This is a genomic window from Streptomyces roseofulvus (assembly GCF_039534915.1).
Lineage (GTDB): Bacteria > Actinomycetota > Actinomycetes > Streptomycetales > Streptomycetaceae > Streptomyces > Streptomyces roseofulvus.
The window spans coordinates 621,142-735,162 of record NZ_BAAAWE010000001.1 but is presented as its reverse complement, the minus strand read 5'-3'; the positions used below and the strand labels follow the sequence as shown (position 1 = coordinate 735,162).

Below are 114,021 nucleotides of genomic sequence, written 5' to 3'. Positions count from 1 at the left end.
CCACCCCCGACGGACACCGGCACACGAGCGACGGCACACGCCTCGACCGCTACAGGCGAGACCTCCGCGGGCCTTGTCCGGAGGGAGCCCCCACCCGCCCCGACGATCGGCTCATGAGACACGCGGACCACCACGCCCGACCGCCCACCCGCCATCGGCCGACGTTCGCCGTATCGAACGCTACGACGGGGCCGTTCTGATGGGGTACGGCAGCGACGAGGAACGGCCCGAACGGGCCCGGTGCCGGGCCGTGTTCGCCGCCCACGCGCCTGTGGCGGCGGAGCTCGCGGCCGGGATGGACCACCCGGACGAGCGGGCGTCGCTGCGGTGCGCCGCCGGGCTAGTGCGAAGGCCCCTCACCCGCGGTGGCCGAAGAACTCGACCTCCGCCAGGGCCAGATGGCGGCCCCGAGCCGTGCCGTAGGCGGTCTCGGGGGTGATGCGGACCTGGGTCACCCGGGAGGCCCGCAGGGTGAACGTCTGCTGGCCGGGCTGATCCTTGAGGGTGATGCGGCGGTCTCGGTACCGCCGTCCGCCGAGCGGACCTCCACCAGGATCCGCGCCGGACGGGCCTGGGCCAGGAACTCGTCCTTCTTCGCCGACGTGCCCGCGAAGACCACCAGCTTCGTCACCCGCACCCCCGGCGCCTCGAACTCCGCCTCCAGCGTCGCGCCGGTCGCCGGCGCCGCCCAGTAGCGGTTGCTGAAGCCGTCGAAGGCCGCGCCCGCCGGATGGTCTTTCAGCGCCCGGGAGGCCCGTACCGCCGACGGCGGCAGCGCCTCCGGGGGGCTCGTCTCCTCCCGGGCCAGGCCGAGCAGCCGGCCCGCGTGCGGCAGGCCGAACCAGAGGCCGGCCGCCAGCAGAACGAGCACCAGCGGCAGCAGGAGCCGGGGCCTGCGCCGCGACCGGCGCGGCCGGGTGCCGGCGAGCGGCGCCTGCCGCTCCCGGCGGCGCGACAGCCGGCGCCACCCGGCGCCTCCACCGGAGTGGGGGCGGGGGTGAGGCGGGTGGCTCAGCCGGTGGCTCGGCAGGCGGTACGGGTACGGGTGCGGGTACGGGCGCAGGGCCTTCCCGCGTACCTGAATCCGCCGCCGTCGTACCGGAAGTCTCGGCTTCCCCGTCCTCCTCCCAGTCCAGGAACGCCCCGCACGAGGCGCAGAACGGCGTCCCCGGCGCGTTGCGCAGGCCGCACGTCGGGCAGGTCATCGCACACCCCCGGGCGTGAGTTCCAGAGTGAAGCCGACGTGCGCCGGGAGTTGCGCGGCGATGAGTTCCTCCAGGCGCGCCCGGTTGACCCGTACGGTCTCCGGCGGACGCCCTGGGGCCGCTTGTCAGTGCGCGTCGACGTACCGGAGCCGCGCGAGTTCCGCGCCGTGCCGGGGCAGGTGCACGCGGTGCACGGGAACGTGACGCTCGGCAACATGGGCTTCGAGGAGTTCGCCGCGGCCGCCTCCAGAGCACCCGATCAGGTGCTGCGAGCCTTCTGAGCCGCCGCCCAGGACAGGCGAGCGGGGTCGGGGTGGTGCGCCAGCGGGCGCGGAGGACTCCGTCGGGATCCGGCATGACCGCGGTGAAGAGGGGGGTGCGGTCGTCCGCGGAGAGGGGGAGGACCGCGGCGGCGGTGGCGCCCGCGACCAGCGGGAGGAGAGCCGGGACGTCGGTCTCGTCGGCCAGGACCGTGCGCACGTGGCCGTGCTCGTCCCGCCAGACGCATGCGAACGTGGCGTCGGTCGGGAGCGTGCTCAGGACCGCCTCGACGTCGGGGGAGAGCGGGGGCCAGATCTCCAGGCGGGCCCGGGGGGCCAGGGCGGTACGGACGCGGGCGAGGGAATCGGCGGTGAGGGGGTGCCAGCGGGTGCCGCCGTCCAGGTAGGTCTCCTCCAGGAGTCCGGCGACGCCGGCGTCCACGGCCCGGCGCAGGTACCTCCAGAAGGCGTCGTCGCCGGGACGCTGGACGCCCGGTTCGTCGTCCTCGGAGCGGTACGGGGAGTCGGCCAGGCGCTCCGGAAAGAGGCCGAGGGCGCGGGTCAGGGCCAGCGCGTCCGGACAGGGGCGACTGCTGCCGACGTAGAGGTACTGGTCCCATCCGACGTGCGCCGCGAACTCCCCCTCGACCTCCAGCCGGCACCAGGCGCCATGGTCCCTGAGCATGGCCCGTACCAGTTCCAGTCCCACGACGAGCGGCACCTCCGCCCCGTCGTGGAAGCCGTTGAGGCCGGACGGGAAGAGCCCGTCCAGGCCGAAGCCGTCGACCGGCTTCTCGACGCCGAAGTGCGCCAGGGACGGGATCCCCGGTTCGCGGACGGCGAGTCGGTCGACCCCGCTGTCCCGGGCGAACGCCTCGACCGCACGCACATAGGCCGCCTCGACGGGACCGTGGTCGCTGACCGTGTCCTCGGGGCCGGTGTAGTGGCCGTGGGCGTCACGGTCGGTCGGGGCGTACTTGGTTACGCGGTAGACGTAGGGCAGCACGCCCGTCATTCTCGATGCGGGGCGATCTTTCCGCACGCCCCTTTTCCGGTGGTGCGGAGCCGGCCGCACCGAGGATCATGCGGTCCGGCGCCGCATCGCCTCGCGGGCCTTCTCCGCGACCTTCTGGACCTTCTCGGCGGCCTCGCGCGCCGTGCCTTCCGCGTGGTCGGCCTTGCCCTTGGCCTCCCTGCGCCGGTCGCCCGTGGCCTTGCCGACGGTCTCCTCGATCTTGCCCTTGCCCTTCTGCATGTCGCTCTTGCGCATGACGCGCGTCCTTTCTCGTCGTGGCCCGTCGCGCCCCGTCACGCCGCCTTGCCGCTGTCCTCCAGGGCGCGGACGATCGCCGCCGCGAAGGCGTCGATGTCGTCCGGCTTGCGGGAGGTGATCAGCGGGTGTTCTCCGGCGGTGTCGACGACGACCTCCTGGTCGATCCAGGTGCCGCCGGCGTTCTCCAGGTCGGGGCGGAGGGTGGGGTACGAGGTCAGTTCGCGGTCCCTCGCGAGCCCGCTGTCGACGAGGAGCCACGGCCCGTGACAGATCGCGGCCACCGGCTTGCCCTCCTCGGCGAAGGCCGCGACAAGGCGACGGGCGTCGGAGTCGGCCCGCAGATGGTCGGCGTTGATCGTGCCGCCCGGCACCACCACGGCGTCGTACCCGTCCGCCTCCGCCTCCGCGAGCGTCGTGTCCGGCGTGACATCGGCCCCCGGACTGCGGTCGGAGACCAGGGTGCGTATGGGCTCGTCCTTCTGCGCGGCGACCGTGACGCGGGCGCCGTTCTCCCGCAGCACGGCCACCGGCTGACGCAGTTCGTCCTGCTCGGTCCCGTAGTTCGTGGTGAGCACCAGTACCTGGCGTCCTTCGAGCTTTCCGTTGTGCGACACGGTGTCTCCTCTCCGGTGTCGTCGCGACCCGTCACCTGTGCGCCTCACCGCGCACGGGTCGCTCAAACGTGGGAGCGTCCGTCCGTGCGTCGGTGGTCACGCCCCGGTCGTGGAACCGGGGCGGACGATCATCAGGACGGTGACCGTGGCCCACAGCAGTGGAAGACGCCGGTGAGCAGGGCGAGGCGGGCCGGTGCCGGAGCGGAGGGCGGCGGGGCGGTCCCCGCCGCCTCCTCCACTGCGCGGTTCTGGGCGGGGAGGACGAGCAGCCCCAGGACCCCGGCGGCCACCGCCGTCAGCACCATCGAGACGATCAGCCAGGTGCCGCCCAGGACGCCGAGACCGCAGGCCGTGGCGAAGCCGAACACGGGGACCGCGACGCCGACGTACGCGTGGACGCAGCAGTTCCGTTGCAGGGTCCGCGGGGTCACGAGGGCGGCCCCCGCCGGGGGTATCGCCGAGCGCGCGGCGGAGCGCCACGGGGAACATGCTCGCGACGACGGTGACCGGCCCGGCGGCGACGAGGGCGGCCGGTACGTGCACGGAGAGAAGCAGCTTCGGTGATGCGCGGCGTTCCGGGGCGGGCGGGTTCCTGGTCCTGGCGGAGGCGAGGGAGCCGTCCGAGTGGCTGCGGGACGCCGCTCACGGTGCCTGCGGGACGCCGTTCACGGACTCCGCTGGACGCCGTTCACGGGTTCTGCCGGACGCCGTTCACGGATTCCGCCGGATGCCCTTCACGGCCGCTCACGGTGCCTGCGGGACGCCGTTCACGGATTCTGCCGGACTCCCCTCACGGGTTCTGCTGGACGACGCCGCGCGTCGAGAAGGGCACCGGGTCGCCGCCGGTGAAGTCGCCCGGCGGGATGCCCGGGTGGTGGCCTTCCTTCCCGGCCGGCTGTTCGTCGTGGCCACCGAGGGTGAGGCGCGAGACGATGCGGTAGCGGTCGCCGCGGTAGAGCGAGTGCACGTACTCCACCGGACGGCCGCGGTCGTCCGTCGTGAGCCGCTCGAAGAGGAGGGCCGGGGACAGTTCCGGGACGTCGAGCAGGTCCGCTTCGGCGCGGGTGACGACCGTGGGTTCGATGGACTGGACCGCCTCGCTGACCCGGACCCCGTGCCGGTCGCGGAGGTGCTCGTACAGGTCGCCCTGTTCCAGTTCCCCCCTGGTCAGGCCGGGCACCAGATCGGCCCGTACGTGCAGGTGCTCGATCGCCATGGGGGAGCCGTCCACGAGGCGGAGGCGGGCGACGTAGAGGATCTCGGCGGCGGGGGAGACGCGCAGCTTGCGGCTGACGCGGGCGCCGGCCGGGAGGGTGCTGAACTCCAGGAGCCGGCTGGTCCACACCCCGCCGGCCTGCGGAAGGCTGAAGGAGTGCCGGTCGGAGACCAGCTCCTGGGTGATCTTCTCCGCGGCGACGAACATGCCGCGCCCGTGCTCGCGGACCAGCAGGCCCGCGACGACCAGCTCGTCCACCGCCGCCCGCAGGGTGGGGCGCGAGACGCCCAGGCTCGCGCAGAGGGTCCGCTCGGAGGGGATCGCGTCGCCGGGGCGGCGTGCCTCGATGAGTTCGAGGATGGCGTCCCTGACCCGCTCGCGCTTGAGCATCGCGCCGGAGGCTGCCGCGTCGATCTCCATACGGGGCTCTCGTTCGTCGTCGGGAAGTTCGCTGGTCAACCATAACTGGTCCACTGGTCAAGTATCAATGACGCTGCCGCCGCGGCGTCATGGGGCGGCATCCGGCCGGTCGATGGCCAAAACCCCTCTGTGTTGCGGGGGTTGACGGCATCATTGGTCCATGCCACCTTCATCTCGCGCCAACTGGTAAACCCCTGGCGGGCAAGTGGTCAGCTCGGGGTTCCATCGCTCCCAGGCCCCCAGAGGTGAACCGTGAAGCACCGCCCCCTCGCCCTGCTCACCGCCACGCTGCTGAGCACCGGACTCGTCGCCTGCTCCTCGCCCGGCGAGCAGAACGCCGGCGGCCCCACCGTCCTCGACGTCTGGCTGATGCGCGACAGCGTCTCGGACGCCTTCCAGAAGGAGTTCGAGGCCGGCTTCGAGAAGGCCCACCCGGAGATCGACCTCAGGATCCAGATCCAGGAGTGGGAAGGCATAGGGGAGAAGGTCACCGCCGCCCTGGCCAGCAACGACGCCCCCGACGTCATCGAGGTGGGCAACACCCAGGTCGCTCAGTACGCCCAGAGCGGCGGACTGACCGACTTCACCGACAGGGTCGACGACCTCGACGGCGAGTTCTGGCTGGAGGGGCTCGCCGAACCGGGCGCCTGGGAGGGCCGGCAGTACGGCATCCCCTACTACGCCGCCAACCGGGTCGTCATCTACCGCACCGACCTCTTCCGGCGGGCCGGCATCGACGCCACGAAGATCAGGACGCGCGACCAGTGGCTCGCCGCCACCGAGAAGCTGAACGAGAACGGCGTGCAGGGCATCTACCTCCCCGGCCAGAACTGGTACGCCCTCGCCGGCTTCGTCTGGGACGAGGGCGGTGACCTCGCCGTCCAGGAGGGCGGCCGGTGGAAGGGCGGCCTGGACAGTCCCGAAGCGGCGAGAGCCATGGCGTTCTACCAGCGGCTCCAGGCCCTCGGCCGAGGCCCCAAGGACTCCGACGAGTCCCGCCCCCTCCAGGCGGACATCGTCGCCAAGGGGCAGGTCGCCCAGGTCATCGCCACCCCCGGCGGCGCCGGCGTCATCGCGCAGAAGAACCCCGCGCTCAAGGGCAAGCTGGGCTTCTTCCCGATCCCCGGCAAGACCGCCGACAAGCCCGGCGCCGTCTTCACCGGAGGATCCGACCTGGTCGTGCCCGCCGCCGCCCGGCACCAGGAGGAGGCGTACACCTTCGTCAAGGAGCTCACCGGCGACACCTGGCAGACCAAGCTCGCCCTCGCGATGAGCTACGTCCCGAACCGGACCACCCTCGCCACCGCCGTCGCCTCCGACCCCGGCGCCGCGGCCATGGCGGTCGGCGCCGCCAACGGGCACGCCACCCCCAACACGCCCCAGTGGGCGGCCGTCGAGGCCAAGAACCCCATCAAGGACTACATGACCGCCGTCCTCACCGGCCGCGACGCGGCGACCGAAGCGGCCAGGGCGGCGCAGTCCCTCACCACCACCCTGAACAGCGGTTCCTGACGGATGCCCACCACCGCCCGCCGGCGTCCGCCCCGCGGACGCCGCCCCGCCCTCGGCCCCTACCTGCTCGTCGCGCCCGCCGTCCTGGGCATGCTCTACCTCCTGCTCTATCCGTTCGGCCGGGCCCTGCTCATCTCCCTCCAGGACTTCCGGCTCCGCGAACTCATCAGAGGCCACGCTGAGTTCGTGGGGCTGCGCAACTACCAGACCCTGCTGGGCGACCCGCGGTTCTGGGAGGTGGTCCGCCGCACCTTCCTCTTCATGGCCGTCAACGTGCTCGCCATCATGATCCTCTCGACGCTCGTCGCCCTGATGATCGAACGGCTCGGCAGGACCGGCCGGGCCGTCGTCCTCAGCTCGCTGGTCCTGGTGTGGGCGGTGCCCGTCGTGGCCGCCACCACCGTCTTCCAGTGGCTGTTCCACTCCGAGTTCGGCATCGTCAACGAAACCCTCACCGACCTCGGCCTCACCTCCTTCGAGGGCCACACCTGGTTCGCCGACGGCGGCTCCGCCTTCACCATCCTCGTCGTCCTCGTCGTCTGGCAGTCCGTGCCGTTCGCCGCCATCACCCTCTACTCGGCCCTCACCACCGTCCCCGCGGAGCTCTACGAATCCGCCCGCCTCGACGGCGCCGGAGCCGCCCGCGTCTTCCGCTCCGTCACCTTCCCCCTCGTCCGGCCGATCTTCATGCTGGTGGTCTCCCTCGAAGTCATCTGGACCTTCAAGGCGTTCGTCCAGATCTGGGTCATGACCCGCGGCGGACCGGGCGACGCGACCACGATCCTGCCGGTGTACGCCGTGCAGACCGCCCTCGCGAGCCAGCGCTACGACCTCGGATCGGCCGCCTCCATGGTCACCGTCCTGCTGATGAGCGGCGTCCTCGTCCTCTACTTCCGCCAACTGTTCCGCCAGGAAGGGGAGCACCTGTGACCACGACCCGCGGACCCGCCCCGCGCCGCGCCCTCCGCGGGCTGCCGCTGCGCCTGGCGGCCGCGCTGACCGTGACGCTCTGCCTCTTCCCGGTGTACTGGATGGTCACGTCCGCCTTCCGGCCGTCCCGCGACCTCCAGTCGTACGAGCCCCGCCTGATCCCGGACGCGTGGACCTTCGACCACTTCCGCACCGCGGTCCAGGCCGACGGCTTCGCCCTCTTCTGGCGCAACAGCGTCCTGGTCACCCTCGGCGCCGTCCTTCTCTCCCTGGTCGTCGCGCTCGGCGCCGCGTACGCCGTGGCCCGGCTGCGCTGGCGCGGTCGCCGCGCGTTCATGCTCGCGGTGTTCATCGCGCAGATGGCGCCCTGGGAGTCCCTCGTCATCCCGGTCTACATCATCTCCCGCGACACCGGCATGCTCGACCGGCTGCCCACCCTCACCCTCGTCTACTTCATGATCACGCTGCCGTTCACGGTGGTGGTGCTCCGCGGCTTCCTCGCCGGCATCCCGCCCGAACTGGAGGAAGCGGCACAGGTCGACGGCTGCACCCGCGTCGGCGCCTTCCGCCGGATCGCCTTCCCGCTGCTCGCCCCCGGCCTGATGGCCACCTCGCTCTTCGGCTTCATCACCGCCTGGAACGAGTTCACCTTCGCCAACTTCCTCATCATCAAGCAGCAGGACAACCGCACCCTGCCGGTCTGGCTCTCCTCCTTCCAGACCACCTTCGGAACCGACTGGGGCGCCACCATGGCCGCCTCCACCCTCTTCGCCCTGCCCGCGCTGGTCGTCTTCCTCGCCCTCCAGCGCCATGTGACCTCGGGCCTCACCGCCGGAGGCGTCAAGGGCTGACCGGAGCACCCGACCCCGCCCCCTTCCGCGCCCCGCACACCGGAGACCAAGCCCCGTGGACCTGCCACGCCCCGCGCACCCGCACCCGCGCCCCGACCTCACCCTCGTCCCCCGACCCCGCCGGCTCTCCCCGCGCCCCGGCCGTTTCCCCCTCGACGCCACCACCCGCCTGCGCGTCGCCCCGGGCGCCGAGCGGGCCGCCGACCTCCTGGGCGGTTATCTGGAGACCGCCACCGGGCTGCGCCTCGACGCCGCCGACGACGGCGCGTTCGTCCTCGCCCTCGACCCCGCCCTCACCGGACTCGGTGACGAGGGGTACGGACTCACCGTCTCCCCGCACGGCGCCCTGCTCCGCGCCGCAAGCCCCACCGGGCTCCTCCGCGGCGTCCAGACGATCCGTCAACTCCTGCCTGCCGAGGCCCTGTCCGCGCCGGCCGGCGGCGGCGTCGCACTTCCCGGAGTGGAGATCACCGACGTTCCCGCCCACCCCTGGCGCGGCATGCTGCTCGACGTCGCCCGGCACTTCCAGCCCGTGACGTACCTGCACCGCTTCGTCGACCTCCTCGCCCTGCACAAGCTCAACCTGCTCCAGCTCCACCTCACCGACGACCAGGGCTGGCGCATGCCCGTGACCGCCTACCCGCGGCTCACCGAAGTCGGCGGCCGACGCGCGGAGTCGATGGTCGGCCCCGCCGGCAGCGACCGCTTCGACGGCCGCCCGCACGGCGGCGCGTACACCCGCGCCGACCTGGCCGGGCTCGTCGCGTACGCCGCCGCCCGGGGCGTCACGGTCGTCCCGGAGATCGGCGTGCCCGGCCACGTGCGCTCCGCGCTCGCCGCCTACCCGGTGCTCGGCAACCACCCCGAACGGCCCCTCGACGTCTGGACCCGATGGGGCGTCTGCAGCAACGTGCTCGGCGTCGGCGACCACGTCCTCGACTTCTTCCGGACCGTCCTCGACGAGACGATGGACCTCTTCCCCTCCCCGTACGTCCACCTCGGCGGCGACGAAGTCCCCACCGAGGAATGGGAGTCCAGCCCCGCGGCGATCGCCCGCGCCACACGCGAGGGACTGGCCGGCCCCCGCCACCTGCACGGCTGGTTCCTGGGACGGATGGCCGACCACGTCCTCCGGGCGGGCCGTCGCCCGGTCGCCTGGGCCGAGGACGGCGCCGTCCTGCCCCCGGAGTGCACCGTGATGAGCTGGCGCACCCCGGAGCACGCCTGGGCGGCTGCCCGCCGGGGCCACGACGTCGTCCACGCCGACCACCGCCGCGTCTACTTCGACTACGCGCGCGGCCCCGGCCCCGGCGAACCCCCCGCCCAGCCGGGCCACAGCCTCGATCTGCGGACCGTGTACGACCTCGACCTGCTGCCGCCCGACGGCGCGCCGGAGCTCGCCGGACGGGTCCTCGGGGCGCAGGGACAGCTGTGGACCGAGTTCGTCCCCACCTCCGACCACATCGAGTACCTCACCTACCCCCGCCTGTGCGCCCTCGCCGAGCGGGCCTGGAACCCGCACCACGACTGGCCCGACTTCCGCACCCGGATGGACGGGCACCGCGCGCGGCTCACCGCGCTCGGCGTCCCCCACGACACCCTCCGGGACCGGACGGCACCCGCCCCCGCCTGACGCGTGCCGCGCCCGCCCCCCCCACGAACCCTCCCGCCGGACGGCGGGAGCGAACGGAAGGAAACCGCCGGATGAGTACCCGTACCACCAGCCGCAGCACCCGGGCGGCCCTCGCGCTGACCGCCCTCGCGGGCAGCGCCGCACTGGCCGCCCTCCCCCTCACCACCGCCTCCGCCGCCCCCGGCGACGGCCTCGCCGTCCAGTACCGCACCAGCGCCTCCGGTGCCACCGCCGACCAGAGCGAGCCCTGGTTCAAGGTGCGCAACACCGGCACCACCGCCGTGGAGCTGAGCCAGGTCAAGATCCGCTACTACTTCAAGGCCGATTCCCCGACCGCCTCGTACCGCTTCGCCTGCTCCTGGGCCGTCAAGGGCTGCGCGGTCGTCACCGGCACCTTCGGCACCCTCGCCCGTCCCACCGCCACGGCCGACCGCTACCTGGAGATCGGCTTCACGCCCGCGGCCGGTTCCCTCGCCCCCGGCGCCGACACCGGCGACATGCAGCTCCGCTTCTACCAGGCCGGCTGGCAGCCCCTGAACCAGAGCGACGACTACTCCTTCTCCGGCGCCCGGACCGCCTACGCCGACTGGAGCAAGGTCACGGCGCAGATCGCCGGCGCCGCCGTCTGGGGCACCGCCCCCGCCGGGAACGAGCCGACCGACCCGCCGACCCCGACCGACCCGCCCACCGACCCGCCGACCGGCGGCGGCCAGACCCTCTTCGACGACTTCTCCTACACCTCGCACACCGACCCGGCCCTCGCCTCCCACGGCTGGAACGTCCGCTCCAACTCCGGCGGCCCCGGCGTCCCCGGCGCCACCTGGGACCCCTCGAAGGTCACCTTCGCCACCCAGAACGGCAGCACCGTGATGAACCTGGAGACCTCCAGCGCCGGCACCGGATCCACCACCGTCCACACCGAAGTCCTCACCAAAACGAGCAAGTTCAGGAACGGCACCTACGCGGCCCGGGTGAGGTTCTCGGACGCCCCGAAGTACGGCCCCGACGGTGACCGCGTCGTCCAGACCTTCTTCACCATCAACGACCTCAAGGCACCGATGGCCGACGACTACGCCGAGTACGACTTCGAGTACCTGCCCAACGGCGGCTGGGGCGAGCCCGCCAACATCCTGTACACGACCTCCTGGGAGACCTACAACCCGGATCCCTGGCAGGCGGTCAACCAGCACAGCGAGAGCCGCACCAGCTACGCCGGATGGCACGACCTGGTCGTCACCATCGACAACAGCAGGATCACCTACTACGTCGACGGCGCCCTCTTCGGCACCCACGACGCCGCCTACCTGCCCGAGCGGCCCATGTCCATCAACTTCAACCAGTGGCTGATCGACCTCAACGGGCAGACCTCCACCACCCCCCGCGCCTACGACCAGCAGGTCGACTACGTCCTGCACGTCAAGGACCAGGTCCTCACCCCGGCCCAGGTCGCCGCGAAGGTCGCCGCCCTGCGCGGCGCCGGCACGTCCTTCGTGGACGAGGTCCCGGCCTCCTGACGACGCGCCCCGGGGGAGCGGACCGCGCGGCCGGTGGGCGGCCGGTCCGCTCCCCCTCGGACGGCTGTGCCCGTTCCGCGGGGGAGGGCGTCGGAAGGCGTGAACGTCATGGAGGGGATGCGGAGGCGGTTTTAAGAAAGCTTGTTGAATAACGCCGCGTCATGATCTGGACTTGATTTGCTCCTGCCAATCCGCACAAGGTTCTCTCGAACGTTTGACGCCCCACACGTCAACACGAGGAGAGATCTCCCTTCATGGCAACTCACAAGCGATCCCGCGGCCTTCGTCACGCTGCCATAGCCACAGGTGTGGCGGGCTCCGCCGCCGCGGCACTGTTCGCCGCCAACCTGGCCGGCGCCTCCGCTCCCGCCGAGGGAACGGTGCACGGACTCGGCGCACCCGGCGCCGTCGACGGCAGCTTCGTCGTCATCCTCGACGCATCCGCGAACAAGGAGGCGCTGGCGAAGAAGTACGGCGGCACGCTCGACCGCGCCTACGGCTCGGAGGTGAACGGCTTCTCCGCCTCCGGCCTGACGGTGCAGGAGGCGAAGCGGCTCGCGGCCGACCCCGCCGTCGGGACGGTCGTCCAGAACAAGCGCTTCACCATCAACGAGACCCAGGAGAAGCCCCCGTCCTGGGGCCTCGACCGGATCGACCAGGCCGACACCGCCGGCGACGAGAAGTACACGTACCCCGACGGCGGCGGGGAGGGTGTGACGGCGTACGTGATCGACACCGGCGTCCGGGTCTCGCACCAGGACTTCGCCGGCCGCGCGACCCACGGCTTCGACGCCGTCGACAACGACGGCTCGGCCGACGACGGCAACGGGCACGGCACCCACGTCGCCGGGACGATCGCCGGAGCCTCCCACGGCGTCGCCAAGAAGGCGAAGATCGTCGCCGTCCGCGTCCTCGACGACAACGGATCCGGCACCACCGAGCAGGTCGTCGCCGGCATCGACTGGGTGACCAAGAACCACGCCGGTCCCTCGGTCGCCAACATGAGCCTCGGCGGCGGCGCCGACGAGGCGCTCGACGCGGCGGTCCAGCGCGCCATCGCCGCCGGCGTCACCTTCGCGGTCGCCGCGGGCAACGAGTCCTCCGACGCCGGACAGGGCTCGCCCTCCCGGGTTCCGGAAGCCCTCACCGTCGCGTCCAGCACCAAGGACGACGAGCAGTCCGACTTCTCCAACTTCGGTGCGGTGGTGGACCTCTACGCCCCCGGCTCGGAGATCACCTCGGCCTGGAACGACAGCGACACCGGGGTCAAGACGATCTCCGGCACGTCGATGGCCGCACCCCACGTGGCCGGCGCCGCGGCCCTCTATCTGGCCGCCCATCCGACGGCGACCCCGGCCGACACGGCCGCCGCGCTCACCGGAGCGGCCACCGCCGACGCCATCAAGAACCCCGCCGCCGGCACCGCCAACAAGCTCCTGAGGATCGCCCCCTGATCCACCCCCGCACCCGCGGTGGAGACGGCCCCCTTCTCTCGGAGGGGGCCGTCTCGGCGTTCCGGGCCGGACTCTTTGTCCCGGGAGTGGAAGAAGTCGTGGCCGTTTCCTGCTCAAGTAGTTCCCAGGCCGGTGAAGCGCTGCTACGTTCCTCTCGAAAGCCCGACGGGTGAACCACCGGACAGGCCGGCGCGCCCCCAGCCGGAGGCGGGGGAGGGGAGGGATTCGTGAGACGGATGACCGCTCGACCCGCGAACGTGCACCAGGCGCGACTGCTGCGCCTGTTGCGTGACGGAGGCCCCAACTCCCGTGCGCAGCTGGGCGATCTGGTGGACCTGTCCCGTTCCAAGCTGGCGGTCGAGGTGGACCGGCTGCTGGAGACGGGGCTGGTGGTCGCGGACGGGCTCGCCGCCTCGCGCGGCGGACGCCGCTCGCACAACCTCCGGCTCGCCCCGGCGCTGCGGTTCCTCGGGGTCGACATCGGGGCCACCTCGATCGACGTCGCCGTCACCAACGCCGAACTGGAGGTCCTGGGCCACCTGAACCAGCCCGTGGACGTCCGTGAAGGGCCCGTCGCCGTCTTCGAACGGGTGCTGGCCATGGCGGACAAACTGAAGGCGTCGGGAGTCGCGGAGGGGTTCGACGGCGCGGGCATCGGCGTCCCCGGCCCCGTCCGCTTTCCCGAGGGCGTGCCCGTCGCGCCGCCGATCATGCCCGGCTGGGACGGCTTCCCCGTCCGCGAGGCCCTCAGCCAGGACCTCGGCTGCCCGGTGATGGTCGACAACGACGTGAACCTCATGGCGATGGGGGAGCAGCACGCGGGCGTCGCCCGCTCCGTCGGCGACTACCTCTGCGTCAAGATCGGTACGGGCATCGGCTGCGGCATCGTGATCGGCGGCCAGGTGTACCGCGGTACGACGGGCAGCGCCGGCGACATCGGGCACATTCAGGTCCAGCCGGACGGACGGGCCTGCGCCTGCGGCAACCTGGGCTGCCTGGAAGCCCACTTCAGCGGCGCGGCGCTGGCCCGGGACGCCGAGGACGCGGCGCGCTCGGGCCGGTCGGCGCAGCTCGCCGCGCGACTGGAGGCGGCCGGCGAGCTGACCGCCGCGGACGTCTCGGCGGCAGCGGCGGCGGGCGACACCGTGTCCCTGGAGCTGATCCGCGAGGGCGGACAGCGGCTGGGCCAGGTCATCGCCGGGCTCGTCAGCTTCTTCAACCCGGGACTCGTCGTCATCGGCGGCGGTGTCACCGGGCTCGGCCACACCCTGCTGGCCAGCGTCCGCACCCAGGTCTACCGCCAGTCGCTGCCGCTCGCGACCGGCAACCTCCCCATCGTGCTGGGCGAGTTGGGCCCCACCGCCGGAGTGATCGGCGCGGCCCGCCTCATCAGCGATCACGTCTTCTCACCCGCCTGACCCGGCCGGGCCCCGCCCGGCCCCCGACTCCTCCGGCGGCGGCACGCCGCACGCCGAGGCCCCGTACCACCGCACGTACCACCGCAGACGGCCCGTACCACCGCACGACCCGGCACCACCGTCCTCACCGGCCCACCGCACCGCCAGAGGCGCCACCGCGCCGGAAGCGACACCGCACCCACAGCGTCACCGCACCGCCGCACGCCCGCACCACGCAACGGTCCCGTGGCTGTCAGCCATGCCCGCTCGCCCCCGCACGCGCCGGCAACGGCCGAGCCGCGGGGCCCCGAGCCCCTCGCCCGCTCCCTCTCCTCCCACGGCGCTCACCGCGCCCCGCTCCGCCCTGCCCGCTCACGGCCGTACCCGCCGAGGGGATCCCGATGGCAACACTCCCACCACTGCTCACGATGCACCGCATCACCAAGTCCTTCCCCGGCGTCCGCGCCCTGGACGGCGTGGACCTCGAAGTCCAGGCCGGCGAGGTCCACTGCCTCCTCGGCCAGAACGGCGCCGGAAAGTCGACGCTCATCAAGGTCCTCGCCGGAGCCCACCAGCCCGACGGCGGCGAGATCACCTGGGGCGGCGAACCGGTCTCCCCGGCCTCGCCGATCGCGGCCATGCGGCTCGGGATCGCCACGATCTACCAGGAGCTGGACCTGGTCGGCGGCCTGTCCGTCGCCGAGAACGTGTTCCTCGGGAACGAGCCGACCTCCGCCGGGTTCGTCGTCCGCGGGGCCCGGGCACGCGCGGCCGCCGCTCGTCTCCTGGAACGCCTCGGGCACCCGGAGATCGATCCGGCCCGGCACGTCGGCGAACTGTCCGCCGCGCAGCAGCAGATCGTCTCCATGGCCCGCGCGCTCTCCCACGAGGTGCGGCTGATCGTCATGGACGAGCCGTCCGCCGCGCTCGACCCCGACGAGGTCGACAACCTCTTCCGGATCGTCGCCGAACTCACCGCCGACGGCGTCGCCGTCGTCTACATCTCCCACCGGCTGGAGGAGATCCGCCGCATCGGCGACCGGGTCACGGTCCTGAAGGACGGCCGCTCCGTCGCCGGCGGCCTGCCGGCGGACACCACCCCGACCCGGGACATCGTCTCCCTCATGACCGGCCGCACCGTCGAGCACGTCTTCCCCGACCGCCCCGAAGAGGGAGCCGGAGGAACCGACGGCGCCGCCGCCCGGGACCCCGTCCTCAGGGTCGAGGGCCTCACCCGGCGCGGCGAGTTCGCCCCCCTCGACCTCGCCCTGCGGACCGGGGAGATCGTCGGACTCGCCGGACTGGTCGGCTCCGGCCGCAGCGAGATCCTGGAGACGATCTACGGGGCGCGCAGGCCCGACGCCGGCCGCGTCCTCGTCGACGGCGTCCCGCTGCGCCCCGGCAGCGTCCGCGCCGCCGTCCGGGCCGGCATCGGACTGGCGCCCGAGGAACGCAAGGCGCAGGCCCTGCTGATGCTGGAGTCCGTCGGCAGCAACGTCTCGGTCGCCACCCTCTCCCGCTACGCCCGGGCGGGCTGGCTCGACCGGCGTGCCGAACGGGCCGCCGCGCACGGCGCGGTGCGCGAGCTGTCGCTGCGGCCCGACGACCCGGACGCGGCGGTCAGGACGCTGTCCGGCGGCAACCAGCAGAAGGCCGTGCTCGCGCGTTGGCTGCTGCGCGGCTGCAAGGTGCTGCTCCTCGACGAACCGACCCGGGGCGTCGACATCGGCGCCCGGGCGGAGCTGTACGCCGTGATCCGCCGGCTGGCCGACGAAGGGCTGGCGGTCCTGCTGGTCTCCAGCGAGGTTCCCGAGGTCCTCGGACTCGCCGACCGCGTGCTGGTGCTCCGCGAGGGCTCCGTCGTGCACACGGCACCGGCCCGGGAGCTCGACGAGCACCGCGTACTCGATCTCGTGATGGAAGGGAACCCGACGCCATGACGCAGCCGGCCTCCGCCGCGCGGAAGGACGCGCCGATGTCCGCCGCCGAAAGCAGCTCGGACAGCGCCTCCGGAAGCACCTCCGACACCTCCTCCGGCACCGCCGGGAAGCGGACCCGCCGACCGGCGCTGATGCGGTGGGACGTGCGCAGCCTGTCGCTGCTCGGCGTCCTCGTCGCCCTCGTCGCCGTCGGCGGCGTCACCCAGCCCGACTCCTTCCTCGCCACCAGCAACCTCCAGCTCGTCCTGACCCAGGCGTCGGTCATCGGCGTCGTCACCGTCGGCATGACGTTCGTCATCACCAGCGGCGGCATCGACCTGTCGGTCGGCGCGATCGTGGCCCTCGCCTCGGTGTGGGCGACGACCGTGGCGACCCAGGAGTTCGGCTTCGCGGGCATCCTCTTCACCGCGGTGCTCGTCGGCGTCGGCTGCGGTCTCGTGAACGGGCTGCTGATCGCGTACGGCGGCATGGTGCCGTTCATCGCCACCCTGGCCATGCTGGCCTCCGCCCGGGGCCTCGCCCTCCAGATCACCGACGGCAGGACGCAGATGGTGACCGTGACCGAGGTCCTCGACCTCGGCGTCAAGGACGCCTACGTGCTGGGCGTGCCGCCGCTCGTCCTCGTCTTCGCCGCCGTGACCGTCGTCGGATGGCTGCTGCTCAACCGGACCACGTTCGGCCGTCGCACCGTCGCCGTCGGCGGCAACGCGGAGGCGGCCCGGCTCGCCGGCATCGACGTGCGCCGGCAGCGCCTGTACCTGTACCTGTTCTCCGGCCTGTGCTGCGGGATCGCCGCGTTCATGCTCATCGTCCTCGCCGGATCCGGCCAGAACACCAACGGCAACCTGTACGAACTCGACGCCATCGCCGCCGCCATCATCGGCGGCACCCTCCTCAGCGGCGGCCGCGGCACCATCGTCGGCTCCGTCCTCGGCGTCCTGATCTTCACGACCATCACCAACATCTTCGCCCTCAACAACCTGGAGACGGCGGTCCAGCAGATCGCCAAGGGCGCGATCATCGTGGCCGCCGTCCTCGTCCAGCGCCGGACCCTGCGCGGCGGCGACGCCTGACCCGCGCCTGCTCGACGCCTTCCACCCCCGAACCGAACCGCCCCGCCCAGCCGAAGGGTTGATCCGCCATGTCCCGAACCGCCCCCAGCCGCAGAGGACTTCTGTTCGGCACCGCCGCCGTCTCCGCCGGAGCGCTGCTGACCGCCTGCACCAGCAACGAGCCCAAGCAGCAGGAACAGCCGGCAGCCGGCAACACCCCGGCCGCCGAGGACAAGCCCGGCAAGCCCGTCACCATCGGCTTCGCCGGCCCCCAGGCCGACCACGGCTGGCTCAACGCCATCAACCAGAACGCCAGGTCGCGCGCCGCGACGTACTCCGACGTCACCCTGGAGATCACCGAGGGCTCCAACGACACCGCCGCCCAGATCGGCCAGGTGCAGACCCTCATCAACAAGAAGGTCGACGTCCTCGTCATCCTGCCCGCCGACGGCAAGGCGCTCACCCAGGTCGGCCTCCAGGCGATGCGGGCCGGCATCCCCGTCGTCAACCTGGACCGCGTCTTCGCCTCCCCGCAGGCCTACCGCTGCTGGATCGGCGGCGACAACTACGGCATGGGGCTCAACGCCGGCACCTACATCGGCGAGCAGCTCAAGGACAAGCCGAACGCCAAGGTCGTCGAACTCGCCGGCCTCGACAACCTCGAACTCACCCGGCAGCGCACCCAGGGCTTCGACGACGCCCTCAAGAACTACCCCAACATCACCAAGGTCGCCCGCCAGGCCGCCGACTTCACCGTCGAGTCCGGCCAGGCCAAGATGGCCCAACTGCTGCAGGCGCAGCCCGCGTTCGACGCGCTGTGGAACCACGACGACGACCAGGGCGTCGGCGCGCTGCGCGCCATCGCGCAGGCCGGCCGCGACGACTTCCTGATGGTCGGCGGCGCCGGGGCGAAGTCCGCCATGGACGCCATCAAGGCCGGCACCGGCGTCCTCAAGGCCACCGTCCTCTACCCGCCCACGATGGCGGCGTCCGCCATCGACCTGGCCCGCGCGCTCGGCCAGGGCAAGGGCGTGGGCGGTCTGGCGGAGCTGGAGATCCCGTCCTCGCTGACCCTCTACTCGGCGGTCGTCACCAAGGAGAACGTCGACGACTACCTGCCCACCGGCTTCAACTGACCGGGTCCGGGCTCCCGGGGGGATGCCCGGCCCCGCAGCACACCGACGAGTCAGTGACTCTCTGACCAGGAGGAACCGTATGGAACAGCGGGACAGTGACGCGACCTCGCCGCCCGGGCTCGGCATCGGCATGGTGGGGTACGCGTTCATGGGCGCCGCGCACTCCCAGGGCTGGCGCAATGTGGGCCGGGTCTTCGACCTGCCGCTGCGGCCCGTCCTCGCGGCGATCGCGGGCCGGGACGCGGCCGCCGTCCGGTCCGCCGCCCGGCGGCACGGCTGGGCGGCGGCGGAGACGGACTGGCGTGCCCTGATCGCCCGGGACGACGTGCACCTGGTCGACATCTGCACCCCGGGGGACAGCCATGCGGAGATCGCGATCGCGGCCCTGGAGGCCGGCAAGCACGTCCTGTGCGAGAAGCCGCTCGCCAACTCGGTGGCCGAGGCGGAGGCCATGGCCACCGCCGCCGAGGCCGCCCGCGCCCGCGGCCAGGTGGCGATGGTCGGCTTCAACTACCGGCGCGTGCCCGCCCTTTCGTACGCCCGACGGCTCATCGCCGAGGGGCGGCTCGGCACCCTGCGGCACGTCCGGGTGACCTACCTCCAGGACTGGCTGGTCGACCCCGACTTCCCGCTGACCTGGCGGCTGGAGCGCGAGCACGCCGGGTCGGGGGCGCTGGGCGATCTCGGGGCGCACATCGTCGACCTCGCGCAGTACCTGGCGGGAGAGCCCATCGTCGGGGTGTCCGCCCAGACGGAGACCTTCGTACGGGAACGGCCCCGGCTCACGGCCGCGGCCGCCGGACTCGCCGTGCCGTCCGGCCAGGCCGCCACCGGTGGCCCGCGCGGACCGGTGACCGTCGACGACGCGGCCGTCTTCACCGCACGGCTCGCCTCGGGCGCGCTCGCCACCTTCGAGGCCAGCCGGATGGCCTCCGGCCGCAAGAACCAGCTCCGGCTGGAGATCAACGGGGAGCGGGGCTCGCTCGCCTTCGACCTGGAGCGGCTCAACGAGCTGTGCTTCCACGACCACCACGAGCCCGCCGTCACCGCGGGCTTCCGGCGGATCCTCGTCACCGAGGCCGAGCACCCGTACCTGGAGGCGTGGTGGCCGCCCGGCCACGCCCTCGGCTACGAGCACACCTTCACCCACCAGGCCCGCGACCTGGTCGCCGCGATCGGCACCGGCAGCGAACCCTCGCCGTCCTTCGCCGACGGGCTGCTGGTCCAGCGGGTGCTCGCCGCGGTCGAGGAGAGCGCCCGGAAGAACGCCGTCTACACACCCGTCCAGGACGTGCCGGCCGAGGTCCGCTAGCGGACCGCCCGCACACCCTTTGGAGGTCTCATGCCCCGTCCGTTCACGCTGTTCACCGGCCAGTGGGCCGACCTGCCGCTGGAGGAGGTCTGCCGGCTCGCCCGCGACTTCGGCTACGACGGCCTCGAACTCGCCTGCTGGGGCGCTCACTTCGAGGTCGACAAGGCCCTCGCCGACCCGTCGTACCTGGCCGGCCGGCACGCCCTGCTCGACAAGTACGGCCTGACGTGCTTCGCGATCTCCAACCACCTCGTGGGCCAGGCGGTCTGCGACCACCCGATCGACGAGCGGCACCAGGGGATCCTGCCGGCCCGGCTCTGGGGCGACGGCGAACCCGAGGGCGTGCGGCGGCGGGCCGCGGCGGAGATGGCGGACACCGCGCGCGCCGCGGCCGCCTTCGGCGTCGACACCGTCGTCGGCTTCACCGGCTCCTCCATCTGGCACCTGGTGGCCATGTTCCCGCCCGTGCCGGAGCGCATGGTGGAGCGCGGCTACGAGGACTTCGCCGAGCGGTGGAACCCCGTCCTCGACGTCTTCGACGCCGAGGGGGTCCGCTTCGCGCACGAGGTCCACCCCGGGGAGATCGCCTACGACTACTGGACGACGCACCGTGCCCTGGAGGCGGTGGACCACCGGCCGGCGTTCGGGCTCAACTTCGATCCCAGCCACTTCGTCTGGCAGGACCTCGACCCGGTCGGCTTCCTGTACGACTTCCGGGACCGGATCTACCACGTCGACTGCAAGGAGGCGCGCAAGCGCCTGGACGGGCGCAACGGGCGGCTCGGCTCCCACCTGCCCTGGGGCGATCCCCGGCGCGGCTGGGACTTCGTGTCCGCCGGGCACGGGGACGTGCCCTGGGAGGACGTCTTCCGCATGCTGAGGTCCATCGGCTACCAGGGCCCCGTGTCCGTCGAGTGGGAGGACGCCGGGATGGACCGGCTCACCGGCGCGCCCGAGGCGCTGGCGCATCTGAAGCGGTTCGACTTCGACCCGCCGTCGGCCTCGTTCGACGCCGCGTTCTCCGGCGGCGACCGGTAGGAGTTCCCGGCCGGGCCCGGTGGCGAGGAGCGCCACCGGGCGGTCCGGCCTGCCCGCAGACGGCTTTGTCCTGAGGCGGGAGAAAGTTCGACCGATCTGCTGCGCAAGGGCTTTCGGCCACGGACGAACGCGGCTACGGTCCCCTCACAGCACCACCACGGCCCTCGCTCCCCCCGCCCGCACCGCCGGCCCGGGAGCGACCCTCCCGTCCCCCCGGCCCCGCCTCTTCAGGTCCGCCCCCCCGCACCCGCCGAGACCGCGCAGGGGCCCACACCGCACCGTGCCCCGCCCCTCGCACCCCCTGTCGGGCGGCCCGCTCCGCCCCGCCGGCCCGCGCCGCCGGGGCGCCGCACCCCCAGCCCTCCACCGCACGCACCCAACGATCTGGCAAGGAGGCAGCCCGTGACTGACACCCACGCACGCACCGGAGTCTGGTTCGCCGGAGCACGCGGCTCCGTGGCGACCACGGCCGTCGCCGGATGCGCCGCCGTCCGCGCCGGACTCCACCCGGCGGCCGGCATGGTCACCGAGACGGCCGCGTTCGCCGGCACTGGGCTGCCGTCCCTGGCCGCGCTCGTCTTCGGCGGCCACGACCTCGCGTCCTGCCCGCTCCCCAAGCGCGCCGAGCAGCTGACCGGCGCCGGCGTGCTCCCGCACGGCGTCGCCGCCGCCGTCCACGCCGAACTCGCCGCCGCCGACGAGGAGATACGCGTCGGCGGCCCCCTGCCGGACGACCCCCGCTCCGATGCCGACCTCATCGCCGACCTCGCCGCCGACCTGGTGTCCTTCCGCGACCGCCACGCACTGGCACGCGTCGTCGTCGTCAACGTCTCCAGCACCGAGCCGACGCCCCCGCCCGACGCCGAACGCCTGCCGCCCAGCTCCCTCTACGCCGCCGCGGCCGTCCGGGCCGGCTGCCCCTACGTCGACTTCACCCCGTCCACCGGCCTGCGCACCCCGGACCTCTCGGCCGCCGCGCTCGCCGCCGGACTGCCCCACGCGGGCCGCGACGGCAAGACCGGGCAGACGCTGCTCCGGTCCGTGCTCGCCCCGATGTTCGTCCAGCGGGCCCTCGACGTACGGGCCTGGTCCGGCACCAACCTGCTCGGCGGGGGAGACGGGGCGACGCTGGCCGACCCCGCCGCCGCGGCGGCGAAGAACGCCGGCAAGGAACGCGTGCTGGCGGAGACGCTCGGCCACCGGCCGGAGGGCCGGGTCCACATCGACGACGTCCCCGCGCTCGGCGACTGGAAGACCGCCTGGGACCACATCGCCTTCGAGGGCTTCCTCGGCTCGCGGATGATCCTCCAGACCATCTGGCAGGGCTGCGACTCCGCGCTCGCCGCGCCCCTCGTCCTCGACCTGGCCCGCCTGGTCGCCCGCGCCCACGAAGCCGGACTCTCCGGGCCCCTCCCGGAACTCGGCTTCTACTTCAAGGACCCGGACGGCGGGCCCACCGGCCTCGCGGAACAGTTCGCCGCGCTGCTGGCCCTCGCCGACCGGCTGCGGGAGGCGAAGTGACGCGCCCCGGCCGCCCGTTCCCCGCCCGGCGGGGCGCGCCCGTGCCGCCGGGCGGCCCGGTGCCGCCGCCCGCGCCCGGCCCGCTGCCGGCCGGCCGTCGGATCCGGGCCTGGGCCGAACTGCTCCGGGTCTCCGCGCTGTTCAGCGTGCCCGGGGACGCGCTCGCCGGCGCCGCGGCCCTCGGGGTGCGGCCCGGCCGGGGGACCGCGTACGCCGTCGGCGCGTCGCTCTGCCTGTACGAGGCGGGCATGGCGCTCAACGACTGGGCGGACCGCGAGGAGGACGCCGTCGACCGCCCCCACCGCCCCCTGCCCTCCGGGCGGATCGCCCCGGCCGCGGCGCTGGGTGCGGCCGGCCTGCTGACCGCCGCCGGTCTCGCCCTCGCCTCCCGCGCCGGCCGCCCGGCCCTCACCGCGGCCACGGCCCTGGCCGGACTCGTGTGGGCCTACGACCTCCGCCTCAAGCACACGTCCGCCGGCCCCGCCGCCATGGCCGCCGCCCGCGCCCTCGACCTCGTCCTGGGCGCGGCGGCCACGCGGCCCGCACTCCGCCGGCGTACCCCCGGCCGCGCCGCGCCGGCGCCGGTCGCCCGGCGGGGGACGGCGGCCCGCGCCGGGCTCCGGGTCGCGGCGCCCGCGGGTGCGCTCGCCCTCCACACGTACGCCGTCACCGCCGTCTCCCGGCACGAGGCGCAGGGGGGTTCGACGCTCGCCCCGCTCGGGGCCCTCGCGGCGACGTCCGCGCTCGGGGCCGTCACCGCACGCGGAGCGCTGCGGAAGGCGGGCGGCACGGCGGCGCTCGCACCGCTGCTGCCCGTCGCCCTGTACGCCGGCACCACCGCCGTCCCCCTGCTCCACGCCGCGCTCCACCCGTCCCCGCCGCTCACCCAGCGCGCCGTCGGCGGCGGCATCCGCGCCCTGATCCCGCTCCAGGCCGCGCTCGCGGCCCACGCCGGGGCGACCGGCACCGGACTCGCCCTGCTGGGGCTCGCCCCCCTCGCCCGCGGCCTCGCACGGAAGGTGAGCGCCACATGAGCGACCGGCAGCGACTCCGCCTCGGGTACGGCACCAACGGCCTCACCGACCTCCGTCTCGACGACGCCCTCGGGCTGCTCGCCGACCTCGGGTACGACGGCGTCGGGCTCACGCTCGACCACATGCACCTGGACCCGCTCGCCCCCGGCCTCGCCGCCCGTACCGCCCGGGTCGCCCGCCGGCTCGGCGCGCTCGGACTCACCGCGACCGTCGAGACCGGGGCCCGGTACGTGCTCGACCCGCGCCGCAAGCACGGTCCCTCGCTGCTGGACGCCGACCCGCGGGACCGCGCCGCCCGGGTCCGCCTGCTGCGCACGGCGGTCGGCGTCGCGGCGGACCTCGGGGCGCACGCCGTGCACTGCTTCAGCGGCGTCACGCCTCCGGGCACCGACGACGCCACGGCCTGGCGGCGCCTGACGGAGGCGCTGGCACCCGTGCTCGACGCGACCGCCGACGCGGGCGTGCCGCTCGCGATCGAACCCGAACCGGGGCACCTCCTCGCCACCCTCGACGACTTCCACCGGCTGCGGGCCGCGCTCGGCGACCCCGCACCCCTCGGCCTCACCCTCGACATCGGCCACTGCCACTGCCTGGAGGCCGCCCCACCGGCCGACTGCGTCCGGGCGGCGGCGCCCTGGCTGCGCCACGTGCAGATCGAGGACATGCGGCGCGGCGTGCACGAGCACCTGCCGTTCGGCGAGGGCGAGATCGACTTCCCGCCCGTTCTCGACGCCCTCGCGGCCACCGGATACCAGGGCCTCACCGTCGTCGAACTGCCCCGCCACGCGCACGCCGGCCCACGCCTGGCCGCGGAATCCGCCGCGTTCCTGCGCGACGCGGCCGCGGCCGCCGTGAAGGGAGCCCCCGCGTGCTGACGTCACCCCCGTCCCCGACCCGCGCGGACCTCGCGGCACGGCTGCCCGACGACCGCGCCCGCGCCTGGTTCGCCGAGGCCCTGGCCGACGCCGCCCGCGCGGCGACGGCACCGGAGGCACGGCCCGCTCCCCACCCCGCCTGGCAACACCGCTTCGTCACCGCCGGCCGGCACTGCGGCCGGGACGCAGCGGACGCCGTACGGGCCCTGCTGCTGATCGAGGCCCGCGCCGACCCCCCGACGCTGACCCGCCTCTACCGGGAAGGCAGCGCCGCCGAGCGCCGCGCCGTGCTCCACGCCCTGCCCGCCCTCGTCGACGGCCCCGAGGCCACCCCCCTCGTGGACGACGCCCTGCGCACGCACGACACCCGGCTGATCGCCGCCGCCGTCGGCCCGTACGCCGCCGCCCACCTGCCCCCGCACGCCTGGCGCCACGCCGTCCTGAAGTGCCTCTTCACCGGCGTCCCGCTGAGCGCCGTGGCGGACCTGGCACGCCGGGCGTCCGGCGACGCGGAACTCGCCCGCATGCTCGCCGCCCACGCCGCCGAACGCACCGCGGCGGGCCGGGAGGTCCCCCGCGACCTCCGCCACGCCCTGACCCTGACCGGCGTACCGACCGAGGAGCCGTGATGCGCATCTTCGACCCGCACATCCACATGACGTCGCGCACCACCGACGACTACGAGGCGATGTACGCGGCGGGCGTCCGCGCCGTGGTCGAACCGGCCTTCTGGCTCGGTCAGCCGCGCACCTCGCCCGCCAGCTTCGTCGACTACTTCGACGCGCTGCTCGGCTGGGAGCCCTTCCGCGCCGCCCAGTACGGCATCTCCCACCACTGCGCGATCGCGCTCAACCCCAAGGAGGCCAACGACCCGCGCTGCGCCCCCGTCCTCGACGAGCTGCCCCGCTACCTCGTCAAGGACTCCGTCGTCGCCGTCGGCGAGATCGGCTACGACGCGATGACCCCAGCCGAGGACACCGCCCTCGCCGCCCAGCTCCAGCTCGCCGCCGACCACGGCCTGCCCGCCCTCGTCCACACCCCGCACCGGGACAAGCTCGCCGGACTCCACCGGACCCTCGACGTCGTCCGCGAGTCGGACCTGCCCGTCGAGCGGACCCTGCTCGACCACCTCAACGAGACGACCGTCGCCGCCGCCGCGGACAGCGGCTGCTGGCTCGGCTTCTCCGTCTACCCCGACACCAAGATGGACACCGACCGCATGGTGACCGTCCTGCGCGCCTTCGGCACCGAACGGATCCTCGTCAACTCGGCCGCCGACTGGGGCAGAAGCGATCCGCTGAAGACCCGCGAGGTCGGCGACGCCATGCTCGCCGCAGGCTTCACCGACGACGACGTCGACCTGGTCCTGTGGCGCAACCCGGTCGCCTTCTACGGACTCAGCGGCCGCCTCCGGCTCGACGTCCCCGCCCCGGACGCCCTGCACGAGGGCAACTCGGTGCTCCGCGGCGGGGAATGAGGGGAGAGCCGTGCGCTTCCGCCACCCCGACGGGACCCTCGTCCATCTCTCCTACTGCACCAACGTCCACCCCGCGGAGACCCTCGACGGCGTCCTCGCCCAGCTCCGGGTGCACTGCGAGCCGGTGCGCCGGCGGCTCGGCCGCGACCGGCTCGGCATCGGCCTCTGGCTCGCCCGGGACGCCGTCCACGCCCTGGCCGCCGAACCGGTGACGCTGCGCGGGCTCCAGACCGAGCTGGACCGCCGCGGCCTCGAGGTCGTCACCCTCAACGGCTTCCCCTACGAGGGCTTCGGCGCCGACGCCGTCAAGCACCGCGTGTACCGCCCCGACTGGACCGAGCCGGAGCGCCTCGCCCACACCACCGACCTCGCCCGCCTCCTCGCCGCCCTGCTCCCCGAGGACGTCACGGAGGGAAGCGTCTCCACCCTGCCGCTCGCCTGGCGCACCGGCTTCGACGAGCGCGCCGCCGCCACCGCCCGCGCCGCCCTCACCACCCTCACGGAACGGCTCGACGCCCTGGAGGAGCTGACCGGCAAGTCCGTGCGGATCGCCCTCGAACCCGAGCCGGGCTGCGTGGTGGAGACCACCGCCGACGCCATCGCACCGCTCACCGGCCTGCCCGGCGACCGTGTCGGCGTCTGCGTCGACACCTGCCACCTCGCGACCTCCTTCGAGGACCCGGCCACGGCGCTCGCCGCACTCGACACCGCCGGCATCCGCGTCCCCAAGGCCCAGCTCTCCGCCGCCCTGCACGCCGAGGAACCCCACCGCCCCGCCGTACGCGCCGCGCTCGCCGCCTACGCCGAGCCGCGCTTCCTGCACCAGACCCGCACGGCCACCGCCGCCGGACTCCGGGGCACCGACGACCTGCCCGAAGCGCTCGCCGGGGGCGTCCTGCCCGACACGGCCCCCTGGCGCGCCCACTTCCACGTCCCCCTGCACGCCCCGCCCGCCCCGCCGCTCACCTCCACGCTCCCCGTCCTCAAGGACGCCCTGGCCCTGCTGGTCGGCGGCGCCCACCCCCGTACCCGTCACCTGGAGGTCGAGACGTACACCTGGCAGGCCCTCCCGCCCGGAGCGCGCCCCCGCAGCCGCGGCCGCCTCGCCGACGGCATCGCCGCCGAACTCGCCCTCGCCCGCGACCTGCTCACCGACCTCGGCCTGAAGGAGCTCCCGTGACCGACGCGCGGCCCCCGGCCGGCGACCGCCCGACCCCACTCCTCGTCCTCGACGTCGTCGGCCTCACGCCCCGGCTCCTCGACCACATGCCACGCCTCCGCGACCTCGCCGACAGCGGCTCGCGGGCGCCCCTGTCCACCGTGCTGCCCGCCGTCACCTGCGCCGCCCAGTCCACCTTCCTCACCGGCACCCTCCCCGCCGAACACGGCATCGTCGGCAACGGCTGGTACTTCCGCGAACTCGGCGACGTCCTGCTGTGGCGCCAGCACAACGGCCTGGTGGCCGGCGACAAGATCTGGGACGCCGCCCGCCGCGCCCACCCCGGTTACACCGTCGCCAACATCTGCTGGTGGTACGCGATGGGCGCCGACACCGACATCACCGTCACGCCCCGCCCCGTCTACTACGCCGACGGGCGCAAGGAACCCGACTGCTACACCCGCCCGCCGGCGCTCCACGACGAACTCACCGCCACGTTCGGCACGTTCCCCCTCTTCCGGTTCTGGGGACCGGGCGCCTCCCTCGCCTCCAGCCGGTGGATCGCCGACGTCACCCGCCACATCATCCGCACCCGCCGCCCCGACCTCACCCTCTGCTACCTCCCGCACCTCGACTACGACCTCCAGCGGTACGGCCCCGACGACCCGCGTTCGCACCGCGCGGCCGCCGAACTCGACGCGGTCATCGCCCCGTTGCTCGACGACGCCCGCGCCGAGGGCCGCACCGTCGTCGCCCTGTCCGAGTACGGCATCACCCGCGTCAGCCGCCCCGTCGACATCAACCGCGCCCTGCGCCGCGCCGGACTCCTCGACGTCCACACCCAGGACGGCATGGAGTACCTCGACCCGGCGGCCTCCCGGGCCTTCGCCGTCGCCGACCACCAAGTGGCCCACGTCTACGTCCGCCGCCCCCAGGACCTCGCGGCCGCCCGCGCCGTCCTCCAGGACCTGCCCGGCGTCGAGCGACTCCTCGACGACGAGGGAAAGAAGGCACATGGCCTCGACCACCCCCGCTCCGGCGAGCTCGTCGCCGTCGCCGCACCCGACGCCTGGTTCACGTACTACTACTGGCTGGACGACGCGCGGGCCCCCGACTTCGCCCGGCTCGTCGAGATCCACCGCAAGCCCGGCTACGACCCGGCCGAACTGTTCCTGGACCCCGAGGACCCCTACGTACGGCTCAAGGCCGCGGCCGCCGTGGCCCGCAAGAAGGCCGGACTGCGCTACCGGATGGCGGTCGTGCCGCTGGACCCGTCACCCGTCCGCGGCAGCCACGGACGCCTGCCCGCGGACGACGCCGACGGCCCGGTCGTCCTCTGCTCCGCCCCCGGCGCCCTGACCGGCCGCACCGCGGCCACCGAGGTGAAGCCGCTCCTCCTGCGGCTCGCGGGCCTCTCCTGAGCCTCCGCGCCACCCCGCACCGCCGCACCGCCGCACCCCGCACCACCGCTCCGTGAACCCGCGCGCCCCCCGGCCGTTCGGACCCCGAGCCCACCGGCACGCGGAACCCCACCCGCACCTCCGTCACCACGAAAGCGAGTACGCCGTGACCGTGTCCCCCGAAGAGACCTCCACCGCCGGCGACGCGCTGCGCCGCACGCTCGGCGTCAGCCGCCGCCGCTTCCTCAGCACCTGCACCGCCACCGCGGCCGCGGCGGTCGCCGCCCCCGTCTTCGGCGCCTCACCCGCCCTGGCGCGGACCGAGGCCGAGCCCGAGACGGCCGTCGACCACGGCCGCTCCGCCCTCGTCCCGCCGGACAGGCGCGGACTGATCCTCTACACCGTCCGGGACGCCGTGGCCCGCGACCCGCTCGCCACCGACCTGCCGTCCGGCTTCCGCGAGGTGTTCCGGCAGCTGGCCCGGTACGGCTACCGGCAGGTGGAGTTCGCCGGGTACCGCCAGCACGCCAACGCCCCCGGCGGCGCGGACCTCGGCACCGTCGAGGGCGCGCGCCTGATGCGCTCCTGGCTCGACGAGTACGGGCTGCGCGCCCAGGGCAGCCACGGCTTCATCCCGAGCTCCTGGCCGCTCACCCCCGCCGACCTGGACGCCTTCCGGCGGGCCCTGGAGATCGCGAACATCCTCGGCATGGAGCACATGGGCACCGGCGGCGACCCCACCGGCAGCCCCTACCGCGCCGACTGGGACGTCGCCGCCGACAAGTGGAACACCCTGGGCGCCCTCGCCGCCCGCGAAGGGATCAAGCTCTACACCCACAACCACGACAGCGCCTACGACTTCCTCCTCGACGGCGGCCCGCTCGACGCCCAGGGCCGGCCCACCCGCAGCTCCGGCATCCGGAAGCTGGAGTACTTCCTGCAGATCAGCGACCCCAGAAGCGTCTACCTGGAGCTGGACGTCTTCTGGGCCCACGTGGCCCAGTACAAGTTCCACACCCACACCGCCCACGACGGCTCGCGGCAGGAGCAGATCTTCGACCCGGCCGGCCTGGTGGTCCGCCACACCCCCCGCTTCCCGCTCTTCCACGCCAAGGACGGCGTGATCAACCCGCAGAGCGGCCTGGGCTACGACATGGTGCCGTTCGGCACCGGCGACATCGACTACCGGCGGTTCTTCACCCGGGTCGGGGCGAAGAACCGCCACCACCCGATGGTCGAGCAGGACACCGCGCCGAGCGCCACCGTCCCCGGCCAGTCGCTGGAGTTCGCCCGCGTCGGCTACGACAACCTCGCCGCCCTCCGCGCCCACCGCTGACCGACACAGCCCCGCACCAGTAGCGAAGGAGTTCCGCGTGCGCAACAGACGGATCGGCACCCTCCTGGGGACGGCGGCGCTCGCCGGCGCCCTCGGGCTGCTGCCCCTGGCCCCCGTCCAGGCCACCACCGCGCCGGACGCGGCCACCTCGGCCGCGCCGGCCTTCCAGAAGGTCACCCTCAACGACCGGCCGGGCGAGCCCATGGCCCTCGCCGTCCTGCCCGACCTGCGCGTCCTGCACACGGCGCGCACCGGCGAGATCCGCGTCCACGACCCCAGGAGCGGCGTCAACTTCCTCGCCGCCGACATGAAGAAGAGCCCCGCCGGGCTCTACCAGCACGACGAGGAGGGCGTCCAGGGCATCGCCGTCGACCCCGACTTCGCCAGGAACCACTGGGTCTACCTCTACTACTCGCCCCGCCTCACCACCCCCATGGACGACCCGGCCACCCCGGGCGTCAACGAGGGCGACGCCCCGCAGACCGGCACGCCCGCCGACTTCGCCCCGTACAAGGGCTACACCCGGCTCTCCCGCTTCAAGCTCACGGGGAACACGCTGGACTACGCCTCCGAACAGAAGATCATCGACATCCCCGCCGACCGCGGCATCTGCTGCCACGTCGGCGGCAAGATCGACTTCGACCACCGGGGCAACCTGTTCCTCTCCACCGGCGACGACTCCAACCCCTTCTTCTCGGACGGCTACGCCCCGATCGACGACCGCCCCGACCGCAACCCCGTCTACGACGCCCGCCGCACCTCGGGGAACACCGACGACCTGCGCGGCAAGGTGCTCCGCATCCGGGTCAAGCGCCACGGCGGCTACGAGATCCCCGACGGCAACCTCTTCGCGCCCGGCACGCCGAAGACCCGCCCCGAGATCTACGCCATGGGCCTGCGCAACCCCTTCCGCTTCGGGGTCGACAAGCGCACGGGTGAGGTCTACGTCGGCGACTACTCACCCGACGCCCGCACCGCCCGCCCGGACCGGGGACCCGCCGGGCAGGGCCGCTGGATGGTCGTCGACCGCCCCGCCAACTACGGCTGGCCGTTCTGCGTGACCCGCGACCAGCCGTACCAGGACTACGACTTCGCCACCCAGAAGTCCGCCGGCGCCTTCGACTGCTCCGCTCCGGTCAACGACTCGCGCCACAACACCGGCCTGACCCGGCTGCCCCCGGTCACGGACGCCGAGATCGTCTACGGCTACGGCGCCTCCGCGGAGTTCCCGCAGCTCGGCACGGGCGGCATCGGCCCCATGGGCGGCCCGGCCTACCGCTACGACAAGCACAACACCGCCGAGAACCGCTGGCCCGCCTCCCTCGCCGGCAAGCCGCTCTTCTACGAGTGGACCCGCGACCAGATGAAGGCCCTCACCCTCGGCAGGCACAACGAGGTGCTCGCCATCGACGACGCCGTCCCCGGAATCCGGACGGACGGACCGATCGACGCCGAGTTCGGCCCCGACGGCGCGCTCTACGTCCTGGAGTACGGCACCGGCTACTTCGCGGAACTGCCCGAGGCCCAGCTCTCCCGCATCGACTACGTCCGGGGCAACCGCACGCCCGAGCCCAAGGCCGCCGCGGACGTGGTCAACGGCGTCAATCCGCTGACGGTGCGCTTCTCCGCCGCCGGCACCACGGACGCCGACGGCGACGCGCTCCGCTACGCGTGGGACTTCGACGCCGACGGCACCGTCGACTCCACCCAGGCCGACCCCACGCACACGTTCACGACGAACGGCGTCTTCGACGCCACCCTGAAGGTCACCGACAGCACCGGACGTTCGGCCGCCGCCGCCGTCCAGGTCGTCGTCGGCAACAAGGCGCCGGTCGTCTCCCTCACGACCGACCCCGCACCGCACGGGGGCACCGCGTTCCACTGGGGCGACACGGTCACCTGGAAGGTCGACGTCACCGACGACCAGCCGGTGGACTGCGCGAAGGTCACCGTCTCGTTCGTCCTCGGCCACGACTCCCACGGCCACCCGCTGTCGACGAGCACCGGCTGCTCGGGCTCGTTCCGGACGTTCGTGGACGGCGGCCACGCCGGCGCGGACAACCTGAAGGCCGTCTTCAACGCCTCGTACAAGGACACGCCCCCGGCGGGACTGCCGTCCCTCTCCGGCAGTGCGGAGGTGGCCCTGACGCCGGCCGACTGACACGGGCCGGCTCGACCCAGAGGCCCTCGGGGCGGCGAACCCGCCCCGAGGGCCCGGCCGTCACCCGACCGGGTGTCCCGAGCCGTCCGTGAGGTCGGCCTGGGAGGAGAACTTGCTCAGGAACACGTCGTAGCGTCCGTCGGGCCGCTCGGTGACCGTGGCGCCGTCCTGCCAGATCCCGTTCTCGTCCCACCACTGCGAACCGGCCGGATCGCCCTGGTTCTGATGCACGTTGTGCATGCCCAGACGGCCCAGGTCGTCGTCGGTGAAGGGCTCGCCGAAGACGAGGGTCCGGCGCCCCGCCACCAGGATCGGCTCCAGGGCGTCGGTGGCCTCGGCGTAGGAACCGATCTGCCAGGGGTGCGATCCCAGCAGGTCCATGAGCTCCGTCAGCCAGGCCGGCGGGCGCCGCCGGAAGAGCACTCCCGCGTGGTCGACCAGGAAGGGGTGGCGCAGGTAGTCCAGCGCCCCGGAGTCCGGCGCGAACGCCAGGTCGTGGTAGCCGAGGGCCAGCCCCGCCGCGGGCCCGAGCTCCAGCGCGCTGAGCGTGAGCACCTTCCAGCGCACGCCCACGTTGGACTTGTGGCTGTCGACGTCCACGGCACAGTGGAAGCGTCCGGCGGGCGCGTCGACCTCCAGATTGATGTGGAACCATCGCCCCTGGGTGTCGGGGTCGTCGCGGAAGTGCCGGTGGAGCTGGCCCACGAGCACGCCGTAGCTGGCGAGAGGCATGCCGTCAGTGAACCACGGCGGTCACGCCGCGCGACGCGTCGGTGACGGTGCGTACGGGTGTCGTGCGTCCGGCCTACGGTGGGACGATGCGATCCGTACCCCTCTGGGCCCTGGTCTCGTCGGGATGCGCGCCCGTCCTGCTCATCGCGGGCTGGGTGGTCGCGGGCCACCTCGAAGGCTCCGCGTACGACCCCATCACCCAGAGCATCAGCGTCCTCGCCGCCTACGGCGCGCCCGGTTTCTGGGTGATGACCTCCGCGCTCCTCGGCCTCGGGGCCTGCCATCTGCTCACGGCGTGCGGACTTCGGGTGGCCGTGCCCGCCGGCCGGCTCGCGCTGGCAGGCGGCGGCGTCGCGTCGGTGCTCGTCGCTCTCGTCCCCGCACCCAGCAGCGGCGGTTCGCTCCGCCACGGCTCCCTGGCCGCCGTCGGTTTCACCCTCCTCGCGCTGTGGCCGGTGCTCGCCGCCCGCAGGGACCCCACCGCCCCCTGGGGGCTGCGGCTCGTCCCGGCCCTCACCGCCACCGCCTTCATGGGCGCCGGCGCGCTCTGGTACGTCATCGAGACCACCCGCCACGGACCCGCCGGCATCGCCGAGCGGCTGGTGACCTGCGTCCAGTCGCTCTGGCCGCTCGTCGTCGTGGCGTCCTGCCTCCGCCGCCCGGCGGTGACGCCGGCCGCCGAGGAGAGCGAATGAGCGGTCACGGCCGGAGCGCGAAGGCGGTCACCACCGCCGCGTGGTCGGACGGCCACGCGTTCCCGGCGACGTCCGGCCACGGCGCCGGCGTGCCCAGGAGCAGGGTGCGGGAGGCGAGCGCCCGCAGACCGCGGGCGTTGTGCAGGACGTAGTCGATCCGGTCCTGCGGTTCGGGCAGCCCCGCCCGGTCGCCCTCCTCCGGGTGGACCGGATGGACCGGCGACCAATCGGCCACAGCCCGCTGGTCCGGACGACGGCGGGCTGAGCGGCCCGCTGCCGTCAGCGCGCGGTGCGGACCGCCCCCACGCCGGCGCGTGACGCCCGCTCCTCCGCGTCGGCCAGCCAGAAGAAGACCGGCGGAAGGGCGAGTTCGACGACGGTCAGCGCGATCTGGAAGACGTGGGGACGGCCCTCGGCCGCGAGGGAGAGCAGTCGGCCGACGCCGCCCAGCAGGAAGACGCCGGCCAGCCAGCGCACGGCCCGCGCGGGGACCGGGTGCTGCCGTGCCGCCCACAGCCAGGCCAGGCCGTAGCCGGCGAAGGCGGCTCCCAGGAACCGGCCCAGGCTGTCGATCGTCGGGCCGGCGTCCTCGGCTCCCGGGACCGCCGCGTTGCCGAGGGCCACGTGGAGCAGGCCGATCGCCACGCAGGCCCAGCCCATCGCGAGGACGAGTGCGCGCAGAGCTCTTGCCATGGTTCCTCCAGGAGGTCGCGGGAGAGGCTTAGTTGACGTGTGTCTACTAGAGTGGGTGTGCCAGTAGACGCATGTCAACTAAGCTGTGGCCGTGCCTCCCCGACAGCGACTCGCCCCCGCCGACCGCCGCGCCCAGCTCCTCGGCGTCGGCGCGCGCCTCTTCGCCGAGCGCCCCTACGCCGACGTGCTGATGGAGGACGTCGCCGAACAGGCGGGCGTGTCCCGGGCCCTGCTCTACCGTCACTTCCCCAGCAAGCACGCGCTCTTCGCGGCCGTCTACCAGCAGGCCGCCGACCGGCTGCTCGCGGAGACGCGGTTCGACCCCGGCCACTCGCTCGCCGAGCAGCTCGCCCAGGGCATGGACGTCCACCTGGACTACTTCGTCGCCAACCGCAACGCGGTCCTCGCCGCGAACCGGGTCCTCGCGGGCGACCCGGTCATCCAGACGATCATGACCGACGAACTGGACGCCCTGCGCACCCGGCTGCTGGCCGTGCTGCCCCTCACGGACGACGGTGCGCGCGAAGCCGTCTCGGGCGTCCTGAAGAGCTGGCTGGTCTTCGTCCAGGTCCTGTGCGTCGACTGGCTCACCCACGAGACCTGCACCCGCACCGAACTGCGCGACGTCTGCGTGGGAGCGGCGCTCGGCGCGCTCCGCCCCCTGCTCGCCGAGGACCCCGCCCCGGACCGCCGCCCCTGAGGACGTCTGCCCGGGTCCGCTCAGAGGGGCGCGAGCAACATCAGGACCTCGTCCCTGGAGTCGCCGGACGCGAAACGCAAGGCGCCGGGCCACCGCCCGACCTCCCGTCACCCCAGACGACCGTAGAAGTCCTCCAGCCCTTCTCCACCCGGGACCGCCAGCCACGACTGCTCAAGCCCCCACTCCTCCCGGGCGGCCCGCCGCGCACGAGGCGTGGATCCTGCTGGAGGACCACCTCGCCCGGCTCCGGACGCCGCGGATCCGGGGGCTGGACGACCGCTTCGAGGCCGCCACCGTCGACGACGACGGGCAGGCGGTCGGGCAGATCCCTCGGCTCCCCGGCCCCGATCTGTGGTGGTGGCGGCGTCACCCGCGCGTGCCGACGGGGGAGCTCGGATGCGAACCGCGCGCGGCCGGCGCCGTCGGCGTCGACACGGACGCGGTATGACCCCGGGTCAGAGGGGGGTAGCCGTGCCCTCTAGGCTTCGGCGCCATGACCAGTGATCTCGGATGCGCCTGCTCGTGCTGCGGGGACCGTCACCACGAGCTGCCGATGCACTACACGGCCGACGCGCCGGCCGTGTGGGACCCCGCCTTCGCCGCCACCGACGACAGCCTGCTCTCCTCCGACCAGTGCGTGATCCGCGGAGAGCACTTCTTCGTCAAGGGCCTGATCGAGATACCGGTCCTCGGAAGCGACGAGGTCTTCTCCTGGGGCGTCTGGGTCTCGCTCAGTCGCGCGAACTTCGCCCGGGCCGCGGACCTGTGGGACACGCCCGGCCGCGAGGCCGAGGAACCGTACTTCGGCTGGCTCACCACGGAGCTGCTGGTCTATCCGGCCACGACCCTCAACCTGAAGACGCACGTCCACACCCGCCCCGTCGGTCAGCGCCCCCTCATCGAGCTGGAGCCCACCGACCATCCCCTCGCCGTCGAGCAGCGCACCGGGATCACCCTGGACCGTGTGCGGGAGATCGCGGAGGCCTCGCGGGCGTGAGGGCCGAACCCGCCCGTGTCGCGCCGGGCGTGTCGGCGACGCACGTCGCCGACACGACTCACCGCAGTGTGCGGCCGACCCTTCGGGCGTGTCCTCGGCAGGCGCGAGGGCGCCGCCCTCGGGAAGCGGCCGCCCCGCCGCGGCGGTTCGCCGGTGCGCCCGTCACCCCGCCACCCACGCGACCGCCTCGTCCCGCCGGGCCAGCGGGAAGGTCTTCGTCTCGCCCGGGGTCATCCAGCCGAACAACGAGGTGACATGGGTCATCCACTCGATGTCGGTGACGAGCGCGATCCGCTTCCAGGCGCGCAGGTGCTCGACGCCGACCTTGAGGTCCTGCCACAGCGCTCCGCCCGACATGCCGTCGAAGTCCCGTACGACGATGAGGAAGCGCACCTCGCCCGCTCCCGCGGCCTCGACGAGGGCGGGGAGCACCGTGTCGCGGTAGTCCTCCGCGGACAGCTTGCCGGACGCCTCGAATCCGATGACGCCGGCCGGCATTCCTTCGAGCTTCTTGATCACGGACGCCTCCGGTCTCGGGTGGGGGACCCCTCGACTCTGCTGGCCGCCCGTGCCGGCGGCCATGCGGCACGCCCGAACGGGTGAGGACGGGAGCGGGCTCCGCTCAGTCCAGCGCCCGCAGGTCCACCAGGTCGTACGTGGTGGGGGTGCCGACCGTGCCGGTGCCCGCGCAGGACGTGAGGCGCGGTTCGTCGGTGACGCGCCCCCGTCATCGCGTGTCCCGTCGCGGGCACCCCGCTCGTCATCCACCAGGGCGGCCACCGCACCCTGGGGTGACCCCGGCGCGGGTCGCTCCTGGCGGAGCCCCCGCCCCGCGGGGTAGCGATGTCCCATGCATGTCGCCGCCGAGACCCTGCTGCCCGTCGACACCTCGCTCGCCGTGGCCCTCGTCGTGCTGCTCCTGGTGGCCGCCGCGGTGACCGCGGGGTTCCGGCTCTCGCCCGACGGGTCGTCCGCGCGGGCCCGGGAGATCATCACCGCCGGACTGCGGGCGGTGGTGCAGCTGGCGGCCGTCTCGGCGCTGATCGGCTGGGCCGTCCACCACACCCCGGCGCTCGTGGGCTTCCTGCTCCTGATGCTCGCCGTCGCGGCCCGGACCGCCGGCCGCCGCATCACCGGGAACGGCACCTGGTGGTGGGCGGTGCTCCCGCTCGCGGCCCCGGTCGTGCCCATCGTGGCCGGTCTGGTCGCGGCGGGGCTGCTGACCGTGCCCGGCATCGCGGTCGTGCCGGTGAGCGGCATCCTCATCGGCGGCGCCATGACCGCGACGGCCCTCGCCGGACGCCGGACCCTCGACGAGCTGGACCTGCGGCACGGCGAGGTCGAGGCGGGCCTCGCGCTCGGTCTGCCCGAGCGCGACGCCCGCCTCGAAGTGGCCCGCGCGGCGGCCTCGGACGCGCTGCTGCCCGCCCTGGACCAGACCCGCACCGTCGGCCTGGTCACCCTGCCGGGAGCGTTCGTCGGCATGCTCCTCGGCGGGGCGTCCCCGCTGACCGCGGGCGCGGTGCAGGTCTTCGTCCTGATCGCCCTCCTCGCCGTCGAGGCGATCGCCGTCGCCCTCACCCTGGAACTCGCCGCCCGGGGCCGGCTGCACCGCCGCCCCGCACCCGACCCGGACGGTCAGCGGATCCCGAAGTCGGCGTGAAGCCGCCTCAGGTGGTCCACCTCCCGCACCGGACCGGTCAGCGTCACCCGGGCGGTCAGCCGCGGATCCGTGCTGGACGCCGCGAACCGCAGCTCCAGCTCGCCCGGCTCCACGATCCGCGTCCCCGCACGGCCGGTGAACGACGCCAGGTCCGCGGGCACCTCCACGTGGATCCGCCGGCCCTCACCGGGCTCCAGGCCGACCCGTACGTACCCGGCGAGGCGCTGCACGGGCTGCACCACCGACGCCACCGGGTCGTGGAGGTAGAGCTGGACGACTTCGGTGCCGGGACGGTCACCGGTGTTCGTCACGGTGAGGCCGAGGCGTACGACGCCGTCCGTGGGCACCTCCGCCTCCTCCACCGTCAGATCGCTCCAGTCGAAGGTGGTGTACGTGAGGCCGTGGCCGAAGCCGAAGGCCGGGGCCGGGTCGATGCTGGAGACCTCGCTGCGGTGGCCCAGCCGCGAGGCCAGATACGTCGACGGCTGGGCGCCCGGGTCCCGGGGCACGCTGACGGGCAGTCGGCCGCTCGGCTCCGTCCGCCCGCTCAGGACGGAGGCGATCGCGACGGTCCCCGCCTCGCCGGGGAAGAACGCCTGGAGGATCGCGGCGGACTCGTCGGCCGCACGGCCGAGCGCGTACGGCCGCCCCGCCAGCAGGGTGGTCACGACCGGGGTGCCGGTGTCCAGGAGGGCGTCGAGCAGCTGCTGCTGCGCCCCGGGGAGGCTGAGCGACCCGGCGTCGCAGCCCTCGCCGCTGGTGCCCCGGCCGAAGAGCCCGGCGCGGTCGCCGAGCGCCGCCACCACGAGGTCGGCGCCGCGGGCCAGCGCGACGGCCGTGGCGAAGCCGTCCGTGTCGGCGTCGTCGACGCCGGTCCCGCGCGCCACCACGACCTCGGCGTCGGGGAACGCGGCCACGAGGGCCTCGCGCAGCGTGGGCAGTTCGATCCCCAGGGGCGTGTCGGGGTGCTGTCCGCCGACGTGGACGGGGAAGGAGTAGCAGCCCAGGACGGCCGTCGGCACCTCGGCGTTGGGGCCGACGAGGGCGATCCGGCGGCGGGTGCGCGGGTCGAGCGGCAGCACGCCGTCGTTGCGGAGCAGGACGACGGCCCGCTCGGCGATGCGGCCGGCCAGCGCGCGGTTGGCGTCCGGGTCCAGCTCCACCGTGCCCCGCAGGGTCTCCGGATCGGCCGTGGTGTCGGCGTCGCGCAGCACCGCGGGGACGGGGCTCCAGTCGGGGTCGAGGAGCCCGAGCCGCACCTTCTGGAGGAGGACACGGCGCACGGCCCGGTCGACCAGCTCCTCCGGCACCCGCCCGTCCCGGATCGCTTCGGCGAGGGGTGCGCCGAAGGTCTTGACGGTGGGCAGTTCGACGTCGACGCCGGCGGCGAGGGCCGCCCCGGCGGCCTCCCCGAAGGTGCCGGCGACACCGTGCAGCGTCTTCAGGAAGGCGACGCCGAAGTAGTCGGCGACGACGGTGCCGGTGAAGCCCCAGGTGTCCCGGAGCAGCCCGGTGAGCAGCCGGTCGTCGGCGGCCGAGGGAACGCCGTCGGTGTCGGTGTAGGCGTGCATCACCGACCGGACGCCGCTCTCGCGGACCGCCATCTCGAACGGCGGGAGGATCACGTCGGCCAGCTCCCGGGCGCCCATGCCGACCGGGGCGAGGTTGCGGCCCGCCCGGGAGGCCGAGTAGCCGGCGAAGTGCTTGAGGGTGGCGACGATCCCGGCCGACTCCAGGCCCTGGACGTACGCGGTGGCGATGGTGCCGACGAGGTACGGGTCCTCGCCGATGGTCTCCTCGACGCGCCCCCAGCGGGCGTCCCGGACGACGTCGAGGACCGGCGCGAGGCCCTGGTGGACGCCGACCGCGCGCAGGTCGCGGCCGATGGCGGCGGCCATCTCCCGGACCAGCCCGGGGTCGAAGGTCGCACCCCACGAGAGGGGGACGGGGTAGGCGGTGGCACCCCAGGCGGCGAAGCCGGCGAGGCACTCCTCGTGGGCGACGGCGGGGATGCCGAAGCGGTTGGCCGCGGCGATCCGGGCCTGGGTCCGCATCAGCGAGAGGGCGCCGAGCGCGGGGTCGACGGGAACGGTGCCGAAGGGCCGGGTGAGCTGGCCGAGGCCGTCGGGGAGCAGGGCGTCGAGGTCGGCGGGCTCCTCCATGTCGTGCTGGTGCGGCGCGACCTCGGCGCCCTCGTCGGAGGCGCCCACCCACACGCCGTACAGCTGGGCCGTCTTCTCCTTCAGGGTCATCTCGCGGATCAGCGCGTCGACGCGGTCCTCCGCGCTCAGCTCGGGGTCGCGCCAGGCGGGAAGCGGTGCGGGGGACTGGATGGCCACGGTCTCGGTCACTTTCCTCCGACTCCCATCAGCCCCTGGACCAGGGCCCGACGGGCGAACAGATAGACGAGCAGGATGGGGAGCATGGAGAGCACGACGGCCGCGAGCAGGCCCGGGATGTCGACGCCGTGCTCCGTCTGGAAGTCGTAGAGGCCCATGGTGATCACCTTGTTCTCCGAGGACTGGGTGAGCACGAGCGGGAACAGGAAGCCGTTCCACGCCTGGAGCGAGGAGAAGACCACGATGGTCGACAGACCGCTCTTGGACAGGGGCAGCACCAGCCGCAGGAAGATCCGCCGGGGCGAGGCCCCGTCGACGGTCATCGCCTCGTACAGCTCGGGGGTGATGTCCCGCATGACGCCGGTGAGGATCAGCGCGCAGACGGGCATCGCGAAGGCGGCCGTCGGCAGGATGACGCCCAGCAGGTTGTCGTAGAGGCCGGCCTCGTTGATCAGGTAGAACATCGGGACGATCACGGCCTGGGACGGGATGGCCAGGCCCAGGAGGAAGAGCCGGAAGACCCGCCCGGTGGCCTTGCCGTCGCTGCGTACGATGGCGTACGCGAGGGGCGGCACGAGCAGCAGGACGATGCCGACCACGCAGACGGTGACGACGACGGTGTTGAGGAAGTACTGCCCGAAGCCGTCGTTGAGGTCGTTGACGTAGTTGTCGAGCGTGAAGTGGTCGGGGAAGGCGAGCGGTCCGTTCCGCGCGTACTCCGCCCGGGTCTGGAAGGTGGCGACCAGCATCACGTACAGCGGCAGGCCGACCACGAACAGCCAGATCAACGAGCCGAATCCGGCCAGGTAGTTGGGGCGTTTCCGCATCACACGCCCTCCATGGTGCTGCGCATCCTGTCGTAGCCGGTCAGGCGCACCATGACCAGGGAGACCAGGGTGGCGACGAGGACGAGGAGCAGGGCGATCGCGGACGCGGCGCCGAAGTCGAAGCTCTTGAAGGCCTTCTGGTACATGTAGTAGGCGCTGTTCGTGGTGTCGGTGCCGGGCCCGCCCTGGGTGAGGATCAGGATGGTGTCGAAGGTGGTGAGTCCGCCGACGACCATCAGGATTCCGGAGGTGACGATGGTGTTGCGCAGCTGCGGCAGGGTGATGTGGAAGAACTGCCGCACCCGTCCCGCGCCGTCGATCTGGGCGGCCTGGTAGAGGACCTCGGGGATGGACCGCGCCGCGCCCTGGTAGATCAGGGTGTGCAGCGGGGTGAACTGCCAGGTGCTGACGAGGACCAGGACGCCGAGGGCGCCGGTCTGCGTGCCGAAGAGGTTGCCGTCGCCGAAGAGCCACTCGGCCTGGGAGGGGACGCCGAAGTTGGGGTCGAGCACGGCGCGCCACAGGACGGAGACGGCGGTGATGGAGAGCAGCAGCGGGACGAAGTAGACGGCGGAGAGGACGGCCCGGTTGCGCTGCCGTCCGGCGGCCCAGACGCCGAGCAGGATGCTGAGCGGCGTCTGGACGACGACGCCGAGGACGGTGAGGAGCAGGCTCAGCCAGAGGCTCTTCACCAGGACGGGGTCGTCGAGCAGTCCGCGCCAGTTGTCCAGGCCGGCGAACTGCGGGGAGCCGAGGCCGTTCCAGCGGGTGAAGGAGAGGACGAGGACGAGGACGAGCGGGACGAGGGCGAACAGGCCGAAGAAGACGGCGGCGGGCGCCGCCCAGGCGAAGCCCGGGCGGCCCACTCCGGTCGCGGGGCGGTCGGGCCGCCCGCGCGGGAGGGTCTTCGCGGCGCTGTCCACGGCGGAGGCTGTGGCAGTGGTCATGTCAGGCGTTCCGGAGGTCGGGCCGCGCGTCAGGCCGCGGGCAGGCTCTGCATGGCGGCGATGAAGGCGTCGGCGTCGGTCTGTCCGTTGAAGAACTGCTGGACGGCCTGGTGGATGGTGGTGGTGGCGGCCGGCGGGTACGCCTGGTCCCAGGAGAGCTGGAAGGCGGGGGCCTTCTTCACCAGGTCGTACTGGTACTTCGAGTAGGCGGGGTTCGCCGAACCGTCCAGGAACCGGGGGGTGTTGGTGGTCGTGGGCAGGTTGCCGATGCCGAGCTGGCCCTTGACGAACTCGTCCGAGTACATGAGCTTCAGGAACTCGGCGACGGCCTCGGGGTGTTCGGTGTTCTTCAGGACCGAGTAGTAGTTGTTGGTGTTGCCGGCGAGGTTGGCCGGGTCGCCCTTGCCGCCCGCGATGGCCGGGAAGGTGCCGTAGCCGAGGTCGCTCTTGACGAAGTCCGGGTAGGCGTCCTGGAGGGTGGAGTACTCCCAGGAGCCCATGAGCTCGAAGGCGGCCTTGCCGGTGGCGAGGAGGGCGGGGGAGCCGCCGTCGGTGAACTTGACCGAGTCGTAGTTGGTGCCGAAGGCGCCGGCGTCGATCAGCTCCTTCAGCATGCCGAGGGCCTTCTTGCTGTCCTCGCTCGCCCAGACGCTCTTGTCGCCGTTCACTGCCTTCTGGAAGAGCTCGGGCCCGGCGACCCGGTCGTAGAGGTACTGGAACCACATCTGGGTCGGCCAGCGGTCGCCGCCGCCGAGCGCGATGGGGGTGACGCCCTTGGCCTTCAGCGTCTTGACGGCGGCCAGGAGCTCGTCCCAGGTGCGCGGCGCGGTGACGCCGGCGTCCGCGAGGACCTTCTTGTTGCTGAACAGCAGGACGGGCTGGGTGCCGCGCATGGGAACGCCGTACGGCTTGCCTCCGACGACGGCGGTGTCGAACACCGACGGCAGGAAGTTCGACTTGAGCCCGGGGTCCTTCGCTATGAAGTCGTCGAGCGGCATGAGGAGGCCCGCGTCGACGAACGGCTTGATGCTGCCGCCGCCCCAGTTGAAGAAGACGTCCGGGGCCTGCTTGCCGCTGATGATCGTCTGCAGCTTCGACTGGTAGTCGGCGCCCGGGATGGTGTCGAGGACGGCCTTGACCTTCGAGGTCTTGTTGAAGGTGTCGACGAGCTGCTTCTCCACCTTGTTGGTGGCGTCGCCGTACACCAGGACGTGGATCGTGCCCGCGCCGCCCTCCGCGGAGTCCCCCGAGCCGCCGCAGGCCGCCAGGGAGATGGTCAGCGCCAGCGACGCCCCGCCGACGACAGCGGTTCTGAGGAGTCGTGTGTGCCGCTTCATCGCCTCAACCTTTCGAAAGAGTTTCGGTCTGATTTCCGAAACTTCATGCTGCGGGACGCTAAGCCTGCCGGGCCGGAGGGGCAACCCTCCGGCGGCGCGTTATCAAAACGTGACCGGGTCGGGGCGGACGGCGGTGCTCTATGCTGCGCGAATGCGAAACGACGAGGAGAACCGGCGCATCACGCTGGCGGAGGTGGCCCAGCAGGCCGGAGTGTCACTTTCGACAGTTTCGAAAGTCCTCAACGGACGGCAGGACGTGTCGGCGACCACGCGCGACAAGGTCGAGCGGCTTCTCGAAGCGCACTCCTACCGGCGCACCACCCGCGTCGCCCGCGAGGCACCCCTCATCGAGCTCGTCTTCCACGAACTCGACAGCGTGTGGGCCATGGAGCTGATCCGCGGCGTGGAGAACCTCGCCAAGGCCCACCAGGCCAGCGTCGTGCTCACCGAGAGCGGCACCCGGCACGCCCCCGCGCCGGACTGGATCGAGGGAGTGCTCCAGCGCCGCCCCATCGGCGTGGTCCTGGTCTTCTCCGCGCTCCCCGACGCCGTGAAACGCCAGCTCGACGCCCGGTCGATCCCCTTCGTCATCGTCGACCCGGCGGGCGACCCCGAACCGGACGTGCCGTCCGTCGGCTCCGCGAACTGGTCCGGCGGCGTCGCCGCCACCCGCCACCTCATCGACCTCGGCCACCGCCGCATCGGCATCGTCACCGGCCCCGAGGACATGCTCTGCTCCCTCGCCCGGCTCGACGGCTACCGCTCCGCCCTCAACATGGCCGGCCTCGCCCACGACGACACCCTCGTCCGCTTCGGCGACTTCCACGTCGAAGGCGGCTACGCCCGGGCGATGGAACTCCTGCGGCTGCCGGACCGCCCCACCGCGATCTTCGCCGGCAGCGACCTCCAGGCGCTCGGCGCCATGGAGGCCGCCCGGGTCTGCGGGCTGCGCGTGCCCGAGGACCTGTCCGTCGTCGGCTACGACGACGTGATGATCGCGCACTGGTGCAGCCCGCCCCTCACCACCATCCACCAGCCGCTGCGCGCCATGGGCGAGGAGGCGGTGCAGATGCTCCTCCGGCTGCGCGCCGGGGAGCCCGCGGTCACCCGCATGGAACTCGCGACCAGCCTCGTCGTCAGGAAGAGCACCGCCCCGCCGGCCCACGCCACCGGGTGACGATCCCCGGCCGAGGGCGGCCCGGGAGTGGAGAGGACGCGCCAACTCCCGTGCGCGCACTGGAAGAAGCGAGGGGACTGCTCTAGGTTGCGGCCGTGTGACGATCACTCGGCAGAGCGGAACCGGCCCGGCGGACGGGGTTCCCCCCGACGGCCGTGTCCCGGGCGGCCCGGCCGTTCCTCGACGACGGCTCCCCGCACCGGATCCCGCAGGAGCGCACCTTCCGCAGGCCCCCGCCCCCGACCTGTCGCCGCGCCCACCGCCCCGCGGGTCACGGGCCCCCGGCGGAGCCGCCGTCGGCACCCGGGCGTTCGTCCCGGGGCCCGCGACCACCGCCACGACCGGCGCCGACTGACCCGGGCGGCGCGCACCCGCCGCGTACGACGCCCCGGCCGGGCCGGGGTCCGTACCACCGCACGTCCTCACTCCACTCGACCGGAGGGACACCTCATGCGCACCCCCAGACCCGCTCGCCTCGCGGTACGGCTCCTCGCCGCCGCCGTGCTCGTCGCCGTGGCCGTGCCCGGTGCCGATGCCGCCCCCGGGACCGCCACCCGGGCCGTCGAGGGGGCGGCCGAGCGCCTCGCCGCCTCGTGGACCGCGCCGCTCTCCACCCGGGGCCGGTACGTCGTCGACGCGGACGGCGACCGCTTCAAGCTCAAGTCCGGCAACTGGGCCGGGGCCTAGGGCACATGGGAGGGCAGCGGTGACATCGGCGACGTGACGAACCACCAGGCCGACCAGAACGCCCACAACATCCCGCTCGGCCTGGACCGGAAGCCGGTCGACCAGATCCTCGCCGACTTCCACGCCCTCGGACTCAACAGCGTCCGGCTGCCGTTCGCCAACGCGCTCGTCCACGACACGACCGTCGTCCCCGACGCGGCGGTGGCCGCCAACCCGCAGCTCCGGGGCAAGACCCCGCTCCAGGTCCTCGACGCGGTGATCCAGGAACTCACCGACGACGGCTTCGCGGTCGTCCTCAACAACCACACGACCAGCTACCGCTTCTGCTGCGGCCTCGACGGCAACGAACGCTGGAACAGCGGCCAGACCACCCGCCAGTGGATCGACGACTGGGTCTTCCTCGCGAAGCGCTACCGCGCCAACAAGCGCGTCGTCGGCGCCGACCTGCGCAACGAGGTCCGCCGCGACACCTGGAACGACCCCAACTGGGGCTGGGGCAACGACCACGACCTGAACAAGGCGCTCGAAGAGGCCGGCAACGAGATCCTCCGGGCCGCCCCGGACCTGCTGATCGTCATGGAGGGCATCAACTGGCAGGGCATCCCCACCGACCTGACCCCCCACGGCCGTCCGACCCTCACCCCGGTCGCCACCCTCTCCAACACCCTCGTCCACTCCGACAAGCTGGTGTACGCCGCCCACTTCTACGGCTACACCGGCCCGCACCACACCGGCGCCACGGGCACGGGCGAGACCACCGACCCCCGCTACGAGGACCTCACCCCCGAGGAGCTCGTCAGGGTCGTCGACGAACAGGCCCTGTTCGTCACCCGGGCCGGCCAGCACTTCACCGCCCCCGTGTGGATCAGCGAGTTCGGCGCCGGCGGACGCGGCGACCTCGACGCCAGGGAACGCGACTGGTTCCGCCGCTTCACCGACATCCTGGTGGCGAACGACACCGACTTCGCGATCTGGCCGCTCGTCGGCTGGACCGGTGCCGACGGCAGGCCCCAGGACACCTGGGCCATGGTCAGCTACGGCGCCGACGGCACCCGGCTCGGCGTCATGGACCCGGGCGACTGGCGCGCCACCGACTGGAACAAGCTCGTCGCCGCCCCCTCCAGGACCGGCCGTGTCGACAAGACCCCGCGGTGGAACATGCTCAACCTCGACCACGCCGACTACGACGTCTCCGCCACCATGCTGGCCCGGCCGGACTGGTCGCCGGGCAACCGCAAGGGCAACTGCCCCGACACCCAGCGTCTCGCCGGCCTCGGCCGCGGCGACAGCCGCGGACTGTGCACCGACGCCGGGCAGCCGGCGAAGGGGGCCGGCGCGTGGACCGTCGTCACCGACGAGCGGTACGTCACCGGCGGCGACTGGGCGAGCGGCTACGACAAGCTCCAGTGCCCCGACGGGAGCTTCGCCGTCGGCTACAGCGTGCGCGACGACGCCATGGCCGCGCTCCTCTGCGCCCCGGCTGCCGCCTCCCTTCCCACCACCGGCCGCGTCCTCTGGTTCGACAAGGGCGACAACCGGCCCGCCACCGGCGGCTCGAACGCCAGCGACTGGGCCCCCGGATCCTTCAAGGGCCAGTGCGCCGACGACGAGTACCTGGCGGGCGTCGCCTCCACCTGGAAGTGGCTCCACTACGGCGTCCCCGACGCCCTGCTCTGCCGCAAGCTCACCTGATCTGATCATTCGATCAGCACACCTTGACGATTGATCAATCCGTTTCTACATTCGATCAATCGATGCCGACCAGGGAGCGCGCCCTCATGTCCTCGTTCCGACTTCCCCCCGAGGACCGGGCGCTCAGCCCCCACACCGGCTGGACCAGGGCGCACTGGGAAGCCGTCGCCGACGGCCTGCTCGCCGCGGTGGGCAGGCACGCGGGACCCGAGCACGCCCTCGTGGACCTCCCCGGCGCACGGCCCAGCCTCTCCGGACGCCGCTCCGACGCCCTGGAGGGCTACGCGCGCACGTTCCTGCTCGCGGCCCTCCGGGTGGCCGGCGCCGGCGGCGAGGACCCGCACGGACTCCTGCCCCGGTACGCGGCGGGGCTCGCCGCCGGCACCAGGACCCCGACGGCGGAACGCGACCTCGCCGACGGGGACGCGGTGTCCTGGCCGAGGATCGCCGACCGGCCGCAGGCCCTGGTGGAGGCCGCCTCCATCGCCGTGGCCCTCCGCCTCACCCGGCCCTGGCTCTGGGACCACCTGGACGACGGGACCAGGGAACGCGTCCGTGCCTGGCTCGCCCCCGGCCTCGGCCCCTCACCCGTCGACAACAACTGGTGGCTGTTCCCCGCCATGGTCGGCGGCTTCCTGGCGGAATCCGGCCCCGACCCCGACGGCCGTGCCCGGCGCGCCCTCGACCGCGGACTGGACCGCATCGAGCAGTGGTACCTCGGCGACGGCTGGTACACCGACGGCCGCCCCCGCGCCTTCGACCACTACAACGGCTGGGCCTTCCACCTCTACCCACTGCTCCACGCCCACCTCGCCGGCGACGCCGCCCTGCTCGACACGTACGGCCGCAGGCTCGCCTCCTACCTCGGCGGCTACGCCCACACCTTCGGGGCGGACGGCGCCCCGGTCCACCAGGGCCGCTCCCTCTCCTACCGCTTCGCCGCCGCCGCGCCGCTCTGGGCCGGCGCGCTCACCGGGCACACCCCGCTGTCACCGGGCACCACCCGGCGCCTCGCCTCCGGCGCCCTGCGGTACTTCCTCGACCGGGGCGCCCTCGACCCCGGCGGCCTGCTCGCGCTCGGCTGGTTCGGACCGCACCCGGCGACCGTCCAGGCGTACTCCGGCCCCGCCTCCCCCTACTGGGCGTCGAAGGGCTTCCTCGGCCTGCTGCTGCCCCCCGACCACCCGGTGTGGACGGCGGTGGAGGAACCCGGCCCCGCCGAGACGGCGGACCACGTGGTCCCGCTGCCGCAGCCCGGCTGGCTGATCCAGTCCACCGCCGCCGACGGGATCGTCCGGCTCCACAACCACGGCAGCGACGACCAGCCGGCCGACCGGACCCTGCCCGACAGCCCGCTCTACGCCCGCCTCGCCCACTCCACCGTCACCGGCCCCGCCCACGGGGACACCCCCGACAACCACTTCGGCCTGCTGGTCGACGGGGCGCTCACCGCGCGCGGACCGATCCGCCCCCTCGGCGCCGGCGACGGCTGGGCGGCCTCCGCCCACACCCCCCGCGCCGACGGCGCCGAGCTGCCCGGCGTCACCGTGACCTCGCTGGTGCTCGCGACCGGAGCCGAGGAGCTCCGCCTCCACCTCGTCACCGGTGCCGCGCAGGGAACCGGGATACGCCACAGTGGCTGGGCGGCCGCCGGGGGCGACGCGCACGTCGCCGCCGAGGGGCAGGAGGCGACCGCTGTCGCGGTCGGGACGGACGGCACCCGGCTGACCTCGACCCTCCGCGGCCTCCACGGCTACACCTCCGCGAGCGGCAGCGAGCTTCCCGGCGGCACGGCGCTGGGGGAGAGTGCGGCCGTGCCCGTCCTGGCCGGCCGCACCGCGACGGACGGCCCGTCGCTCTTCGCCGCCGTGGCGCGGCTCACCGGCACGGCCACCCCGCCGCCCCCGCCCCCGGACCTCACCGTCGACGGCCCGCGGGTGGAGGTGCGGTGGCCGGGCGGCGGCGTCCACCGGGCCGTCCTCGCGCCGGACGCGGTCACCGTCACCCGCTGACCCGGCCGGGGAGCCGCCGCAGCAGGCGCGGACCCTCGCGTCCGGCCGGCGGTCGCCGACGTCAGAAGGGGTGATCACGTCACGGAGCCCGCCGGCCGGACGGACACGCCTTCCACGGACGGTCAGGTCGTGATGACCTCCAGACGGGGCTGGTGGGAGCCGCTCCGGCGGGTGTTCAGAACGGCCGCGAGCCCGACCGCGCCGAGCGGTTCGAAGACGGCGAGCGACGCGGTGCCGCTGCCGTCGGCGGACGCCCGGGCGGCGGCGACGGCGGCGGTGACGTCGAGGCCGACCCAGTCATGGCTCGTGGAGACCGCGCCGGTGCCGAGGGCGGTGGTCAGGGCGGGGGCGCTGTTCCAGGTGACCCCGGTCTCGGTCCAGGAGCCGGAGGCGGTGGCGAAGGCCTGGACGACGGTCCGGTTCCCGCCGGAGTCCTGGACGTTGCCGTGGAGCCACAGCACCGCGCGGGAGACCGTCCCGGTGAGCCCGGCGACGTCGAACGCGAGAAGGGCGCGGCGGTTGTAGCCGTTGCCCGTGCCGCCGGTGTTCTTCACCACCATGGTGGCGGCGTCGCCGTAGTTGGTGGTGCCGTACGCGCCGTCCCGGACGTACGTGGTGGCGGTGGCGGCGAGCGAGGCGGCGGTCCGTGGCGCGGGGGCGGTGCCGGAGGTGCCGAGGCTGACGGTCCGGCCGGCGCCCTGCGTTCCCCCCGTCTCGGCGAGCAGGACGACCTGCCCCGAGGTGGTCAGCACCTGGACGCCGTCGGCCGCGGAGACGGAGGCGTAGCGGGCGCGGGCGAGGGTGACCCGGACGGTGGCCGCGTCCCGGGTGGGATCGGAGACCACCACGGTCATCGTGCCGTTCCGCTCCCGCACGAGCACGGAACAGGGCGCGTCGACGGTGATCGGTCCGGCGGTGCCGGCGGCGAAGAAGTTGGCCATGGTCAGGCCGAGCGACGGGCAGTCGACGGCCTGGACGGCGGCGGTGTTGGCGAGGACGGTGACGTTGGGGGTCGCCGCGCGGGCCGCCGCGGCCGAGGCGGTGGCGCCGGGCATCAGCTGATAGCTGTAGCCCGCGCCGGCGGGGTCGGTGCCGTGGTCGAACCAGAGGGAGAGGTAGTTGCGGGTGAGGGGCGTGGCGGAGGAGGAGGTGTTGACCGTCGACCAGGAGCCCGTCCGCGCGACCCGCTGGACGTGGACGGTGGCGCCTTCCGGGAAGACCCAGGCGCCCATGCCGCCGACGGCCATGGACCGGCTGCCGGTGAAGGTGCGGCTCCAGCCGAGGGTGGCGGGCTGGACGGTGCCGTCCACGGTGAAGACCTGGTTGTTGTTCGGACCGAGATTGCGGTTGTCGACGGTGGTGCGCACGCTCACGCCGTCGGCGCAGGTGATGCCGGCGCCGAGGCAGTGGATCGCGTCGTCGAGGCAGAACCAGGACTTCCTGCCGGTCAGGGTGGACTGCAGCCCGCGCACGTCCTGGCCGAGGGCGGCGTACGTGCCGTCGGTGGTGCCGCCGGCCCAGGTGTTCGTGGGGCGCGTCCTGTTCCACTCGCCGCCGGCGGCGTCCGCGAGCGGGCGGGTGGAGACGGTCGTGCCGGGCAGCAGATAGGGGTCGACCGTGGGCCAGAAGGCGTCCGCGTACTGGCCGTTGCCGTAGGTGTCCCCCCACCACGAGACCATGCCGGAGCCGGAGTGCCAGCCGCGCAGGTTCTCGCCGTTGCCCGTCTCGTAGAAGGTCGTGCGGGCGGAGCTCATGCTGATCTGCGCGGCCCAGCCGGGCCTGCGGTGGACGGCCCGGTCCATGGCGAAGAGACGGTGCTCGACCGGTTCCGGGGCGGCGGTGACGGACGGGTCGTCCAACAGGGCCTGCGCTGCCGCGAGTTCGGGGATCCCCATGCTCCTGTCGGCGAGCAGGGGCGCGTAGTGGTCCCGCCGCAGCCAGCCCTTCACCATCGCCTTCCAGGCCGCCGACTGCGCCGCGGGCGCCATGCCGGAGGCGGCGAGCCGCAGGATGTCCGAGACGACCGCGTGGCCCCGGGTGTGGTCGTCCTGCTGGATCCGCAGCGGGTCGTTCTTCTGGACGCCCCGGCTGATCCCCCGTCCCGACACGCCGTCCATCACCAGGCCGTTGTAGACGAACGGCGCCCAGCCGGCGGTCACCCCGGAGCAGAAGGACCGCGCTTCCGGGTCGGTGACGGCCCACGGCGTCCCGGCCAGCAGGACGAACATCCTGCCGAGACCGCCCAGCAGGACCGTGCCGTAGGTGCCGGCGTACGGGACACAGGTGTGCTGGATGAAGCTGCCGTCGGCGTACAGCCCGTCGCCGGTGAGGACGCGGGGGAAGACCGGGGACAGCCCCTTCCGCGCGGTGTCGATGCGGGACCCGTCCCTGCCGATCACGCCGCGCAGGGCGAGGACCCGGCACAGGTCGACCCGGTTCGCGCCCGTGCTGTGCCCGCTGTACGAGGCGAACTCGGACAACGGCACGAAGTGGTCGACGGCCGCGCAGCCGGCCGCGATCTGCTCCGGGGCGAGCCGCGCGTACATCAGCGCGCCGATGTCGAGCAACCGCTGCGGGGCGCCGATCTCCCAGTCCCACCAGTTGTCGTACGGGGTCGTCGACGGCGTGTACGCATGCGCGGCCAGCCAGTCCAGACCGGTGGACACGGCCGAGGCGAGCGCGGCGCTGCCGGTCAGCCCGGTGCCCGGCTGCACGTACGCCAGGGCCATGCTCCGCAGCCGGACGTAGCTCGTCGTGACATGGGCGGAGACCGTGCCGATCGGCAGGTCCGGCCAGAGGGAGGAGGCGCCCGGAGCCATCGCGGTCATCTGGGCGCGGGCCTCGTTCCCGAGGGCGGACAGCGCGGTCGCGAACGGGGCGGCGGCCGGGTCGAAGCCGGTCCCGGTGAGCAGCCCCACCCAGGTGGAGCGCATGGCGTCGTACGTGTCGGCGGCCCGGGCGGGCGTCGGCCCGAGGAACTGGGCGGCACCGGCCAGGGCGGCGGCGGCCCCGGCGAGCCGGAGCAGCCGCCGGCGGCTCATCGCCGCGGTGAGAGGCCCAGTGAGCTGGTCGGCGTCCATCGGCGTCCTCCTTGACGAGACCCTGATCGGGTTGGCGAGGACGCTAGGGGCCGCGCTCCGGGGACGGCAACGCACCGACAGCACATGACCGACCGTATGTTTCCCGACGACCGGCGCGGGCGGCCCCACCGGACGCGGACACGCGCGGTGACGGACCGGATTCCCCGGCAGCCGGGGCACGGCCCCCCTGGGGGCCACGGCGCGGCCGCATGGGGGAATCATGCGGTCGAAGGGGCGTTGACCTCGCATGACCCGTGCCAAATCCTGGTCGGGTGAGGGACCAGGGAGTGCGGATGACGGGCGCGACGCGGCACGGGGCGGAGCCCGGCGGGCGAGGCGGCAGGGAGCTGAAATTCCGGCGGCTGGCCGACCGGCTGCGCAGGGAGATCGCCGACGGCGTCTGGCCGCCCGGGAGCCGGCTGCCCACCGAGCAGGAACTCGCGCGGGCGAACGCGGCCTCCGTCAGCACCGTGCGCCGGGCCGTCGACGACCTGGTCGCCGAGGAACTCGTCGTACGCCGCCAGGGCTCGGGCACCTACGTCCTCGCCCCGGAGTCCAGGCCGAGCAGCGCGGCACGGATCGGGGTCATCGTGCCCGACACCGCCTTCTACTACCCACGCGTCCTGGCGGGCATCGAGGAGGAGGTCACGGCGGCGGGCGCACGCCTCGCGATCGTCTGCTCCGGCTACGACCGGGCACGCGAACTCCGCGCCCTGGAGGAGATGCTCGACTCCGGCGTCGACGGTCTGCTGCTGGTCCCCACCCTGATCGGTCTCGACCACCCCGAGGCCCACCTGCGCCGGCTGGCCGGACTGCGCGTCCCCGCCGTCCTCATCGAGCGGCGCGGCGGCACGCCGGGCGACACCACCGAGAACGTCTGCACCCACCACGAGGCCGGCGGCTACGACGCCGTCCACCACCTCGCCCGCCTCGGCCACCGGGCCGTCGGCCTGGTGCTCCGGGCCCCCAGCCCGACCGCCGAGCCGGTGACCACCGGCTTCCGTCAGGCCGTACGCGAACTCGACTGCCGTGCGGTCGAGTTCAGCGCCGCCCTCCAGGAGTGGAGCCCGGCCGCCGCCGACCGCTGCCTGGAGCGGCTGCGGGCGGCGGGCGCCACGGCCGCGCTGTGCTTCGGCGACCGGCAGGCGGCGCTGCTCGCCGCCGCCGCCCGGCGTGCCGGCCTCGCGGTCCCCGACGACCTGGCGCTGGTCGCCTACGACGACGAGATCGCCGACCTGGCCGAGATCCCGCTGACCGCCGTGGCGCCGCCCAAACACCAGCTGGGCCGCACGGCGGCGGAACTGCTGCTGCACCGGCTGACGCACCCGGACCGGCCCCGCCGCCAGGTCCTGCTGCGCCCCGCCATCACCGTCCGCGCCTCCTGCGGCGGCCTGCCGCCGGCGGTGCCGGCGGGGTGAGCGGGGCGGTGCCCAGCCCGCCGGGAACTCGCGCACCCGGAGGGACGTGCCGGGCCGCGGCCGGTCCGGGCGGTACGTGACGTCGCGCGCGGCGTTCAGGGCGACGGTGGGGATCACCGGACCCCCGCCCCCTCCCGGTCCTTCTCCCGCGAGGGCGTGGCGCGGACGAGGTCCCGGGCGAGCAGCCCGGTTCCCGTCTCCGGGACCGGAGGCCGGACGGCCTACGGGACGGGCTTGCGGGCCAGCAGGCAGGCGTGCGGCCGGTTCGCCCGCCCGCCGGGCTCCTGCTCCAGCTTCGCGGTGACGACGAGCCCGGCCTGCTCCAGCAGCCCGGCCACGCGGTCCAGGGGCAGGAGGTACGACTCGTAGGAGACCGGTCGGCCGTAGCCCTGGGTCGGCCGCAGCCGCTCGTCGCCGACGTAGTCCCCCCACAACAGGTGCGCGCCCGGCGCGAGCACGCGACGGAACTCGGCGAACACCCGCGGCAGCCACTCCGGCGGCGTGTGGTGGGTGGAGTACCAGGCCAGGATCCCGCCCAGCTCGTCGTCCCCCGTCTCCAGCGCGGTCATCGAGCCCTCCGCGAACCGCAGTCCCGGATGGGCCTGGCGGGCCAGCTCGATCATCTTCGGCGACAGGTCGACGCCGAAGGCGGGCACCCCCAGCCCGGCGAGGTGCGCCGTGATCCGTCCCGGACCGCATCCCACGTCCGCGACCGGCCCGAGACCGGCGGTCCGCGCCAGTTCGGCGAACGCCGCCAGCATCGCGCGCGACAGCGGATCCAGCGCCGCCGGTGGCGGGATGCGCTCGACGTAGGCGGCGGCGACCGTGTCGTACGACGCGCGGACGGCGGTCAGAAAGGTGGGCTCGGCCATGCGGGCGACCCTAGTCCCCGGCACCGACAGTCCGGGGCGCCGTTCGCCGAGAGCGGTCCTCTCAGGTTCCTTCGTCGCCGTCGGCCCGGCGGTCCGGCCCCCACGGGTGGCCGTGGTCGTCGGCGTAGGCGGCGAAGACCCGTTCGGTCCCCTCGCCGGTGCGCAGGAACCGTTCGTCGAGCGCCGCCGCCAGGTCGTCGAGGGCCGTGCGCAGCACCGCGCCGGAGAGCCGGACGTCCGGATGGCCGGCCTCGTCGGCGCGGTCGGCGAGGTCGAGGGCGTAGCCGAGCTGGCGGGGCAGGGCCGTGTTCTCGTCGCCGTCGTGGAAGTAGTACGACTCCGCGTACTGCATGAAGTCGACGGTCGTGGTGGAGAGGGCGGCGGCGAGCCCGTCGAGGAGCGCCGCTCCGCCGTCGGAGTCGAGGGCCCCGGCGCCGACCCGGCTGCGGCGGACGTGGGACAGCCGCAGGGCCAGGGTCCTGCGGCGGGCGAGGGCGGGGTAGATGCCCAGGATCCAGGCGACGGTCGCCGACAGGAGCACGAAGCCCACCAGGGCCTCCAGGGGCGCCAGCACCCGCAGCCAGCCCGCGGTCGGCGCGATGTCGCCGAGGCCCAGCGTCGCCAGGGTGACCAGGGAGACGTACAGGGCGTCCACCGGGCCCGCGTGCTCGCCCGGATCGAGCCCGGTCGCGTACGAGAAGTCGTCCGGCATGTGCGGCCAGTAGACGAGCGCCCACCCCACGGCCACCGTCACCGCCCAGACGGCGAGCACCGCGATCATGCCGAGCGGGCCCGCCAGCCCGGCGGGGCGCCACCGCGCGCCCCGGTGGGCGGACACGCGCCACACCGCCCGCATCACCAGCCGGCTCAGCCCGCCGTGCCGGGTCGGGTGCCAGAGCGTGTGGAAGAGGTCACGGAGGACGAACAGCACGAGCAGCGCCCCCAGCGGCGTCACGATCCAGGTCATCGCGGCACCTCTCCCGCCGGGGGCGCCGCGCTCCCGCGCCCGGCGCGCGGCCCGGCGCCAGGGGCGCGGGCCGTCCGCTCCACCGGGGCGACCTCCTCGCTCATGCTTCGAGCATGCGCGGCCGGAGGGCGCCCCGCGCGGGGACGGGGTCCCGCCGTGGGGTCAGCCGGTCACCCGGTCGCCCCGTCGCCCCGCCGCGTCGTAGGGCGGGAGGCATCCGGGCCCGGGACCGCGGCGCCGGGGCGGGCTCAGGCGGTGTGGAGGCGGAGGCCGTAGCGGTTCAGGATCTCGTTGACCGGCTGGAACCACGTCTGGCCGCCGCTGGAGCAGTTGCCCCAGCCGCCGGAGGTGACGCCCTGGGCCTGGTCGCCGCTGAGGAACGAGCCGCCGGAGTCGCCGCCCTCGGCGCAGACGCTCGTCTTGGTCATCTGGTACACCGCGCCCTGGCTGTAGTTGACCGTCTCGTTCTTGGCCAGGACCGTGCCGCAGTGCCAGTGCGTCGTCGAGCCGGAGCGGCAGATCGAGGCGCCCACCGGGGCCTCGGCCGAGCCGCGTACCAGCTGGTCGGGGATCGTGCCCCAGCCGAGCACCACCGGCACGGTCCACCAGCCGCTGTGGATCGAGACGTACGCGTAGTCGTCGCCCGGGAACGACGAGCCCTGGAAGGTGCCCATCGCGGAGCCGTCCCAGCCGCGCACCGCCGCCCCGGCCCGTCCGCAGTGCCCGGCCGTCACGAAGCCGCCGTGCACGGAGAAGCCGATCGAGCAGCGGACGTTGCCCGTGTAGTAGGGATCGCCGCCGACCGTGCCGGCCGCGTACGTACGGGGCGCCTGCGCCGTCTCGGCGACGGTGACGAGCCCGCCGGCCCGCGCCCGGTCCAGGAAGGCACGGACGGCGGGGGAGTGCCGCTCGGCGCGCACGACGTCGACGACCACGCTGTTGGCCTTCGGGTCGACGTGCCAGCCGGCCACTCCGGCGGGTGCGCCCTGCCCGTCCAGGCGGGCCTTGGCGCGGTCCAGGGCGGCGGCGCTGTGCCGGACCAGCCGGGTGTCGGCGCCCAGGGCCCGGATCTCCGCCTCCTCGGCACGGTCGGTCACCGCGACGACGAGCCGGCCGGCCGCCGGGTCGAACCACGCGCCGGCGTACGCCGCGCCGGCGCGTTCCCGGGCGGTCTTCTCCACCGCGACGGCGGTCTTCTCGGCCCGCAGCCGCTGCTCGGCCTGGGCCGCGGTGAGCCCGAGGTCGCGGCGCATCGCGTCGAGCAGCCCGGCCGAGGCGGCCGGCGCCGCGGCGGTGGGTTCGGGGGCCGGGGCGGCGCTCGCCGAGCCGGCCTGGGCGGCGCCCAGGCCGACCGTCAGGAGAAGGGCGGCGGCGAGCGTGGCGCGCAGGGGGGTGGTGCGTTTCACGGGACCTCCAGGTGTGGGGGAGCGGAACGCGTGAGAGCGCTCTCAAGCGAGCGCACGCACACGCTAGCGGCCCCGACTTGTCAGGTCCATACCATCCGTCGTTCCGGGGTGGTCGCAGCTCGGGGGCGGACGCCGAACTGCCGCCGCAGGGCGGGCTGCTCGTCGCGCCGGGCCCTCCTCGCGAGGCACCCTCTAGGATGACGGCCGCGCGTCGCGTCACCCACGGTTGACGTCAGGCGCGACCGCAACTCACGTCCTACGGGGGAGAACACCGGTGTTCGGAATCATCAGGCCATGCCGCCATCGCCTCGGCGAGGGCTTGCGTACCGAGTGGATGGCGCACCTCTGCGGGCTGTGCCTGGCCCTGCGCGGCGAGTACGGGCAGTTCGCGCGCGTGGCCACCAACTACGACGGCCTCATCGTCTCGGTGCTCACCGAGGCGCAGTCGGAGCGCTCCGGGGACTGGCGGCGCGGCGCCGGACCGTGCCCGCTGCGCGGGATGCGGTCGGCGGACGTGGCCCAGGGGGAGGGCGCGCGGCTCGCCGCGACCGTCTCCCTGGTGCTGGCCACGGCCAAGATACGCGACCACGTCGCCGACGGCGACGGCCTGGTGGCGCGCCGCCCGGTGGCGCTGGCGGCACGCCGGGTCGCCCGCGGCTGGGACCGCGCGGGCGCGGCCGGCGGACAACGGCTCGGCTTCGACACGGCGGTGCTGCTCGACGCGGTCGAACGCCAGGCGGACATCGAGCGGTCGACCGGCCTCGGCGGCTCGCTGCTCACGGTGACCGAGCCCACCGAGACGGCGACGGCCGCCGCCTTCTCGTACACCGCCGTGCTCACCGGCCGCCCCGGCAACGCCGCACCGTTGGCGGAGGCCGGCCGGCTCTTCGGCCGCCTGGCGCATCTCCTCGACGCGGTGGAGGACCTGGACGCGGACGCGGCGTCGGGCACGTGGAACCCGATCGCGGTGACCGGCGCGGGCCGGGCCGAGGTGCGCCGGCTCTGCGACGACGCCGTCCACGGCATCCGACTCGCTCTGTCCGACGCCGAGTTCGTCGACGGCCGGCTGGTCCACACGCTGCTGGGCGGCGAGTTGGAGCGTGCCGTCGACCGCGCCTTCGACCCCCGGCACCGGCACCACAGGCACCGCCGCCCGGAGCCCGGCCTGCGGCGCGTGCTGCCCTGGCTGGGGGAGCGCCGCACGGCGGCGGACCCGACCGCGCGGACCGCCACCGACGCGGCCTGCGGAGTCGGGGCCGTCACGGGCGCGGCGCCGGACGGTCCGTCGCTGGCGTCCGGCCGGCCGCCGGAGGGCGAATGCCGGCGGTGCCGCGAGTGGCGCCGGCTGTGCGCCGACTGCCGCCTGTGCTTCAGCTGCTGCGGCTGCGCCGACGACTCCGGCCCGGACGACCCCCTCGCCGACGGCGGTTCGAACCACGGCGGCTCCGGCGGCGACGGCTGGTTCGGCGGCCGGGGTGGCGGCGGCAACTCGGGCGGCTCGCAGGGCGGTTGGGGCGGAGGCGGGAACGGCTCCGGAGGTTCCGGCGGCTCGGGGGGCTCCGGCGGCTGGGGCGGCTCGGGCGGTTCCGGTGGCTCCGGTGGTTCGGGCGGATCCGGCGGCTGCGGCGGTGGCTCGGGCGACGGCTGCTGCAACCCGTGCAAGTGCTGCTGCGACTGCTGCGACTGAACGGGGCGGTGCCCGGCCGGGCGGCCCGCGACGCGTGAGGGCGTCGCGGCCGGCCCGGGCCGGGCGGTTCGGCCCCGGTGCCGCTCAGAGCCGGCCGACGACCTTCCGCGGAGTGACCCGGACGACCACGCGCTGGGCGTCGTGGACCGAGGCCGGGTTGAAGTCGCGGTACGCCTTGCCGCTGTACTTCATCGACAGCTCGTCGATCAGCTCCTGGCCCCCCTCCGTGGTGATGTGCGCGGTGCCGCGGATCTCCGCGTACTCGTACGGGGAGTCGAAGGGCTGGAGCAGCACGGTGACACGCGGGTCACGGCGCAGGTTCAGCTCCTTGCGCCGCCCGACCGTGGTCGAGAACAGGATGTCGTGACCGTCGCGCTTCACCCAGACCGGGGACGCCTGCGGGCTTCCGTCGGGCTGGATGGTGGACACGGAGACGAAGACGGGGCCGTCGAGCAGTTCCTTGAGCCTGTCGCTGAGTTCGGCGGACATGGTGGCTCCCTCCGGGACGGGTGCGGATGTCGTGTTCCCTTCCTAGCGCATCCGCCACGGCGGTGACGGCCGCCGTGCGCACGTCGGCCGGGATCCGCCGCGAAAAGGGCCCGCGTCCCGGCCGGCCGGCGCCGACCGGGACGCGTGGTCTCCTGGGGCGCCGCCGCCCGGTGGGGCACACTGGGCGGTGTGCGCATCGTGATGATGACGGCGGGATCGCGCGGCGACGTCGCGCCGTACACGGGACTCGGGGCCGGTCTCGTGCGGGCCGGGCATGAGGTGACGCTGGCCACGCACGGGATCTTCGAGCCGTTGGTGGCGGGTTCGGGGGTGCGGTTCCATCCGCTGCCGGTGGACCCCCGTGCCGAGCTGCACTCCGCGCGGGGCAGACGGCTGCACGACGCGCGGACCGGCGCCGGGAAGCTCGTACGGCTGGCGTCCATGGCCCGGCAGGTGGCCGACGAGATGACGGCGGCCCTCGTCGAGGCGGCGCGGGAGGGCGAGGTCCTGCTGGTCGGCGGGTCACTGGGCCCGCTCGGACACGCCCTCGCCGACGGTCTGTCGGTCCCCGCCCTCGGACTGCACCTCCAGCCGCTCCACCCGACCGGCGACTTCCCCGCCCCGGTCCTGGGGGCCCGGCCCCTCGGCCGCGTGGGGAACCGGCTCAGCGGGCGGGCCGTCACGACGTCGGTGGAGCTGCTGTTCTTCGACGCCGTACGGTCCCTGCGACGGCGGCACGGCATCGAGACGGCACGGCGCTCGCGGGGGCCGCGGCCGGTGCTGCACGGCTACAGCGAGCTCGTCGTCCCCCGGCCCCGGGACTGGCCGGCCGAACTCCAGGTGGCCGGGTACTGGTGGCCCCACCGGACGGGGCGGCTCTCGCCGGAACTGGAGGACTTCCTCGCCGCCGGGCCGCCACCCGTCTTCGTCGGCCTGGGCAGCGCCACCGTCCCCGATCCCGGGCGGGTGAGCCGCGAGATCGTCACCGCCCTGCGCGCGGCCGGGGTGCGCGGCATCGTCCAGCGCGGCTGGGCCGGACTCGGCGCCCGGGACGGCGACGACATCCTGACCGTCGACGAGGTGCCGCACTCCCTCCTCTTCCCCCGGACGGCCGCCGTCGTCCACCACGCGGGAGCGGGCACGACCGGCGCCGTCCTGCGGGCCGGGGTGCCCTCCGTACCGGTGCCGGTCCAGTTCGACGCGGCGTTCTGGGGCTCGCGGCTCACCGCGCTCGGCACCGCTCCGGGCGTGCTGCCGCTGCGCCGCCTCACCTCCACGGCCCTGGCCGGGGCCCTGCGCCGGGCCACGGAGGACGGCTCCCACCGCGCCCGCGCCCGCGTGCTGGCCGACCGCCTGGCCGAGGAGGACGGCGTCGCCCCGGTCCTCGCCGCGCTCGACCGGCTCGCGCGCCGACCGTAGGGGCTCTACGGGGTGAGCCAGCCGCGCAGCAGTCTGCTGACGGCCGGCATCGCCACGTACGTCATCAGGACGTTGAAGACGACGGCGGTGACCGCGCTGCTGAGGAGGAGGGGCAGGGCGGTGAGGTGGGGGAGGAGGAAGAGGCCGCCGAGGACGGAGATCGGATAGATCGCGAGGGTCGCGCCGACCGCCATCTTCCAGCGGGGCGGCGCGGGCCGGGTGGAGCCCGGCTCGGCGAACCAGGTCTCCATGCCGGTCAGCTTCCGCCGGGCGATCTCGGTGTGGTGGTGCCCGGCGCAGTCGGCGAACCAGGCGGCCCGCTCGGGTGACTCCTGCCAGGTCCGGCACGCCTCCGCGTCCCGGAACCGGTGGACGAGGAACCAGGGCGCCGCGCCGCCGGAGGAGCGGAAGAGCCCGTGTCCGAGGTGGCCCGGGAAGGTCGCGGCGGTGGCGAGGATCCCCTGCGCCCACCGTTCGAAGGCGGCTTCGTGGCCGGGGTCCACCCGGCGGGCTATCAGGAGGGTGACCTCGCCGGTGTCGGCGGGGACGGTGGCGTGCTCAAGGCTGACCGAGGTCAAGACGGACTCCTCGTGATCGCGCCGCGCCCCCGCGTACTCTACGCTCCGTGCGGGCCCCGGGCGTCAGCGCCCCAACTGGGCGTCCAGCCAGCTGAGGACCTCGGGGGTGACCGGGTCGGTGATGTCCGCGAACTCGGTGTGCTTCTTCAGGAACTTGGCGACGTACGGGCAGACGGGGACGATCCGCAGGCCGGAGGCGCGGACGTCGGTCAGCGCCTGCTCGACGAGGACCGAGGCGAGCCCCTGGCCGGCGTAGGCGTCGTCGATCTCGGTGTGGAAGAAGACCCGCCGGTCGTCGCGGTCGCGGTACGCGGTCAGGCCGGCGCGCCGGTCGTCGACGAGGATCTCGTAGCGGTGGCGGGCGTCGACGCGACGGACGACGGGGGTGGCGGTGGTCTGCTCGCTCATGAGGGTCCTTCCGGGAGGGAGTGGCGCGGGGTCAGCGGCGGGCGGGGTTCCTGCGGGGCGTGATGACGGCGTTCGGAAGCGCCGGTGCGGGCAGCCGGTCGCCGGGGTAGCCGGTCACCTCGCCGAAGCGGTCGGAAGCGCGTTCCCACGCCTCGCGCGCCTCGACGATGTCCTGGTGGCTGCGGCCGATGAAGTTCCACCACATGACGATCTCCTCCTCGAACGGCGGGCCGCCGAGCAGGACCGTCCGGGCCGGGCGGTCGGAGGCGTTGGCCAGGGTGAGCGTGGTGCGGCCGGGGGCGGCGTACCCGAGCTCGGCGGGCTTGAGGGCCGTGCCGTCGAGGCTGACGTCGCCCTCGTCGACGAGCAGCCCGTGCTCGAAGCCGGGGTCGACGTCCAGGGTGACGGTGGCGCCCGCGTCGATCAGGACCTCGGCTCCGAGGAGCGGGGTGAAGGTGCGGACGGGCGAGGTGTCGCCGGCGAGCGTGCCGAGGAAGACCCGGAGCTCGGCGCCGTCCACCCGGAACGCCCGCGGGGCGTGGTGCTGGAAGTCGCGGGCGGCATGGCGGTGTTCGTCCGGGAGCGCGACCCACAGCTGCACGCCGTGCAGGACGGTGGTGCCGGGCGTGGAGACCTCGGTGTGGCTGATGCCGTGGCCGCCGGTCATGAGGTTGATCTCGCCGGGGCGGACGTACGCGTGGGTGCCGAGGCTGTCGCGGTGCTCGATCTCGCCGCTGAACAGCCAGCTGACGGTCTGGAGGCCGGTGTGCGGGTGTGGCGCGACGTCCATGCCGCCGGACTCGGCGACCCGGTCGGGGCCGTAGTGGTCGGCGAAGCACCAGGCGCCGATGAGCGTACGGGCCCGCTGCGGCAGCGTGCGCCGCACGGTCATCGCCCGCGGCCCTCCCAGCGGGACGTCCCGCGCGGTCAGGACCTCGATCTCGGTGTCGCCCATGCCCGGCCTCTCTCCCCATGAGTTAGTTCTACTTTCAACAATCATGGGGGATGGCGGCCCTGAAGGCAAGCCGTCCCGCCGCAGGAGCCGCCGGGTGAGCGGTGGGGCTCAGCGCGGGGCCTTCACCGCTTCCACCGCCTCGACGAGCGAGGCCAGCTCCGGGTCGGCGGCGGCCTGGTCGAGCGCCTCCCGGAGGGCGGCGTCGTTCGTCGGCCGGGCCTCTTCCAGGAGCTTCAGGCCGTCCTCGGTGACGTTGGTGTAGATGCCGCGCCGGTCCGTCGGGCACAGGTACCGCGAGAGCAGGCCCCGGTCTTCGAGGCGGCTCACCAGGCGGGTGGTCGCGCTCTGGCTGAGGACGACCGCGTCGGCGACCTGCTTCATCTGCAGGTGGCCGCCCTCGCCGTCGTGCTGGCGGCTGAGCACGTCGAGCAGGGAGTACTCGCGCACGCTCAGGTCGTGCCGGGACTGCAGGGCTCGCTCGATGTGCGACTCGATCCGGCCGTGCAGCAGGGACAGGGCGCCCCAACCGCTGGCGAGGGCGGTGAGCGCGGGGTCCGTGGCGGTCATGGGGTCCGTGTCTCCTTCCGGGTGCGACTGCTTCCAGGGTACGGCAGAAGGGCAAATACCGGCCAGAGCCGATATAGGGCTGATGCAATCAAGTGCGCCACCGGGCGGTCCCGCGGCGGGCGGGTGTGCGGCCGGACGCCGGGGAGCGCGTCCGGCCGCGCGCCTGTAGTGCGATCGGTTACCTCGGCACGTCCGGGCCCGTCATGATCATGACGGAATTCGCGTGAGGAAGGTGACGACATGACTGGATCAGGTCCGACCGACGTGCTGGCGGGAGCCTTCGAGCAGCAGCGTGAGCGACTCGTGGCGGTCGCGCACCGGATGCTCGGGTCGCGGGCGGAGGCCGAGGACGCGGTGCAGGAGGCGTGGATGCGCCTGGCGCGGCAGGACGCCGCGGCGATCGACAACCTGGCCGGCTGGCTGACCACGGTGGTCGGCCGCGTCTGCATCGACGTGCTGCGCTCGCGTAGGACCCGGGCCGTGCTGTCGTACGAGGACCGGCTGCCCGAGCTGGTGGTGACCGTGGACGACGGGGCGGCGCCCGAGGACGACGCGGTGCTCGCCGAATCGGTCGGGCTGGCCATGCTGGTGGTGCTCGACACCCTGACGCCCACCGAGCGGCTGGCGTTCGTCCTGCACGACATGTTCGCGGTGCCCTTCGCCGAGATCGGCGAGATCATCGGCCGGTCCACCGACGCGACCAAGATGCTCACGAGCCGGGCCCGCCGGAAGGTGCGCGGCACACCGCGGCCGGAGGAGGAGCCGCGGCGGCGGCGCGCGGTCGTCGACGCGTTTCTCGCCGCCGCGCGGGAGGGGGACTTCGAAGGGCTCGTCCGGCTGCTCGATCCGGAGGTGACCTGGCGCACGTACCACCCGCAGGGCGCGATCACCACGGTCGGGGCGGCCGAGGTGGCCGGTCCCGTCCTGCGCGGGGCCCGGTCCATGACCGCGGTGCTCCCGGTGCTGGTCGACGGCGAGCCCGGGTTCGTGGCCTGGGGTGCGAACGGCAAGGTGCTCGGCCTGGTGGCGTGCACTGTGGTCGGCGGCCGGATCGTCGAGCTGGTGACCGTGAGCGACCGCAAGCGCCTGGACGCCATGGGGCTGCCCGAGCGCCCCGAGTAGAACACGCCGACCGCAGCGGGTTGTTACCTCTTCGCGAGGGGCTTCGTCGTAGAAGTGCAAGCATCCCGAAGACGAAGGAGACGGACCGAGATGGAGACCCGGATCAACCCCATGGCCAACGAGGTCGGCTCCAAGTGGGCCAAGTACATCATCTCCTCGAACAAGGTCATCACCGATTCGGCACTGCCGAAGGCGGTGCAGGAACTGGTGAAGATCCGCGCCAGCCAGATCAACGGCTGCGGCGGCTGCCTCGACATGCACACCAAGGACGCCGCGGCCGCCGGTGAGAGCCAGGTGCGGATCAACCTGGTCGGGGCGTGGCGGGAGACGACCGTCTACACCGACGCGGAGCGGGCGGCGCTGGAACTCGCCGAGCAGGGCACCCGCCTCGCCGACTCCAGCGGCGTCACCGACGAGGCGTGGGCGAACGCGGCGAAGCACTTCGACGAGGACCAGCTCATGGCCCTGGTGGCCTTGATCTGCACGATCAACGCCTTCAACCGGCTGAACGTGATCACCCGGATACCCGGCGGCGCGTACCGGCCCGGCCAGTTCGGCTGACCAGAGCACCCACGGGCGGACCCGGGACGACCCCGGGTCCGCCCGCCCGCCGGCCTCCGCCGCCCGCCTCCGTCACCGAAGACATCGCCAAGGACGAGCATCATGAACGCCGCACTGTGGATCGTCGCCGGCCTGCTGGCCGCCGTCTTCCTGTTCTCCGGCCTCGGGAAGCTGTTCGTCCCCCGGGAGAGGATGGCGGCGATGGCCGGCGCCGCGCGCTGGGTCCTCGACTTCGAGCCCGGCACCCTCAAGGCCATCGGAGCACTGGAGATCCTCGGCGCCGCGGGCCTGATCCTGCCGGCCCTGCTCGGCACCGCGCCGTTCCTGGTGCCGCCGGCGGCCGGCGGCCTGGCCGTCATCATGACCGGCGCCGTGATCCTGCGGGTCCGCCGCCGCGAGACCACGGCCGCACTGCTGGACGGGGGCTACCTCGCCCTGACGGCCTTCGTGGCGGTCGGCCGCTGGGCCCTGGAACCCTTCACCGGCTGACCTGGCCGCGACCACCGCCGCCCCCGCGCGCAGGGGCGGAGGCGGCTGACCTCGGGCAGGGAGGGTCAGTGCTCGCAGAGCGAGAACTCGCGCTCGTACAACTGCTCGTTGTGCTCGTCGACGAAGAACTTGCGTTCCTGCATGAGCTCCTCGCGGTACTTCCGGGCCTCTTCGAGCGTCATGGTCGAGGTGTCGGCCCACGGCTGCTGCGGCGGCACGTCGGACGTCGAGACGATCGGCCGCTCCGGGTCGACCAGGAAGAACGCGAGGATCTTGCGGTGACCCGGGCGGCCGGGATCCGCGAGGCGGAACGAATCGACGCGGTGCTGAAGGACGTTCGGGAACGCCAGGCAGCGGCCCGCCGGCGTCGCCGCCGATCCCAGCACCTGGTTCAGGGCGCCCTCGTTCTCCAGGCCGTAGACCTCACGCATGCCGGTGTGGTCGCTCTGCTCGTACTCCGGCTCGTCGATCCCCGCCCGGAAGCCCAGCCGGCTCTCGGTGATGTTCTCGCTGTCCCAGTAGTAGAGGCCGGTCGAGACGATCCGCTCGTTCAGCATCCCCTCCACGTGCCAGGAACCGCCGGCGTACTCGGGCTTGTCCGGCGTGAGGTGGATCGTGGCGAGCTTGACGATGACCTGGAGGCTCCGGCCGCGGAGGTCGACCCGGTCGGCCGCCCCGGGCACCTCGGGCGGGGTGAAGTCCGGGGCGTCCGGGATGGTGGGGGTGCGGTTCTCCCACCAGTCGTCCTGCGCGGTCTCCCACGCGCGGCACGCCTCCTCGTAGGCCTCGTCATCGTCGTACGCCGACCGGTCCGGGTGCGCGGGCTCCGAGTCGTACCACTCGTAGGGATCCACCTCGATCCGCGGCGGCCGGGGATGGCGCAGGTCGGTGAGCACGTTCTCCCACAGCGGCAGCATGCGCGCGCACAGCTCCGGCAGTACGGCGGCCAGTTCACGATGCCGCTCGGGGTGGACGTTGTTGACGTACGAGCGGAAGGAGACGGCCCCGTCGTCACTGACGTCGGCGTCGGTGGGCAGCCACTGGAACCGCTCCGAGAACTCGTGCTTCGAGTAGGTGTCCGTCGGATTGCGCCACGCCTCCTCGGGCGCGCCGCTCACCTCGCGCACCAGGCAGAACAGCGAGGGATGGACCAGGTCCAGCACCTGGCCGTCGGAGCCGGGGTGCCAGTCCCGCTCCGCCTCGGGCACCTCCTCCAGGACCCGGACCGCGTCGCGCAGCCGGGTCCGGAGCTCGTCCTCGACCAGCACGTCCGACTGCCACACGCCGTCGACCGCGGACACCTCCACACCGGTCCGGCCGTCCCGCAGCGCGGCGTAATGGGCGAGTTCGGCCAGGACGTAGCGGACCTCGGCCTCGGTGAGGTCCTGCGCGACCGCTTCCCGCGTCCACCGGTCGGCTATCTCGGGGTCGTTCATCTTGTCGAACCACCCCGGCTTGGCCCGAAGGTGCGCGCTGCACCGCATCATCGCGAGTTCGCGCAGCGTGCGGGGCGGCGCCAGGGACCTGGTTCGTGCGGCGTAGAAGGGCAGCGGGAAAGCGGGCCGGCCAGTCAACTCTCGTGATCCTCCGCGTCGGTGTGTGATCGCGGGAAGGATAGTTCAGCGCACTGACACAGCCGCCGCAGGCGCTCACGGGCGTGCGGAGGCGGGCCGGCGACCGGAGCCGGGAGTTCAGTCCGACACGCGGACCGCGCGGGCGGGGCGGATGGCGGCGGCGCGGCGGGCCGGTCCGAGGGTGGCCAGGAGGGAGGCGGCGAAGGTGGCCGCGGCCAGGGCGGCGATGCTGCCCCATTCGACGGGGAACCCGCCTTCGAGCCCTGCGAAGGCCGCGCTGTTGCGGTACATGAGCCAGGTGGTGAGCACGCCGAGGAGCGAGCCGAGCACGATGCCCTCCACGGCGACGAAGGTGCTCTCCCAGAGGAAGGACCGCCGCACGGTCCGCGCCCGGAAGCCGAGGGCCCGCAGGATGCCGATGGTGCGCCGGCGTTCGCGTACCGCCCGGACCATGACGACGCCGAGGCCGGTGATGCCCACGCCGAGACCCAGGGCGAGGAAGCCCTGCATGAGGCGGAAGAAGGCGGTGCTGGAGTCGAACTGGCGCCGGATGTCCGACTCGATGGGCGTGGCGACCAGGCTGGCGGAGAGCCGCTCGCCCTGCAGCCGGGCCGCCAGCGCCTCGGGTGCGGTGCCGGGACCGGTCCGCACCAGCGCGGAGGCGTTCTGCGCCTGGGCGCCGAACAGTCCGCGCACGCCCCGCTCGCCCATCACCACGGGATACGTCGTCGAACTGGCCCCGGTGCCCGGGTAGAAGACCGACCCGTTGCTGAGGACGCCCGCGATGACCTTCTGTTCCGCACGGCCCGTCCGGGGATCCGTCAGGACCAGGGTGTCGCCGGGGTCGTACGCGTCGCCGGCCGGGCCGCCGGTACTTCCGAAGAAGCCGTCGAGGACGACGTAGCGCGGGTCGGAGGCGAGGGCCCGCCACACCGCCGGGTCGTCCGCCAGGCCGGGCAGCCGCTCCCGGAACGTGATGCCGGTGATCGCCCCGTCCGGTACGCCGACGACGGCGGTGTCCAGCGGCCGGGCGCTGCGTCCCCCCGGGTCGGTGGCCCGCCCGGTGGCGTTGAGCAGCGGCGTCACGGCGGAGATCCCGGCGGCCGACGGGCCGGACCGCAGGTCCGCGACGAGCCGGTCGCCGGCGACCTGCGGGTTGTAGTCCAGCCGCAGGGAGTAGCCGGCGGTCGCGTCCGCGACCACACCGTCCACGCCGGCCCGGAGGATGCCCGAGATCTCCGTCAGCAGCACGAGGACGAACACGATCAAGGTGTACATCACCAGCGTCGCGCCGGTCCGGAAACGCTTCGCCAGGGGGTACGCGACCGCGAGCCGCGCCGCCAGACCGCCCTCCGTCGGACGCCGGAGCAGCCGCCGTACGGGACGGAGCACCGTCTTCTGGTTGTCGCTGACGAGGACCACGGCCGAGAAGGCGGCCAGCGCGCCCTGGACGACGTACACGGACATCGAGGGACTGTCGAAGATCCGCGGGCGGACGACGGGCGCCAGGAGCGTCCAGCCGAGCACGGCTCCCGCGACCAGGGTGGTGACCGCGTGCCGGGGCAGGACCCGCAGCAGCGCCGGAGCGGCGAAGGCCAGGGCGAGGGCCGGCATCAGGTACGTCGCGTCGGCCTGGCTGCGCGCCACCGCGGGAACGGCCGCGAACGCGCACAGCACGGCCAGGGCGGTGGAGACCGCGACGAGACGGCGGCGTGGCCCCCGTCCGGGCGCGGCGGGCAGGTCGCGGATCGCGGCGATGATGTTGAACCTGCTGATGCGCACACTGGTGGCGAGGATCGCCGCGAAGGCGATGAGCAGGCCCATGGCCAGCCCGTTGAGGACGCTCGTGGGAGTCACGTCGAACGCGATGCGGATGCTGCTGCCCCCGACCGACCAGCCCTTGAAGATCTGCGCCGCCACCACGGCCACGCCCCAGCCGACGGCGACCCCGACGGCCGCGCCCGGCAGCGCCGACAGCAGCGCGTACGCCGCCCCTTCCAGCGTGAAGGAGCCGACCAGCCGCGACCGCTTCATCCCGACCGCCCGCACCATGCCCATCTGGGACTTCCGCTCCTCGCCGAGCATCACGAAGATGTTCACGAGCAGCAGGGAGCCAGCGATGATGCTGAAACTGCCGATCATGAGGAACAGGGCTCCGAGCGAGTCCCCGGCCTGTCGGGCGTCCCGCAGGACCGTCTGCTTCGGTGTGTCGACCGCGCTCTGACCGGCGAGCGGGCCCAGGGCCCGCCGGATGTCGGCGGTCACCCGGTCCGTCAGGGGCTCGCCGCTCTCGACGCCGCCCCGGTTGGACACGAAGGTGACCGAGCGCGGCTCCGCGCCGGCTGCGCGGGCGGCGGAGTCGAGGGTCCGCGGCGGCAGGAACACGTTGCGGTTCAGCCGGCCGCCGAGACCCACCCCGGCAAGGCCCTCCTCCGGCACCACGCGGTCGACCCGGTACGTCCGCGGCGCCCCGAACAGGTACACCGTGACCGGGTCGCCGGCCCCGACGCTCAGGGACCGGGCCAGCGGCTCGTTGACCACCACCCGACCGGGGGGCGGGTTCGGTCCGCCGAGACCGGACGCGCCGCCCGGCGCGCCGAAGCGCGACGCCTCGCCGAGGTCCACCTGCCAGGCCAGGACGCGGGGTTCGGCCACGGTCCGGTCGCCGGCTCCGCCGACGGCCGACGCCTGGGCGGCGCGGGCGTTCAGCACGCCGTCGACGTCCGGGTCCACGGCCAGTCCGGCCAGCCGTTCCGCGACGGCGTGCCCGGTCGGTCCCGGCGGTGCGACGACGCGCTCGTCCACCGGCCCCAGTGTCCGGTACGCCTCCTGCCGGACGGAGAAGTTCAGGGTGTCGCCGACGACCAGGGCGCCGATGACGATGGCCGTGCCGAGCATCGACCCGCCGATCACCAGGGCCGCCTCGGTGCGTCGGCGGGCGACCTGCCGGAGCGCCAGCCGCCGGGACACCGGCTGCCGGACGGCGACCAGCACCAGGGAGACGAGTGCGAGGGCGAGGGCGCCGAGCAGCGGGACGAGGAGGTTCGGGTACATGGTCAGCCCCAGGTGAGGTCACGGTGCGTGGCCGGCACGGTGACGGCCTGGCGGACGTCGTCGACGAGCCGCCCGTCGCGCATCCGGATCAGCCGGGGGACGCGCGCGCCGATGGCGCCGTCGTGGGTGACCAGGACGATCGTCTGGCCCTCGTCCGCGTTGAGCCCGCACAGCAGGTCCATGACCTGGGCGGCCATCGCGCTGTCCAGATTGCCTGTCGGCTCGTCCGCCCAGACGATGGCCGGGCGGCCGGCGAGGGCGCGGGCGATGGTCACCCGCTGCTGTTCACCGCCGGACATCTCACTCGGCCGGTGCCCGACCCGGTGACCGAGCCCCACCCGGTCCAGCATGTCCGACGCTCTCCGCCGTGCCTCGGACGGCCGGGTCCCCACCAGGAGCAGGGGCAGTTCGACGTTCTCCACGGCGGAGAAGACGGGGATCAGGTTGAACGCCTGGAAGACGAACCCCATGGTGTGGGCGCGGTGCTCCGTGCGCGCCGCGTCCGACATGGCGAACAGGTCGTGCCCGTCGACCTCCACCCGGCCGCCGTCGATGTCGTCGAGCCCCGACAGGCAGTTCAGCAGCGTGGTCTTCCCGGAGCCGGACGGTCCCATGACCCCGACCATCTCCCCGCGGCGCACGACGAGATCGAGCTCCGCCAGGGCGGTGACCTCCACCGATCCCGTCCGGTAGATCTTGCGCACCCCGGTGGCGACGAGGAGCGCCCGGCCGGTGTCCATGCTGTCCATCACAACCTCCGGGAGGGGAAAGGGGCTCAGGCACCCGCGGTCAGGCGTCCGTCGCCGCGCGGGCGCGTCCGCGGAAGGCGGTGGCGGCCAGGACGCCCGCGGCCGTCGCCGTGACCGAGAGGAGGGCGAATCCCCAGGTGTAGTCGTGCGCGACCCCGTCGGCGACGCCCATCACGAGGGGCGGGAAGAAGCCGCCCAGACCGCCGGCCGCCCCGACCACTCCGGTCACCGAGCCGACCCGCTCGGCCGGGACCAGCCGTGCCACGAGCGCGAAGACCGCCCCGGACCCCGCTCCGAGCCCGGCCGCCGTGCCGAGGAAGGCCGCCGTTCCGACGGGGACCAGATCCGTCTCGAACGCCGCGATCAGGGCGCAGGCGGCGACGAGCCCGAACGAGGCCGTCAGGACCGGGACGGGATGCGTACGGTCCGACAGCCAGCCGCCCACGGGCCGCATCGCCACGGCGAGGACGACGAATCCCGCGGTCCGCAGCGCCGCGTCGGAGCGGCCGAGGTCGTAGGCGCGGGTGAGATAGGTGGGCAGGTAGACACTGAACGCGACGAACCCGCCGAAGGCCACGGCGTACAGGAACGCCAGCTGCCAGGTGGACGGCGTCCGCACGGCGAGCGCCGTACGGGAGAGCAGCGACCCGGCCGCCGTCGCGCGGTCCGGCCGGTCGCGCAGGAGGAGCCAGGACGCTCCGGCGTACACGGCGAGGCAACCGGCGACCAGGTCGAAGGGGAAGGCGGGCCCGACGGCGTCGGCCAGTTGCACGGTGGTGAACGCCGACAGGGCCGTCCCACCGGTGCCGATGCCGAAGACGCCGAGCGCGACGCCGCGCCGCGCCGGCGGATACCAGGCGTTGACGAACGGCACGCCGACGGCGAAGGCGGTGCCTCCGAGGCCCAGGAGGAAGCCGCCCGCCAGCACCTCGGCCAGGGAGTCGGCCACATGTCCCAGGTACAGCACGGGCAGGACCGTCAGTGCGGCGACGAGGGGGAAGACCCGGCGCGCTCCCCAGCGGTCCGTGAGCGCCCCGGCCGGGATCCGGCCGAGCGCGCCGACCACGACCGGCACGGCGACCACGAGCGACTGCTCGAACGAGCTGAGGCCCAGGTCGTCCCGAAGGCGCGGGCCGAGCGGGGCCAGCAGCGCCCACGCCCAGAAGCAGAGCGCGAATCCGGTCGTGGCGAGCGTCAGCATCTGCCAGGGGCGCGGTGTCGGGTGCGCGACCGGCAGGCTCCCCGTGGTCCGGACCATGGTGACCTCCCGGCGTTGATCGGCGGTGATCGGCGTTGATCGGAGGGGACCGCGTCGGTCCTGCTGTGCCCCAGCCTCCGGCCGCCGCGCTCTCGCGCCCAGGGGCCACACGTTCCCTTCGGTGACCATGCGGCCCCACGCCGGGGGCCGGTCGGCCCTGTGCCCGGCGTCGGCTCCCCGGGCACGGTGGAAGCGACGGACGGGCCTCGGGCGGGGGTGCCCGGCCCCCGAGGGTCCGCCGCCGGGAGCGTGAGTGACGATGATGTTCTGGTACGGCGACGGCATGAACGCATGGGGGTGGTTCGCCATGTCGGCCGGGATGGTGCTGTTCTGGGGGCTGCTCATCACCGCCGCGGTGATGCTGTTCCGCACCCTGGACCGCGCCGCGGACCGGCCCGCGCGCGCCCGGCCCGTCACGACGGCCGAGCGGATTCTCGGCGAGCGGCTGGCCCGCGGCGAGATCGACGAGGAGGAGTACCGTCGACGGCTGACCGTCCTGCGCGACGGCGGGCCATGACGCCCGAGGCCCATGCCGCCCGTGACGGCCCGGATGCGGGTGGGGGCGGCTCCGGTCACCCTGGGACCATGACCGCTCGGCAGGACGGCGGGCCGGCCCGACGCCCCGACGCGCTCCGCGCGCTGGCCGCACGGCACGGCAGGCGCGGGGCCCTGCTGCCGGACGCCCTGGAGCGGGCCAGGTCGAGCACCACCGAAGCGCCCGCTGAGTGGGCGCCGCACGTCGCGCACGCGGCGGGGCTCCCGGCCGCCGCGGGACTCGGCCCCGCCACCTACTTCGCCGACCTCGCCGCGCCCCGCGGCGCACGCCACGTGCGGGTGTGCACCGCGACGGCGTGCTTCGCGGCCCGGGGCGGGGGCCATCTGGCGGAGGTCGAGCGCGCCCTCGGCGTGGCGGCGGGCACCGCCGACGCCACCGGGTCGGTCTCGCTCCAGACCGCGCACTGCCTCGGCTTCTGCTACGCGGGCCCCGCCGCGCTGGACGGCACCCGGCCGCACGCGGGCCCGGACGTGGCCGAGCAGCTCGCCGGACGGTCGGAACCGCGTGCGCCCCGCATCCCCGCCGCCGACATCACCGGGGCGCCCGTGCTCCTCGCCGGCGTCCTGGGCGCCTCCTCCGCCTGGGAGGTGTGGCGCGAGACGGCGGCCGGACGGACGCCCGAGGACGTGCGGCGGGAGACCGCCGTCTCGGGGCTGCGCGGGCGGGGCGGCGCCGGGTTCCCGGTGGCCGCCAAATGGACCGCGGCGGCGGCCGGACCGGACACCGTGGTCGTCGCCAACGGGGACGAGGGCGACCCCGGTTCGTACGCCGACCGGCTCCTCATGGAGGAGGACCCGGAGCGCGTCCTCGCCGGGCTCGCCCTGGCCTGCTTCGCCTGCGGCGCCCGTCGCGGCACCGTCCTGGTCCGCTCCGAGTACCCGGGCGCCCTGGCCCGGCTGCGCCGGGCGGCGGAGCGCGCCGTGCGTGCGGGAGACCTCGCGCCCTCGGCGGAGGCGGCCGGGCCCCGGCCGTTCGTGGAGATCGCCGAGGGAGCCGGTTCCTACGTCTCCGGCGAGGAGACCGCCCTCATCGCCCGCCTGGAAGGCGCCCGAGGCTGTGCGCGTCCCCGTCCGCCCTACCCGACGGACCGAGGGCTCTGGGACGGGCCGACCGTGGTCAACAACGTCGAGACCCTGGCGGCCCTGCCCTGGATCGTCGCCCACGGCGGACGGGCCTACGCCCGGCGCGGCGTGCCGGACGAGACCGGCACCAAACTGGTGTGCCTGTCCGAGCGCTTCGCCCGGCCCGGGGCGTACGAGGTCGAACTCGGCACCCCCGTGGACGAGATCGTCACCCGGATCGGCGGTGGCCTGCGGGGCGGCGGCGAGCTCGCCGCCCTCCAGATCGGCGGCCCCCTCGGCGGCTTCCTCGCCGGAACCGCCCTCGACGTCCCGCTCGCCACGGCGGCGCTCGCCGCGCGTGGCGCCGCCCTCGGGCACGCGGGCATGGTCGCCTTCGACGCCGTCATCGACCCCCGCGAACTCCTCCGGCACGTCTGGGAGTTCGCCGCCGACGAGAGCTGCGGAGCCTGCTCGCCCTGCCGCGTCGGCACCCGGCGCGGGCTCGCACTCGCCCGGGAGCGGCACGAACCGGGGGAGACCTACGGGAGCCTGGCTCGGCTGATGGGAGAGGCGAGCCTCTGCGCCTTCGGCCGCCGCGTCCCCGCCGCCGTGCGCAGCCTGGCCCGCGCCTACGGGCCCGCGCTGGAAGGATGGGACCGATGACCCGGCTCCACGTCGACGGCGTTCCGGTCGAACTGCCCCCCGGGGCCTCCCTGCTCGACGCGGTACGGGCGGCCGGAACCCACCTGCCCACCCTCTGCCACGACGACCGGCTCCGGCCGGCCGGCTCCTGCCGGACCTGCCTGGTGCGCGCCGACGGGCGGACCGTCGCCGCGTGCGTCACGCCCGCGACGCCGGACCTCGCCGTGGAGACCGCCGACGCCGACCTGCGAAGCCTGCGACGGGACGCCGTCGCCCTGATCGCCTCGGCACTCCCGCCGCACGCGCTCGCCGCCGCCACCCACAGCGAACTCGCCGAGGCGTGCCGAGAGCTGGAGATCGACGCGGACACGGCGGCCGGTCACCCCGCACGCGGCCGGGACGACAGCCACCCGTACGTCCATCTCGACCGCGACCTCTGCATCGCGTGCGGGCGCTGCGTCCGCATGTGCTCCGACGTCCAGGGCACGTTCGCCCTCACCCTCACCGGCCGCGGTGCCGACACGGCCGTCGCCCCGGGAACCGGTGGCCCCTGGGCCACCTCCGACTGCGTCTCCTGCGGCGGCTGCGTCGACACCTGCCCCACGGGGGCGATCACCCAGCCGGGCCCGGGCCGGGGCCTCACCTCCGGGCGGGCCCCCGCCGACCGCGTACGCACGACCTGCGGCTACTGCGGGGTCGGCTGCGCCCTCGACGTCGTCGTCCGCGAGGACCGCGTCGCCGCCGTCCTCCCCGCCCGCGACGGGCCCGTCAACCGCGGGCACGCCTGCGTCAAGGGCCGCTTCGCGTACGGCTACCTCGGCTCCGCCGAACGCCTCACCGAGCCCCTGGTGCGCGAGAACGGCGAACTGCGGCCCGCGAGCTGGCCGGAGGCGGTCTCCCGGGTCGCCGACGGGCTGCGCGCCGCCGTGCGCGACGGCGGCCCCGACGCGGTCGCCGCGATCTCCTCGGCCCGCGCCACCAACGAGGAGAACTACCTCGTCCAGAAGTTCCTGCGGACCGTCGTCGGCACGAACAACGTCGACAACTGCTCCCGCCTCTGCCACGCCCCCTCCGCCGCCGGGCTCACCGCCTCGTTCGGACGCGCCGGCGGCACCGACCCCTTCGACGACGTCGAGAACGCCGACTGCCTCCTGGTCGTCGGAGCCAATCCCGTGGAAGCCCACCCCGTCGTGGGAGCGCGCCTCCTCCAGCGGGCTCTCGACGGCGCGCGCCTCGTCGTGGCCGACCCGCGGGCGGTGGGACTCGCCCGCCACGCCGACGTCCACCTGCGGCCCCGCCCCGGCACCAACGTCGCCCTCTTCCACGGCCTCGCCCACGTCCTCCTGGCCGAGGGCCTGACCGACCCCGCGTTCCTCCGCGGACGGACCACCGGGCTCGGCGAACTCACCGCCCTCCTGGCCGCCTACCCGCCCGCACGCGTCGCGGAGATCACCGGCGTGCCCGCCGGGGACCTCACCGCCGCAGCCCGGCTGTACGGGCGGGCCGAACGCCCCGCCGTCGTCTACGGACTCGGCGTCACCGAGCACCTGCACGGCACCGACGGGGTGCGCGCCCTCGCCAACCTCCCCATCCTGCGGGGCGCCGTGGGCGGCACCGGCCGCGGGTTCGGCATCAGCCCCCTGCGGGGCCAGAACAACGTCCAGGGCGCCTCCGACATGGGCGCCCTGCCCGACCTGCTGCCCGGCTACGGCAGGGTCGCCGACCCCGAGGCCCGCGACCGGGCCGAGGCCGTCTGGGGACGGCCGGTCCCGCCGCGACCGGGCCTGCGCATCCCCGACATGTTCGAGGCGGCCCGGGACGGCCGGCTGCGCGCCCTGTGGATCATCGGCGAGGACGTCTGCGCCACCGACCCCGGCAGCCGGCGCGTCGCCGAGGCGCTCGACGCCTGCCCGCTGGTCGTGGTCAGCGAGCTCTTCCTCGGCGAGACCGCCCGGCACGCCGACGTCGTCCTGCCCGCCGCCTCCTGGCTGGAGAAGGACGGCACCTTCGTCAACTTCGACCGCCGCTTCCAGCGGGTCCGCCCCGCCGTGCGCCCGCCGGGCACGGCCCGCAGCGACTTCGCCGCGGTCCACGCCGTGGCCGCCGCCATGGGCGCCGACCTCGGCTGCCCCACCCCCGCCGAGGCCCTGGCCGAATGCGGACGGGTCGCCCCCGTCTTCGGCGGCCTCTCCCACGCCCGGCTCGACCGCGAGGGCGCCGTGCCGTGGCCCTGCCCGTCACCGGACGAGCCCGGCGAAGCCACCCTGTACACCGCGGAGTTCGCCACCCCCGACGGCCGTGCGCACCTCGCCGCCCCGCCCTACCTGCCGCCCGGCGAGGAGCCGGACGCCGACTACCCGCTGCTGCTCGTCACGGGACGCCGCTGGGCCCACTACAACTCGGGCAGCATGACCCGGCGCGGCGGCAACCTCCTGCTCGACACCCACGGCCGCCTGGACCTCCACCCCGAGGACGCCGCGCGACACGGGGTGGCGGACCGTGCTTCCGTCGTCGTCGAGAGCCGCCACGGACGGGCCAGGCTGACCGCCCGCGTGGGCCCCGACGTCGCACCCGGGCAGGTGTTCTGCGCGTTCCACTTCCCGGAGGACGGAGTCAACGCGCTCGTGTCGCGGAACGCCGACACCGTGACCTCCTGCCCCGAGTACAAGGTCACGGCGGTCCGGCTGCGCCCCGCCCCGCCGCGGGGCTGAGCCCGACGGGACCCCACGCGATCAGGCGCGGCGCGGAGCCGGGCGCGACCTCACGCGGTCGGTCGCGGCGCCGCGACCGGACGGCCCCGGTCAGTCGTGGGGCACGAGGGCGACGGGCACGCGGCTGTGGTGCAGCACGGCATGGGCCACGCTGCCGATGCGCGCCCCCAGCACCGAGCGACGCGTCCGCCGCCCGACGACGACGAGCCCGGCGTCGCCGGAGGCCCGTACGAGTGCGAGGCCGGCCGATCCGATCACCACGCGGGTACCGGACTTCACGCCGGGGTACCTGACGCGCCAGGGTTCGAGGAGGTCCTCCAGCGAACGTTCGACCTCCGGGGCCACGGCGAGCCGGACGTCGGGCACCATCTCCGGCCCGAGCGTGGCGTAGAGCGGCAGCTGCCGGGCATGGACGACGCTCAGACCGGTGCGTCGGCGGACCGCCTCCTCGAACGCGAACGCGAGGACGGCGTCCTCCGGCTGCTCCGCGTCGATCCCGACCGTGACGGGACCGGGCGACGGCGGGCCACCGGCGGCCCGGACCAGGACGACGGGCCGCTCGACGGCACCGGCCACGGCCAGGCCGACCGAGCCCACCAGAAAACCGGCGGCACCGCCCACCGCGCGGGACCCGAGGACCAGGAGATCGGCCGCGTCGGCCGCGTCGACGAGGCCCTGGACGGGGCCCGAGGTCAGCAGCCGCGTGGTCACGGGCAGACCGGGACGGTGTGCGCGCAGGCGTCGGGCGGTGGTCGCGAGCAACTCCTCCGCCCACGGCTCGCCGGGCTCCGCGGGTACGAGAGGGGAGACCGCCCCCGGCCACGGCTCGGGCGCGTGGACCAGATGGACCCCGGTGCCGCGCAGCTCGGCCTCCTCCGCCGCCCACTCGGCCGCGGCCTCCGCCTGCTCCGTGCCGTCGACGCCGACCACGATGCCCGCCGTCATGACCGTCCACCTCCTGCCGGGACCGCCGGGACGTCGTCCTCCTCGTGACGGAGCCGCGTACGCGTCACCGAGACCACCCCGTCGACCGTGGCGCACATGCGCTCGATCGCCGGGATCATGCCCCGGTACGGCACCGTGCCGGAAAGCTCCACCCGGCCGTTCCGCACCTCGACGGACAGGGCGGCCGGATCGAGACCGAGGGTGCCGGCGAGGACGTCCTCGGTGATCTCACGGCGCAGGTCGTCGTCCTCGCGGAGGAAGATCCCCAGCAGGTCCCGGCGGCTGACGACACCGACGAGCCGGTCCTCGTCGTCGACGACCACCAGGCGCTTGACGCCCTGTACCTCCATGAGACGCGCCGCCTCCGCCACCGTCCAGTCGGGACGCGCGCACACCGGCGGCGCGGACATCAGCTCCTCCGCGCGCGTCCCCTCGGCCTTCGCCCGCTCCCACGCCCCGTACCCCGGCACGGGCGGCACGTCCCCCGGGGCGGCGGACTGGTCGGCCGTCTTGCGCAGCAGGTCGCCCTCCGAGACGACACCGAGCACCCGGTGCTCCCCGTCCACCACCGGCACGGCGGTGACCCCGTGCGCGGCCAGCGTCCGCACGATCTCCTTGAAGGGGGCGTCACCCCGGACATACACCACCTCACGGGTCATCAGCCCGTCGATCCTCCGGTGTCGCATCAGCCGCTCCTTCCACGCGTGAACCCGGCTCCCTCCCAGGACCCACCCTGCCGCTCCGCCGCTCCCGGCAGGAGTGCCGAACGGGCCCTCACCGGGACGGTCGGCCCCTCGCCGGACGGACCAGGGGACCGATCGGCCCTGTCCCGCTCCGGCCGGCCGGTGGGAGCGTGACAGCAGGCCCGCACCCGAGCGAAAGGCGGTGGGCACGATGGAACAGCCCCTCGTGGTGGGCGTCGACGGCTCCGACGCCAGTCTCGCGGCCCTGGACTGGGCGGTCGACGAGGCCGTGCGGCACCGGCGCGCCCTGCGCGTCGTGTACGCCTCGCTCTGGGAGCGGTACGAGGGCGTCGCCCCGCCCTGGACCACCGACCGTCCGTGGGGGCAGGTCCTGGCCGACACCATCGTCGGCCAGGCCGTGGAACGGGCCCGGCGACGGGCGCCCGCACTGCCCGTGACCAGCCAGGTCGCCGGCACGGACGCGGCGAGCGCGCTGCTCGGCGAAGGACGCGCGGCCCTGGCCCTGGTCGTCGGATCGCGCGGCAGGAGCGAGGCGGGTGACCTCCTCCTGGGATCCGTCGGCCTGACCGTCGCGGCCCGCGCCTCCTGCCCGGTCGTCGTCGTACGGGGCGACCGGTTCGCCCTGGAGGCGCGCCACGGGAAGGTCCTCCTGGGCGTCGGCGACCACGACGTCGACTCCCCGGCCGTCAGGTTCGCGTTCCAGGAGGCGGCGACCCGGGAGGCGGAGCTGGACGTGGTGCGCACGTGGCGCCGGCCCGCCCACGACCCGCTCGAACACCCGCTGCTGCGCGGTGAGACGGGGGTGTACCTCGCGGAGCTGGCCTCGGAGACGCTGGACAAGGCGCTCGCCGCGGGCGTCCGCGAGTACCCGGGCGTCCGCGTGCGCCGGAGCGCCGTCGAAGGAACCGCGCACCGGATCCTGACGGAGCGCTCCGCCGCCGCCGATCTCCTGGTCGTCGGCGCGCGCCGACGCGACGGTCTGTTCGGTCTCCAGCTCGGCCGGGTGGCCCATCGGGCCCTGCACCACGCCGCGTGCCCGGTCGCCGTCGTCCCGCAGTGGCGCCCGGCGACGGAGGAGGGGGAGGCGGGGTGACGGGGCGCCGTCGCTGACGGGCGCGCACGTGACGGGGAGAGGGTCACCCTCTCCCCGTCACGCCGTTCCCGGCCGTTCAGACCAGGGGGACCACCGCGACCGGGGCCGGGCTGTGGTGGATCACCGCATGCGCCACGTGGCCGAGGTGCGCGCCGACCGGGAGCCTGCGGGTACGCCGCCCCACGACGACCAGTCCGGCGCCGCGTGACGCCTCGATCATCCGGTAGGCGGCCGACCCCACGACCGCCTCGGCCGTGGTCACCACCCCCGGGTACGTCGCGCGCCACGGCGACAGCAGGTCCTCGAGGCCGGTCCGCACGCCGGCGGCCAGCTCCTCGCCGATCACCGGGTCCACGGCGGCTGCGTAGCCGTACGAGGCGGGCAGGGTCCAGGCACTGAGGAACCGCAGCGGGACGCCCCGTCGGGCGGCCTCCCCGAAGGCGAAGGCGAGCAGGGGCTCGCACGGATGGCGGAGGTCGACGCCCACCACGATGTGGCCGGCGCCCGCCGCCGGCTCCGCGCCCTGCGCGCGCACCAGGACGACGGGGCGCCGGGCCGTGGCCACGACCGCGAGGGAGACCGACCCGACGACGAACCCGAGGACGCCGCCGAGCCCGCGCGAACCGAGCACCAGCACATCCGCCTCGTTCGCCGAGGCGGTCAGCTCGTCCGCCGCCCGGCCGCGCGCACGCTCGGTGACCACCTCCAGGTCGGGGTGCTCCTTCCGCGCGCGGGCGGCCTCGTCACGCAGCAGGCCCTCGGCCCGGTCGGCGAGGTCCCGCGCGTACGGGAGGGGGACCTCAGGGGTGTTCGGCCACTCCTCCACGGTGACCAGGCGGAGCGGCACCTCACGCAGAGTGGCCTCCTCCGCCGCCCAGCGTGCCGCGGCGAGACTCTCGTCCGAACCGTCCAGACCCACGGTGACCTGCGCTGTCATCACTGCCTCCTCGGCCGTGTCCGTCCAGGGCTCCAGGCTCGCCCCTCGCGCGCCCGCGCCGAGAGGGCCGGGCAGGTCTCCCCGGGGGGCCGAACGGCCCCTCGCGGGCGGCCCGCGGTGGTGCCAGCGTGAGAGGTGTCGTTCTTCCGGGCGCCTCATGAGCCCCGGGGCGCACCCCCGAGGAGGAACCATGGACAGCGAGACCCTCGTCCGCCCCGAGCTGGGCGATCTCGTCGTCGGAGTCGACGGATCGCCCTCGGCACGGGCGGCCGTGTTCTGGGCCGCCGGGGAGGCGAACCTCCGGTCGCGTGCGCTGCACCTCGTGCACGCCGCCGACACCGACCGGCGGGCCTACTGGAGCGACGCGGAGACCATGCAGGCGATCCGTGAGGCGGGCCGCGAGCTGCTGGCCGACACCGCCGCCGCCGTCGCGGAGCGCTTCCCCGACCTCGACGTCACCCGCACCCTCGGGCGCCGGGAGCCGGTCACCGGGCTCCGGGAGGCGGCCGGGGACGACAAGACGATCGTCGTCGGCAGCCGGGGCCTCGGGGGCTTCTCCAGCCTCCTGCTCGGCTCCGTGGGGCTGGGAGTCGCCGCCCGCGCCGAAGTGCCCGTGATCGTCGTGCGCGGCGAGGCCGACCGGCCCGAGGCCGGGTCCGTGACCGCCGCGGTCCGCGACTCCGCGGACCTGGGGTGGCTGCTGCTCGCCGCCGCCGAAGCCGCCGCCCGCAAGGCGTCGCTGCACGTCGTGAGCGTGTGGAACATCCTCACCCACGTCGGCAGCGTGGCGACGATGCTCGACGACCTCGACGGGGCCGCCCGCCGGCGCGTGGAGGAGACGACGCTGCTGGCCGACCGGGTCCGCGCGTGGTACCCGGACCTGAACGTCGTCCCGCACGTGGAGACCGGCACCACGACCCCCGGGAAGCTCGTCGAGGCGGCCGCCCACACCGACCTCCTCGTGATGGGCAGGAGCCACCGGCCGCTCGGCGCCGGGCCGTCCCTCGGCCGCGTCGCGCACACCCTCATCCACCACGCCCCCTGCCCCGTGCAGATCGTGCCCGCCGGCTTCGCGACCGAGGCCGGTACCCCGTGAACCCCATCCTGTTCGGGGTCGACCCGGCGGGCGCCTCCGTCCCAGCGTGCGCACGGCGGCGCACGAGGCCGTACGCCGACGCCTGCGGCTGCGCTTCGTCGCCGCCGCGCTGCCGCGCCGCCGGCACGACCGGCTGCGCCACGACACCCGGGACACCGGACCGCCCCGTGGATCCGCGCCGACGGCCGGCGAACCCCTCCGTGAGCCCGCGGTCGTGGTGCCGCCCGCCGCGCGCCGCCCCATGGGGCCGGTCGGTCCCCTCGGGGTCGGGACCGTTCGGCCCTCCCGACCACCCCCTTGGCCACTGCGCCGGGCCCCGCCCGCACGCGAGAGTGGAGACGCGGAGCCGGACCGGGCTCCGCGCCCGGACAGCCCGTCGGGGCTGCGCCCCGACGCGTAGACGAGGAGCGGAACGATGACCGGAGCCCACGTGGAACGCAGGCACAGCCTCGTCCCCGACTTCGACACCTGGTTCGGCCGCGAGTTCCCCGGGCTTCCCGGGTGGCGCCCGGCCACGGCCGCCCACTCCATCCCGGTGGAGGTCACCAGCGGCGACGGCTGCTCCGTGCTGCGGGCCGAGCTCCCCGGCATGGACCCGGACGACATCACCCTCACGGTCGACGACAACCTGCTCACCGTGCGGGCCGAGCACGGCGAGAGCACCGAGGACAAGGACCACTCCGAGTTCCGGTACGGGGTCTTCCGGAGGACCGTGCGTTTCCCGGACCCGATCCCCGCCGACGACGTCGAAGCCTCCTACGCGGACGGCATCCTCACCGTCCGCGTCCCGACGCCGGCGCGGGAGGCCCGGGCCGCGCGGACCATCCCCGTGCGGCGGGCCGGCGCGGGCGGCGACGGAGAGGACCGGTCATGAGAGCGAAGCGTGTGCTGGTCGCGTACGGCAGCAAGCACGGCGCCACCGCGGGCATCGCCGACGAGATCGGCCGGACCCTGCGCGACGACGGGTTCGACGCCGACGTCCTGCCGGCGGACACCGTCACCGACGTCAGCGGCTACGAAGGCGTCGTCCTCGGCGGAGCCCTGTACGGGGGACGGTGGAACGGCAAAGCCCGCAAGTGCGCCCGTCGCAACGCGGAGCAGCTCCGCGGGCGTCCGGTGTGGCTGTTCAGCAGCGGTCCCGTCGACAGCTCCGCCGAGCAGCACGAGATCCCGCCCGTGCGGGGTGTCGCCCGCAGGATGAGGCAGCTCGACGCCCGTGAGCACGTCACCTTCGGCGGCGCCCTCACCGCCGGCAACCCGGATCTCGTCGCCCGGGCCATGGTCCGCCACGGCAAGGGCGGCGACTTCCGCGACCCGGCCCGCATACGGGAGTGGGCCCACCGCATCGGAGCTGAACTGGGCACGACGGACTGAGCCGTTCCGCGCTCGGGCCCGGGGACAGGCCCCGGAGGTGCGCCATGACCGAACACGAACACCCGTTCCGCCTGCCGGGCGCCGACCGCGGCCGGCGCGTGGCCGTGGTCGTCGTCCTGACCATCGCCCTGATCTGCGGTGCTGTCGCCACCGGATCCCTGTGGGCCTTCGCGGCCCGGACGGACCGCGCCCGCGCCGCCGAGCTCCACCAGGTGACGGCGACCACCACGGGACCGGCCAGGGAGTCGCCCGCGCTCTCCAGGAGCGGGACGGGGACGCGGGCCGTCGCCCCCGCGACGTGGGAGTACCCGGACGACGTCAGGCGCTCGGGAACCGTCGACGTCCCGCCCCGGACACCCCAGGGGCGGAGCGTGACGGTCTGGGTCGACGACGCCGGAGCACCCGTCAGGCGGCAGGACGACGCCGCCGACCGCCTGCTGACCTCGGTCGTCGGCGGCATCGCGACGGCCGGCGCGGTCGGGGCGACCGGGGCGGCGGCGCTCGCGCTCCTCCGACGGCGTTCCGCCGGCCGCACCCTCGCCGCCCTGGAGCGCGAGTGGGAACAGGTCGAACCCGTCTGGTCCGGCCGGCTCCGCCGGGGGAGCGGCCCCGGGGCCGACGACGACTGATCACATGACGACCGGCCCCGCGGCGGCGTCAGGCCACCGGACGGGGGGCCGGTTCGTCGCCGCCCTGGTCGAGGCGGAAGGGCGGGCAGGCGTCGGTCATGAGGCTCGCGCAGGCGGCGACGCGCAGCACCCGGCGGTTCAGGCAGACGATCAGGTCGAAGAGGTCACGCCGATACCCCCCCTCCCCGCCGCCGGCGGGGAGGGGGGGTATCGGCGCCCCGCCGTCCGCGGTCACGCCTCGGCGGCGAGCGTGAGCCCGCACCGCACGTCCACCACGCCCTCGACGGCGCGCGCCAGACGCTCCGCGACGGGGATGAGGGTGCTGTCGCGCACGTCGCCGGTCAGGGTGACGACACCGGCCTCGACACGGACCTCCACCCGGTCCCGCGAGAGCGGGAACAGTGGGCCGACGACATCGCCGCGGATCTCCTCGGCGAGTTCCTCGTCCGGGCGGAGGAAGACCTTGAGCAGGTCGGAGCGGCTGACGACACCCTGGATCACACCGTCGTGGTCGACGACCGGCAGGCGCTTGACCCGGCGCGTGGCCATCAGACGGGCGGCGTGCGGCAGGGCGGCGTCGGGACCGACCGTGACGGCGGGCGTGCTCATGAGATCGGCCGCCAGGTCCGAACCGGCCTTCGCGGTGGCGTCGCGGCGGCGCAGCTGTTCCACCATGCCGAGACGGTGGCCGTGGAACTCCTCCTTGAGCAGCAGGTCCGCCTCGGACACCACTCCCACGACCCGCCCCTCGCCCTCCAGGACGGGGAGCGCGGTCACCTTCCAGCGCTCCATGGCGGTGACGATCTCCTTGAAGGAGGTGTCGGGCCGAACGGCGATGACCCTCTTCGTCATCACGTCGGCGACGGTGAACGGTCGCGCGGTCATCTCGGTCTCCTTCTCAGCGGGCGTAGGCCGGCGCTGCCGCGCCGGTGCGCGGGGCGACGCCGTCGAGGAGGCGGCTGCGGGCGCGTGCCTCAGGGGAGAGTTCGTCCGGCAGGGTCCGTGTGGTGGTCATCGTGTCCTCCAGCCCTTCGCCCCCAGGTTCCCGCCGGGTCCGTGGCCGCCGGCAGGGCCGCGCAGGTCCCGTCGCGGGGCCGAAGGGCCCTGCTCAGCGGACCAGGACGGCCTCACCGGAGCGCGGCACGACGGCCGTCCAGCCCAGTTCGCGGTCGAGACGGTCCCGCAGCGTCTCCGAGGCGGCCGGTTCGCCGTGCACCAGATAGACGGTGTGCGGGGCGGGAGCGCCCCGGAGCCAGTCGACGATCTGGTCCGCGTCGGCGTGGGCGGAGAAGTGGGGCACGTCGGCGACCTCGGCCCGCACGGGGACGTACTCGCCGAACATCTTCAGCGTGCGGGCCCCGTCCACGAGGTCCCGGGCGCGGGTGCCGGCCGCGGCGAAGCCGACCACGACGACGGCGTTGCGCGGGTCGGGCAGGAGCCGGTGCAGGTGGTGCAGGACCCGGCCGCCGGTGGCCATGCCGGCCGAGGAGACGATGACGGCGGGGCCGTGCGCGCTGTTGATGTCGATCGACTCCTGGACCGTGCGGGCGGCGAGGAACGGGGCAGGGCTCAGCGCGGCCTCGCCCTGGGCGAGGATCCCGGGCCGCAGCTGGGGGGACCGCTCGCGGACGGCGTCGCGGTAGACGTCCAGCGCGGCCAGGGCCATCGGGCTGTCCACGTAGACGGGCACCGAGCGGGGCAGCACGCCGGTCTCGCGCAGCCGGGTCAGCTCGTGCAGGACGACCTCGGTCCGGTCGATGGCGAAGGCCGGGATCACGACGGTCCCGCCGCGGGCGAGCGCCCGGGCGATGGCGGCGGCGAACTCCGCGCGTCCCGATTCCTGGTCGTGCCGGCGGTCGCCGTACGTCGACTCCATGAGCAGCACGTCGGCGCCCGAGAACGGCTCGGGCGGCAGGAGCAGAGGGTGTCCGGGCCGACCCAGGTCGCCGGAGACGGCGAGGGTCCGGCCGTCCTCCAGAGTGAGGCGGGCCCAGGCGGACCCCAGGATGTGACCGCCGTGGTGGAGCGTCAGCCGGGTGCCGTGCAGGAGCTCCACCTCGGAACCGACGGGGACCGGGTCGAAGAACGACATCGTCTTCTCGACGTCGCTGTCGTCGTACAGCGGTTTCGCCGGGCGGTGCTTCGACCAGCCGTGCGCGTCGGCGTGCCGGGCGGCCTCCATCTGCAGGCGGGCGCTGTCGCGCAGGACGATGCCGGCGAGGCGGGCCGTGTGCGGGGTCGTGAGGATCGGCCCCCGGAAGCCCTGCCGCACCAGGCGTGGGAGGTAGCCGCAGTGGTCCAGGTGGGCGTGGGTCACGACGACGGCGTCGACGTCGGCCGCGTCGCGTGCGAAACGGTCCCAGTTGCGCCGGCGCAGGTTCGCGAAACCCTGGAAGAGACCACAGTCGACAAGGATCCGGGCATGATCGCTCTCGACGAGGAACTTGCTGCCGGTGACCGTCCCCACACCGCCCAGGAAGCTGAGCAGGGCCGGTCGGGGGGAGGCGGGCACGGGATACGGGGCTGCCTCGGACATGGGCGGGGCCTCCTTGCGTCACGGGGCGGGCGCTCGCACCGGCCCACCCCCACCCTGGCGCCGCGCCGGGCCCCGCGCAAAGGGCCCTCGGACCCCGCCGGGGGGCCGGACGGCCCATGCGCGCCGGCACCCCGTCCGGTCGGCCCGGCCGTGGGGTCCGCGCGGCGGGGCCGCGGACCTTCCGGGAAGGGGCTGCCATGAGGGCTCCCGTGTTCCGGGGGACGGGCCGTGTCGCCCGGCGGCAGGTGCCTGATCCGGCCCTCGACGCCGTGACCGCCCGGGGCGCCGGATGAGCCGACGTCCTCGGACCGGTTCCGTCCCGCCCGGCGCCGCCGTCCTCGACACCGACGGCGTCCTGATCGACTCCGCCGCCGTCCACGCGGCGGCGTGGAAGACGGCGTTCGACGCCTGCCTCGCCGAGTGGGCGGGCGGGACGGCGCGGCCGGAGCCGTTCGACGCGGACGCCGACTACCGGCGCTACGTCGACGGCAGATCCCGGTACGACGGGGCCGCGGCGTTCCTGGCCGCCCGAGGCATACGCCTTCCCGCCGGAACGGCCGGCGACGGGCCCGGCTGCACGACGGTCCGGGCCGTGGCGGCACGCAAGGAGGAGGCGTTCGGGACCGCTCTGCGCACGTGGCCGGTCGCCGTCTTCCAGGACGCCCGGCGCGCGCTGACCGGGCTGCGCGCGCTCGGCGTGCCGTGCGCGGCGGTCTCCGCCTCCCGGCACGCCCGGGACCTGCTCGCCGCCGCCGGGCTGGACCGGCTCCTGACCGCCGTCGTCGACGGAGCGGAGGCGGCCCGGCTGGGACTGCCGGGCAAACCGGACCCCGCCCTCTTCCTGCACGCGGCGCGCACCCTCGGTGCCCGCCCCCGGGAGTGCCTGGTCGTCGAGGACGCCCTCGCGGGGGTCGAGGCGGCCCGCCGCGGGCGTTTCGGCCTCGTCGTCGGTCTCGACCGCACCTCCGACCGGCACGCCGGCCCCGACCTGCGCGACCGGGGCGCCGACCTCGTCGTGGCCGACCTGGTGGAACTGCTGGAGACCGTATGGGGGGCCGTCCCGTGAACCGGAGCTCCAGGTGGACATGGCGGTACGAGGGGTACGACCCGGCCCGGGAGCGGCTGGTGGAGGCGCTCTGCACCCTCGGCAACGGCCGGTTCGCCACCCGCGGGTCCGCGCCGGAATGCCGGGCCGACGCCGTCCACTACCCGGGTACCTACCTCGCCGGTTGCTACGACCGGCGCACCTCGCTCGTGGACGGCCGCGCCGTCGACAACGAGGACCTGGTCAACCTGCCGAACTGGACGCTGCTGCGGTACCGCTGCCTGCCGGAGGACCGTCCCGCCGGTGAGTGGCTCACCCCCGACTCCGGGCGGCTGCGCCACCACGACGTCCGGCTCGACCTGAGAAGCGGGGTGCTGGTCCGGACCCTCTACTTCCGGGACGACGAGGGGCGTGGTCTGCGCGTCGGGCACACCCGGTTCGTGCACATGGGGGACCCCGCGTCCGCCGCCCAGCTCACCACCTTCCACGCCTACGGCTGGAGCGGTGAGATCGAGGTCGAGTCCGTGCTCGACGGCGACGTCGTGAACGCCGGCGTCGAGCGGTACCACCACCTGGAGGGCCGTCACCTCACCGGTCACCGGACCGAGGTCCGGCCCGGCGGGGTCGCCGGCCTGTCCTGCCGTACCCGCTCGCCGGGACACGTGGTCGCCATGGCGGTCCGCACGGACACCGGGCCCGCACGCCGCACGCGGACCACCGCCACCTCGACCGGCACCGTGCAGGTGTACCGCCTGCCCGTCGCCCGGGGCCGGCCCGCGCGGGTGGTCAAGACCCTGGCCCTGCGCACGTCGCTGGACCGTCCCTCGGGCGAGCCGCTCACGGCGGCCCTCGACGCCGTCGCCCACGCGCCCGCCTTCCCGCGGCTGCGGGCCGCCCACGAGGCCGCCTGGCGACGCCTCTGGGACGAGGGGGAGCTGCGTGTGCCGGGGGAGGCGGGGCGCGTCCTGCTGCTGCACGTGTTCCACCTGCTGCAGACGCTCTCCCCGCACACGGCCGACCTGGACGTCGGCGTGCCGGCCCGCGGACTGCACGGCGAGGCGTACCGGGGGCACGTCTTCTGGGACGAGCTCTTCGTCCTGCCCTACCTCGGCCTCCACTTCCCCGAAGTGGCCAGGTCCCTGCTGCTCTACCGCCACCGGCGCCTGCCGGCCGCTCGCGAGGCGGCCCGCCGCGCCGGCCGCCGGGGTGCCATGTTCCCCTGGCAGAGCGGCGGTTCGGGCGAGGAGGAGACCCAGCGGCTCCACCTCAATCCGCGCTCGGGCCGCTGGCTGCCCGACCACTCGCACCTGCAGCGACACGTCGGCTCGGCCGTCGCGTACAACGTCTGGAAGTACGTGCGCGCCACCGGTGACCACGGGTTCCTGCACCGCGAAGGGGCCGAGATCCTCCTGGAGACCGCCCGGTACTGGGCCGGCTCCGCGGTGCGCGACCCCGAGCTGGGACGCTACCGGCTCCGCGGCGTGGTGGGTCCGGACGAGTACCACGACGCCTACCCGGGGGCGCCGGACCCGGGGATCGACGACAACGCCTACACGAACGTCACGGCCGCCTGGGTGCTCGCCCGCGGCCTGGACCTGATGGCGGAACTGCCCGCGGCGCGGTGCGCCGAGCTGCGGGAGCGGTTCGACCTGCACGACGAGGAACTCGCCTTGTGGGACGACGTCTCGCGCCGCCTGCACCTCCCCTTCCACGGCGGTGTGGTGAGCCAGTTCGAGGGCTTCGGGGAGCTTGCGGAGCTCGACTGGGAGGCGTACCGGGCCCGCTACGGGGACATCCGGCGGCTGGACCGGATTCTGGAGGCCGAGGGCGACACCGTCAACCGCTACCAGGCGTCGAAGCAGGCCGACACCCTCATGCTCGGCTACCTCTTCCGCCCCGAGGAGCTGGCCGCCCTGTTCGCGCGGCTCGGCCACCGGCTGGACGACGAGATCTGGCGCGCCACGGTGGAGTACTACCTGCGCCGCACCAGCCACGGTTCGACCCTCAGCAGTCTCGTCCACGGCTGGGTGCTGGCCCGGATGCAGGGCCCGGGCGCCTGGCGGTACTGCGAGGAGGCCCTGCTCGCCGACGTCGCCGACATCCAGGGCGGCACCACGGGGGAGGGGATCCACCTCGGGGCCATGGCCGGCACGGTCGACCTGGTGGAGCGGGGGATCACCGGCCTGGAGGCGGGCCCCGACGGTCTGCGGGTGGACCCGGTGGACCTGCGGGAACTGCCGCGGTTCGCCTTCACCCTGTGCTGCGGCGGTCACCGCGGCGTGCGGGTGCGGGTGCTTCCCGGCCGACTCGCGGTACGGGTCCCCGCCGGCCCGGGCGGGCCGCTCGCCCTCGTTCTGCCGGGAGGGCGGCGATGCGGCGTGCTTCCGGGCCAGGAGCGGTGGTTCCGGCTGTGACGGACGGGGCGCGGCGCGGGCTCAGGCGAGGTCGAGCACGTCGGAGACCGGCCGCCGGGGCGTCGCCCGGCCCGTCGGCCCGTAGCCCAGTCGGAACACCATGTGGACGTAACCGACCGCCGAGAGCGGATCACGCGCGTCGAAGCGGAGTTCGGGCCATTCGAGGGGCTGCGACATGAGGGACGCGGCAAGTCCGTCGAGGGTGGCCTGGAGGAGGATCCGCTGCATCGCCTGACCCGCCTTCAGCCATGCCTCCGGGGTGTCGTCCGCGGTGCCGAGGAGGGCGATCTGCGGCTTCTTCTCGAAACGCTCCGACGGGCGGGCCGCCAGTCGGCCCCGTCCGCCGAACTCCCTGACCGGTGCCGTCACGTCGTACTGTCGCGGACCGAAGGCGTAGGCGGGGATGCCGTCGTCGGCGGCGTCGTGTCCGGTCTCGCCGGTGCGCGTCCAGGCGGCGATCTCCGCCCGTACCGCCTCGTCCGCCGCCTCGAACAGCTCGGAGGCGTGCACGAGGCCCATCACGGTGTCGGCGTGCCAGTCCCCGGGGACGACCAGACGGCAGTCCTCCAGGAGGGCGGCGGCCCGGAGACCGTCGAACAGCTCGCCGGGGATCCGCTCCTCGGTGAAGGGGAAGCGGCTGGTGTGCCGGCGGGACAGGGCGGGATGCAGGAGGTCCAGCCCGTCGTCGGCGCCCTCGGGGGCGTCGAACCGGACGTCGGCGAAGTGCCACGGGTCACCGGGGGACGGCAACAGCCGTACGTCGGGGCGCAGGCCCCGGTGCACGGCGGCCACCCGCAGACCGAGCAGGGCCGCGCCGCACCCCAGATGGAGGGCGCGGTGGTCGGGGTCCTGCCGGGGCATCGCGCGGGCGGGGTCGCCGCGCAGCTCCACGGTGCCGGACGCCTCGCGGAGGACGAACCTCCAGGGCTGGGCGTTGTGCATCGACGGCGCCGTGACGGCGTCCTCGACGAGAGCCGTGACGAGCGGGAGGGGCAGGATGGTGGGGAACACGTCGGGTCCTGTCTGTGCGGAGACGGTCAATCGGAGAGGTCGTACGCCGCCCGGGCGGACGACGGCGCGAGGCCGTGGCCTTCGTCGCGGGCGGACAGCCGGTCCACGACGGTGACGACCCCGTCCATCCGTTCGGTGAGCCGCAGGAGCGTCACGACCTGACCGCGGGTCCGGAGCCGGCCCGCGAGGGTGACCACGCCGTCCAGCACGTGCACGTCGACGGCGTCCTCGGACAGCGCCATGGCGTCGGCGAGGATCTCCTCGCGGATCCGGCGCCTGATCTCGGGATCCGGGCGCAGGAAGACCCGCAGCAGGTCGCGGCGGGTCACGATGCCCACCAGCCGCTCCTCCTCGTCGACCACGGGAAGGCGCTCCACACCCCGCCGCACCATCAGACGGGCGGCGTCCGCCGCGGCCTCCTCGGCGTGCACCGTCACCGCCGGCGCGCTCATCACGCCCCGGACGGTCGGCGCCCGGCGGGCCAGCAGGTCGCTCTCGGAGACGACTCCGACGACGTGGTCGTCGTCGTCCACGACCGGGAGTCCGCTCACGTCGTGCTCGGCGATCAGCTTGGCCACCTCGCGGAACGTCGTGCCGACGAGCGCGGTGACCACGTCGTCGGTCATCAGACCACCGACCTTCAACTGCTTCATCGCGGTCCTCCTCCTCGCACCGTCGACGGGGGCCGGTCCTTCGTCACCACCGTGCGCCGGGCGGAAGGCCGTCCGCGAGGGGCCGAACGGTCCACCCGAGGGCCCGACCGGGCCCGCCGGCGGGCCCGCACCCTCCTCCGGGACCTTCGGCCCGGCTTTCGGCCCCCTCAGGCCCTCCGGGTCCTCGTCGCCCCGTCACCGCCCGGGCGCGCTGCCCCGTCGTCGTGGTGGGTGACGCGGAGCACATCACCCAGGACCCGGCGGAGACCACCGCCGGCTGGGCGGCGAAGTACCCCGACGTACGGCTCACCCACGAGGTGCTCATCGGATCCCCCGTCGAGCTGCTCGCCGAAGCAGCCGAGCACGCTCTGGCCGTCGTCGTCGGACGCCGCGGCCGCGGCGGCTACTCCGGGATGCGCGTCGGCTCCGTCGTCCACGGCCTCCTCCACCGCGCCCACTGCCCGGTGATCACCGTCCCCGCGGAGTGACCACGCCAGGACCGCTGTCCGCGCGGACCCCCGTGCGCCGTGTTCCTTCCGGCGGCGCGCTCGTCAGGACCCGGCGAGCCACCCGGTCTACCGTGAAGGCAGGCACGGCGGGTGCCGTGCGTCCAGGACACGACCGGAGGCTCCGATGGGCGGGGAAGACGTCGAGGCGGCCGACACCAGGCTGCCGCGCCTCCGGCTCGACGAACTGCTCGACGAGCTCCAGGCCCGCATCGACGAGGTCCGGGGCACCCGAGACCGTCTCACGGGGCTTCTCGAAGCGGTCATGTCCGTCGGCAGGGAGCTCGACCTCCCGCACGTGCTGCGGGGCATCGTCGAGGCCGCCGTCGTCCTCGTCGACGCCCAGTACGGAGCTCTCGGCGTCATCGGCGAGGACCAGCGGCTCTCCGCGTTCCTCCCCGTCGGGATCGACGCCGAGCGGCGCGAGCGGATCGGAGCCCTGCCGTCCGGACACGGCATCCTCGGCGAGCTCATCCGCCACCCGGAGCCGCTGCGCCTGGCGGAGCTGTCCGAGCACCCGGCCTCGTACGGCTTCCCCGCCCACCATCCCCCCATGCACTCGTTCCTCGGCGTCCCCATCCGGGTCCGTGACGAGGTCTTCGGGAACCTCTACCTCACCGAGAAGCGGAGCGGCGGCGAGTTCGACGCCGAGGACGAGGCCGTCGTGTCGACGCTGGCCGTCGCCGCCGGGATCGCGATCGAGAACGCCCGGCTGTACGAGGAGGGGCGCCGCCGGCAGCGCTGGCTCGCCGCGAGCTCCGACTTCACCAGCGCACTGCTGTCCGGCACCGGCGAGGCCGAGGTCCTGGACGGAATGCTGGAGCAGGCGGTGGACATCGCGGCCGCCGACATGGGCGTCTTCTACCTGGTGGGCGCGAGCGGTGAACTGCGCGGCTCGCTGGCCCGCGGCGAGGGCGCCGATCTCCACCGGGGCGTCGTCCTGCCGAGCAGCGAGGGGACGCTCGCCGCCGCCGCGCTCGCGGAGAGGGACGGACTGGTCACCCTGACGGACGTCGAGAGCGACGAGCGGGTCACCGTGCAGCCCGAGCGCTGGAAGGGGTTCGGCCCCGCCGTGGCGGTCGCCGTGGGCACCAAGGAGCGGATGAGCGGCGTGCTCATCCTGGCCCGGCGGCGCGGGCGCGCCCCGTTCCTGAGCGCCGAGACGGCCGCCCTCCCCGGCTACGCGAGCCAGGCCGCCCTGGCCCTGGAACTGGCGGACCGCCGCCGCGACGCCGAGCAGGTCCTCCTCCTCGAGGACCGCGACCGCATCGCCCGCGACCTGCACGACCTCGCCATCCAGCGCCTCTTCGCCACCGGCATGACGCTCCAGAGCGCCCGGCGCTTCGTCGAGCACCCGGAGGCCGGGGCCCGGCTGACCCGGGCGATCGACGACCTCGACGCCACCATCAAGATCATCCGTTCGTCCATCTTCGGCCTCCGCGAACACGACACGCCCGGGGGCGCGCCCGGACTCAGGAGCCGGGTCGTCGGTACGGTCGACTCCGCCGCGGCCACCCTGGGATTCGCCCCCGCGCTCCGGATGGAGGGACTGCTGGACACGGACGTGCCGGGGGAGGTGGCCGACGACGTCGTCGCGGTCGTCGGCGAGGCGCTGACCAACGTGGCCCGGCACGCGGGCGCCCACCGGGCCGAGGTCGCGGTCCTCGCGGAAGAGGACGTCCTCACCGTGACCGTCAGCGACGACGGCGTGGGAATCCCCCGGGTCCGGGAGGACCGAGGACTGCGCAACCTCGCCGAACGCGCCGAACGCCTCGGCGGCTCGCTCACCGTCCGCGCGCAGGCGCGCGGCCACGGCACGGTGGTGGAATGGCGCGTCCCCCTGCCGACCCCGGAGGAGCCGTCCTACTGACCCTTCTCGGGGTGCTCGTGCTCATGGGCCTGCGCGGCGATCACGGCGGCCTGCACCCGCCGCTCCACCCCGAGCTTCCCGAGCAGCCGGGAGATGTGGTTCTTCACCGTCTTCTCCGACAGATAGAGCCGCTTGGCGATCTGCCGGTTGGTGAGGCCCTCGCCGATGAGCTCCAGCACGGACCGCTCGCGCTCGGAGAGCGCCGCGAGGCGCTCGTCCTCGGGCGGCCGGGCCGTCTCCGGAACCCGCAGCGAGCGCATCAGCCGGGCGGTGGTGGCCGGGTCGAGCATCGACTGTCCCGTGGCCACGGTGCGCACCGCCGACACCAGGTCGGAGCCCTTGATCTGCTTCAGGACGTACCCCGCCGCTCCCGCCATGATCGCGTCGAGCAGCGCGTCCTCGTCGTCGAACGAGGTCAGCATCAGGCATGCCAGCCCGGGCATCCGCGACCGCAGCTCCCGGCACACGGTGATCCCGTCCCCGTCGGGCAGCCGGACGTCGAGGACGGCCACGTCCGGACGGAGAGCGGGCCCTCTGGCCAGCGCCTGGTCGGCCGTCGACGCCTCGCCGACCACCTGCAGGTCGGGCTCGTCGTCGATCAGGTCACGCAGCCCCCGCCGGACGACCTCGTGGTCGTCCACCAGGAAGACCCGGGTGGGCGTTCCGGCGGCCGGAAGTTCCATCATGGCGACCCCTGTGCTCGATGGGCGGCGTACCCCCACAAGGATTGTCCGTCATGAGGTGGTTCCGTGGGACGTCGCAGGGGCGTCCGCGGCTCCGTCGAGCTCCATCCGGACGTCCACGACCCCCTCGACGGCCCGCGCGGCCCGCGCCAGCAGCGGCACCAGCGAACGGTCGGGGAGCGTGCCCCGAAGGGTCGCCACCCCGTCCGCGACGGCCACGTCCAGTCCCGCGAGGGCCCCGCCTCCGAGCACCGAACGGCGGACCTCCCGCTCGATCTCGTCGTCCTCGCGCAGGAACACCTTGAGCAGGTCGCTCCGGCTGACGACCCCTTCCAGCAGCCCCAGGTCGTTCACCACCGGAAGCCGCTTCACCCTGCGCCGGGCCATGATCCGCGCCGCCTCCGCGAGGGACGCGTCCGCGTGCACCGTCACCGCCGGAGCCGACATGAGGTCCCCGGCCCGCACCGCCCCGGCCTTCGCCGCGTCGTCGAACCGCCCGGGATCGGGATCCTCGCCGCGGTACGCCTCCTTCGGCAGCAGATCGGCCTCCGAGACGACCCCGACGACCCGCCCCTCCCCCTCCAGCACGGGAAGGGCGCTCACGGACCACTGGTCCATCAGGGCGACGATCTCCTTGTAGGACGCGTCACGGCCGACGGCCACGGCGGTGTGGCTCATGACATCGCTGACGGCGTAACGCGCGGGGACTGGGGCCTGCATGGCGCCTCCTCGGTGACGTCCCCCGCCATTCTCGGCGCTCCCCGGCGCGCGGGGGAGGGCCGAACGGTCCCCTCCCGCGCGGCCCCGTCCTCCCGCCGGCCGGCGTCCCACCGGTCGCTCACAGCGCCCGGCGACTCGACGACAGGGTCAGGGAGCGGACCCACGGTGCGTGGGAGAGCTCCTCGACCCCGCGGCGCGAGAGCGTGCCGCTGACGACGGACCGGTCCGCGGCCCCGACGTCCACGCCCGCGCCGCGCAGCACCTCGCACTGCGGTTCCGTGGGTGCCGCCGTCAGCACCACGGTCACCAGGAGGTTCCTGACCTCGGGACCGTCGTCGCCGGCCGCCACGGCGGCGGAGAGGGAGGCGTCGAGCTTCGCGTAGTCCATGGCCCGATTCTGTCCCGGCGGGTCACAGGAGCGACGCGTCGACGAACCCGTGCCCCCACTTGGGGTCGAAGGATCCGGGCGCCCCGCCGGGGATCGCGGCCGCTGCCGTCAGGAAGGAGCGGATCTTGTCGGGGTCGGCGCTGGGGTCTCCCTCCAGGAGCAGCGCGACGAGGCCCGCGACGAACGGGCAGGCCATGCTGGTGCCCTGGAGCGCCAGCAGGCCGCCGCCGAGCATGAAGGCCCGGCGCACGCCGACGGCGTCGCGGGAGAGCGCGGAGACGATCATCGCGCCCGGGGCGGTGACGTCCGGTTTCGGCACGCCGTCCCGGCGCGGCCCTTCGCTGCTGAAGCCCGCGATGTCGTCGTCGACCAGCCAGGTGGCCGTGCGCTCGGCGCCGTCGATGTCCCGCCACCGGGTGCGGGTCGTGGACGCGGCCACGGTGATCGCGGACGTCGCCGCGCCCGGCGAGCCGATCTTGAGCGCGTCCTGCACGGCCGGACCGCTGAACTGCGGCTGCGGATCGGCCTCCGCCCTGCCCAGGATCCAGACGTCCGCCCGGCAGCCCTGCCCGCTGACGTCCGCTCCGCGCAGGACGAGCCGCCACCGCCGCGACGCGCCGACCGGGGCGGACGCGGTGGGTTCGACGGCCACGAAGAAGTTGTGGTCGCCGTTGGCCGGGTCGGGGCCGGGCGTGACGATCTGCACGACGCCGTCCGCCAGGTCGTAGGCGCGGACCGGCGAACCGGCCGTCAGGACCGCCTGGAAGCCGGTCGAGTCGCCGGACGGGGACGTGACGGCGACGTCCAGCCGGTCGCCGCCCGCGTACCAGCCGTTGAGCCAGAACAGGTCGGGGAGGCCGTCGACCCGCCCCGGGTGGCAGGGCACGGACCGGGTGGCGCCCTCGGTCAGGGTGAGCCGCGCGTGGATGTCGTCCTCGCCCTCGTTGCCGGCGGCGCAGCACACGATCCTGCCGGGGCCGCTCTCCTCCTCGATGGCGAGGGACATGACGTCCGTGCCGTCGTGCGGGTCGGAGTGGCCGCCCAGGCTGAGGTTGACGACGGCCGGCATGCCGAGCTGCTCCGCCAGCCGGAAGACGTACTGCACGCCGTCGATGATGTGGGCGTCCTGGAAGTCCGTCTTGACCGCGACGATCCGGGCTCCGGGGGCGACGCCGTCGCTGCCGGCCGCGATCCCCGCGACGTGGGTGCCGTGTCCGTCCTCGTCGCGCGACAGCACGTCCGCGCCCGCCGCGAGGCCGGTGAACTCCGCCCCGTACCGGCCCTCGGGGACCCCGCTGCCGCCCACCAGGGTCTGGTCCCAGATGCGCTCGACCCGTCCCCCGAAGGCGGGGTGGCCGAAGAAGACACCCGTGTCGACGACGCCGACGAGCACGCCGGCGCCGCTCCGGCCGAGGCGGGTGCGGAACTCGGGCACGCCGGCCTTCGGCAGGGCCACGTCCAGGCACGGCCGCAGCTGCGCGGCCGGTGCGATGCGGCGCACCCCCGGCTGCGCGGCCAGCTCCTCCAGGGCGTCGAGGGGGACGATGCCGGTACGGATCGACCGTCCGCCGTCGTTGATCTCGGTGTCGCCCACGCCGACGGGCGGGGCGTCCGGGTCGCACTCGACCGAGACGACGACCCGCACCGGCTTGGCGCGCTGCTCGACGGAGACGAGCCCCATCATGCCCGCGGGCCTCCTCAGAGGAGCGCGGCGGCGGCCTTCCTGGACGTAGCGCTCATACGCCGCTGCCAGCGGCGGCGCCAGCTTCTCGACGGTCATGACCGTCTCCTCCTCGTGTGTCGGCCCCCGTCTGCCGCGTCAGCGTCCACTCCCGGAACTCCGGATGACTCCTCAGGTGCCGGAGGTCCGGGTCGCCTTCGAGGGAGTCGAACCAGTCGTCCGGCAGCTCGGAGTTCCGCATCGAAGCCGTGAGATGGTCGAGCGCCAGGGTCGCGGCCTCCGCCGTGCGCCCGGCCCAGCCGCCGTCGCCGCCCGCGGGAGGCGGGCCGATCAGCCGGGCGTAGAAGCAGGCGGCGTTGTACTGGACGAGCCCCGCGATCTGGATCCGGCCCTGCGCCTCGCCGTCGCTCGTCGAGCGGGCGGAGGCGGCCCGGTACCGGCGGCTCCTGTCGTACCCGCACGCCGTCCGCAGCCGCTCCTCGCACGCCGCGAAGTCGGTGCCGTCCGCCCGGAGGTGCGCGAGGGACGGCACGGTCGCCTCCGGGCCGAACCGCTCGTGCAGGCCCCGGGCGAGGATCGCGGCGTCGACGGCGGCGCGGGTCTGGGCGCGCAGGCTCCCGGCCGGCCGGACCAGCTCCCGGTAGAGCCCCCGGGTCTCGGTCGCCCACCAGCCCCGGAGCAGCGGGACGGCCTCCAGATCCGCGCGCAGGGCGGTGAGCACGTGGAGCGAGGCGTCGAGGAAGTGCTTCCGCGCCGCGGCCCGGCTCACCTCCCCGTCCGGTCCGGCCGCGGCCGGGAGACGCGCGTCGGTGAGCGCCCTGTCCAGCCGCCTCCGCCAGGCCGGGTCGGCCAGCCAGGCGTCCAGCCACTCGTCCACCAGGTCCAGGACGATCCCGGCCCGGTAGCGGGGCTGCGCCATCGCCGGGTACGCCGTGATGAGCCCCAGATAGATCTCCAGGGCCTGGAGGTACCCGTCCGGCGTGCCCTCCTTCAGCAGGCCCAGTTCGGAGCGGGCCAGGCCGTTGGACGGGTCCAGGCCGACCGCGGCGCTGAACTCCCGCTCGGCGCCTTCCTTCTCGCCGCCGTTGCGCAGGAGGTCGACGCCGTCCCGGTAGTGCCGCAGCCCGCGGCCGTTCTTGGCGCGCCACTTGGTCCAGCGCGGAATCCCCACGGTGCTCGCCACGGCGAGCTGGGCCACCGTGTACGCCGCCTTGTAGACGGCCTCCTCCTCGGTCCTCTCCCAGTAGGTGTCCTGGAGGACGCTGCGGCGCGTCGACCTCTCGGTCATGTTCACCGTCACGCCGTAGCCGGTGTCGGACCGCTGGACGTGGCCGGTCAGCCGCCAGCCGCGCTCCGGGAACGCCGACTGCCAGGCCAGGGCGAGCAGTTTGGTGACGAGGTCGCCCTCCTTGGGCTTGGCCTCGTAGAGCACGGTGGGGAGACTGAGGACCGGCTCGCCTCCGGGCAGCGGCGGCGGTGTCTGCACCTGGGTGGCGAGGACGGTGCGCATCTTCGCGGTGCACGTGGCCGCGTGGCGGCCCGCCGCGCCCGCACCGTCGGTGTCGCCCTGCGGATCGGCGTAGAGCAGGTCGTCGACCTCGATGGCGATCGAGTCGCCGCGGGCGTTGCGGATCTCCAGGAGCCGCACGAACCCGACGAGCAGGGCGCCGAGGACGATCCAGGTGACGACGCCGGGGGAGAAGGGGTACGCCAGGTCCTGCTGCGGGCCCAGGCAGAGCACCCCGCGCTCCATCAGGCAGCCCGCGGTGACGCCGAGCCCGTCGGCGACGGAGACGTCGATGGTCCGCCCGCCGGTCGTGGACGCGGCCGCCAGGGACACCTTCACGGCGAGCACGCACCACGTGACGAGCGCGGCCAGGAGCAGCAGCCGGCTGGTCCACCGGGACACCAGCGGCGCGGCGAGGAGCAGTCCCGCACCGGAGGCGAGGACGACCCACAGCAGAACCGGCAGCCACCAGGGGTCCATCGGGGGACACCACCCTACGCGTGCACCCTATACGTACTTCGTACGCTTATGTGTTATATGCTGCTCCGGCGGGGACAGAGGCGTCAAGGTGGTCCTGGTCATGAGCGGCGAACCGTCGGCATCGCGTCGGGAACGGCTGACCCGCGAGCGCGTGCTGCGCGCCGCGCTGGCGGTGGCGGACGCGGAGGGCCTGGCCGCCCTCAGCATGCGCCGGGTCGCGGTGGAGCTCGGCGTGGAGACCATGGCGCTGTACCGGTACACGGAGAGCAAGGACGACCTGCTGGACGGGCTCGTCGAGACCCTCTTCCTGGAGGTGGAGGAGCGGCTGTCCGACGCCCGGCGGGCGATCGGTGCCGAGCAGCCCGAAGGGGCCGCCGTCGGCCTTCCCGAGCTGCGGGACGCGCTGCACGGCATCGCCCGGGAGCTGTACCGGGTCGCCGTGGAGCACCCGAACGTCATCTCGCTGTGCGCGAGCCGCCCCCTGACCGTCCCCCTGGCCCGCCGGCCCCCCGCGGTGCTGCGCGTCCACGAACGCCTGCTGGCGCTGTTCCGGGCGGCCGGCCTGGACGACGACGCGGCGCTGCGGATCTACCGGGCCTTCATCTCCTGGGTCCTCGGCTACGTCGTGGTCGACCTGCGCGCGGTCGTCGACGACCCGGACGAACCCGACCCCGCCTTCCGGCTCGGCCTGCACCGCCTCCCGGCCCGCGACTTCCCGACGCTCCGGGCGTACGGCCCCGCCCTCGCCGAACGGGGCGGCGAGGAACAGCTCATCGCCGGCCTCGACGCCCTGCTCACCGCTCTGGGTCCGGACACGGCCGCGTGAGGTCCGGCCGCCGGACGTGGGGCGCGATCACGACGGGCTCCTCGATGAGCCGTACCGTCGGCGCTGTCCCGGGCACCGGCCGACGCCACGCCCCCTCCGGGTCCTCGACCCCCTCCACCTTCCAGTCGCGGCAGGTCCGGTCGAGCGCCAGCGGGTAGAGGGTGAGCGTGCCGTCCCCGGCGAGGCGCATGCGCAGGAAGCCCTTGTGGTCGTCCATGGACTGCCCGGACATCTGCCACTCGGCGACCAGGCCGCGGTTCGTCCACAGCACCCACAGGGCGAAGCACTGGGAGCCGATGACGGCGCCGATCACCGCGCCGACCAGCAGCAGGATCGCCAGGAACACCAGCCCGTTCCAGGAGGACGGCACCGCCCGGGCGATCGCGACCGCGACGGCCAGCGCCGCGGCGGCGACCGCCGCCTGGAACAGGACGGCCACGGCCGGACCGGACGGCGCCCGGGGCCGCCGTTCGCGCAGCAGCCCCCGCCACCAGCCGATCACGAAGGGCAGGACGAAGAGGGCGGCGCTCGCGCACAGCAGTCCGAGCAGGTCGTCGGGGCCGGCGCTCCGCAGCGCCCCGACGGGGGTGTGCCGCCCCTCGGCCAGCGCGAACACGCCGCTCGTCAGCAGGACGAGCACCGTCTGCACCGCTCCGGCCAGCACGGCGAACCCCGGGTTGCGCCGCGGCAGCCAGAACCGAGACCAGGGCTCGGCGATCCCGCGGGCCAGCGCCCGGGACTCCGCCGCGTCCGGGTAGGTGTGCCGGGCGAGCGCGAAGTCCGTCGGCGGCCGGTCCCTCGTCCGCATCCGCGACGCGGCCGGCGGCAGGGGCAGGGCCTTCGGGAGCCGGTGGGTGGCCGAGAGGTACGCCCCGCCCAGGCCGCACGTCACCATCTGGCGCCGTCGCGGGTCCGGGGGCAGGTCGTCGGTCCCGGCCACGTCGTCGGGCAGCCGCTCCGCGTAGCGGGCGTAGTGGTGCTTGTCGCCGGTCAGCCACAGCCGGACGGCGGCGCCCGTCTCCTCGCGCGTGCGGGTGTTCCGGTCGAAGCGGGTCCGCACGAGGGTGCGGTCGAACCAGTGCAGGGAGTCGAAGGCGTCGGGCCGCTCGTCGCTGCGCACCCAGGTCGGCTCGGCCGAGCAGACGATCACGCTGTCCCCCGGGCACAGCAGGGGCGAGAGGTGGGTCTCGAAGTAGCGCCGCTGCGGATCGTCGACATAGCTGCCGAGCTGGCTGTCCAGGCCGACGAGCCACCAGCGCTGCGGCAGCCGCACGGCGAAGTAGCTCCGGGTCTGCCGGGTCTGCCAGCCGCCGATCGCACTCTCCTGGGCGAACATCCGCAGGAACGCGGTGAGCCCGTCGTACCAGTCGTGGTTGCCCGGCAGCGCGACCATGAGCGGCTGGTCCGGGGCCGACGGCAGCGCCGCGCGGTAGGGGCCCTTCATCCGGTCCTCGTACGCGGTCGCCGACGCCACCGGGTACACCTGGTCCCCGCCGAGGACGAGCAGCGAGCCGCGGGGGAGCGAGCCGGGACCCTCGACGGCGAGCCGGTCCGCGCCGAGCGCGGCCGCCACCGAGGCCGTCGCCTCGAACCCGTCGCCGAGGTCCGCGGCGAAGTCGATCCAGATCTCCTCGGCGCCGGGATCCGCCAAGGGCGCCCTCAGGAGCCCGGCCTCCAGCGCGCCCTGGACCTCCCGCTTGTCCGCGTAGCCGGCGAAGACGGCGGCCAGACCGACCTTGACCGCCGTGCGCGCCAGCTCCCTCGGCGCGAGCCAGCGCACCGGCTGCCGCGGAGTGAACCCCAGCTCGTCCGCGCGTCCGCGCAGCTCCCGGAAGTCCATGCCGGCACCTCCTCGGTCACAGCGGGGACCAGGGCAGGACGTCCTGCGCGTACACGTCCCAGAGCTTGCCGGCGAAGAACCGCCCGAACCGTCCCAGGGCGGTCACCCGGCCGGGCAGCGTCGGTGCTTCGGCCCGGAAGGTGGTGAGCTGCTTCAGGAAGTCGGTGGGGCGGATGCGCACGGTTCCCGCGGCCACCGGCTCGGCGCCCGGCTCCCCGTCGGCTCCGACGTGCCCGCGGAGCACGCGGGTGTACAGGACGGACGTGTCCTTCCAGATCCCGCGGCGCGAGTCCTCGCTGACGTCCTTGTACCCGCTGAGGGTCAGCGGGTGCCCGGCCCGGTCGGCGAAGTACAGGCGGTAGAGCATCCGCAGGTGCTGGGGATCGGAGTGCTCCACGAACAGCCCGAAGGTGCCGCGCTCGACCGGCAGGCGCCCGCCGAGCTCCTGGCAGACGATCTCGCCGCGCAGCTCGGCCTCGTGCTCCGGGTCGGCGAGGAAGCGGTCCATGCCGCGGATGTCGACGGTCACGTGCAGGGCGAGGTCGGCGACGGCCCCGCCCGCCGAGTGATCGGCGTTCCGGGCGTCGTCCGCCCCGAAGACGACCCGGCCGACCATGCGCTCGGTGAAGCGCACACGGGTCGGGTCGTCGGCGCGGTCCCGCGGCCCGCTCGGCTTCCAGGGGATCCCCTGGTCCGCGCACCAGCGGCGCGCGTCCCGGACACCGAGCTCGACGGCCTGGGTGAAACGGTCCCGGCCGAAGTTGACGAGATAGTTCAGCGGGACCTCGCCGCTCAGCAGCCGGACCTCGATCGGACGCCCGAACTCGCTCTCCCCGCCGGCGCGGAGAGCGGCGTTGCCTGCCTCGATCCTGCGCAGCCACTCCTCCAGCCGTCCGTTGGCCGTGGTCTCGATGATGTGGAAGTAGTTGGCCACGAAGCCGTCGCGCCAGCGGTGCCGCCGGCTGACCGTCCAGATGATCCACAGTTCGTCGCAGCCCCGCCGGATCGCCTCCTCGACGTTCGCGTCGGTCAGATAGACGGGGTCGATGTACGTGTCCCCGTCGATGACGACCGGAGGGAACCACATCGGCAGCGCCACCCCGGCGCAGAACCGGTCCTCGTCCATGCGGTCGGCGGTCACCGCCTCCACCTCGTTGGCGCTGAAGTTGTAGAGGGTGAAGGTGGCCTCCCGCTCGGTGGCCCGGATCCGCTCCCAGTCGAGGCCCCACTTCGGGAAGACCCGGCGCCGGTAGCCGTCCAGGGTGAACAGGGAGCGGGCGTACGGCCCCTTGGGCAGCTCGCGCCAGTTCGGGGTGACGCCCTCCAGCGGGGCGAGCGTGCGCCAGTTGTCGGCGATCTCGCGCCCGGACATCCCCTGGCAGTACATCGCGAGGTTGAACACGCCCCCGCTGGCGCCGTCGGCGTGGTCGAACGTCAGCCCCGCCTCGTCGAGCAGGACCTGGAGGACACCGGCCTGGTAGGCCACCTTCAGCCCGCCGCCGGCGAGGAGGAGCGATCTGCGCGGGGATCCGCTGCGGGGCGTCGTGCCCGGTCCGGTCGTCATGAGGGGCCCTCGGGGGTCTGCCGGTGGTCTTCGAGGATGCGGAGGGCCGAACGGTCGGCCAGCGCCGCGATGGTGAGCGAGGGGTTCGGGCCGACGGGACCGGGCAGCACCGAGCCGTCGGCGACCGAAAGCCCCGGGTAGCCGAACACGCGGCCGAAGGGGTCCACCACGCCCTCCCGCGCGGTGCGCCCCATCGGAGCGCCGCCCACCGGATGCACGGTGATCAGGCGGTTGAGCAGCCACAGGGGGTTGGCCGCGTAACGGCCGCCGAGACTGCGGGAGACGCGCTCCATGGTCTCGTTCATCTGCCCGAAGTACGCGTCGGACGCGGCCAGTCGCCAGTCGAGGTCCAGATGCCCGTCCCTGAGGAACATCCGGCCGTTGGGGACGTCCCGGCCCATGCCGAGCAGCGGCAGGGTCGTCGCGGTGAACAGCCCCTTGCCCATCGCGTCGCCGAGCTGCCGTCCCACCTGGCTGCGTGCGGTCCCGGTCAGCCGCGACCAGCCGCGGCGCAGCAGGAACCGCGCCACCCGGTGGGAGAGGGTGAGGACGTTGTGCTCGACGAGCCAGTTGAGGAACTCGGGGTATCCGGCGTCCTCGATGTAGAAGCCGCGGTCCCGCTCGCCGCTCCCCTTCCGGTCCACCCGCAGGGCGCTCGTGATGACCGGCCCGAAGCTCGGCTCCATCAGCCGCGGCACCGTCTCGCCCGGCCGGTCAGGATCCCGCTCCCGGGCCTTGAGCACCAGCCCGAGGAAGTCGCCGTTCCCGGAGAAACGGCTGCCCAGCGCCGGGCTGAGCGCCGGGAAGGCACTGCGGTTGCGCATCAGCAGATACGTGGTGCCGAGCGTGCCGGCGGACAGGACCAGCCGCCTGGCCCTGACGGTCCGCCGCACCGGAGGAGCCGACGGGTCCTCGTCGCCGGCGGCCGGGTGCTCGATGTACGAGACCTGGAAGCCCTCCCGGACGGGTTCGAACGAGCGGACCTCGCAGCGGGGCCGGATGTCCGCGCCGAGCCGCTGCGCGGCGCTGAGGTAGGTGAAGTCCAGACTGTTCTTGCTGCCGAAGTTGCAGCCCAGGTCGCATTCGCCGACGAGCCGGCACGCGTAACGGGGGGCGTGGTGCAGATTGTCCTCGCCGCCGTCCAGCGGTGCGCCGGGCACCGGCGGGTCCCCGAACGACACGGCCAGCAAGGGGAGTTCCCACGGCAGGCCGACCCGCTCGGCCGCCCGGCGCATGGCGAGGGTCTTGGGCGTGCTCGCGTACGGCTCCGTGTCGAAGGGGTACGGGCGCCCGCCCAGCATGGTCTCGACGGTTCCGTAGTGCGGATCGAGGTCCTCGCGGGTGACGGGCCAGTTCTCGTAGCCGCCGTCGAACGACTCGTGCACGAACCAGCTCTCCGGCTTGCGGATCAGCACGTTCGCGTAGATCAGCGACCCGCCGCCGAGCCCACTGGACACGAGCGCGTCCATCGTGGAGAAGCTCCACATGTCGTACATCCCGTACAGCCCGGAGTCCGGGTCCCAGAAGTTCCTGGCGGCCTGGTGGGGGCTGCGGGGAAAGGACCCGGGCGGGAACGGCCTGCCCCGTTCGAGCACGCACACGTCGAGGTCGGCCTCGGCCAGGCGATACGCCGTCACGGACCCGCCGAAACCCGACCCGACGACGACGGCGTCGAAAACGTCCATGCTCGCCACCTCTGGAAGGAGGAGCCGGAACACCTGCTGTCCCCCTCGTCGGCGGTCGCCGCACGCACGACCTCCCTCCATGGTTCACCCGCGGCGGGTGGAGCGCACGTCGGGGTGAGGGATCGCAAGGGGCGTTTTCGGGCCATCGGGAACATGCCCGGCGCTTCCTGGATCCGATCCCGTTTCCCTTGGTGAGACGCCGCTCCGACGGTCGTGCGCCGGTGTCCTCGCGACAGCGTCTTCCGGCCAACATCGGGACGTTTCGGCACGCGGGACAACCGGACGTCCGGCGCCTTCCTCTCATAGCGCGGGTGCACCGAGCACCCCACACCGCGTGAGCCGCGGGGCGGAGACCGCCCCGCCGGGACGCGGCCGATGTGCTTCCCCACAGCATCCGGAGGATCAGAGAACGATGAGCACGACGCGCACCCACCGGCTACGGCGGCCCCTGCTCGCGGGCACCACGGCGGTCGCCGCCATGGCCGTGACGGTCGGTTTCATGACCGCCGCCCCGGAGCGGGCGACGGCCGCGACGGGACCGAAGCTCAGCCTCGTCGCGGCGACCGGCTCGGTCACGCTCACCTCGTGGAAGGAGGAGCCCGGCGTCTACCTGGACCTGGGCACGTACCTCACCGCCGAGGGGCGGCCGCTGGAACTGAAGGTGACCCGCAAGTCCTACAAGGACCCGGTGACGGTCACCCAGACCGTGTTCGAGAACGGCAAGAGCAAGGCGAAGCCCCTGCCCCTGGGCACCGTCAAGGACTTCTCCGGCCTGCCGGGCTTCGCCGAGATCACCGTCACGGACAAGAACGGCAAGGTCGTCGTCCGCCGCACGGAGAGCTTCTGCCCGAACAACGCCAGCGGACGGATCCGGCCCGACGCGCCCGCCACCTCGAAGTATCCGGAGAGCTGCCCCACCAACCCCTTCACCCTCGGCTCCGTGTGGGGCGTCGAGAAGGGGTGGGCCGCCAACACCTACGCCGGCTCCTACACCGACCCCGTGAAGCTCGCCGCGGGCACGTACACGGCCAAGGTGGGTGTCGCCAAGAAGTACCGGGACCTCTTCGGCATCGCCGACAAGCCCGCCACGGTGAAGCTCACCGTCGAGGAGCGCAGCTGGGAGAACGGCCGGGCGGCCGCCGCCGGCGAACACGCCGGACACGGCGCCGCGCACCAGGCCCCCTCCGCCCACGCCGGACACGGACCGGGGCACGCCGCCCCGAGCCCCGCCGAGGCCGGCGCGCCGCAGACGAGCGGCGCCACCCCCTCGTACAACGTCGGCCACGGGCCGCTGAAGGCCGCGCCCCCGGCGCTGCCGTGGGCGGTGAAGGTGCAGCAGGCCGGACGGGCCGGCATCCAGGCCGCCGGGGACGCCACCGGGCAGACCGACGGCTCGCGCAAGGCCCCGGCCCTGACCCCCCGGGCCGCGCGTCCCACCGGGACGCCGTCCGTCCCGAACGTCCCCAAGCCGGACCTGCGGTCCCTGCCGGCGTACGGCATCACCATCAGCGACGGCGCCGGCCAGGGCACCCCTGGCAAGGACTACCTCGCCTTCAGCGCGAACGTCTGGAACGCCGGCCCCGCCCAGCTCGTCGTGGACGGCTTCCGCTCGCCCGGCAAGGCCAAGATGGACGCCTACCAGTACTTCTACGACGCCCAGGGCAAGCAGGTCGGCTACACCCCGACCGGCACCATGGAGTGGGACCCGCGCCCCGGGCACGTCCACTGGCACTTCACCGACTTCGCCAGCTACCGGCTGCTGAAGGCCGACAAGAAGGAGGCGGTCCGCAGCGGCAAGGAGGCGTTCTGCCTCGCCAACACCGACGCCGTCGACTACACGGTGAAGAACGCCAACTGGCACCCGAACAACACCGACCTGTCCACCGCCTGCGGCCAGGAGAACTCCATCTCCGTCCGCGAGGTGCTGGACGTCGGCTCCGGTGACACCTACACCCAGGACCTGCCGGGCCAGTCCTTCGACATCACGGACCTGCCCAACGGCACCTACTACATCCAGGTGCTCGCCAACCCGGCCAAGCGGCTGAAGGAGACCAACCTGGACAACAACAGCGCCCTGCGCAAGGTCGTCCTCGGCGGCACCCCCGGCCGCCGCACCGTCAAGGTCCCGGCCCACGAGCTGGTGAACGCGAACTGACCCACCGGCGCCAGCGCCGTCGTACCCGCCGAGCCGGCCCCCAGGGGCCGGCTCGGTCGTCATGCCGTCACGGTCCGGAGGCCATGGGGGCGGCACAGGGGTGCATCCGCGTGTCCCCGTGCAGAGGAAACGACGTCATGGAGCGTGTAGGCCGCCGCGACCGGTGAAACGGATCAGCCCATGGACACACCCACCCCCACCGACGGAACCCTCTGCCTGGTCACCGGCGCGAGCGGCTACATCGGAGGCCGCCTCGTACCGGAACTGCTCGACAGGGGATACCGGGTGCGCTGTCTCGCCCGGCACCCGGACAAGCTCCGGGACTTCCCCTGGGCCGACCGGGTGGAGACCGTACGCGGTGACGTGACGGTCGCCGAGAGCCTCCGCGAGGCGTTCGCCGGCGTCGACGTCGCCTACTACCTCGTGCACTCCATGAGCTCGACGGCACGCTTCGAGGACGCCGACCGGCTCGCCGCCCGCACGTTCGCCGCCGAGGCCCGCTCCGCCGGGGTGCGGCGCATCGTCTACCTGGGCGGACTCGTCCCGAGCGGAGTGCCGGAGCACGAGCTCTCGCCGCACCTGCGCTCCCGCACCGAGGTGGGCCGCATCCTGCTCGCCTCGGGCGTCCCCACCGCCGTGCTGCGCGCGGCCGTCGTCATCGGCTCCGGATCGGCGTCCTTCGAGATGCTCCGGTACCTCACCGAGCGGCTCCCCGTCATGGTCACCCCCCGGTGGGTCGGCAGCCGCGTCCAGCCCATCGCGGTGCGCGACGTGCTGCGGTACCTGGCCGAGAGCGCAGCCCTGCCCGCCGACGTGAACCGGACCTTCGACGTCGGCGGCCCCGACGTGCTCACCTACCGGCGGATGATGGAGCTCTACGCCGAGGTCGCCGGGCTCCGCAAGCGCGTCATCGTCCCCGTACCGGTCCTCACCCCACGCCTGTCCAGCGAGTGGATCGGCCTCGTCACACCGGTGCCGGCCTCCCTGGCCCGCCCCCTCACCGCGTCGCTGCGCCACGAGGTGGTCTGCACCGAGCACGACATCGCCCGCTACGTCCCCGACCTGCCCGGCAGGCCCCTGCCCTTCACCGACGCCCTCCGGCTGGCCCTCCGCCGCGTCCGCGAGGCACGCGTCACCACCCGCTGGTCCACCGCCTCACCGCCCGGGGCGCCCAGCGACCCGCTGCCGACCGACCCGGACTGGGCGGGCGGCAGCCTCTACACGGACGAACGCTCCCGTACCGTCGACGCGAGCCCCGAGGCGCTGTGGCGGGTCGTCGAAGGGGTGGGCGGGGAGAACGGCTGGTACTCCTTCCCCCTGGCCTGGGCCGTCAGAGGCTGGGCCGACCGGCTCGTCGGGGGAGTGGGACTGCGCCGGGGCCGCAGGGACGCGAAGCACCTCCGGGTCGGTGACGCGCTGGACTTCTGGCGTGTGGAGGCGATGGACCGCGGGCGCCTGCTGCGCCTCCGGGCGGAGATGCGCCTGCCCGGCCTCGCCTGGCTGGAGATGGCGGTCGACCGGGACGAGCGGGGCCGGACGTCGTACCGGCAGCGGGCGCTCTTCCACCCCCGGGGCCTCGCCGGGCAGGCGTACTGGTGGGGCGTCTCCCCCTTCCACGCCGTGGTCTTCGGCGGTATGGCCCGGAAGATCGCCCGGACCGCCGAGCGGGAGAGCGGGCGGACGGGCCCGGCCCCCGGCGGTGGGTGATCCCCGACGCGCGCGGCCGGGCCGCGCGCGCCCGTGCGGTGCGCTCCCGCCCCGGGGCGGGACCGGGCCCGGACGGCGTGCATCCGGCGTCCCGCGAACGGGGGAACCGGGTGTGCACGAGTGCCACAGCAGTACCCCGGCGCGGCGCCGCGCGTCCGTGACCGGCGGCCGAGCAGGGAGGGCGCGATGACCGTCTCCGTCATTCTGTACACCTCGGACCTCAGGGTCCACGACCATCCGCCGCTGAGGGCGGCGGTCCAGGGCGCCGACGAGGTGGTGCCGCTGTTCGTCCGCGACCCGGCCGTGGACCGGGCGGGGTTCGCGGCGCCCAACCGGCTGGCCTTCCTCGCGGACTGCCTGGAGGACCTCGACCGCTCGCTGCGGGAGCGGGGCGGGCGGCTCGTGGTGCGGGAGGGCGACACGGTCTCCGAGGTGCGGGCCGTGGTGCGGCAGACCGACGCCGACGAGGTCCACATGGCCGCCGGCGTCACGGCCTTCGCCCGGCGGCGGGAGGCCCGGCTGCGCGGGGCGCTGGAGGAGGACGGCTGCCGCCTGTACGTGCACGACGGTGTGGTCACCGTCGTGCCGCCCGGCGAGGTGGTCCCGCAGAACTCGGACCACTTCGCCGTCTTCACCCCCTATCACCGCCGCTGGGCCGCGGAGCCGGTGCGCGTCCCCTTCGCCGCCCCGAGACGGGTGTGCGTACCGTCGGGCCCGCGCTCCGCGCCCGTCCCGCGGCGCTCCGCCGTCACGGACGTGTCGCCGGCCCTCCCGGCGGGAGGGGAGACCGAGGCCCGCAAGCGGCTCGGCTCCTGGCTGGCGGCGCACCTCGACGCGTACGAGGAGCGCCACGACGACCTGGCGGGGGACGCCACCTCCCGCCTGTCGCCCTACCTCCACTTCGGCGCCCTCTCCGCCACCGAGGCGGTGCACCGGGCGGCCCGGCGGGGCGGGGCGGGTGCCGACGCGTTCGTCCGGCAGCTCTGCTGGCGGGACTTCCACCACCAGGTGCTGGCCGCGCGCCCGGAGGCGTCCCGGGCCGACTACCGGAGCCGGTCCGGACGCTGGCGGGTCGGCGCCGACGCGGAGGCGGACCTCGCGGCCTGGCGCGAGGGACGCACCGGCTATCCCCTCGTCGACGCCGCCATGCGGCAGCTCGCCCACGAGGGATGGATGCACAACCGGGGCAGGCTGATCACGGCCTCCTTCCTGGCGAAGACCCTCTGCGTCGACTGGCGCGAGGGGGCCGCCCACTTCCTCGGCCTGCTGGTGGACGGGGACGTCGCGAACAACCAGCTCAACTGGCAGTGGGTGGCCGGCACCGGCACCGACACCCGCCCGAACCGCGTCCTCAACCCGGTCGCCCAGGCCAAGCGGTACGACCCCGACGGTCGTTACGTCCGCCGCTGGGTACCGGAACTGGCGGGTCTCGACGGACCGGCCGTCCACGAGCCCTGGCGGCTCAAGGGGCTCGACCGGGCGGCCCTCGCCTACCCGGACCCGCTGGTCGAGCTCTCCGAGGGGCTGGCCCGCTTCCGGAGGCTCCGCGGCCCCTCCTGACCGGGCGCGCGCCCGGACGCACGGCCCCCCGGAGAAGTTTCGATGCGGAAACGACGCAAGTTGAGCCGTGGGGGCCGCCGACGGGACCGTGAGGAGGTACGGCCTCTCCGAGGTCCCGCCGCAGAGGAGCGAGCGCCATGACCGCAGACCGCACGACCGGAGTCCTCACGGCCGTGGACGACGTCGCCGACGACGACGGGATCGCCCGCGGTCTCGTCGGCGGCGACGAGCAGTGCCTCGCCGCCGCGTACCGGCGCTGGGGCCCCCTGGTCCAGGCTCTGGCCGCCCGCGCCCTGGGCGACCCCCGCGAGGCGGAGGACGTCACCCAGCAGGTGTTCGTCGCCGTCTGGCGCGGCCGGGCGAACTTCCGTCCCGAACGCGGCAGCCTGTCGGCCTGGCTCGTCGGCATCACCCGGCGGAAGATCGCCGACGCCCTGGCCGCGCGCACGCGCCGCACCCGGCTCGCGGCGTCCCTCGGCGCCACCCTGGAGCACGAGGGCCGGAGGGACGAGGAGCCCGAGCGGGTCCTCGAACGGCTGGTCGTCGGCGAGGAGTTGGCCAGGCTGCCGCGTGTCCAGCGCGACGTCCTGGAGCTCGCCTACTTCGCCGATCTGACCCAGACCCAGATCGCCGACCGCACCGGCATGCCGCTGGGCACGGTCAAGAGCCACGCCCGCCGCGGCCTCCTGCGCATGCGGCACAGCCTCGAACGCGCCGGCGTCCACGCCGGCCGCTGACCGGGCCGGATCGCCCCGCGCCCGCCACCGGTCAGGGCCCGGTGCCGCCGGTCCGCTCGTCCCCGCCCCCGGCAGGTTCTCCGTACAGGCGGGAGACGACGTCGATCGCCTCCCGCAGGCCGGCCGGGCGTGCCGTGCCGGGGTCGGGTGTGCGGCCGCGCCAGCCGGGGCCCGCGAGGAGGACCAGAGGAGCGGTGCGGGCGCCCCGTACGCCGAACGCCGTCCCGGCGATGTGCCGGGCCAGCGCGTGGTTCGCGGTGGAGCGGGCCTGGGACCACAGGACCACGGCGGCCGGCCCCGACCGGCGCACCGCCGCGTCGAGCGCCTCGGCGGGCACGGCGGCGCCGAACATCCTGGTCGGCAGGGACCGTTCGGCGAGGGCGGCGGCGAGCGCCTCCAGCGGCAGCGTGTGCTGCTCGGCGGGGACGCAGGCCAGCACGGTCGGGGGAGCCTCGGGGGCGGCCGGCGGTCCGGTGACGGCGGCCTGCCGCAGTGCGGTGGAGATGTGCCAGGAGAGCAGGTGCTCGACCTCGACGTAGCGGTCGCCCGACGATTCCCACTTCCGGCCCACCGCGTGCAGCGTCGGAGTCATGATCTCCTCCCAGGTGGTGACCAGCCCGTACGTCGCCAGGGCCGACCGGAGGATGGTCTCCATGAGGGGCCCGTCGAGGCGCACGGCGGCGCGGGCGAGCCCGCGGCACTCCTGCCGCACGTCGCCCAGCGGCAGCCCGCTGCCGGCCGTGGCACGCCGGCCCGGCCCGGGACGCGGATCAGGCGCCGCCGAGGCCCCCACCTCCCGGGCGGCCCGCGCGGCGTCGGCGGGCGGGACGCCCGACGCCGTGAGACGGCACATCTCCTCCAGCACCGCGATGTCCGTCGGGCTCCAGCGCCGGTGCCGCCCGTCGGCGCGGACGGCGGGGCCGATCCCGTACCGACGGTCCCAGGACCGCACGGTGGTCGGGGAGACGCCCAGGCGCCGGGCGACGGCGCCCGTGGTGATGCCGTGCACGGTGTCATCCATGCGCACCACGATACGACGCGGAAACGATGCGAGCCCCTGCGGGCGGTGCGCGTCGGTGCGGCCGACGGCGGGACGCCCCCTTGACCCCCCGAGGCGCCGCCCACTACCTTGCCGTCGACATCACCCCGTGCTCCCGGAAGGAGGCGACCCGCAGATGCTCACCTACTCTGACCTCGGCCGCCTCGCCGCGTGCACCGCCTGGGTCCCTGGCCGCATCGCGCACGGCTGCTGAGCGCCGCTCCTCCTGTGCCCCCGTGCCCTCCCGCGGCACCTCCCGGGTCTCCCCGTTCCCTCCGCCTTCCCTCCCGTTTCCCCGGCACCTCGCTCCCGCGTGCCGTCCCGCGCCCGCTCCCTCTCCCGGGGCGCGTCCCAGAACAGAAAGCCGCCCGACGAATGATGCCTTTGACGTACCTGTCGACCGAGCGCCGAAACGAGGACCTGACGTGACAGCGGCACGGATCACGGTCAACGGGCAGGACATGCCGGTAGCACCGGCCGCCCCCCACACCACCCTCCTCGACCTCCTGCGCGAACGCGGCCTCACCGGCACCAAGGAGGGCTGCGCCGAAGGCGAGTGCGGCGCCTGCGCGGTCCTGGTCGCCCGCCCCGGGACGCACGAGGCCACCGACTGGGTGGCCGTCAACGCCTGCCTCCTCCCGGCCGCTTCGCTCGACGGACAGGAGGTCGTCACCTCCGAAGGCCTCGCCCGCCCGGCGGGCGACGCCCACGCGCCGGCCGCGCTGCACCCGGTGCAGGAGGAGATGGCGGTCCGCGGCGGCTCCCAATGCGGGTATTGCACACCGGGGTTCGTCTGCAGCATGGCCGCCGAGTACTACCGCCCCGACCGCAGGCCGCACGCCGACCCCACCGATGCCGGCACCGACCCCGAGCACGGTCCGAACGGCTTCGACCTCCACGCGCTGAGCGGGAACCTGTGCCGCTGCACCGGCTACCGCCCCATCCGCGACGCCGCGTTCGCCGTCGGCATGCCCGCCGAGGACGACCCCCTGGCCCGGCGCCGCGAGCAGGCCCCGCCGGAAGCGGTGGCCACCGCGTACACCCGGGACGGCAGCACGTACCTGCGGAAGAGCACCCTGGACGAGACCCTGCGACTGCTGCGCGAGCGGCCCGACGCCGTGGTGGTCGCCGGCTCCACCGACTGGGGCGTCGAGGTCAACATCCGTTCCCGCCGGGCGGACTGCGTCGTCGCCGTCGACCGGCTGCCCGAACTCCGCGAGCTGCGCTTCGCGTCCGGCCACATCGAGATCGGGGCGGCGCTGACGCTCACCGAGATCGAGCGCCGCCTCGACGGAGCCGTCCCCCTCCTCGCCGAACTGTTCCCGCAGTTCGCGTCCCGGCTCATCCGCAACGGCGCGACCCTCGGCGGCAACCTGGGGACCGGATCCCCCATCGGGGACAGCCCGCCGGCCCTGCTCGCGCTGGAGGCGTCGGTGCTGCTCGCCGACGCCGACGGCGAGCGCGAGGTCCCGCTGGCGGAGTACTTCACCGGCTACCGGCAGAGCGTGCGCCGTCCCGGCGAGCTGATCCGCGCGGTGCGCGTCCCCCTGCCCCTCTCGCCGGTCACCGCCTTCCACAAGATCGCCAAGCGGCGCTTCGACGACATCTCCAGCGTCGCCGTCGCCTTCGCCCTCGACATCGAGGACGGGACCGTCCGCAAGGCCCGGATCGGCCTGGGCGGCGTTGCGGCCACCCCGATCCGCGCCCTCGCCACCGAGGCGGCCCTGGAGGGCCGGCCCTGGACGGCGGAGACCGCCGAGGCCGCGGCCGGGGTGCTGCGGACCGAGGGCACCCCCCTGGACGACCATCGCGCGAGCGCCGCCTACCGCGCCGAGATGCTCGGCCAGAGCCTGAGGAAGCTGTACGCGCGAACCACCGAGGCGGTGTCGTCATGAGCCAGTTGTCCGAACGCCCCGCGCACCCCGTCGTCGGCGTCTCCATGCCGCACGAGAGCGCCCACCTGCACGTCACGGGCGCCGCCCTCTACACCGACGACCTGGTGCACCGCACCAAGGACGTGCTGCACGCCCACCCCGTCCAGGTCATGACGGCCCACGCCAGGATCACCGCGCTGCGCACCGCGCCCGCGCTCGCCGTGCCCGGCGTGGTCCGCGTGCTGACCGGCGCCGACGTGCCCGGGGTCAACGACGCCGGGATGAAGCACGACGAACCGCTCTTCCCCGACGAGGTCATGTTCCACGGCCACGCGGTGGCCTGGGTGCTCGGCGAGACCCTGGAGGCGGCACGCCTCGGCGCGGAGGCCGTCGAGGTGGAACTCGACGAACTGCCCTCCGTCGTCTCCCTGCGGGACGCGATCGCGGCGGACAGCTTCCACGGTGCCCGCCCCGTGCTCCGCACCGGCGACGTCGACGCCGGCTTCGCCGACTCCGCGCACGTGTTCTCGGGCGAGTTCCACTTCTCCGACCAGGAACACTTCTACCTGGAGACGCACGCGGCACTGGCCCTCGTCGACGAGAACGGGCAGGTGTTCGTCCAGAGCAGCACCCAACACCCCTCCGAGACGCAGGAGATCGTCGCCCACGTCCTCGGCGTGCCCAGCCACGAGGTGACCGTGCAGTGCCTCCGGATGGGCGGCGGCTTCGGCGGCAAGGAGATGCAGCCGCACGGCTTCGCGGCCGTCGCCGCGCTCGGCGCCCGGCTGACCGGCCGGCCGGTCCGGGTCCGCCTCACCAGGACCCAGGACCTGACCATGTCCGGCAAGCGCCACGGCTTCCACGCCGAGTGGCGGATCGGCTTCGACGCCGACGGCCGCATCCAGGCCCTGGACGCCACCC

Annotated in this window: 97 protein-coding genes and 3 pseudogenes (2 of these 100 cut by a window edge); 56 read left to right on the top strand and 44 right to left on the bottom strand. The window is 74.2% G+C overall.

Translation table 11 applies throughout. The features are described 5' to 3' along the window. Positions 1-200, top strand: the final stretch of a protein-coding gene (locus ABFY03_RS03475) for a GNAT family N-acetyltransferase (protein WP_346169125.1). 274 nt of this gene lie to the left of the window's left edge; 200 of the gene's 474 nt are visible here — the last part of the coding sequence; its start codon lies beyond the left edge, outside the window; its stop codon occupies positions 198-200. A gap of 251 nt (positions 201-451) precedes the next feature. Here ABFY03_RS03475 and ABFY03_RS03470 read toward each other — a convergent pair whose 3' ends face one another. Beyond that, positions 452-871 carry an NADase-type glycan-binding domain-containing protein gene (locus ABFY03_RS03470; protein ID WP_346169124.1) on the bottom strand — a complete coding sequence of 140 codons (420 nt, stop codon included), beginning with the start codon at positions 869-871 and terminating at the stop codon, positions 452-454. 462 nt (positions 872-1,333) lie between these two features. Here ABFY03_RS03470 and ABFY03_RS03465 point away from each other — a divergent pair, with 462 nt between their 5' ends. Beyond that, the gene (locus tag ABFY03_RS03465; RefSeq protein WP_346169123.1) at positions 1,334-1,486 is read left to right on the top strand and encodes a DUF6924 domain-containing protein; all 153 of its coding nucleotides are present in this window, start codon (positions 1,334-1,336) and stop codon (positions 1,484-1,486) included. Positions 1,487-2,546: 1,060 nt separating this feature from the next. On the opposite strand, the gene ABFY03_RS03460 is transcribed toward ABFY03_RS03465, so the two are convergent. From ABFY03_RS03460 to ABFY03_RS03445, 4 genes and pseudogenes are all read right to left on the bottom strand, one after another. Then, positions 2,547-2,735 (bottom strand): CsbD family protein, encoded by a 189-nt coding sequence (locus ABFY03_RS03460; protein WP_346169122.1) that lies wholly within the window; start codon positions 2,733-2,735, stop codon positions 2,547-2,549. A gap of 38 nt (positions 2,736-2,773) precedes the next feature. Then, positions 2,774-3,352, bottom strand: a complete 579-nt coding sequence (locus ABFY03_RS03455) for a type 1 glutamine amidotransferase domain-containing protein (RefSeq protein WP_319012549.1) — start codon at positions 3,350-3,352, stop codon at positions 2,774-2,776. A gap of 96 nt (positions 3,353-3,448) precedes the next feature. Next, positions 3,449-3,907, bottom strand: a pseudogene (locus ABFY03_RS03450) (hypothetical protein). A gap of 235 nt (positions 3,908-4,142) precedes the next feature. Continuing rightward, positions 4,143-4,988, bottom strand: a complete 846-nt coding sequence (locus ABFY03_RS03445; protein ID WP_319012547.1) for a GntR family transcriptional regulator — start codon at positions 4,986-4,988, stop codon at positions 4,143-4,145. A gap of 252 nt (positions 4,989-5,240) precedes the next feature. Between ABFY03_RS03445 and ABFY03_RS03440 the strand changes: the two genes are divergently transcribed. From ABFY03_RS03440 to ABFY03_RS03340, 21 genes are all read left to right on the top strand, one after another. Continuing rightward, positions 5,241-6,500, top strand: coding sequence for an extracellular solute-binding protein (locus tag ABFY03_RS03440; protein WP_346169121.1), 1,260 nt, complete (start codon positions 5,241-5,243; stop codon positions 6,498-6,500). A gap of 3 nt (positions 6,501-6,503) precedes the next feature. Continuing rightward, positions 6,504-7,430 (top strand): carbohydrate ABC transporter permease, encoded by a 927-nt coding sequence (locus ABFY03_RS03435; protein ID WP_346169120.1) that lies wholly within the window; start codon positions 6,504-6,506, stop codon positions 7,428-7,430. After that, positions 7,427-8,281, top strand: a complete 855-nt coding sequence (locus ABFY03_RS03430; RefSeq protein WP_319012544.1) for a carbohydrate ABC transporter permease — start codon at positions 7,427-7,429, stop codon at positions 8,279-8,281. The genes ABFY03_RS03435 and ABFY03_RS03430 overlap by 4 nt, the downstream gene beginning before the upstream one ends. A 55-nt stretch (positions 8,282-8,336) precedes the next feature. After that, positions 8,337-9,914 carry a beta-N-acetylhexosaminidase gene (locus ABFY03_RS03425; protein WP_346169119.1) on the top strand — a complete coding sequence of 526 codons (1,578 nt, stop codon included), beginning with the start codon at positions 8,337-8,339 and terminating at the stop codon, positions 9,912-9,914. A gap of 71 nt (positions 9,915-9,985) precedes the next feature. Then, positions 9,986-11,428 (top strand): cellulose binding domain-containing protein, encoded by a 1,443-nt coding sequence (locus ABFY03_RS03420; protein WP_346169118.1) that lies wholly within the window; start codon positions 9,986-9,988, stop codon positions 11,426-11,428. Positions 11,429-11,682: 254 nt separating this feature from the next. Beyond that, positions 11,683-12,882, top strand: a complete 1,200-nt coding sequence (locus ABFY03_RS03415; RefSeq protein WP_346169117.1) for a S8 family peptidase — start codon at positions 11,683-11,685, stop codon at positions 12,880-12,882. A 236-nt stretch (positions 12,883-13,118) separates the two neighbouring features. Next, positions 13,119-14,300, top strand: a complete 1,182-nt coding sequence (locus tag ABFY03_RS03410; RefSeq protein ID WP_346169116.1) for an ROK family transcriptional regulator — start codon at positions 13,119-13,121, stop codon at positions 14,298-14,300. A gap of 380 nt (positions 14,301-14,680) precedes the next feature. Next, positions 14,681-16,219, top strand: a complete 1,539-nt coding sequence (locus ABFY03_RS03405) for a sugar ABC transporter ATP-binding protein (protein WP_346169115.1) — start codon at positions 14,681-14,683, stop codon at positions 16,217-16,219. Continuing rightward, complete coding sequence (locus ABFY03_RS03400) at positions 16,216-17,292, top strand: ABC transporter permease (protein WP_319012538.1); 1,077 nt, start codon at positions 16,216-16,218, stop codon at positions 17,290-17,292. Before ABFY03_RS03405 ends, ABFY03_RS03400 begins: the two co-directional genes overlap by 4 nt. Before the next feature lie 68 nt (positions 17,293-17,360). Continuing rightward, entirely contained in the window at positions 17,361-18,407 is a 1,047-nt protein-coding gene (locus tag ABFY03_RS03395) for a substrate-binding domain-containing protein (protein ID WP_319012537.1), read from the top strand. Between the two features lie 79 nt (positions 18,408-18,486). Next, on the top strand, positions 18,487-19,719 hold the full coding sequence (locus tag ABFY03_RS03390; protein WP_346169114.1) for a Gfo/Idh/MocA family protein: 1,233 nt from the start codon (positions 18,487-18,489) through the stop codon (positions 19,717-19,719). A 30-nt stretch (positions 19,720-19,749) separates the two neighbouring features. After that, positions 19,750-20,757: a sugar phosphate isomerase/epimerase family protein gene (locus ABFY03_RS03385; RefSeq protein WP_346169113.1), complete on the top strand. Its 1,008-nt coding sequence runs from the start codon at positions 19,750-19,752 to the stop codon at positions 20,755-20,757. Positions 20,758-21,159: 402 nt separating this feature from the next. Further along, positions 21,160-22,278 carry an inositol-3-phosphate synthase gene (locus ABFY03_RS03380; protein WP_319012534.1) on the top strand — a complete coding sequence of 373 codons (1,119 nt, stop codon included), beginning with the start codon at positions 21,160-21,162 and terminating at the stop codon, positions 22,276-22,278. Positions 22,279-22,337: 59 nt separating this feature from the next. Further along, positions 22,338-23,312, top strand: coding sequence for an SCO3242 family prenyltransferase (locus ABFY03_RS03375; protein ID WP_346172193.1), 975 nt, complete (start codon positions 22,338-22,340; stop codon positions 23,310-23,312). Next, positions 23,309-24,187, top strand: a complete 879-nt coding sequence (locus tag ABFY03_RS03370) for a sugar phosphate isomerase/epimerase family protein (RefSeq protein ID WP_319012533.1) — start codon at positions 23,309-23,311, stop codon at positions 24,185-24,187. Before ABFY03_RS03375 ends, ABFY03_RS03370 begins: the two co-directional genes overlap by 4 nt. Further along, positions 24,181-24,816 (top strand): EboA domain-containing protein, encoded by a 636-nt coding sequence (locus ABFY03_RS03365; RefSeq protein ID WP_386723753.1) that lies wholly within the window; start codon positions 24,181-24,183, stop codon positions 24,814-24,816. Before ABFY03_RS03370 ends, ABFY03_RS03365 begins: the two co-directional genes overlap by 7 nt. After that, a complete protein-coding gene (locus ABFY03_RS03360; RefSeq protein ID WP_319012532.1) occupies positions 24,816-25,664 on the top strand; it encodes a TatD family hydrolase in 849 nt (282 codons plus the stop codon). Before ABFY03_RS03365 ends, ABFY03_RS03360 begins: the two co-directional genes overlap by 1 nt. A 10-nt stretch (positions 25,665-25,674) precedes the next feature. Continuing rightward, the gene (gene eboE, locus ABFY03_RS03355; RefSeq protein WP_346169112.1) at positions 25,675-26,844 is read left to right on the top strand and encodes a metabolite traffic protein EboE; all 1,170 of its coding nucleotides are present in this window, start codon (positions 25,675-25,677) and stop codon (positions 26,842-26,844) included. Then, positions 26,841-28,244, top strand: a complete 1,404-nt coding sequence (locus tag ABFY03_RS03350) for an alkaline phosphatase family protein (RefSeq protein ID WP_346169111.1) — start codon at positions 26,841-26,843, stop codon at positions 28,242-28,244. Before eboE ends, ABFY03_RS03350 begins: the two co-directional genes overlap by 4 nt. A 151-nt stretch (positions 28,245-28,395) precedes the next feature. Further along, positions 28,396-29,559: a sugar phosphate isomerase/epimerase family protein gene (locus ABFY03_RS03345; protein WP_386723752.1), complete on the top strand. Its 1,164-nt coding sequence runs from the start codon at positions 28,396-28,398 to the stop codon at positions 29,557-29,559. 37 nt (positions 29,560-29,596) lie between these two features. Continuing rightward, complete coding sequence (locus ABFY03_RS03340; protein ID WP_346169110.1) at positions 29,597-31,720, top strand: PQQ-dependent sugar dehydrogenase; 2,124 nt, start codon at positions 29,597-29,599, stop codon at positions 31,718-31,720. Between the two features lie 60 nt (positions 31,721-31,780). On the opposite strand, the gene ABFY03_RS03335 is transcribed toward ABFY03_RS03340, so the two are convergent. Then, positions 31,781-32,452, bottom strand: coding sequence for a DUF2278 family protein (locus tag ABFY03_RS03335; protein WP_346169109.1), 672 nt, complete (start codon positions 32,450-32,452; stop codon positions 31,781-31,783). 86 nt (positions 32,453-32,538) lie between these two features. Here ABFY03_RS03335 and ABFY03_RS03330 point away from each other — a divergent pair, with 86 nt between their 5' ends. Continuing rightward, a complete protein-coding gene (locus tag ABFY03_RS03330; RefSeq protein WP_346169108.1) occupies positions 32,539-33,147 on the top strand; it encodes a DUF998 domain-containing protein in 609 nt (202 codons plus the stop codon). Positions 33,148-33,151: 4 nt separating this feature from the next. Here the strand turns inward: ABFY03_RS03330 and ABFY03_RS03325 are convergent, their stop codons facing one another. Together ABFY03_RS03325 and ABFY03_RS03320 are read right to left on the bottom strand one after the other, a co-directional pair. Beyond that, positions 33,152-33,382, bottom strand: coding sequence for a hypothetical protein (locus tag ABFY03_RS03325; RefSeq protein WP_386723751.1), 231 nt, complete (start codon positions 33,380-33,382; stop codon positions 33,152-33,154). A gap of 44 nt (positions 33,383-33,426) precedes the next feature. Next, positions 33,427-33,840, bottom strand: coding sequence for a DUF4345 domain-containing protein (locus ABFY03_RS03320; RefSeq protein WP_319012523.1), 414 nt, complete (start codon positions 33,838-33,840; stop codon positions 33,427-33,429). A gap of 91 nt (positions 33,841-33,931) precedes the next feature. Between ABFY03_RS03320 and ABFY03_RS03315 the strand changes: the two genes are divergently transcribed. Continuing rightward, positions 33,932-34,540 (top strand): TetR/AcrR family transcriptional regulator, encoded by a 609-nt coding sequence (locus ABFY03_RS03315; RefSeq protein WP_319012522.1) that lies wholly within the window; start codon positions 33,932-33,934, stop codon positions 34,538-34,540. 20 nt (positions 34,541-34,560) lie between these two features. Here ABFY03_RS03315 and ABFY03_RS03310 read toward each other — a convergent pair. Next, a pseudogene (locus ABFY03_RS03310) lies at positions 34,561-34,749 on the bottom strand (GNAT family N-acetyltransferase); the annotation flags it as partial. A 344-nt stretch (positions 34,750-35,093) separates the two neighbouring features. Here ABFY03_RS03310 and ABFY03_RS03305 point away from each other — a divergent pair. Continuing rightward, entirely contained in the window at positions 35,094-35,537 is a 444-nt protein-coding gene (locus ABFY03_RS03305) for a DUF2199 domain-containing protein (RefSeq protein ID WP_346172192.1), read from the top strand. A 162-nt stretch (positions 35,538-35,699) separates the two neighbouring features. Here the strand turns inward: ABFY03_RS03305 and ABFY03_RS03300 are convergent, their stop codons facing one another. Beyond that, the gene (locus ABFY03_RS03300) at positions 35,700-36,056 is read right to left on the bottom strand and encodes a SpoIIAA family protein (RefSeq protein ID WP_319012521.1); all 357 of its coding nucleotides are present in this window, start codon (positions 36,054-36,056) and stop codon (positions 35,700-35,702) included. A gap of 331 nt (positions 36,057-36,387) precedes the next feature. Between ABFY03_RS03300 and ABFY03_RS03295 the strand changes: the two genes are divergently transcribed. Next, positions 36,388-37,200, top strand: coding sequence for an ABC transporter permease (locus tag ABFY03_RS03295; RefSeq protein ID WP_346169107.1), 813 nt, complete (start codon positions 36,388-36,390; stop codon positions 37,198-37,200). Here ABFY03_RS03295 and ABFY03_RS03290 read toward each other — a convergent pair. From ABFY03_RS03290 to ABFY03_RS03275, 4 genes are read right to left on the bottom strand one after another with little or no spacing between them, the layout of a single operon-like run. Further along, positions 37,176-39,539: a beta-xylosidase/alpha-l-arabinosidase gene (locus ABFY03_RS03290; RefSeq protein WP_386723760.1), complete on the bottom strand. Its 2,364-nt coding sequence runs from the start codon at positions 39,537-39,539 to the stop codon at positions 37,176-37,178. The two genes, ABFY03_RS03295 and ABFY03_RS03290, sit on opposite strands and share 25 nt — an antisense overlap. Positions 39,540-39,547: 8 nt before the next feature. Next, positions 39,548-40,366, bottom strand: a complete 819-nt coding sequence (locus ABFY03_RS03285; protein ID WP_346169105.1) for a carbohydrate ABC transporter permease — start codon at positions 40,364-40,366, stop codon at positions 39,548-39,550. Continuing rightward, complete coding sequence (locus ABFY03_RS03280; protein WP_319012517.1) at positions 40,366-41,313, bottom strand: carbohydrate ABC transporter permease; 948 nt, start codon at positions 41,311-41,313, stop codon at positions 40,366-40,368. Before ABFY03_RS03280 ends, ABFY03_RS03285 begins: the two co-directional genes overlap by 1 nt. Positions 41,314-41,342: 29 nt before the next feature. After that, positions 41,343-42,650 (bottom strand): ABC transporter substrate-binding protein, encoded by a 1,308-nt coding sequence (locus tag ABFY03_RS03275; protein ID WP_346169104.1) that lies wholly within the window; start codon positions 42,648-42,650, stop codon positions 41,343-41,345. A 151-nt stretch (positions 42,651-42,801) separates the two neighbouring features. Here ABFY03_RS03275 and ABFY03_RS03270 point away from each other — a divergent pair, with 151 nt between their 5' ends. From ABFY03_RS03270 to ABFY03_RS03255, 4 genes are all read left to right on the top strand, one after another. Next, positions 42,802-43,827, top strand: a complete 1,026-nt coding sequence (locus ABFY03_RS03270; RefSeq protein WP_319012515.1) for a LacI family DNA-binding transcriptional regulator — start codon at positions 42,802-42,804, stop codon at positions 43,825-43,827. Positions 43,828-44,277: 450 nt separating this feature from the next. Then, a complete protein-coding gene (locus tag ABFY03_RS03265) occupies positions 44,278-44,514 on the top strand; it encodes a hypothetical protein (RefSeq protein WP_346169103.1) in 237 nt (78 codons plus the stop codon). 33 nt (positions 44,515-44,547) lie between these two features. Beyond that, positions 44,548-46,206, top strand: a complete 1,659-nt coding sequence (locus tag ABFY03_RS03260) for a glycoside hydrolase family 5 protein (protein ID WP_346169102.1) — start codon at positions 44,548-44,550, stop codon at positions 46,204-46,206. A gap of 86 nt (positions 46,207-46,292) precedes the next feature. After that, positions 46,293-48,218: a DUF2264 domain-containing protein gene (locus ABFY03_RS03255; RefSeq protein ID WP_428838203.1), complete on the top strand. Its 1,926-nt coding sequence runs from the start codon at positions 46,293-46,295 to the stop codon at positions 48,216-48,218. A gap of 122 nt (positions 48,219-48,340) precedes the next feature. Here ABFY03_RS03255 and ABFY03_RS03250 read toward each other — a convergent pair whose 3' ends face one another. Further along, entirely contained in the window at positions 48,341-51,298 is a 2,958-nt protein-coding gene (locus tag ABFY03_RS03250) for a polysaccharide lyase family 8 super-sandwich domain-containing protein (protein ID WP_346169101.1), read from the bottom strand. Between the two features lie 293 nt (positions 51,299-51,591). On the opposite strand from ABFY03_RS03250, the gene ABFY03_RS03245 reads away from it, so the two are divergent. Further along, positions 51,592-52,716 carry a substrate-binding domain-containing protein gene (locus ABFY03_RS03245; RefSeq protein ID WP_346169100.1) on the top strand — a complete coding sequence of 375 codons (1,125 nt, stop codon included), beginning with the start codon at positions 51,592-51,594 and terminating at the stop codon, positions 52,714-52,716. 221 nt (positions 52,717-52,937) lie between these two features. Here ABFY03_RS03245 and ABFY03_RS03240 read toward each other — a convergent pair whose 3' ends face one another. The 3 genes from ABFY03_RS03240 to ABFY03_RS03230 all read right to left on the bottom strand — a co-directional run bounded on the left by ABFY03_RS03240 (position 52,938) and on the right by ABFY03_RS03230 (position 55,961). Then, on the bottom strand, positions 52,938-53,588 hold the full coding sequence (locus tag ABFY03_RS03240; protein WP_319012509.1) for a class I SAM-dependent methyltransferase: 651 nt from the start codon (positions 53,586-53,588) through the stop codon (positions 52,938-52,940). A gap of 61 nt (positions 53,589-53,649) precedes the next feature. Beyond that, entirely contained in the window at positions 53,650-54,555 is a 906-nt protein-coding gene (locus tag ABFY03_RS03235; protein ID WP_319012508.1) for a potassium channel family protein, read from the bottom strand. Between the two features lie 248 nt (positions 54,556-54,803). Continuing rightward, positions 54,804-55,961 carry a S1 family peptidase gene (locus ABFY03_RS03230; protein WP_346169099.1) on the bottom strand — a complete coding sequence of 386 codons (1,158 nt, stop codon included), beginning with the start codon at positions 55,959-55,961 and terminating at the stop codon, positions 54,804-54,806. Positions 55,962-56,235: 274 nt separating this feature from the next. On the opposite strand from ABFY03_RS03230, the gene ABFY03_RS03225 reads away from it, so the two are divergent. Beyond that, positions 56,236-57,648 (top strand): DUF5685 family protein, encoded by a 1,413-nt coding sequence (locus ABFY03_RS03225; protein ID WP_346169098.1) that lies wholly within the window; start codon positions 56,236-56,238, stop codon positions 57,646-57,648. 84 nt (positions 57,649-57,732) lie between these two features. On the opposite strand, the gene ABFY03_RS03220 is transcribed toward ABFY03_RS03225, so the two are convergent. Further along, positions 57,733-58,137, bottom strand: a complete 405-nt coding sequence (locus tag ABFY03_RS03220) for a PPOX class F420-dependent oxidoreductase (protein ID WP_319012505.1) — start codon at positions 58,135-58,137, stop codon at positions 57,733-57,735. Positions 58,138-58,326: 189 nt separating this feature from the next. Here ABFY03_RS03220 and ABFY03_RS03215 point away from each other — a divergent pair, with 189 nt between their 5' ends. Continuing rightward, the gene (locus tag ABFY03_RS03215) at positions 58,327-59,556 is read left to right on the top strand and encodes a glycosyltransferase (RefSeq protein WP_386723750.1); all 1,230 of its coding nucleotides are present in this window, start codon (positions 58,327-58,329) and stop codon (positions 59,554-59,556) included. A gap of 5 nt (positions 59,557-59,561) precedes the next feature. On the opposite strand, the gene ABFY03_RS03210 is transcribed toward ABFY03_RS03215, so the two are convergent. From ABFY03_RS03210 to ABFY03_RS03195, 4 genes are all read right to left on the bottom strand, one after another. Beyond that, the gene (locus ABFY03_RS03210; protein ID WP_319012504.1) at positions 59,562-60,134 is read right to left on the bottom strand and encodes an antibiotic biosynthesis monooxygenase; all 573 of its coding nucleotides are present in this window, start codon (positions 60,132-60,134) and stop codon (positions 59,562-59,564) included. Between the two features lie 63 nt (positions 60,135-60,197). After that, complete coding sequence (locus tag ABFY03_RS03205) at positions 60,198-60,542, bottom strand: GNAT family N-acetyltransferase (protein ID WP_319012503.1); 345 nt, start codon at positions 60,540-60,542, stop codon at positions 60,198-60,200. Between the two features lie 31 nt (positions 60,543-60,573). Further along, positions 60,574-61,497: a pirin family protein gene (locus ABFY03_RS03200; RefSeq protein ID WP_319012502.1), complete on the bottom strand. Its 924-nt coding sequence runs from the start codon at positions 61,495-61,497 to the stop codon at positions 60,574-60,576. A 108-nt stretch (positions 61,498-61,605) separates the two neighbouring features. Then, on the bottom strand, positions 61,606-62,064 hold the full coding sequence (locus ABFY03_RS03195; protein ID WP_319012501.1) for a MarR family winged helix-turn-helix transcriptional regulator: 459 nt from the start codon (positions 62,062-62,064) through the stop codon (positions 61,606-61,608). 240 nt (positions 62,065-62,304) lie between these two features. Here ABFY03_RS03195 and ABFY03_RS03190 point away from each other — a divergent pair, with 240 nt between their 5' ends. From ABFY03_RS03190 to ABFY03_RS03180, 3 genes are all read left to right on the top strand, one after another. Continuing rightward, complete coding sequence (locus tag ABFY03_RS03190; protein ID WP_346169097.1) at positions 62,305-63,186, top strand: sigma-70 family RNA polymerase sigma factor; 882 nt, start codon at positions 62,305-62,307, stop codon at positions 63,184-63,186. A gap of 90 nt (positions 63,187-63,276) precedes the next feature. Next, entirely contained in the window at positions 63,277-63,747 is a 471-nt protein-coding gene (locus ABFY03_RS03185) for a carboxymuconolactone decarboxylase family protein (RefSeq protein ID WP_346169096.1), read from the top strand. Between the two features lie 102 nt (positions 63,748-63,849). Next, positions 63,850-64,236: a DoxX family protein gene (locus ABFY03_RS03180; protein ID WP_346169095.1), complete on the top strand. Its 387-nt coding sequence runs from the start codon at positions 63,850-63,852 to the stop codon at positions 64,234-64,236. Positions 64,237-64,301: 65 nt separating this feature from the next. Here the strand turns inward: ABFY03_RS03180 and ABFY03_RS03175 are convergent, their stop codons facing one another. The 4 genes from ABFY03_RS03175 to ABFY03_RS03160 form a co-directional block, all read right to left on the bottom strand. After that, complete coding sequence (locus ABFY03_RS03175; protein WP_346169094.1) at positions 64,302-65,810, bottom strand: DUF4246 domain-containing protein; 1,509 nt, start codon at positions 65,808-65,810, stop codon at positions 64,302-64,304. Positions 65,811-65,927: 117 nt separating this feature from the next. Continuing rightward, on the bottom strand, positions 65,928-68,864 hold the full coding sequence (locus tag ABFY03_RS03170; RefSeq protein WP_319012499.1) for an ABC transporter permease: 2,937 nt from the start codon (positions 68,862-68,864) through the stop codon (positions 65,928-65,930). Between the two features lie 2 nt (positions 68,865-68,866). Further along, positions 68,867-69,613, bottom strand: coding sequence for an ABC transporter ATP-binding protein (locus tag ABFY03_RS03165; RefSeq protein WP_319012498.1), 747 nt, complete (start codon positions 69,611-69,613; stop codon positions 68,867-68,869). A 40-nt stretch (positions 69,614-69,653) separates the two neighbouring features. Then, positions 69,654-70,871 carry an MFS transporter gene (locus ABFY03_RS03160; RefSeq protein WP_346169093.1) on the bottom strand — a complete coding sequence of 406 codons (1,218 nt, stop codon included), beginning with the start codon at positions 70,869-70,871 and terminating at the stop codon, positions 69,654-69,656. Positions 70,872-71,130: 259 nt separating this feature from the next. On the opposite strand from ABFY03_RS03160, the gene ABFY03_RS03155 reads away from it, so the two are divergent. From ABFY03_RS03155 to fdhF, 3 genes are all read left to right on the top strand, one after another. Then, positions 71,131-71,388, top strand: a complete 258-nt coding sequence (locus ABFY03_RS03155; protein WP_319012698.1) for an SHOCT domain-containing protein — start codon at positions 71,131-71,133, stop codon at positions 71,386-71,388. 68 nt (positions 71,389-71,456) lie between these two features. Continuing rightward, positions 71,457-73,151 (top strand): NAD(P)H-dependent oxidoreductase subunit E, encoded by a 1,695-nt coding sequence (locus tag ABFY03_RS03150; protein ID WP_346169092.1) that lies wholly within the window; start codon positions 71,457-71,459, stop codon positions 73,149-73,151. After that, positions 73,148-75,841, top strand: coding sequence for a formate dehydrogenase subunit alpha (gene fdhF / locus ABFY03_RS03145; RefSeq protein ID WP_346169091.1), 2,694 nt, complete (start codon positions 73,148-73,150; stop codon positions 75,839-75,841). The genes ABFY03_RS03150 and fdhF overlap by 4 nt, the downstream gene beginning before the upstream one ends. Before the next feature lie 90 nt (positions 75,842-75,931). On the opposite strand, the gene ABFY03_RS03140 is transcribed toward fdhF, so the two are convergent. Together ABFY03_RS03140 and ABFY03_RS03135 are read right to left on the bottom strand one after the other, a co-directional pair. Next, positions 75,932-76,786 (bottom strand): universal stress protein, encoded by an 855-nt coding sequence (locus ABFY03_RS03140; protein WP_346169090.1) that lies wholly within the window; start codon positions 76,784-76,786, stop codon positions 75,932-75,934. Further along, positions 76,783-77,472, bottom strand: coding sequence for a CBS domain-containing protein (locus ABFY03_RS03135; RefSeq protein ID WP_346169089.1), 690 nt, complete (start codon positions 77,470-77,472; stop codon positions 76,783-76,785). The genes ABFY03_RS03140 and ABFY03_RS03135 overlap by 4 nt, the downstream gene beginning before the upstream one ends. 208 nt (positions 77,473-77,680) lie before the next feature. Here ABFY03_RS03135 and ABFY03_RS03130 point away from each other — a divergent pair, with 208 nt between their 5' ends. Continuing rightward, positions 77,681-78,583: a universal stress protein gene (locus ABFY03_RS03130; protein ID WP_346169088.1), complete on the top strand. Its 903-nt coding sequence runs from the start codon at positions 77,681-77,683 to the stop codon at positions 78,581-78,583. A gap of 76 nt (positions 78,584-78,659) precedes the next feature. Here ABFY03_RS03130 and ABFY03_RS03125 read toward each other — a convergent pair whose 3' ends face one another. Continuing rightward, complete coding sequence (locus ABFY03_RS03125; protein ID WP_346169087.1) at positions 78,660-79,520, bottom strand: universal stress protein; 861 nt, start codon at positions 79,518-79,520, stop codon at positions 78,660-78,662. Positions 79,521-79,710: 190 nt separating this feature from the next. On the opposite strand from ABFY03_RS03125, the gene ABFY03_RS03120 reads away from it, so the two are divergent. From ABFY03_RS03120 to ABFY03_RS03105, 4 genes are all read left to right on the top strand, one after another. Then, complete coding sequence (locus ABFY03_RS03120; RefSeq protein ID WP_346169086.1) at positions 79,711-80,616, top strand: universal stress protein; 906 nt, start codon at positions 79,711-79,713, stop codon at positions 80,614-80,616. Between the two features lie 415 nt (positions 80,617-81,031). After that, positions 81,032-81,490 carry an Hsp20/alpha crystallin family protein gene (locus ABFY03_RS03115; protein WP_319012489.1) on the top strand — a complete coding sequence of 153 codons (459 nt, stop codon included), beginning with the start codon at positions 81,032-81,034 and terminating at the stop codon, positions 81,488-81,490. Then, positions 81,487-81,990, top strand: a complete 504-nt coding sequence (locus tag ABFY03_RS03110) for a flavodoxin domain-containing protein (RefSeq protein WP_319012488.1) — start codon at positions 81,487-81,489, stop codon at positions 81,988-81,990. The genes ABFY03_RS03115 and ABFY03_RS03110 overlap by 4 nt, the downstream gene beginning before the upstream one ends. Positions 81,991-82,034: 44 nt before the next feature. Next, positions 82,035-82,619 carry an Rv1733c family protein gene (locus tag ABFY03_RS03105; protein ID WP_319012487.1) on the top strand — a complete coding sequence of 195 codons (585 nt, stop codon included), beginning with the start codon at positions 82,035-82,037 and terminating at the stop codon, positions 82,617-82,619. Between the two features lie 28 nt (positions 82,620-82,647). Here ABFY03_RS03105 and ABFY03_RS03100 read toward each other — a convergent pair whose 3' ends face one another. The 3 genes from ABFY03_RS03100 to ABFY03_RS03090 form a co-directional block, all read right to left on the bottom strand. After that, a complete protein-coding gene (locus tag ABFY03_RS03100) occupies positions 82,648-82,854 on the bottom strand; it encodes a hypothetical protein (RefSeq protein ID WP_386723749.1) in 207 nt (68 codons plus the stop codon). After that, positions 82,851-83,504, bottom strand: coding sequence for a CBS domain-containing protein (locus tag ABFY03_RS03095; protein ID WP_319012485.1), 654 nt, complete (start codon positions 83,502-83,504; stop codon positions 82,851-82,853). Before ABFY03_RS03095 ends, ABFY03_RS03100 begins: the two co-directional genes overlap by 4 nt. Positions 83,505-83,727: 223 nt before the next feature. After that, on the bottom strand, positions 83,728-85,155 hold the full coding sequence (locus ABFY03_RS03090; protein ID WP_346169085.1) for an MBL fold metallo-hydrolase RNA specificity domain-containing protein: 1,428 nt from the start codon (positions 85,153-85,155) through the stop codon (positions 83,728-83,730). Between the two features lie 289 nt (positions 85,156-85,444). Here ABFY03_RS03090 and ABFY03_RS03085 point away from each other — a divergent pair, with 289 nt between their 5' ends. Both ABFY03_RS03085 and ABFY03_RS03080 read left to right on the top strand, forming a co-directional pair. Continuing rightward, the gene (locus ABFY03_RS03085; RefSeq protein ID WP_346169084.1) at positions 85,445-86,221 is read left to right on the top strand and encodes an HAD family hydrolase; all 777 of its coding nucleotides are present in this window, start codon (positions 85,445-85,447) and stop codon (positions 86,219-86,221) included. After that, positions 86,203-88,614 carry a glycoside hydrolase family 65 protein gene (locus tag ABFY03_RS03080; protein ID WP_386723748.1) on the top strand — a complete coding sequence of 804 codons (2,412 nt, stop codon included), beginning with the start codon at positions 86,203-86,205 and terminating at the stop codon, positions 88,612-88,614. Before ABFY03_RS03085 ends, ABFY03_RS03080 begins: the two co-directional genes overlap by 19 nt. Before the next feature lie 21 nt (positions 88,615-88,635). Here ABFY03_RS03080 and ABFY03_RS03075 read toward each other — a convergent pair whose 3' ends face one another. Further along, positions 88,636-89,625 carry an Acg family FMN-binding oxidoreductase gene (locus ABFY03_RS03075; RefSeq protein ID WP_346169082.1) on the bottom strand — a complete coding sequence of 330 codons (990 nt, stop codon included), beginning with the start codon at positions 89,623-89,625 and terminating at the stop codon, positions 88,636-88,638. A gap of 26 nt (positions 89,626-89,651) precedes the next feature. Continuing rightward, the gene (locus ABFY03_RS03070) at positions 89,652-90,278 is read right to left on the bottom strand and encodes a CBS domain-containing protein (RefSeq protein ID WP_346169081.1); all 627 of its coding nucleotides are present in this window, start codon (positions 90,276-90,278) and stop codon (positions 89,652-89,654) included. Positions 90,279-90,541: 263 nt separating this feature from the next. Here ABFY03_RS03070 and ABFY03_RS03065 point away from each other — a divergent pair. Together ABFY03_RS03065 and ABFY03_RS03060 are read left to right on the top strand one after the other, a co-directional pair. Further along, positions 90,542-90,766 (top strand): annotated as a pseudogene (locus ABFY03_RS03065) (universal stress protein); the annotation flags it as partial. Positions 90,767-90,911: 145 nt separating this feature from the next. After that, positions 90,912-92,654 (top strand): sensor histidine kinase, encoded by a 1,743-nt coding sequence (locus tag ABFY03_RS03060; protein ID WP_346169080.1) that lies wholly within the window; start codon positions 90,912-90,914, stop codon positions 92,652-92,654. Here ABFY03_RS03060 and ABFY03_RS03055 read toward each other — a convergent pair. From ABFY03_RS03055 to ABFY03_RS03035, 5 genes are all read right to left on the bottom strand, one after another. Further along, the gene (locus ABFY03_RS03055) at positions 92,648-93,340 is read right to left on the bottom strand and encodes a response regulator (protein ID WP_346169079.1); all 693 of its coding nucleotides are present in this window, start codon (positions 93,338-93,340) and stop codon (positions 92,648-92,650) included. The two genes, ABFY03_RS03060 and ABFY03_RS03055, sit on opposite strands and share 7 nt — an antisense overlap. Before the next feature lie 48 nt (positions 93,341-93,388). Next, positions 93,389-94,057, bottom strand: a complete 669-nt coding sequence (locus ABFY03_RS03050; RefSeq protein ID WP_319012476.1) for a CBS domain-containing protein — start codon at positions 94,055-94,057, stop codon at positions 93,389-93,391. Positions 94,058-94,175: 118 nt separating this feature from the next. Continuing rightward, entirely contained in the window at positions 94,176-94,445 is a 270-nt protein-coding gene (locus tag ABFY03_RS03045) for a hypothetical protein (RefSeq protein ID WP_319012475.1), read from the bottom strand. Positions 94,446-94,467: 22 nt separating this feature from the next. Further along, complete coding sequence (locus ABFY03_RS03040; RefSeq protein ID WP_319012474.1) at positions 94,468-96,225, bottom strand: S8 family serine peptidase; 1,758 nt, start codon at positions 96,223-96,225, stop codon at positions 94,468-94,470. Beyond that, a complete protein-coding gene (locus ABFY03_RS03035; RefSeq protein WP_346169078.1) occupies positions 96,182-98,113 on the bottom strand; it encodes a hypothetical protein in 1,932 nt (643 codons plus the stop codon). Before ABFY03_RS03035 ends, ABFY03_RS03040 begins: the two co-directional genes overlap by 44 nt. Positions 98,114-98,213: 100 nt before the next feature. On the opposite strand from ABFY03_RS03035, the gene ABFY03_RS03030 reads away from it, so the two are divergent. Beyond that, positions 98,214-98,939 carry a TetR/AcrR family transcriptional regulator gene (locus ABFY03_RS03030; protein ID WP_319012472.1) on the top strand — a complete coding sequence of 242 codons (726 nt, stop codon included), beginning with the start codon at positions 98,214-98,216 and terminating at the stop codon, positions 98,937-98,939. On the opposite strand, the gene ABFY03_RS03025 is transcribed toward ABFY03_RS03030, so the two are convergent. The 3 genes from ABFY03_RS03025 to ABFY03_RS03015 are packed head-to-tail and all read right to left on the bottom strand — an operon-like array spanning position 98,908 to position 104,028. Further along, entirely contained in the window at positions 98,908-100,779 is a 1,872-nt protein-coding gene (locus ABFY03_RS03025) for a hypothetical protein (protein ID WP_346169077.1), read from the bottom strand. The genes ABFY03_RS03030 and ABFY03_RS03025 overlap by 32 nt on opposite strands. A 16-nt stretch (positions 100,780-100,795) precedes the next feature. Next, complete coding sequence (locus tag ABFY03_RS03020; protein WP_346169076.1) at positions 100,796-102,343, bottom strand: patatin-like phospholipase family protein; 1,548 nt, start codon at positions 102,341-102,343, stop codon at positions 100,796-100,798. Further along, the gene (locus ABFY03_RS03015; protein WP_346169075.1) at positions 102,340-104,028 is read right to left on the bottom strand and encodes a GMC oxidoreductase; all 1,689 of its coding nucleotides are present in this window, start codon (positions 104,026-104,028) and stop codon (positions 102,340-102,342) included. The genes ABFY03_RS03020 and ABFY03_RS03015 overlap by 4 nt, the downstream gene beginning before the upstream one ends. 412 nt (positions 104,029-104,440) lie before the next feature. Between ABFY03_RS03015 and ABFY03_RS03010 the strand changes: the two genes are divergently transcribed. From ABFY03_RS03010 to ABFY03_RS02995, 4 genes are all read left to right on the top strand, one after another. Then, on the top strand, positions 104,441-106,183 hold the full coding sequence (locus tag ABFY03_RS03010; protein WP_346169074.1) for a lysyl oxidase family protein: 1,743 nt from the start codon (positions 104,441-104,443) through the stop codon (positions 106,181-106,183). A gap of 180 nt (positions 106,184-106,363) precedes the next feature. Next, positions 106,364-107,890, top strand: coding sequence for an SDR family oxidoreductase (locus tag ABFY03_RS03005; protein WP_319012467.1), 1,527 nt, complete (start codon positions 106,364-106,366; stop codon positions 107,888-107,890). Positions 107,891-108,076: 186 nt separating this feature from the next. After that, entirely contained in the window at positions 108,077-109,450 is a 1,374-nt protein-coding gene (locus ABFY03_RS03000) for a cryptochrome/photolyase family protein (RefSeq protein WP_346169073.1), read from the top strand. Positions 109,451-109,587: 137 nt separating this feature from the next. Beyond that, on the top strand, positions 109,588-110,187 hold the full coding sequence (locus ABFY03_RS02995) for a sigma-70 family RNA polymerase sigma factor (protein ID WP_319012465.1): 600 nt from the start codon (positions 109,588-109,590) through the stop codon (positions 110,185-110,187). Between the two features lie 31 nt (positions 110,188-110,218). On the opposite strand, the gene ABFY03_RS02990 is transcribed toward ABFY03_RS02995, so the two are convergent. Further along, positions 110,219-111,208, bottom strand: a complete 990-nt coding sequence (locus ABFY03_RS02990; protein WP_346169072.1) for a MerR family transcriptional regulator — start codon at positions 111,206-111,208, stop codon at positions 110,219-110,221. Between the two features lie 443 nt (positions 111,209-111,651). On the opposite strand from ABFY03_RS02990, the gene ABFY03_RS02985 reads away from it, so the two are divergent. Further along, positions 111,652-113,121, top strand: coding sequence for a xanthine dehydrogenase small subunit (locus ABFY03_RS02985; RefSeq protein WP_346169071.1), 1,470 nt, complete (start codon positions 111,652-111,654; stop codon positions 113,119-113,121). Beyond that, positions 113,118-114,021, top strand: the start of a protein-coding gene (xdhB, locus tag ABFY03_RS02980; protein ID WP_346169070.1) for a xanthine dehydrogenase molybdopterin binding subunit. Its footprint extends 1,457 nt past the window's final position; only the first 904 of its 2,361 coding nucleotides appear in the window; the start codon lies at positions 113,118-113,120; its stop codon lies beyond the right edge, outside the window. Before ABFY03_RS02985 ends, xdhB begins: the two co-directional genes overlap by 4 nt.

Excerpts from the sequence above, each read along its gene's own strand:
- ABFY03_RS03460 (WP_346169122.1), bottom strand. The coding sequence starts at position 2,735 with ATGCGCAAGAGCGACATGCAGAAGGGCAAGGGCAAGATCGAGGAGACC.
- ABFY03_RS03445 (WP_319012547.1), bottom strand. The coding sequence starts at position 4,988 with ATGGAGATCGACGCGGCAGCCTCCGGCGCGATGCTCAAGCGCGAGCGG.
- ABFY03_RS03435 (WP_346169120.1), top strand. The coding sequence starts at position 6,504 with ATGCCCACCACCGCCCGCCGGCGTCCGCCCCGCGGACGCCGCCCCGCC.
- ABFY03_RS03420 (WP_346169118.1), top strand. The coding sequence starts at position 9,986 with ATGAGTACCCGTACCACCAGCCGCAGCACCCGGGCGGCCCTCGCGCTG.
- ABFY03_RS03415 (WP_346169117.1), top strand. The coding sequence starts at position 11,683 with ATGGCAACTCACAAGCGATCCCGCGGCCTTCGTCACGCTGCCATAGCC.
- ABFY03_RS03410 (WP_346169116.1), top strand. The coding sequence starts at position 13,119 with ATGACCGCTCGACCCGCGAACGTGCACCAGGCGCGACTGCTGCGCCTG.
- ABFY03_RS03405 (WP_346169115.1), top strand. The coding sequence starts at position 14,681 with ATGGCAACACTCCCACCACTGCTCACGATGCACCGCATCACCAAGTCC.
- ABFY03_RS03400 (WP_319012538.1), top strand. The coding sequence starts at position 16,216 with ATGACGCAGCCGGCCTCCGCCGCGCGGAAGGACGCGCCGATGTCCGCC.
- ABFY03_RS03395 (WP_319012537.1), top strand. The coding sequence starts at position 17,361 with ATGTCCCGAACCGCCCCCAGCCGCAGAGGACTTCTGTTCGGCACCGCC.
- ABFY03_RS03390 (WP_346169114.1), top strand. The coding sequence starts at position 18,487 with ATGGAACAGCGGGACAGTGACGCGACCTCGCCGCCCGGGCTCGGCATC.
- ABFY03_RS03385 (WP_346169113.1), top strand. The coding sequence starts at position 19,750 with ATGCCCCGTCCGTTCACGCTGTTCACCGGCCAGTGGGCCGACCTGCCG.
- ABFY03_RS03370 (WP_319012533.1), top strand. The coding sequence starts at position 23,309 with ATGAGCGACCGGCAGCGACTCCGCCTCGGGTACGGCACCAACGGCCTC.
- ABFY03_RS03360 (WP_319012532.1), top strand. The coding sequence starts at position 24,816 with ATGCGCATCTTCGACCCGCACATCCACATGACGTCGCGCACCACCGAC.
- ABFY03_RS03335 (WP_346169109.1), bottom strand. The coding sequence starts at position 32,452 with ATGCCTCTCGCCAGCTACGGCGTGCTCGTGGGCCAGCTCCACCGGCAC.
- ABFY03_RS03330 (WP_346169108.1), top strand. The coding sequence starts at position 32,539 with ATGCGATCCGTACCCCTCTGGGCCCTGGTCTCGTCGGGATGCGCGCCC.
- ABFY03_RS03320 (WP_319012523.1), bottom strand. The coding sequence starts at position 33,840 with ATGGCAAGAGCTCTGCGCGCACTCGTCCTCGCGATGGGCTGGGCCTGC.
- ABFY03_RS03305 (WP_346172192.1), top strand. The coding sequence starts at position 35,094 with ATGCACTACACGGCCGACGCGCCGGCCGTGTGGGACCCCGCCTTCGCC.
- ABFY03_RS03295 (WP_346169107.1), top strand. The coding sequence starts at position 36,388 with ATGCATGTCGCCGCCGAGACCCTGCTGCCCGTCGACACCTCGCTCGCC.
- ABFY03_RS03285 (WP_346169105.1), bottom strand. The coding sequence starts at position 40,366 with ATGCGGAAACGCCCCAACTACCTGGCCGGATTCGGCTCGTTGATCTGG.
- ABFY03_RS03280 (WP_319012517.1), bottom strand. The coding sequence starts at position 41,313 with ATGACCACTGCCACAGCCTCCGCCGTGGACAGCGCCGCGAAGACCCTC.
- ABFY03_RS03275 (WP_346169104.1), bottom strand. The coding sequence starts at position 42,650 with ATGAAGCGGCACACACGACTCCTCAGAACCGCTGTCGTCGGCGGGGCG.
- ABFY03_RS03270 (WP_319012515.1), top strand. The coding sequence starts at position 42,802 with ATGCGAAACGACGAGGAGAACCGGCGCATCACGCTGGCGGAGGTGGCC.
- ABFY03_RS03265 (WP_346169103.1), top strand. The coding sequence starts at position 44,278 with ATGCGCACCCCCAGACCCGCTCGCCTCGCGGTACGGCTCCTCGCCGCC.
- ABFY03_RS03255 (WP_428838203.1), top strand. The coding sequence starts at position 46,293 with ATGTCCTCGTTCCGACTTCCCCCCGAGGACCGGGCGCTCAGCCCCCAC.
- ABFY03_RS03250 (WP_346169101.1), bottom strand. The coding sequence starts at position 51,298 with ATGGACGCCGACCAGCTCACTGGGCCTCTCACCGCGGCGATGAGCCGC.
- ABFY03_RS03245 (WP_346169100.1), top strand. The coding sequence starts at position 51,592 with ATGACGGGCGCGACGCGGCACGGGGCGGAGCCCGGCGGGCGAGGCGGC.
- ABFY03_RS03240 (WP_319012509.1), bottom strand. The coding sequence starts at position 53,588 with ATGGCCGAGCCCACCTTTCTGACCGCCGTCCGCGCGTCGTACGACACG.
- ABFY03_RS03235 (WP_319012508.1), bottom strand. The coding sequence starts at position 54,555 with ATGACCTGGATCGTGACGCCGCTGGGGGCGCTGCTCGTGCTGTTCGTC.
- ABFY03_RS03220 (WP_319012505.1), bottom strand. The coding sequence starts at position 58,137 with ATGTCCGCCGAACTCAGCGACAGGCTCAAGGAACTGCTCGACGGCCCC.
- ABFY03_RS03205 (WP_319012503.1), bottom strand. The coding sequence starts at position 60,542 with ATGAGCGAGCAGACCACCGCCACCCCCGTCGTCCGTCGCGTCGACGCC.
- ABFY03_RS03200 (WP_319012502.1), bottom strand. The coding sequence starts at position 61,497 with ATGGGCGACACCGAGATCGAGGTCCTGACCGCGCGGGACGTCCCGCTG.
- ABFY03_RS03195 (WP_319012501.1), bottom strand. The coding sequence starts at position 62,064 with ATGACCGCCACGGACCCCGCGCTCACCGCCCTCGCCAGCGGTTGGGGC.
- ABFY03_RS03190 (WP_346169097.1), top strand. The coding sequence starts at position 62,305 with ATGACTGGATCAGGTCCGACCGACGTGCTGGCGGGAGCCTTCGAGCAG.
- ABFY03_RS03185 (WP_346169096.1), top strand. The coding sequence starts at position 63,277 with ATGGAGACCCGGATCAACCCCATGGCCAACGAGGTCGGCTCCAAGTGG.
- ABFY03_RS03180 (WP_346169095.1), top strand. The coding sequence starts at position 63,850 with ATGAACGCCGCACTGTGGATCGTCGCCGGCCTGCTGGCCGCCGTCTTC.
- ABFY03_RS03170 (WP_319012499.1), bottom strand. The coding sequence starts at position 68,864 with ATGTACCCGAACCTCCTCGTCCCGCTGCTCGGCGCCCTCGCCCTCGCA.
- ABFY03_RS03165 (WP_319012498.1), bottom strand. The coding sequence starts at position 69,613 with ATGGACAGCATGGACACCGGCCGGGCGCTCCTCGTCGCCACCGGGGTG.
- ABFY03_RS03160 (WP_346169093.1), bottom strand. The coding sequence starts at position 70,871 with ATGGTCCGGACCACGGGGAGCCTGCCGGTCGCGCACCCGACACCGCGC.
- ABFY03_RS03155 (WP_319012698.1), top strand. The coding sequence starts at position 71,131 with ATGATGTTCTGGTACGGCGACGGCATGAACGCATGGGGGTGGTTCGCC.
- ABFY03_RS03150 (WP_346169092.1), top strand. The coding sequence starts at position 71,457 with ATGACCGCTCGGCAGGACGGCGGGCCGGCCCGACGCCCCGACGCGCTC.
- fdhF (WP_346169091.1), top strand. The coding sequence starts at position 73,148 with ATGACCCGGCTCCACGTCGACGGCGTTCCGGTCGAACTGCCCCCCGGG.
- ABFY03_RS03140 (WP_346169090.1), bottom strand. The coding sequence starts at position 76,786 with ATGACGGCGGGCATCGTGGTCGGCGTCGACGGCACGGAGCAGGCGGAG.
- ABFY03_RS03135 (WP_346169089.1), bottom strand. The coding sequence starts at position 77,472 with ATGCGACACCGGAGGATCGACGGGCTGATGACCCGTGAGGTGGTGTAT.
- ABFY03_RS03130 (WP_346169088.1), top strand. The coding sequence starts at position 77,681 with ATGGAACAGCCCCTCGTGGTGGGCGTCGACGGCTCCGACGCCAGTCTC.
- ABFY03_RS03125 (WP_346169087.1), bottom strand. The coding sequence starts at position 79,520 with ATGACAGCGCAGGTCACCGTGGGTCTGGACGGTTCGGACGAGAGTCTC.
- ABFY03_RS03120 (WP_346169086.1), top strand. The coding sequence starts at position 79,711 with ATGGACAGCGAGACCCTCGTCCGCCCCGAGCTGGGCGATCTCGTCGTC.
- ABFY03_RS03115 (WP_319012489.1), top strand. The coding sequence starts at position 81,032 with ATGACCGGAGCCCACGTGGAACGCAGGCACAGCCTCGTCCCCGACTTC.
- ABFY03_RS03110 (WP_319012488.1), top strand. The coding sequence starts at position 81,487 with ATGAGAGCGAAGCGTGTGCTGGTCGCGTACGGCAGCAAGCACGGCGCC.
- ABFY03_RS03105 (WP_319012487.1), top strand. The coding sequence starts at position 82,035 with ATGACCGAACACGAACACCCGTTCCGCCTGCCGGGCGCCGACCGCGGC.
- ABFY03_RS03095 (WP_319012485.1), bottom strand. The coding sequence starts at position 83,504 with ATGACCGCGCGACCGTTCACCGTCGCCGACGTGATGACGAAGAGGGTC.
- ABFY03_RS03090 (WP_346169085.1), bottom strand. The coding sequence starts at position 85,155 with ATGTCCGAGGCAGCCCCGTATCCCGTGCCCGCCTCCCCCCGACCGGCC.
- ABFY03_RS03085 (WP_346169084.1), top strand. The coding sequence starts at position 85,445 with ATGAGCCGACGTCCTCGGACCGGTTCCGTCCCGCCCGGCGCCGCCGTC.
- ABFY03_RS03080 (WP_386723748.1), top strand. The coding sequence starts at position 86,203 with ATGGGGGGCCGTCCCGTGAACCGGAGCTCCAGGTGGACATGGCGGTAC.
- ABFY03_RS03070 (WP_346169081.1), bottom strand. The coding sequence starts at position 90,278 with ATGAAGCAGTTGAAGGTCGGTGGTCTGATGACCGACGACGTGGTCACC.
- ABFY03_RS03060 (WP_346169080.1), top strand. The coding sequence starts at position 90,912 with ATGGGCGGGGAAGACGTCGAGGCGGCCGACACCAGGCTGCCGCGCCTC.
- ABFY03_RS03055 (WP_346169079.1), bottom strand. The coding sequence starts at position 93,340 with ATGATGGAACTTCCGGCCGCCGGAACGCCCACCCGGGTCTTCCTGGTG.
- ABFY03_RS03050 (WP_319012476.1), bottom strand. The coding sequence starts at position 94,057 with ATGCAGGCCCCAGTCCCCGCGCGTTACGCCGTCAGCGATGTCATGAGC.
- ABFY03_RS03045 (WP_319012475.1), bottom strand. The coding sequence starts at position 94,445 with ATGGACTACGCGAAGCTCGACGCCTCCCTCTCCGCCGCCGTGGCGGCC.
- ABFY03_RS03040 (WP_319012474.1), bottom strand. The coding sequence starts at position 96,225 with ATGACCGTCGAGAAGCTGGCGCCGCCGCTGGCAGCGGCGTATGAGCGC.
- ABFY03_RS03035 (WP_346169078.1), bottom strand. The coding sequence starts at position 98,113 with ATGGACCCCTGGTGGCTGCCGGTTCTGCTGTGGGTCGTCCTCGCCTCC.
- ABFY03_RS03030 (WP_319012472.1), top strand. The coding sequence starts at position 98,214 with ATGAGCGGCGAACCGTCGGCATCGCGTCGGGAACGGCTGACCCGCGAG.
- ABFY03_RS03025 (WP_346169077.1), bottom strand. The coding sequence starts at position 100,779 with ATGGACTTCCGGGAGCTGCGCGGACGCGCGGACGAGCTGGGGTTCACT.
- ABFY03_RS03020 (WP_346169076.1), bottom strand. The coding sequence starts at position 102,343 with ATGACGACCGGACCGGGCACGACGCCCCGCAGCGGATCCCCGCGCAGA.
- ABFY03_RS03015 (WP_346169075.1), bottom strand. The coding sequence starts at position 104,028 with ATGGACGTTTTCGACGCCGTCGTCGTCGGGTCGGGTTTCGGCGGGTCC.
- ABFY03_RS03010 (WP_346169074.1), top strand. The coding sequence starts at position 104,441 with ATGAGCACGACGCGCACCCACCGGCTACGGCGGCCCCTGCTCGCGGGC.
- ABFY03_RS03005 (WP_319012467.1), top strand. The coding sequence starts at position 106,364 with ATGGACACACCCACCCCCACCGACGGAACCCTCTGCCTGGTCACCGGC.
- ABFY03_RS03000 (WP_346169073.1), top strand. The coding sequence starts at position 108,077 with ATGACCGTCTCCGTCATTCTGTACACCTCGGACCTCAGGGTCCACGAC.
- ABFY03_RS02995 (WP_319012465.1), top strand. The coding sequence starts at position 109,588 with ATGACCGCAGACCGCACGACCGGAGTCCTCACGGCCGTGGACGACGTC.
- ABFY03_RS02990 (WP_346169072.1), bottom strand. The coding sequence starts at position 111,208 with ATGGATGACACCGTGCACGGCATCACCACGGGCGCCGTCGCCCGGCGC.